Raw genomic sequence first — 102,283 nt, 5'->3', positions numbered from 1 at the left:
GGGGTATATTCTATCACATCCCGCATTCTTTATCTCTCCGAGAGTCCGCTTTTTTATAAAAAATTTTGATAATTACGACACAGTCTCGAAAGGGAGGGGAAAAAGTCGCCAAAGGCCTATTTTAAAGGGGATTTCCCTGGATTTTATAATCGGGAAATGCTTCATCAGGGTTCATCATACTGATAAAATAGTTGCTGTTTCAAGAACTACTTTAATCCAGCCAGGTTGTCGCTCATCAAACGCTCTATATGCTTTAATAGCGGAATCTAAAGGCTCATGATGAGTTTGAGCAAGAACCTTTTCCGGATCGACGACTCCACTGCGGACCATGTCAATAAGCATGGGAATATAGTCCCGATGGTTGCAATTTCCCATTTTGATTGTGAGATTCTTGTTCAGTGCAGTACCAATAGGAAAAAATTGTGCGGTTTGTGGGTAGACACCGATGATAGACAGGCTCCCTGCTTTTGCCAGCGCTTTTACTGACCATAGTAATACCAGAGAGGGTGCGTCACCCTGATGCCAGTTATCACCTTCGGGATTCATTTTGGGGGCAACCTGTTCCATTTCCTGTTCAAATTGTGGTTCTAAATATTTTGCCTGCTTGTATGCCGGACCCTTCTGGGGACGATTTGCGTCAATACCAACAGCATCGATAGCCCGGTCAACGCCGATACCACCGGTGAATCTATGGATAGCCTCGATAGGGTCTTCTGCGTTAAAATCAATAACTTCCGCTCCATTCTTTTGTGCCGTTTCCAGACGGGAAGGGATTGTATCAACTGCTAAAATTCTGCCTGCCCCCAGAAGTTTAGCGCTTACAATCGCAAACTGTCCTACAGGGCCACATCCAAAGACTGCTACGGTGTCGCCATGTTTGATCTCAGCCAGTTCTGCTCCAAAATAACCTGTGGGGAAAATATCGGATATAAAGATGGCCTGATCGTCGCTTACTTCATCAGGGAGTTTGACCAGGACGGTATTCGCAAATGGAATACGCGCCTTTTCTGCCTGGAGACCATGAAAAGGCCCGCTCTGTTGAGGACCTCCAAAATAAGCAGTTCCGGCATGCGGCCCATGAGGATTTGCATTATCGCATTGAGCATAATACCCGGCGCGGCAATAAGAGCAGTACCCACAAGCAATAGTAGAAGGAATGACTACTCTATCGCCGACACTCAGATTACGTACATCGGATCCGAGTTCTTCGACAACGCCAACTCCCTCGTGTCCCATGATTGTGCCCCGGGCCATCCCAGGAAGCGTGCCCCGGATCATATGTAAATCAGTCCCACAAATAGCGCTGGTTGTAATACGTACAATAGCGTCTGTTGATTGTTCAATTTGGGGATCAGAGACTTCATCAAGGCGGATATCGCCTACTCCATGAAAAACAACAGCCTTCATAACATACTCCTTATAACAATGTAAACTACATCTTATCACGTCCATGTACATGGAAGGGGGGAGATGTAGCCTCAACTGCCGTAAATGGTTCAAGAATTTTATAAAAATGAGAGGCCCCCCTGGGCACAACCCATGAATCACCGGCCTCAAGTAAAATCAGTTGACCCTCGGAGTGTAATTCTGCCCTGCCTTTAACCACGTAACCGACAACCTCGTAATCGCGGCTGGTTTCTGGTTTTGGCTTGTCGGGTTGCTCATCCTCCCAGAGACGCATTGCGACCCTAATCCCTGATGCCAGGTACTTCTGGCAATTTTCACCTTTCGGCGAATATTTAGATTGAACTTTCTTAATAGTTGTATCACCCATATAATGCTCCTCTTCAGGCATGTTCGCTTTTATTTCTTTGCCGTATCACGGCTAATAATTTTATTAAAACGGCCAGTCAAGGGTGGCACTGACAAACCATGTCCCTGTATGTCTTCAACAGGGATCGTTTGTCAGTGTGTTATATTCCCCATCCATGTTGACATTTGAAGCAGCACGGACAAACTCCGTTTGTCCGTGCCACCCTGAAATCCGCTTACATACAATGAAAATTCCCATACAATCAAGCTAAACGCTCCCCCGACTTGTTCCCAAACTCTTCCCCATTTACATGAGGACATGGTTTGGGAACATGCGTGTCCGAGAAACTCTGTTTCGCGAATTAATCTGTTTCAGTTTTATGTACGATGAGTTACCGTACCAGCCATTTGCTTACAAATGTCTGCACAACGTCTGCATGCCTCGGCGCATTCTTTCATTGTCATGTCATCAAATTTCTCGCAATCCCTGGCACATTCATTACAAATATCCGCACATACATCGCATACCCATCCATGCCGTTCTGAGTTTCGAAGCATGAAGGCTGCACTGGTTTGGCAGATTTCTGCACAATCTGCCAGGAGATTGATATGGTTTGCTTCGGCATGTTTTCCACCTTTCTGTAAGCAATATGATAGCGTTGTCTTACATATCTGGTAACAATCTAAACACTCTTTAATACACTGCTGTAAATCCTGAGATAGTTGCTTTGTTGTTGTATAAGCCATAATGAGTTCCTTTCTATCCTTAAAAAAATTACAATGTGTTTAGTGCACAAACTAAACAATGAGTAAATACCCCTGGAATTCCCTTTCATGAATGGGAATGGCCAGGGGATTTATCTCTTAATAATTGTTATGTATTTCAATCTTATATTACCCGTTATTTCCCTTTTTATCAGGAGTGTCGTTCAATTTGCTGCTGCTCTCATGATCATATAATAAGAGGGTCTCCATATGCTTCCGAAGTGCTGCAATCTCCTCTCGTAATACCTGTATAGCAGCAGCATCGGTACTTTCTTTACCATCATCGGGTGTCATTTTTCCTTTGTCTTGCCCGATAAAGTAGCTGGCGATTGTTGCGGTGATGTAACCAAAGATGGCAAATGCGTACAAGGAAAGTAGCCATCCAAGGAAACGGCCCTCCGCGGTCTTCGGCCAGTACTCAGAGCCCATAGTAGTCATGATCATTGCAGTCCACCATAAGGCGTCGCCATAATTATGTAAGCCTGATCCTGCCTCTGCGAATTTCACAAACCCGGCTTCCCGTAGTGCATCAGGGCTCTCAAACCGGACCATTGCTGCTGCGCTGGCAAACGTAATAATGGTAGTCAGCGCTATGAGATAGCCAACCCCATGCCGTCCCATGATATGGGCAACGGTGTATACGGTACGGTTAAGTGACGTCAGAAGTCGTAAAAGACCCAAGGTACGGGCAATGTGCCCCGCTCTGAGAAATCGGATAATCTGAAAAATCCGAAATACCCGTAAAGCAGGTATAACTAATGAGCTGGCTGTTAGCCAGTTCTTCCGAAGATAGTGCAGCTTGTTGGGTGCAATAGTAATTTCAATGAGAAAATCGAGGACGAAGAGCGCCCAGATGGTGTAATTCAGTATTTGAAGCGGTTCGTTTAGTCCTCTGATAAAATCAAATATAAGTAAACCAAGCCAGACAAAAGAGAGGATAATCATCGGTTTATCAGTAAGGGTATTGATTTGTTCAAGTAGCTTACTGCGGCCATTTTTCAACGTATGATGATTTTTATCTCCCACGTTTGGCATGTTTCCTCTGTGTTTCATCAGTAAAATATCAACAAGGAATTGCCCGTATGGTTCAGGCCTATTTACAGGCAGAATGTATAAGGATATAAATCCAGCTTCCTATGATAGGTATCTGTACCAGCGCATCTAAAAGATATATTGGCGCAATCCGTTTCTTCATTACGTATATACTGTCAATCGCCGTGAGTCCAACAGCGCTTCCAAGCGCAAGCATAAGAATCTCATAGGTTATATTGTGCCGGACTCCGGCAAAGATTAATACTATGCCAATAACAAGGATAAGAACTCCAACCGTATTAACGAGCCAATGATCAGTTTTAGGACCGGTTACCATCTGGAATGTTCTCATACTTATGAGCGGCCAAATGCCAGTAATGAGATAATATACTCCCTGAACAAGTGAGAGATACATCATGAAACTCGTTGTAGTAATCATGGTAATAATCCTTACAAAAGAAAAAGGCAACTCTTAAGAGTTGCCTTTTGTAAAAGGCTTTCGGTTCTTATTCAATATACATACTGCCTTCTGCTTTATTGTACTCCTTATCTGCCACCGCCTGTTCCACCGCCACTTGTCCCACCGGGTGCTCCACCGCCTGTGCCACCACCAGAACCGCCGCTCTTGCCACCGGTTGTTCCGGATGCTCCGCTACCCGTATCTCCTGATGTTCCTCTCCCTGTTCCTGTTGTATCGCCAGTTGCTCCGGGTCTTTCCGGGGCAGTTCTTCCAGGGTCTTTCATGCCGGGGCCGGGAATTCCAGGCACTCCAACATCCTGACCAGTCTCTCTACCCCCGCCTATCGTTTCATCCCCGGTTATTCCTCTATCTGTACCGCGGTCCGTTCTCGTGGTACTGCCACTTCTTTCCTCTTCATGAGTCGCCATTGCAGAATGAGTAGGCAGGAGAGTGCTTACCATACCAACACCAAAAATCAATGTACCAACAGCAAAGCTATAGCTAAGTCTTTTTATCATAGTTCCTTTTTCCTCCTTTGACCTTTCGTTGTTAATCAAAACCGAGTGTTTCCTTTGCTTTTTCAATAAGACCTTCATCATCGTCATCATCCATAACAGACTCATCCGGGTCGGCAGTTTCTTTTCCATTTGTATCAAATTGTAACTCTTCTGCGAGGGGCGCTGATTTTCCCTCCATCGCAGCCGTTGCCTGCTCGGTATAAACCTTTCGTGCTTCATCAACATTCCGCTCTCCTTTAACAATATCATCTGCGAGGTTTAATGCCAGGATGTTCATATCTTCTCTTTCACATTGCGAAGTAAGTTCTCCTCTGGTTCTATTAACAACGAGGCTTCCATTGTATCGGACAAGCTCATCAGCCTTATCGGCTGGCACCTGATAATTGATGGTTTGGATAAGGACATCCTCATGTTCTGCAGGAAAACTATGCGGTATTTTCTTGTTTATTACCTCTGTTCTTTTCCAGGGGCCGTTATTGTGCCAGATAATACGAGTTTGTGTTACTTCATCGGGTTTTCCATATTTATCAATGAGTCTGCCGGCGACCTCCCGTGATTCTTCATTCCACCTTGAAATAACCCGCTCAGTCGTTGATTTATCGGGAGCTGTTCCTTTCAGTCGTTCTCTTTCTCTTTCCCTACCACCATTCATTAGTCCCCCGATCTCTTTATCCTTATACTTCTTCATCGTAGTTTTATCCATCGTTGACATGTCGCGGTCGGCTGTTTGTTTTGTTTTTGTATCGAATTGTAATTCCTCTGCGAGAGGCGCTGATTTTCCCTCCATCACAGCCGTTACCTGTTCAGCATACGTATTTCTTGCTTCATCAACATTTCGTTCTCCTTTGACAATATCATCTGCGAGGTTCAATGCCAGGATATTCATTTCTTCTCTTTCACATTGTGAAGCAAGTTCTCCCCTCGTTCTGTCGACCATAATACTTCCATTATATTGAACAAGCTCATCAACCTTGTTTGCTGGCACCTGATAATTGATGGTTTGGATAAGGACATCCTCATGTTCTGCAGGAAAGTTATGCGGTATTTCCTTGTTTATTACCTCTGTTCTTTTCCAGGGGCCGTTATTGTGCCAGATAAGGCGATTAAGTGTTATTTCGTTAGGCAGGCCGTATTTATCAATTAAATTCTGGGCAACTTCACGGGGTTCATCTTCCCAATTTGAGATAACACGCTCAACGATTGGTTTGTCAATAGTCCCCTCTCTCACCCGTTCTTTCCCTGGATATCCCTCTCTATATCTCTCTCCCACGGTTCCTCCAACTACTCCTCCGCCTGTTCCACTTCCCGCCTTGCCTGCTCCGCCTTCTGCACCCGTTAATCCGTGTAACTGGACATCATGTCCCGGATGGGTATCGGGCGCTTCATGAACTTTTTTATCTCTGTTTCTATACTTATATTCTTCATCCTGCGTTGTCTCTCTGGCAAAGCTAATACCTGAAATACTTACCATGCCGGCGCTAAGAACAGAGATCCCCGCAACAATAAAATAATTCGTAAATATCTTTAACATTTCTTTCTCCTCAAATTATTAAGCCCGATTGTGCTTTCTTGAAATACTTCTGACAGATTTATTTCCTTTCCTTTGTTATAGTCCTGTATGTTGTGTTTATTCTTATTTCCCTTCCTCTGTTTCCGCCCTTCTCTTTTGCGCCTCTTCTACTTTTCTCTCCCCCTCCGTCTCTCTTCCTCCGACTACTCCTCCTCCGGCTATTCCGGCGCCTCCCTGACTTTCCCCTCTGCCTGATATTCCATGTGATTCATCAGCCTTTTTCTCTCCGTTCTCATTGTGTTTATGCACCCCTATTCCTCCCTTTTCCCTTGATTCCTGGACAGATTTTTCCTTTTCTTCTTGCCTTTTCTTATATGCTTCTTCATCTTTAATTACGTCTTTTCCGCCTGGTTTATCTACAGGATGAGCAGGTGAATGCTGCGCCCTGGCAAAGTCACCAAATCCTGTTATAATACCTATACTAAAAATTGATGCGCCAATAAAAGTAAGCCTATATTTTTTTAGCATTTCCTTCTCCTCCTCATACGTTAAGATTTAACTTTCATAAATAAAATACATCTATAATTTATTAGATATGCCCTATTATTTATAGCAATGTGCTTGCCAAAGGATTGCGATGTGAGAATTAAATATCCGTAGAAAATTTGATCTCTAACTGTTTAGCTCTTCGTTACTTGTGATGATTAGGTCAGGCGCTGAATGCTATTTGCTCTTATTCTCAAAAAAATTTTCATGTATTTTCTGTATGCATATAAATACAACTATTGGATATTTTTTTTATGTCATTGCGGGAAAGTCTTTTATATCAAATTTATATGCCTGTAAAAACATGCATGTGGTAGGTAAAAGCATGCATATTTTGGGGATAGTTTTGGATTCAGGATGGGAAAGCTTTCGTCGGTTTCTAAAAAATCTGAATTTTATCCGCAGTTATGTAAAATGTTATTATTTTACGGTAAATTCCGCCTTAGCGGGGGGGCCTGATATAACCTTAATTTGCTGATCTTCCGACTTGCCTCGTTCACTCCATAATTTTACCGTATACTCTCCTGGCGGTACATCGGTAATAGAAAAACTTCCATCGTTGCTCACCCTTGCAAAATATGGATTTTGTAAAACCAGGATGTAGGCAAGCATGTCGACATGCACATTGCAACGGATAGAGGCAATACCTGATTTATGAAAGGTAAAAGATCTTACTTCACCCTTAAGCCACGTCCCCAAATTCATATTGTCCGCTACAACATCCGGAGAATAGACATTATGCTGAACGCTATCGCTGTTAAGAAAATCAACGGTAGTTCCTTTTACTATGGGAAGTACATGAGGAATGAAGGCCATATTTTTTTGATCCATAACAGCATGTTCTGTTGGCGGCTCAAAAGTGTTTGGTACATTTTCAATATAAACAATGGCATCTTTTAAGTATTTAGGTTTTTTCGCAGTGATAGTGCCATTGATTACTCCTGAACCGCTTTCACCGGCGGATATATGATGCAGATGAATTCCTGTTATAAAAAATACAGTAAAAACTAAAATAATTGGGGCCTTCATATAAATCCACATATTTTTAGAACACATAGACAATCTCCTTATAACATGCTTCAAATGGAATCGATGTAGGGTGATACTTTAGAGCCTGTGCAAAAAGTATGACTATTTTTAGTCACAATACACTATAGGGTATTTTCTTATTTAGATCAATACTTTATATGACCCCGCTTGGGACTTTTTGCACAGGCTCTTTAGCCTTGCCAGGCAACCCTGAAGGGTTGCCCTACGGAATTGAGATTTCCCAACAGTAAACCAGGTTATACCATAACTCGTAACGCTGTGGTTTTTTGAAAAATAACCCCATAGGGGTGAAATGTTTATAGAAACTATCGCAAGAAGCCACAAAAGAGATAAATACATTTACCTATCCTCTATGGAATATATCCAAAAAGAATAATAAGAAATATCCAATCAGTAAAACAAACCAACTAAAAGTCATGATAAATTCCAGGGTTGTAGAAAAGGACATAGAAAAATTTTCGGAGAGCATGCTATAAATATCCTCCAGGGCATCGAGTGTTTTGTTAATATTTATCTTCCACGCCTCCAGGTGAAGTTTTTTTGCTACGAGATCGAATAACCGTGCTGAATACCAATCCCCGATAAGTTTGATATTGCGTTCCGTAGCCTCAGATTCCAGGATTGATTTTGTGCGTATTTCTATAATCTCACGCAGCGAGTGCCGGATCTCCCGTGATTTAAGCCACGGTATTTTCCTTGCTGTTGTCTTCTGTAAAAGGAGCGCCGCTTTCTCTAGCCGCTTTTCCGATTCGTGTTCCAAGACCCGTAATCTCAGTAACTGAAGATGGGCAATTTCGAGAAGTTCGATATTACTGGCAAAATCACCGCGGGGGTCAAAGATAAAAGTCCCATCCCAGTCTACAATGGTTATGTCATCCTGGGTATATTTAATATTGAATTTAAGTGTTGTATTAATCTCCTCTTCGTCTAAAGGTATTCGTTCTGTTTTGAGAAGCCCTGCGATACTGCTCTTATGTTCTGAGATAATGTTCTCAGGATTTCCTTCATAATCAGATACACAATATACACTGTGTTCCTCATCAAAGTAAGGATCGCATTGATATTCCCCCAAAAAGGCCCTGCATTGAATAAGGAGCGCTTGCTTGAGATTAAAGATATGTCTGTCTAATATATTCTCCAAAGCGACAGATGCCTCCACAATGACAATTTTTGGCGGGCAGTATTTTACGATGAGATCAACGAGCCTGTTTTCAACAGATATTTTTTCGATTTTAACGATCATCTGCTTTGGCATTACATCGGGATACGAAGGAGAGCTCTTGGCCTTTTTAATATCAACAATCTCGGCAGTGCCGAGATCCATCTTCGTAATTCCCAGAAGAAAGAAGACCAAAGTGCCTTTGACCATACGATTAATCTCCACAGATAAATTTTCGGTTAGCGGTGGAAGATGATTGTTCATTCGTGTCTCTTGATCCTTTACCGGCGCCCCGGGAGGAACGGGTATTATTTTGCCAGGGATTATCGTTTTGCAAGGCTAAAAGAGTAAATAATGCCTTTCTAAAATCCCGGCCCATAATTGCGGCATGTGATCGAGGTGCTTTTTTATAATGCTTCTGCATCTCTCTTCCCGCGCTTTTTTTGTAAGGTCAGTGTGAATTTTTACGTGTACTATTTGGGGTTCCGTGATCGGCATCCCTATCTGACTTACGAGATAGCATTCTGCCTCTGAAATATGAGAGTCCTGTGTTAGCTCTGCTGATATCCCGTTGGCAACGAGGTTATATAATTTACCCGTATGGGTAATAGGATTTTTCCCTGCTGCAGCCTCAAGAGTCATGGGCCGGTAAGGGGTAATTAACCCATTAGCCCTGTTGCCTCTGCCTACCTGACCATCGTCCCCGCATTCAGCGCTTGTCCCGGTCACGGTTAAATACACAATATCCTTCTCATCGTTATCGGCAGCATTTATTACCACGGTAACTTTGAGAGATGTCCTTTTTCTTACAAAGATCTGGACATATTCAAGTATGTCTTTTTTTACCTGAAAATATTTTTCCTTGGATGGGATGAACCTTGAGACAAGAGCCATAGCAATGGTAAGGTTTATGTGGTCCTGTACCCGTATACCCATGATTTTAATGTCTTCTCCAATTACAGGAAATTCTTGTTTCACCGCAGGTGAATTTAAAAATTGTTCGGTTTGATAGACGAGAGATTCCGTTTCTGTGAAAGGTGAAAAACCAACACCAATCGAGGTATCGTTTGCCAGGGGGATTAAGCTTTCGAAAGTTGCCCGCAGGTCTGCACTTCCTGTTCTGATCCTCGTTTCAACAATAACATTTTTTTCGGGTTCTAAAAATCTCAACTGTTTACCGAGCCAATGATGAGTTGTCTTCCTTGCGATCTCTTCCAGAGGCACTTTTTCATCTCCCAGGGCTTCCACGGCCCTGCCTACAGCAATGAATTGCAGCGGGTTTATTACCTTTCCACCGCCGAAACATACCTCGGAGCGCCCGCCTACAAGAAGGCACTTATCGATGTTATGGTGTAATACCCTGCCAAATTTTTCTCTATAGTATCGGGAGAAGGCAATGCTTAATTCTTCGGCTGCGCGGTCGCATAACGTGTCGGGATGGCCCAATCCTTTGCGTTCAACAATTTCAGCGGCAGATTCCCGGGAAGGCAAATTTTTCGTTTTCTCTATAAGTATTTCCATATCAGATAAAGGTTTAAGGCACTACAAATTCATGTCCGGGGCGTTTAACGCATAAAACCGGGCAGGGGGCTTGTCTCACAACCTTTTCTGCCGTGCTTCCCAGTAATGCATGGGAAAGGCCTGTTCGTCCGTGGGTTGCGATAGTAATCAGATCAATATTATATTTTTTAGCAGCTTTGATAATCTCAAGATGTGGCGTTCCCCGTGTGATAATGTTTTCGACCTCTATCTTCTCAAGAAACCGTTTTGGCACCAAACGGTGGATGGTCTTTTTCGCTTCCTGTTCCATATTGCTATATATTTGGGAAAGAGGGCTGGCAGTCCCTCCAAGACCTATACTGATATCTAACTTGGGAATAACATGCAGGATATACAACTTTGACTTCCGTTCCAAAGCAAGATCCAGTGCATATTTTAAGGCATGTTTTGCGTACGTGGAGAAATCGGTAGGAAATAAAATTTTTTCAATTTTAATCATGATATCAGCTCCTGAATAAGGGTTTATAAACTGCCCGGGAATTAAGATCGTAAAATGTATGTATGAAAATAGCTATTTCCGTATAACCTTCTTGATAGGTGTGTCGTATTACCTTCTCCACTCTACGCGTATAAATTTCATATTTTCGTGTTTTTTATATTCTACTTCTCCGTCATACGCCTTGAATAAGATAGATCCGATACGCTGCGCCAGCGTGCCTGTCGTGGTATGTATCTCAATTTCATTATTTTTTTCCTGAATCTTCATGATTCTTTTTAAAGGATTATACGTCTTTGAGCGCTCATCCTCATGGCGGATAAGATTCATTATCTCTTGTTTATGCTCCTTGAGAAAATCGCCCTTCAGTTTCACGATGCCACCCGGCACATTTTCTTTTATCTTCTTGCATGCGGGACAGGTTACCCAGTTGACAGTTTTCATCGCTTTTTTCTTTTCGTACAGTTTGGGATCGAGAAACCATTTTTTATTCTGATAAACGGCGGTACAATCCTTACACAGAGAAACCGATGGTAAGCCCTTTCCCTTCGGCGGCAGATAGGGGTCGTTCTCATTAGAAAGCTGACCTCTCGTATGCTTATTAAATCTTGATGCTTTTTTCATGATATGCATTTTCCTCTTATAAAATATTCCTGATTCTTTACCGATGACATGTTACACCCGTTATGATGCAGAGTAATTTTTATAATCTCTTTCAACCTCCCTTCACAGGAATCTTTTTTATTCCTGATTTCTCACATTTTGGTAAGATAATCTCAAGTATCCCCTTTTTATATTCTGCCTTTACCTGATGGAATTTTACTGATGCAGGCAGCGCAACAGACCGGGAAAAATATCCACAACATCTTTCCAGAAGGTGATAATTCTTCTCTTTTTCTTCTTTATCGACCCTTTTTTCCCCCTGAATTGTTAACGTATTGCCGATGATTGAAATATTAATATCATGTGGTTCAATTCCAGGCGCCTCCATTTTTATTATAATGCAGGTATCGTCTTCAGAGACATCCAAAGGAGGCATCAACCCTGTTCCTACAGTTATATCTCCTTCCTGAAAATTACTTAAGAGTTTATTCATCTCATTCCTAAATGCATTTAATAGGGGTAAATAGGACAATCTCTTTGTTATAGGCGACATGAAATATTCCTCCAAATATAGAAAAAATCCGATGGTATGTCTTATTGATAAATATGGTAATCGATATCCGGAAAGATATTATCCTTACTTTCAATATCAGAGAGCCACATATCATCGACAGCGTTTGTCCGGATATCATCATACAGTTTTGTAAAACGAAAGAGGTGGTCTTTTGTCCTCTTTGCAGCATATTCCGCCATCTTGCCGGTTTTCATGATAAAGGCCCAATCGCTGCTCTGTGCCAACAGAAGTTCCCGCGCAGCCTGGTTGAGCGCCCGGTTTTGTAATGAGTTTCCCTGCACGTGCGGGTACGCTTTCACCAGCTCGACCATACGATCCGCTGCCTTATGGAGGTGACGGTAAATCCAATCGTTGTTTTCATTCTGCCAATACTCATGATATCCCTTATATCCCCAACTCGAGGGAGAAGGTGTGGAAATCTGATTATCCGGATACATCTCAAGGTAATCTGATGGGGTAATGAGTGAGATTGTCTTCTGGCGAGATGCAATTTTTCTGAGTAAGGAATTAATCCAGTCAGGCCCTTCAAACCACCAATGGCCAAAGAGCTCTGCATCGTAGGGTGCGACAATAACAGGCTTCCGGTCCATGATCGACGCAAGATGCTCTGCCTGTTTTTCCCGGTTAAAGAGAAAGTTTGCTGCATGCTCAGAGGCTTTGTCTAAGGCATTTTCACGCTGATAGGGTTCTTTATGGTTGGTCTTGCCGGTAATCCGATAATATTTAATGCCTATGTTTGAACGCTTACCATCCCCGTGGAGATAGGGTTTTATGTAATCATAATCAAGGTCAAAACCCACATCCCGGTAAAACTCACGATAGGAGAAATCACCGGGGTATCCTTCCTGAGAACTCCAAACCTGTTTGGAGGATTCCGCATCCCTTCCAAAAGCTGCTATACCTGAAGAGCAATAAATAGGGGCGTACACACCGTACCGGGGCCTGGGAGATGCGAAGAGAAGTCCGTGCGTTTCCAGGATAAAAAAACGGATATTTGCCTCACTGAGTATCTGTTCTATCGCATGATCGTAAGCACATTCAGGCAGCCATATACCCTGCGGCTTTTTACCAAAATGCTTTTCATAATGCCCTGTTGCTACATGAATTTGAGCGCGCAAAGCACTCATATTGTTACCGATAAGGGGTAAGAAACCGTGGGTGGCAGCACACGTTATTATCTCCAGTTTGCCCATATCCTGGAATTTCCTGAAAGCCTGGACAATATTTTGATGATATTTTTCCTCATATACCTGTTTAGCGTTCCTGAAATACGTGAGATACATCTGTGCAAGTTTGTTAAATTCCGGTTGTTGTTTCGTTCTCCGTATCTCTTTTTCAGCCAGCTCGATCCGTTTATCGATATATCGGATATATCGGGATTGTAAAAGCGCATCGGTGAGCATGGAAATCAGGGGAGGGGTTAGGGACATCGTTAAACGGAAGTCAATCCCATCCTCAATCAGTTTATCAAAGACGTTAATAAGGGGAATATAGGTTTCCGTAATAGACTCGAAAAGCCAATCCTCTTCCAGATATTCATGATATTCCGGATGACGTACAAACGGCAGGTGTGCGTGCAAAATGAGTGACAGGTAGCCCTTTCCCATACGCTATATTCCTTGTAAACGTTAAGTTCTTGAAAGATTTGCAGGCGATGATATGGCCTCTTTGAGCATTTCCTGCCAATCCCTATGCGCCCTCTCAAATACGGATTCACTGATTCCGAGTCCTGTAGGGATGAATGCCTTTTTGTAAAGCTCTTCAATATACATCCACTCTCTGTCAATTACCTCTGATACGCCTGCAGGAGGTGTCCTGATGATATTCGATCTTGCCAGGATACGGAATGTTCCATTCGGGGTAAGGAATCCGATGTCAACACAAAAGGATGTATTTGGTTTATCCGCGTAAATATACCAACTTTGCGCCCCGGCAGGAATTTCAATATCAAAACAGGTATTGGCGTTATTACCGTTAAAGATTGTATTCGTCACATCATAGACCCTTAATACCATTTTTGCATTACGCGCCAGGGTACCAAGGGTACTCAACACGGTATTTATTACGTCCTTCCTTATCTCCCAATAAGTAAAGAGATAGGATGGATCCCGCGCCATTAATACAATCTGATTATCCTGGTAACCAATCGGAAGCTCTGGCGTAATCTGCGGAGAAAAGACCTTTTTTTCTTCAAGTACGTGTTGAACCTCTTTCTCCCTATCATATGCTACCTCATAATCACTTACCGGTTTATCCTTACCGGTAACTTCCTGTTCTTGTTGTTTTTCTTCAGGAATACCAGGAAGCTCTGGAATTGCCGGAGCGCTTACGGTTTCTTTTTCCCCGGTTCTGTAAGGGGATTTTTCCAGCTCATCGGAAGGGATTTCCTGCATATCTGGCCACATATCTTCATGAATAACCCCCCACTCCTGCTCAGAAGCCTCTTCATGAGATAAGACGTCGGCCATACCAAAAAACCTGTTCCAGATAAGTCTGATGCAATCTTTTATCTTTTTCCAAAGTATCCCGCAAATGGCCTTGATAACTTCAATAGTAAGGGAAAATATTTCTTTTATAATTTCTTTATCCATAAGAGGAGTAATCCATAATCAAATTTTCATTTTTATCATGAAGTTTTTGCTTTTATTTAAATAATGGCAAAACACAAACTTAACCAGGATATTATATTTAAAAAAATTATATATCAAATAACAGCGAACGGTCAATAAAATTCAATTTGAGAAACGCTCCTGCTGCTTTTTTTCCCGATCTGATATTTGGCTTGACAAAGACTTGCCATTCGGTAATAATCGCACTGCCACGAGCAAATAATGAGCATTCTATTCTGAATAAAATTTTTAATAGCCAGACATCCGGAGGCATTGTATTTATGATACAGCAAATTCTTGTCCCTACTGATGGTTCTGAAAACAGCCTTACAGCCGCTGATTATGCAATACACATAGCGCAGCTATTTCATGCCAGTATTCGGGGGCTATTTGTCAAGGACGTAAAGATATTAACCGGTCCTCTGATCCATGATATTGGAACAAGTATTGGGGGCGCTGTTCCTTATGGAACATTTAACCAGACTATTCGGGGTGTGTTGGAATCGCAGGCAGATGCAGCCCTGAACCTGGTAGAAGGGAAATGCGCCAAGGCCGGGATACCATTTAGCCGGGAGATACGGGAAGGTGTTGTAAGCCGTGAAATTGTTAAATCTGCCGAGAGTTGCGACCTGGTTGCTATGGGAAGAATGGGAACTCATGCTGAATGGCGCGATGTGTTTTTAGGCACTACGGTGGAATTCGTAGTACGGCAGACCCATAGACCGGTGCTTATTACACCGTCCGAATTCAGATCTTTTAAAAGAACGCTGATTGCTTATGATGGAAGTTCCTATGCAGATAAGGCGCTGCGGAGCGGTGCCGAGATAGCAAAGGCTATGAAGCTGCCCGTAACGGTGGTATGCGTATCAGATAAGAAAGATGATGCCCTGGAGAAGCTGACACGAGCGAGGACATTTCTGGAAAGTTACCAGCTTACGGTAGAGACGATTACAAAGGGGGGATATGATCATGCAGGCGGGATTCTGGAAGTGTGCAACGATGAAACGGATCTCCTGGTTATGGGCGCCTACGGCCATTCAAGGATTCAGGAAATGATTCTGGGAAGTACCACGGTAAGAGTAATGAGAGCCACAAGCTGCCCGATTTTATTATGCCGATAACATAGGTATCTTCTGGATTGTTTCCGTACATCATAAGTACCTGACCACAAGTTTTTGTACATTCTCTTTGTCAAGAGAATATAGAATTCAGGAGACAGAATCCAGAAGACAGGATACACAATGTTTGATGCGCGATATTCTATCTTCTGGCTTCTGGCTTCTGACTTCTGACTTCTGACTTCTGACTTCTATTGATAACGATGAATATACAAAAACTTATAGTCAGGTACTTGCTGCACTTCTCTTGTAATGCCTGCATTGCCGGACAGTTCTTTCTGAAAAATCAATGGTCACGGTTTCTGGTATTTTCTTTATCTACTTTCTATCTATGCAATACCGTAGAGATGCAACATCTTGCGTCTCTCTATATCCTTTTTTCTTCGTGCACTTCGTGGTTTACCTTGCCTTTGCCTTCGATCCCTACCCATCCTGAAAAACAAACGCTTTTGGCTATAGAAACGTTTATTACCGGGTTTGTTTTTCCATAGCCTCTTTTACCATCGCCCTGTTCTCGTGGGCCTTTACGTAATAATTTGGTTTGATTTCAATCGCTTTTTCAAAAGCGAGAAGCGCCTCCTCGTATTTTTGTTCTTTCATGTAGACACATCCTATATTATTATATGCACCCGCTTCATCTCCGCCTTTTTTAAATGCAGTAAAGGCCTCATCGTACCTGTTCAACCTGCATAAGGCCAGGCCTACATTGTTATAAAATGTCTGGTTTGCTGGTTCAATCTTTAATGCTGTGGTTAAGGCTTCTACTGATTTTTCATATTCTCCTTTCAAATAATATGACATTCCCAGATTGTTATACAGGATACCCGCATTTGGATTAATTTTGATGGCATTATGATATTCATTGATAGCAACTGCAAATTCTCCCTGACGATCATGAATTATTCCAAGAAGCGTGTGTGCCTGCCACCGTTTCGAGTCAAGCTGCACGGCTTGCCTGAAGTATTCTTTGGCTGTATCAAGGTTGCCTCTTGCAATGAATACCATACCCTTACCCTCGTAAGCAGGTGCGTTAAGAGGGTCATTTTTTATAACTTCTTCAAACTCTCTCATTGCTTCTTCCGTCAATCCTCTTCTGAGAAAGAGATGCCCTGTTTTATTACGTATGCCTGTTTGTTTTGGGTCTAAACGAAGGGCCTTATCATACTGGATGAAAGCCATCCCAATATTATCCCGTCTCAGATAATCATCCCCCGATTTCTCATATCCCTCTGCCGTCATTTCAGGTACCTTCTTTGATATTTCGTCTTCAATGTCTTTTGAAGTTTTTTGTTCTTGCAGTTCCATCGCTCTTCTGTATTCGCTCTGCTCTTTGAGAGTATTCTGCTGGTTTTTTTGTGTAGCGCATCCGAATATACCTCCTATTGTTGCAAATACAAGAATGGTTATAAAAATGTATGAACGTGATGATTTTGCGGTCAGTATCTTCCATCGCCCCGCAAATCTTACCTTCGATAGTTGCCGGGTTATTTGAGATGAAAACCCGGAACTATCTTTTTGACAATAGATGCTGCCTCTGGTGTAATGAGAAGGCTTACTACTGGTGTTTGGCGCCATGGTATATCCTCTTTTCTTGTTTCCTTCTAATCCCCCTTGATCCCCCTTTAGAAAAGGGGAGACGTGTGAATGATTTAGAAAAGGGGAAAATTCTTTATAAAAATAATAATTCTGTTCAACCTGTCTCAACAAATTCTTTTTATGAGCGACCTCCTCCCGAGAGGAAGCACCACACCTCTAACTCAATTGTAGAGACGCAAGATCTTGCGTCTCTACAGCCTTCTTTCTTCGTGCACTTCGTGGTTTACCTTGCCTTTACTTTCGTTCCCTACCCAGCTTTGAATAATTATTTATCGGCTGTTATATATTCTAAATGCCTGGATAAGCGCCGGCCCTAAAATTACAATAAAAAGGGATGGGAAAATACAGAGGATGAGGGGAAGTAATAATTTCACGGTTAGCTTGGCAGCTTTCTCCTCTGCCATTTGATATCTCTGCATCCTCATGGTATCAGAATGGATTCTCAATGCCTGCGCCACGCTGGTGCCAAATTTGTCTGTCTGGATCAATAAGGTTACCAGACTCTTCATGTCGTCCAGGTCGGTCCGGCTGGAGAGATTCTTTAAGGCATCCGCGCGTGATTTCCCTATCCGCACTTCCATCTGATACAGTCTGAATTCTTCACTGATCGCTTCGTTACTTAATTTCATTTCTTCTCCGACCCGATCTATTGCGGCGTCCAGGCCCATTCCTGCTTCTGTACAGACAACCAGGAGATCAAGCGCATCGGGAAAGCCCTCCAGTATCCTCTCTTTCCTTTTCGCAACCTTTATCTGAAGCCAGAGATTGGGCAAATTAAATCCGGCTAACGCAAACCCAAGGAAAAATAGTATAAGAAAAAGAGGATGAACAGGTTTCTGAATAAAGAGTTTGAGAAGCGAAAATCCTGCCGGCAATAGAACGGCACATAAGACTTTGGTGCCGAAAAAAATCATTACTATATTCCTGCTCCGGTACCCGATCGTTAATAACATTTTCTGTATATGGGAGAACTCTTTTTCCTGTTCCGGTTTCGCAACGCTTCCAAATATGCCTGTGATCTTCAAAAAAGATTGTTTAATCCATGACTGATAAAGTTTAACACTAGTTGTAGCTGATAAGGCATCCCCGGTCTGTTTCCCGGCAAAACTACGCTCCGCCTGTTTAATTCTTTGCATTAACTTCCGGCGTTCCAGCCATGATCTGATGAAGTAAAAAATAGCTGAAACAAGAAGCGCTACTCCAATAAATAGTGTGATAGGTATTAATACAGTAGCATCCACTCTCAGGCCTCCTTATACCTTTATCTCAATAATCTTCTTCATTACAACAACCCCCACAATCATCATAAAAAAGGAGAGAGTAATGAACACCTTTCCGATAGGATCAAGTATTAAGACTCTTATATAATCAGGGTTTATAACCGAGAGGGCAAGGGCAACGAGAAAAGGAATGGCAATTAACATGATTGCTGATAACTTTCCCTCTGCCGCTAAGGTGCGGATACGGCCCTGCAGCTTAAATCTCTCCCGGATGATGCGGCTGATCTTTTCTAAAATCTCACAGAGATCGCCTCCGGTTTCTCTTTGAAGAGTGATTGCAACGGCAAAAAAATTAAGATTTGAGCAATCAACACGCTCTGTGAGGTTTGTTAAGGCCTCCTTAATACCGACCCCAAAATTGATCTCATCAACTACCTTGGCAAATTCACCACGAATAGGATCATCAAACTCCTGTACCACCATTTGCAGTCCGCCTGAAAGGGCATGCCCGGCCTTCAACGACCGGGCAATTAAATCAAGGGCTTCGGGTAATTGCCGTTCAAATTTCTTTATCCTGCTTTTCTTTTTCATGGAGATATAAAAAAAGGGTATGATACCGAGCAGTGGAGTTATAACCAGTGATAACAGATGGATTTTTATTACACAAGAGGTAATAAAAAATCCGGCAAAAGCCATAGCAAGTGAGGCCAGAATAAAAACACCGAGGGGATACTGAAGGTTGGACTGCAAGAGAGTGCAATCGATTTTCCGGAGAAAAGGGATGCCCTGGAGTAATTGGTTAAGCCATGGGATGTCACTCAACGGCCTCTTTTTCCTTACAATATCAATAGTCTGGTTTCTGCCAATCCTTGTTGAAAATTCCCTGATCTGTTCCTGGATTCTTCTTGAGTCTGGTCGTTTCTTTCCCATGAGAAAAAAGATTCCTGTTATGATAAGGAGCACAGCAAAAAATACAGCGATACTGATAACAAGTTCCATTTTTCCTGCTTCTCCTTTTCTTGTTAAACCTTCAACACTTTTACAGAATCAAAAATGCCGTCCGGGAGTGGCACACCAATGGCGTGAAACTTATCAAAAAATTTTGGTAAAATCCGGCTCATTTCAAAGCATCCTTTTACTCTGCCGTTTTCATCTATTCCATGCTGTTTGAAGGAAAATATCTCTTGCATGGTTATGATATTTCCCTCCATTCCGACAATCTCCTGCAGGCTTACTAATTTCCTGCTTCCGTCAACAAGGCGCGAAACTTGAATAATAACCTGTATGGCAGAACTAATATATTTCCTTATTGCTTCATTGGGGATGTTGAGTCCGGACATAGCCACCAGGGTTTCCAGCCGTAATAAAGCATCCCGTGGTGTATTGGCATGTATAGTCGTAAGAGAACCATCATGTCCGGTATTCAGGGCCTGGAGCATATCTAAAACCTCTCCGCCTCTTACCTCGCCCAGGATAATGCGGTCCGGGCGCATTCTCAAACTGTTTTTAACCAGATCCCTCTGGGTAATCTCTCCTTTGCCTTCAACATTTGGCGGCCTTGTCTCCAGACGGACTACGTGCTCTTGTTTTAGCTGGAGTTCGGCAGAATCCTCAATGGTTATAATCCTCTCATGCGAAGGGATAAACCGGGAAAGAACATTCAGCATAGTTGTCTTTCCGGTGCCGGTTCCTCCTGAAATCAGAATATTTAATTTTGCAGTGACCAGTCCCTTGAGAAGTTCACCAATCTCCTGGGTCAATGTTTTCAGGGTAATCAAATCTTCTATCTCTAATGGAGTAACTGCAAAACGCCTGATCGATAGCATAGGACCTTCTATGGCCAGAGGTGGGACGATGGCATTGACACGGGAGCCATCGGGTAACCGTGCATCTACCATAGGGCATGATTCATCAATCCGGCGTCCCACCGCCGATACGATTCTATCGATAACGTTTTTCAGGTGGACATTGTCTTTAAACCTCGCTTTGGTAAGTTCTAACCTTCCGTATCTCTCAACATATATTTGTCTGTACGTATTAACGAGCACATCGGTGACGGTCGGGTCGTGCATGAAGGGCTCCAGAGGGCCGAGACCGAGCACCTCATCCTGAACCTCCCTGCAAAACTGCTCCTTCTCTTCAGCGTTGAGGGGAATGAACTTTTCTTCCGATAGTATCCGCTCTATCACCCTTTTTATCTCATACCTTAGCGCTTCCTGATCGAGAGAACCAATAAGCGACAGATCCAAAACCTGTACGAGCCGTTCGTGAATCCTGGTTTTTAATTCGTGAAATTCATTTGTTGCCAGAGATAGACCCGAACTTTCATGTAACAGCGCCATGTATCTCTCCTTCATGTACTTGCAGATTCCTTTCTTTAGCTAAACAGGGAGAAGATGCCCTTTCCCTTTTTCCTTTCACTATTTTCCAAAAATACAGAGGCCAATTCCTTAAATTTCTTGTGGATCTCAGTTCCCTGTGCCGTGGTGCAAAGAGGTTTTCCCTGATGTATCGCACTCATCGTGGTCCTGTAGACATTCGGAATACAGCACAGAACTTTTTTATCTATTCCCTTCTCCAGCATATCCAGAGAAATATCAGCATGTTTCACGAAGCGGTTTACAATGATCCCGGTATTTTCCCGGAGCGGATAACCATATTTCCGAAATGCATCCTGAAGCTTTTTAAGATTAATAATACAGGGAAGATTTTGTATACAGACAAGCAATACGGTATCTGACATCTTCATGACTGCTTTTGAATTATCATCAAGATACTTTCCACTATCTATGATAATAAAATCAAACATAGTTTGCATGAGTTTCAAGAGGGCCTCCAGGGCTTGAGGACTCACGGGGTAATCCTCCGTCAATTCAACGGGGGAAGGAAGTATGTAAATTCCGGAAGTATGCCGGGAAAGGATACTCATCAAATACGTCTCATCCAATCGGGCAATGTTTTTGGCAACCTTTATCCAATCGAAAACGGATTCTATAGTTAACATGGATGATATTTCCCCGAAAAAGCGGTTCATATCTATAAGGGCTACCGATGAAGTACTCTCTAACTCAGCAATGCTCGCAGCAAGATTGGCAGCAATCAGGGTTGTCCCAACCCCACCCTTACATCCAAATATATCGATAATTTTTCCCCTTTTCCCTGTTGTGCCTGCTGCTTTTTCATGTTCCCTGAGCGATTTTATCTTTACCAGGGCATCCCTTACCTCTTCTTTGTTAATTGGCTGAGGGAAAAATCCCCTGGCTCCTACCTTTAAGGCCTCAAGCAAGGTCTCCGGGCTTGTAATCGATGATGTTAAAAAAATATCCCGGACGGTTCCTGACATCTGGAGATTATTCACCATCTGTAATTCTTTTTTTGGGTTGTCTCCCAGCTCCTGAATCAGGAGATCATAAGACCCGTTATTTTTCATCTGTGATGTGGTATGATGGATTTGAAACCCGCCGAGAGACGAAATAATCTCTTCCAGCTCTTCCCGTATTTTTTGATTCTGTATCTCCAACCTGATAGAAATGATATTCTTTACCATAATAAATTCCTCTATTTTACGAGTACCGGTATTTCTGCCAGTATCCCGAAGTTTTTTCCGCCGCTGGTGCCTGTAGGTGGTATATGTGGATTACAATCCGGTTTGAAATATATGCTTTTCTGCTCATAGGGAGCAGGATTTCCATCTGCATTTTGTAAGTTAAAATGTGCAACAAAGCTATCCCATCGTTTCTTTCCATCCTTATCGCTGGATGCCCAATCCCCCATCTTTTCGGGGGCATTGTTATATTTAGGATCTTTTCCAACATCGGTTATCCAAACGACATTGACGTTAACAGCGCCAACTACTTCCTCACAGGTACCTATATTATTACCCGGACAGGTTATTACCGGGAGGGTAAGATTCCACAACGTTTCCGGTGGCTTTCCATCTGGAGCCCAACACTTGAAAATCTCCTTCAAGGAATCCGCCATTACTCCTCCATTTGTTGCCATGTCCTTGCCAAGATAGATCGTTTCCGGATTTCCTTCCCCACAAACGAGAGCCTTTACATCGTGATCGTTCGTACCGCCCTGACAGGGATTCTCCTGGTTAAAATTAGTCCAGCCGGCGGTTTCACTTTTACTCATGCGACCAACAGTACACTGGTATCGATCATTCTGGAGAATACTATCCATACAAATAGCTATAGGCTGATTAACAGCGCCTGGCGGCAATGTCCCGGCAAATCCAATATATGCTACCGCCTCCTTTTGCAGCGCAAAACTCTGGTAACCGAAGACCCTGGCAAAGAAAGAAGATGCGGGGGATGATTTCCTCCTCGTTATTACCCTGACCGCATTAATGAAATCCGGATCAGCATCTAAATCTTCATCTGATCTGTTTATGAGGCCGACAGGATCGAGAGATGCATTCGGGGTAAAGGTACTGGTAGCAAAACTCCAATGGCCTCTCTGCACGTCCCCGGCATTTCCACCCGACCAGTTAACTTCAACAGCTTTTCCTTCGCTCATGTTTGTCGTAGCGGTATTGTATGCAATTTGGTTTGCATCCTCATTTATAGCAGTACCGTTTTCGTTATACAAAAACCTTGCGCCGGCCAATGCGCCTGCATCGGCTGCGTTTTGCAGTTCGTTTTGCACCACACAGAGATGGCCTATATCAACGGCAAAGGCAGCAAAACCGATGAATGTTACCATCAAAAGTGCAACGATGACAATAGTGGCTCCCCGCTCGTTCTTTAATCTTACATAGAGTTGGAAACGTGTTCTCATGGTTTTTCCTTTTTAATCGGCTTAAACGGCTTGAACCTTTTAAACCAATTAAACGATTTATTAGATTATTCCATTCTCATTACCGTTACTGCCGATAGGGTTCGTCCTCCGGTAAGGCCAGCTATAAAATTAGGGAGAACCAAAAAATCATAGTCATATGTTACGGTAACGGTAAGCTCATCTCCGGATTCCTCGCCGGTCCATTCGGGGGTGGTCGTTGGTGGGTTGTTAGTTCCAAAGGTAATAAGATAGTTCGAGCAATAATTATTTACGATAGCTATGATTTCATCGGCTGATACCCGGTCCTCTTTCCATACTATTCCGGCGCGCGCCCCTTCTCTGCTCGCATTGGTGATTACCTGTTTATCATATAAGAGTAAACTGAATTCGATAATCCCAAAAATAAGGAAGATCAATACCGGCAAAATAATGGCAAACTCTACAGCGGCTACCCCTTTTTGGTCTCTGAATTTCTTCATAACATCACCTTATGGTTTCTCTATCTTGTACTGGTTTGGCCAATAGTAACACCTATAGGATACATAGGCGGCGCTGAACGTATCTCAAAACCTTTCCGGTATTTTTCCATGACTATCAGGGCAGCATGGCCGTCGAGTCCATGCACTGGATCCAGATTTTTCCCGGCTTCAGGGTTCAATATCTGATTGGATTTGACAAGCTGAAATGAGTTCCCATAATCCTTTTCCACCCGGCTTGTAGCGCAGCTTACCAAAGACATACCTGCTAAACTTATTAAAACAAGGTATTTTTTTATCATATCCTTTCCTCATGCTCTGCTTGTTAGGAGTTTTAATTCTGTAGGGTAACCCTTCAGGGTTGCCTGGCAAGGCTAAAGCCTCGCCCTACATTATGATCTTTGTAACTACAGAGTAAGAGAACAATAACCAGAAGTGTTTCCCTTTAAGGTATTTTTAGTTATTCAAAATAATGTTGGATTATCAGATTTTGCAGAGGCGCAAGATTTTGCGTCTCTCCTTGATGCTAAGGTCTTATATGCCCAAAATCTCCTTCTAATCCTCCATGATTACTCAAGATTGAAGGTGAAGATGCGGCGCCCGGGGATGATTCCTTTCCTCTCCCTTCCATCCTTCCGAGGAGATAAAACTCATAATCATTTGGTTCTCTATACGTGTCTGTGGGCAGTGTTTGTTTTGCCAGATCAATTGGTTTTACCAGATGCGGGGTAACGACAATAACGAGCTCTGTCTCATTTTTCCGAAATTCATTGCTCCTGAACAGGGCGCCTAAAACCGGAATATCACCTAAAAGAGGAAATTTCGTTACTGTTTGTCTGACTTCTTCATTGAGCAGACCGGCAATAGCAAAGCTTTGCCCTTCCGCAAGTTCTATTTCTGTTGATACACGTCTGGTCGTCAATGCCGGTATGGTAAAACCCTGAAGGGTAATGGTATTGGTAAAATCCAGTTCAGATACCTCCGGGGCTACCTGCATGTTAATCTTATTGTTACTTAATACGGTGGGGGTGAAGTTGAGTCCGACCCCGAACGGTTTATAATAAATGGTAATTGTCGGGATTCCTCCGCCTGCCCCTGACTGAGGAACAGGAACGGGGAATTCACCGCCGGCGAGGAAATAAGCCGTTTTCCCGCTTAAGGTAATGAGTGTCGGCTCTGCCAGGATCTTTAACAGGCCATTTTCCTTTAAGGCGTCAATAAACATCGTCCAGGTAGCGCCGCCTGACATAAAACGGAAGATAAGGTTAATACTATCTGCGGTGTTTAATGTTGCTGCCGGGGGAGTGCCGGGCGGTATCCTTGCGAGGTTATCGAGGATCGATATCCCAAACTGCCTTCCGCTGCCACTCAAAAAGTTAAAATTTACCCCTAATCTCTTAATGAGGGTGCGGGACATCTCGGATACGCGGACCTCGAGCATTACCTGATGAACGCCTCCTACCTCAAGAAAGTTGTTAATCAGATATTTTCCCTCTCTGTTTACCGGCGCGTATGACTGAGCAAGCTCGATCACCTGAGAGATATTTGTTGTACTGGAAACAGTGCCTGAAAGAGTAATACTCTCGTTCGTAGCGGTTACCCGTATATTTTCTTCGCGGGGAAACATCTCGTAAAGGTGTTCTTTCAACCGGTCAATATCGGGTAATACCTCAAGGTCAAAGATAGTGGAGGGTCTGTCGTTCTCATCCCATAAGGTAAGATTCGTCAGGCCGGGGGTCTTTCCGGTAATATAAATCTCCCTGGGTGTAAGTACCGTAACATCCGCTATCTCAGGGGCGGCCAGAGATACCCGCTTTACCGGCCTCTGGCTTCTCACGATGGTAGACTTTCGCACCGTCAGGATAAGCTTCCGTGGTTGCGTAGTATTGACCCTCACCCTTGCGGGGTTGCCCGCCCAGCCTTGAAAGGAAAAAATAAGCACGAGGATAAGAGTTACCGGAAAAGAGATCCTGTTATACCAATGCGTTGTGGTCCGGTCTGCCATGTTATTTACTCTCCTTCTTTTCCAAAGTTCAACTCGGTTACACAGCCTCCCTTGATTAATTGTACAGATAAAACCTGCGGTTTTGATGGCGTCCGGTCCGCCTTTTTCTTTCCCCTGTAAGAGGTAAGTAACGTGGGTATTGTAATGCCTCCCGTGATTACATCTTCACTATCGGTAAAATTTCTCAGCGCCAACTGGATATTCCCCTCAGTAACTGCCAAAGCCAGCCTTTCTGCCTCATCAGGGGTTACTTCCAGGGTAATCACCTCTACCTGGGCAGGTTTCTCCTTTTTATTATCTTTTTCTACCTGAGGGCCTGCAGCAAGAACAAGGATATTTTCAAGCACAATCTTGGTTATCGGGGTAGAAACCTTTCCCCTCTGTCCCATGGTTACGAGTACATCTACCCGGTTTCCGGGATGGATAAAGCCCGATATGCCTATTACCTTATCGACCTTTACTGACATTGCACGCTTTTGTGGGGTAACTACCGCAGCTACCCCGCCGGTTTTGATCGTAGTCGGTGCCAGCCTTGACTCGAATATCGGTTCATTTGCCTTTACGGGGTAGAGCAAGACCCTTCCCTCTATGGCTGAAGGGTCAGAAAAATAGCCTGCCGGCAAACTTTCTTTTAAAAACGGTACGAATTTTATCATACTTTTGTCAAGCGGTGTGCACCAGGGTAAATCGAGTGTTGCCACTGCCACTGGCACGGTGCTGGAAGGTTTTGTCTGCGCTTTTGTCTTTTTTTGTAATTGGCTGTAACTGAGTAAGGCGACAAACAAGGCAATACTTATTGCCAGGCTAAACATAAGTACAGGTTTCATTTTCACAATTCCATTACTCCTATTTCAAGGCTGGTTCAATCGTATTCGGTTGAGCCGTATGTTTGAATTCAAAAAGTACAAACGACCCGCCGGGTGGTTTCTCCAAATTTGTCCGTGTTAATGTAATGTTCAGGAAATTCAAAATAGTCACAAAGACACAAAGCAGCAGTGTATCACAGCAGGGGCGAAGCATTTGCCGTTATTGGCCTAAAATACTATGTATACGCTGAACGGCAAATGCTTCGCCCCTACAACTACCATTTCTCCATGGCAACAACCCTGGCAACGGAGAACAGCGTGCCCAGGGCAATCGCCACCCCATAGGCCATCACAGGCATCTTCTCTTTTTTCTCCGGAGGGAGATACGTAAACCTTCCCGTGAGCACAAATACCTTCAGGATTGTTCCGTATCGTTTGAGTGTCTCCATGAGATACCCATGGAATGCAAGGAGTATCATGGCATAAATACCCCCAATCAAAGCTGTACCAAGGAAGGCCATGAATACCCCCTTCATCCCGATTAATCCACCCACAGCGCCCATAAGTTTTACATCGCCTGCCCCCATACCTGCAGCAAGGTAAAAAGGCATGAAAAAGGCGATCCCCAAAAACATGCCCTCTACACTGAAAATAAGCCCAGGAATTCCTTTTGTACAGGTATAAAATGCAATTCCTGCTGCCACAGCAGGGAATGTTAACCAGTTCGGTATCCTGTGAGAGCGGATATCATAGAATGCAGCAATGAACAACATGATAACTAAGGATGCAAGGGGGATTATCTCAATGAGATCCATATTGATTTTTTCTTTCTTTTGACAGATAACAATTTGTTATTTATACTTCCTCTTAAAGGGGATACATTATCCGACATCTAGTCTCATACCATTTGAGTTTTCGAAATAGATAATGTATCCCTTACCTATGAGTTATCTTAACAGATTCTTCATTACCACTTACTTGGTAGGATCTACCATTTTCTCTCCGAGACCCTCAAATGCAGTTTTCATTTTTGAGTTAAGAACTGTAACAGCAGCAACAATACCTACAGCAATAATAGCAGCGAGTATACCATACTCAATAACGGTAATACCTTCTTCACCCTTTAAGAAATGTAAGAATTTCCTCACTTTAATCACCCCCTTTCTCTTATGGAAAAAATGTGATTTCAAGAGACATCAATGATAATTGATGCGCTACATTATCTGTCTCATAATACACACATGTGTAGTTTGGCAGATTTACTATAAAACATGTATAACACATCTCCCGGGTGAATTTAATTGCATGAAATTCCCAGTATTCTGCTCCAAATTATAGTATTCCAAGGATGAAATTGAACATATCTTCAACATGCTTATCCTTATCTCTCCTGAGATTTCCCTGTAAACATTATAAAACGGAATATGCGTTTTATTTCTGGCTGTAAAAACAAAAAAACCTTACTACGAAAATACCTATGTATGTATTTTCGTAGTAAGGTTTTCTCTTTGTTTTTCCCTGAATTTATTTATAACCATTTTCGGTAGTAGGGCTATCTTTTCAGCGATAATTTTGGGGCCTTAAAGATCCTTTACTTTGCGTCCTCTGATCGCTCAGAGTTTGCCTTTATCGTTCTGTGTTAAAAAAGAACTTATTACATTAGGTTGGGTTTTAAAAGACAAAACCCAACGGCTTTTTACTCACCCCTCAATCCTCTCCCGAGAGGGGACTTTTTGATTCCCCTCTTGGGAGGGGTTAGGGGTGGGTTCATTCCCCTGTAGAGACGCAAAACCTTGCGTCTCTACAATTGAGTTAGGGGTGTGTTAATGGCATCATGAAAAATGGAGTCGATGTAGGGCAAGGCTTTAGCCTTGCCCCCGTAATTGAAATTCCTATCATGAACTCGCGAGATATTTAACATATCACTCTATCGTATGTCAATCAAAAAACTGCAAAACACCTTCTTAATACTTCCTTTCTTTCGGTTCAAAGGGTCCGATATTTACGGGTTTATAGTCTAATTTCACGCCTTCAGGGGTAAAATGGGCTACGGTATGTTTCAGCCATCCGGTATCGTCCCTTTTGGGAAAATCGGTACGGAAGTGAGAACCGCGGCTTTCCTCTCGGGCTAATGCGCTGGCGATGACGGCCTCCGCCACATCCAGGCTGCCCTTCAGCTCCAATGCCCATGCAAGACTGAGGTTCACCCGTTTACCGGTATAATGCAATGTGATTCGGTTGTATCTGTCGCTTAAGGCTTTTACTTCATACAATGCTTCTTGTAAGGCAGATGCATTACGGAAGATACCAACCTTGCTGTCCATAACCTTATTGAGAGCCACCTTGATATCAGCAGGTATTTCATTCCCTTCTGGTTTACATAATGCATTGAACCTTTGCTCTGTGCGTTTCAGGGTGTCTTTGAGAGCCGTTTCACATTTCCTGCCTTTTAAGTCCTGCAGGTAATGAACGGCATTTTTACCTGCGATGGCGCCGAAGACAATGGTATCAAGGAGCGAGTTGCCGCCTAACCGGTTCGCTCCGTGTACACTCACGCATGCCGCCTCGCCTGCTGCATACAATCCTTTTATACTCGTCTCACATTCAATAGTACAATCAATTCCGCCCATGGTGTAGTGTTGGCCTGGTTGAATGGGAATAAGATCTGTGACTGGATCCATACCGGTAAATTCTCTGCAAATCTTCCGTATTCCGGGCAATCTTTGCTGAATCTTTTCTTCTCCCAGATGTCTTAAGTCAAGGTGAACGTAGCTATTGTCAATACCGCTGCCTGCCATGATCTCGCGGATAATATTTCGTGAAAGAATATCTCTGGGGGCTATTTCCATAGCATTTACTGAATCGCTGTATTTTGCCAAAAAGCGTTCACCCTTGTTGTTGAGCAAAAAACCGCCTTCACCACGGCATCCCTCGGTAATCAGGATATTTTTGCCCAACAGGGTTGTTGGATGAAACTGGATAAACTCCATATCTTTAAGCGGCGCTCCCGCCCAATACGGCACAGCCATACCCATACCGGTATTAATCAGGGCATTGGTACTGCATCCGTATATACGGCCAACGCCTCCTGTGGCGAAGATCACTGCCCCGGCCTGCAACACCTCTAATCGTCCGCTGACAATATCCCATGCGATCACACCCACACAAACACCATCTTCGATTACGAGGTCCGTCACGAGCCATTCCTGATACATTACCATCTCCTCCCGTTCGGCCTCTTGTTTATATTTAATAATTTGCTGATACAGGGTATGCAGAAGGGCCTGGCCTGTTGTGTCCGATGCATAGCAGGCGCGCGGAAAACCAGCGCCGCCAAAGGGTCTCTGGGCAATCTTTCCTTCAATGGTACGGCTAAAAGGGCAACCCCAGTGTTCCATTTCGTAGATACGTTCAGCAGCTTCTTTGGTCATACGGATGACGGCATTCTGGTCTGCCAGGTAATCGCTTCCCTTTACCGTATCAAAGGCATGTTTTTCCCAGGTATCATAAACACCACGCGGGTGATTCCCCAGTGCGGCGTTAATGCCTCCCTGCGCAGCAACGGAATGCGACCTGACGGGATGTACTTTTGAAATAATGGCAACCTTGATATTATGGCGATTGAGTTCAATAGCTGCCCTTAAACCAGCGAGACCTCCGCCGACCACAATGGCATCATGATAAATCATATAAGTTCCTTTTCCTTAAGAAAGGCACATAAATCCATAACACAGCAAAGCTGCAACCAAAAAGAGTTTAACCACAAAGCATATAAAGTTTTACACAAAGGACACAAAGAAAAACTACAAAAAGAAACGTCATTGGGTTCTGTCTTTTACAATCCAGCCTGATTATTAAATATATAAGAATTTCAATTCTGTAGGGCAACCCTTCAGGGTTGCTATCCTCGTGCAGGTATGCAGGCGGGGAGGCAAGGCTAAAGCCTTGCCCTACATCTTGAATACAAGATATATGTTCAGTATTGAGTGATTACAGAATTATGGTAAAAATCCCTATAATCGCAATTATGAGAAAAATGAAAAATGATATCCATAATAATTTCTTTTGTAAACGGGTAAGATGCCAGAAATCGACTATGGTAATCCTTATTCCGTTCAGCAGATGTATAGCTACTGCCAGGAGTAATACATATTGAAAAATATATCCGAATGTTGTATCAAATTTGCTAATCGCATAATCATAAGCGGTTTTGCCCCGGAAGACATAGCTCAATGTCCAGATGTGTAAAAAAAGGAATAGTGTGACCGCTATTCCGGTAATCCGGTGGATCCAGAAGGCATACATGCCTGGATACCTGTTCTTAATAAGGTCTTTAAAGCCTTCCTTTAATTTTTGCATATTCATGTTCTTCAATATTAGAGGAAGTAATCCCCCTTGGTCCTCCTTTAAAAAAGGGGGAAATCCCTCGTCCCCCCTTTCTATAGCATCCAAGAGATGAACCGAACAAAATATGGCGCATGAGTCTTTGGTTGTATGCAGGTGTATGGAACATACGGAATCCTTATTCTAACTTATATTCACATATTTTCCCCCTTTTTTAAAGGGGGATCAAGGGGGATTAAGACGATTCCGCCGTTCCTCCTTCTATGATACATACTCCCTGATTTAATTCCATGCCGGGGTACTGCTGTTTTGTGTTGCAAACCAGATGAGTATATACACACCAATGCCAAACAAGACCAAACCGGTAAACCAGAGGATATATTTAAAAAAGAATTGTGTTTTCCTGCTGAAATTACAATCGATACCTATACCCCAAAGTCCGTTAAGGCCGTGAAAAATAACCAAAGAGAGGAGGCAAATATGAAAGGTAATCCATCCCGGGGTGCAGAACCGGTTGACGATTTCATCGTAATAGCGGGAGGTATACCTGTCAGGGCTAAAATGAAACAGAAAGAAATGAACGGCCATTCCGATAACGAGCAACAGGGCTGTAATCCTCTGGAGGAACCACGACCAGAAACCTTGATTTTGTGTATTCATTATTTACTTTTGCCACAAAGTCACGAAGACACGAAGGTAATAATTTTTTCTTTGTATCTTAGTGGCGGCCTAAATCTTTCGTTATTAAGGTTATATAATCTTTCGCAGAATACCATCTTTAATACGTGGGACGTTAAAGTTTATAAGAAAACCAAGACGTTTACCAGTAAGTTTCAAGTGACTTAACAACTGCGCTTCCCAAACCGGATTTATGGTGTCTATAGCTTTGAGCTCACAAATAACGAGTTTCTCAACCAGTACATCTAAACGCAACCCTTCGTTAAAGATCATTTCATCATACACAATAGGGATATTTACTTGCCTTTCGGTAGAAAGTCCTCTTTTGGAGAGTTCGTGACAAAAACAGATCTCATATACTTTTTCCAATAATCCGGGACCTAATGTCCTATGTACAGTATAAGCTGCATCAACAATCTTTCGCGCTATATCTTCTTCTTTATTGGAGAGCAGTTCATACTTCATGCTGTTTTACTTTGTGTCTTTGTGCCTTAGTGGCTAACGTTTTTTATAAAGATTCATTAAATCATCTCTGGTAAAGACAGACTCGAAGGGAATATCTTTTGCCTCGATATTCTCTCGCCCGCCTTCCTGCCGGTCTACCAGGGCAATGGCTTTAATGGGATTCAGATTTGATTCCCTGGCACGGTGTATAGCTTCTATGGTGGATTGACCTGTGGTAACTACATCGTCTACAATCACAACCCGGTCACCTTCCCGCACGTTCCCCTCAATCCACTTCATTAATCCGTGCTCCTTTGCCTTTTTTCTTACGACAAAGGCATTAATAGCGTCATCCTGCATGCCACTAACCATTGCTGTAGCAAAGGCAATGGGGTCGGCGCCCAAGGTTAAACCGCCAAGAGCGTTAACATGGAGGTCTTTGACCTTATGGTAAAAGAGGTGTCCAATCAACAGCATGGCCTCAGGGTCCAACGTTGTTGTCTTGCAATTAATATAATAGTTGCTCATCCTTCCTGATACCAGTTTAAAGATAGGTTCTTCACTGTATTTGAAAGATTTCATGAGAAGGATTTCCAGTAATCGTTTTTCGGCTTTAATCAGGTTCATTTTCTATCGATAGATAGGGGTGACCCATCGGATCGCCCCTACGTTTTTCTCCTATAATAAGGTATCTACCTGTTCACATAATACTTTTACGGCATCGGCTGATCGTTTTAAGGCGGCTGATTCTTCATCGTTTAACGCGATCTCAAAGATCTGTTCAATGCCTTTTGCGCCAAGTTTTACCGGTACACCTACAAAGAGTCCATCGATATTGTATTCGCCCTCACATAAGGCGGCACAGGGCACTATCTTTTTCTTATCCTTGAGTATTGCCTCAACCATTTCTACGACTGCTGCTGATGGGGCATAAAAGGCGCTCCCTGTCTTGAGCAGACTAACAATTTCAGCGCCACCATCCCTCGTACGTTTTACTATGGCATTCAGGCGTTCTTTGGGCAGTAATTCTTCTACCGGGACGCCTGCAACCGTGGTATATCGGGTGGAAGGGACCATGGTATCCCCGTGTCCACCCAGTACAAAGGCCTGAATGTTCTCGACGGATACCTTAAGCTCCATTGCAAGAAAGGTACTGAAACGGGCGGCATCCAATACGCCCGCCATACCCATGATACGGTGTTTCGGGAAACGGCTCACCTTATGAGCCACATAGGTCATGGCGTCCAGGGGATTAGATACGACAATCAGGATAGCGTTGGGCGAGCTTTTCGCAATATTTTCTGCCACCCCTTTTACAATACCCGTATTGATCTTCAGCAGGTCATCCCTGCTCATGCCGGGTTTCCTTGCTACACCTGATGTAATGATGGCAATATCAGAATCCTTCGTTTCTTCATATCCGTTTGTACCGATAATTTCTGAATCATAGGAGTAGACAGGTCCTGATTCCAGGATATCCAGGGCTTTTCCCTGTGGCATATCCTGGAGAATGTCCACCAGCACCACATTACCCAACTCTTTTTCAACCAAACGCTGCGCTGTTGTAGCGCCCACATTTCCAGCGCCAATAACAGTTATCTTCTTTCTCGACATAATAAATCTCCGGTATTGTTTTTCTTTTATTCGTGACTATTCGTGTTCATTCGCGGCAAAAAATAATCATTCCATATTCTTTATTATTTCATCCGCAAACTCGGAGCATTTCACTAATCTGGCGCCTTCCATCTGGCGTTCGAGGTCGTATGTTACCGTCTTTTTCTGAATCGTTGTTTCTAACGCCTTTACAATCATAGTTGCCGCCTTATCCCATCCCAGATGCTCAAGCATCATAATCCCTGATAAAATAACCGAGCCGGGATTAACCTTATCTTGTCCTGCATATTTTGGGGCAGTGCCGTGAGTGGCTTCAAAAATGGCGGCTTTATCGCCAATATTAGCGCCAGGGGCCATACCCAGTCCGCCCACCTGCGCTGCGCAGGCATCAGAGATGTAATCGCCGTTGAGATTCGGTGTAGCAATTACCTCATACTCCTCAGGTCTTAAGAGCACCTGCTGGAACATAGCATCGGCGATTCTGTCTTTTATAACGATCTTGCCCTTTGGTACAACGCCCTTGTGCTTTTCCTGAACAGCCTCTTCTGTTATAACATATCGGGAGAATTCCTCTTTCGCCAATTCATAACCCCATTCACGGAAGGCGCCTTCGGTAAATTTCATAATGTTTCCCTTGTGCATAAGGGTCACACTCTTCCGCCTCTTATCAATTGCATATTGTATGGCGCGCCTTATTAATCTTTTTGAGCCGGTTACGCTCATGGGCTTAATACCAATGCCTGAGTCTTTCCGGACCTTTTTCCCAAGTTCCTTTTCCAGGAAAGCGATGAGTTTCTTTGCTTCGGGAGAGCCTTTTTTATATTCAATCCCTGCGTACACATCCTCCGTATTTTCCCGGAAAATAACAACATCCAATTTTTCAGGTGATTTTACCGGACTCGGTACGCCATCGAAATAACGGACGGGACGGACGCAGGCATACAAATCAAGCTCTTGCCTGAGGGTTACATTCAGGCTTCTGATGCCGCCTCCAACAGGTGTGGTGAGTGGTCCCTTGATAGCAATTTTATATTTCTTAATGGCGTTAAGGGTATCTTTCGGAAGCCATTCCCCATATTCTTTGAAGGCATGTTCACCCGCAAAAATCTCTTGCCAATAAATACGCTTTTTGTCCTTATAGGTCTTACTCACCGCAGCATCGAATACCCGGACAGATGCATTCCAGATGTCAGGACCGGTTCCGTCTCCTCTTATAAAGGGAATAATAGGGTTATCGGGCACTATGAAACGGTTCTTCTCTATTTGTATTGCTGTGCCACTCGTAAAATTACTCTTCTTTTTAGACAACGTCCTGCCTCCTCTTATCCTTTTCATGATCTTCATAGCGATTAATTTCTTCAAAATATACTTTTGCGGTATCCGTAAATCTCTGCTATACTACCTGCATGGCAGTTTGATTTCAACTGAATATTTGCGTTATTATTGCGGTTGGACACAGAAGAACACAGATAAACACAGATTTTTCAGCATGAAGCGAAGTACTGTTAATCGCCCGTTATAGTATTCAAGGGATGGAATCGGACAGTATTTTATATGGGGTGGCACGGACAAACTTGTTTGTCCGTGTTCATGGAATCAAATCACGGTTCATTTTGTCCGGTTTCATTTTTTGATTACTATAGGTGAGTTTCCTAACCTGCATGATTAATTTTCCTGGTACGTATCTGTGTTCATCTGTGTCCCACTGCAGAATTCAAACGTTACATAATGTATAGTTCTGACTAACTATGAAGATTAAATTTATTGGTGCGGCAAGGACAGTTACCGGCTCATGTTACTCTGTTCAAACAAAGGAAGCCAACATCCTTATCGATTGTGGTCTCTTCCAGGGCACGAGAGATCACGAGAAAAGGAATATGAAGCCTTTCCCGTTTGAGCCATCGGAAGTTCAGTACCTGTTACTGACCCATGCACATTTGGATCATTCGGGCCTTATTCCAAAACTGGTAAAAGACGGCTTTCGGGGTAAGATTCTTGCTACCAGCGCCACGATGGATTTAGGCAGTATTCTCTTATTGGATTCAGCCCATATCCAGGAACTTGATGCGGCGTGGGAAAATAAGAAGCGCATCAGGTCTGGAAAATCTCTTATCAGACCGATGTATACTGTTCAGGAAGCCACTGAAAGTCTTGCCTATTTTCAGGCTGTAGCCTACAACGAGATACGGGATTTGAGTAACGGTATTAAGGCGAGGTTCCGGGATGCGGGCCATATCCTGGGCTCTGCTGTTGTTGAGCTATGGATAAAGGATGATGATGCAGAGGAAAAAAAGCTCATTTTCTCCGGTGACCTTGGACAAAAGGATTTACCCTTCATTAAAGATCCGACACCTATTGAAGAAGGGGATTTTGTCTTTATAGAATCGACCTATGGCAACCGAAAGCACAAAGGTATACAGGAAACGATCAATGAATTTGCCGGGGCAATTGCAGAATCATTGAAAAGGGGCGGTAACGTGATTATCCCTTCCTTTGCAGTCGGCCGTACTCAGGATATTTTGTATATTTTGAACCGATTATCGGGAGAAGGGAAGCTCGATCATCTTCAGGTTTTTGTAGACAGCCCTATGGCGTTGCAGGCTACCCGTGTCATGCTAAAACACCCGGAATGTATGGACAGTGAGACCTTAGAACTGGTGAAGAAAGGATACAAGAGTACGCTCAATTTGAGATTTACAGAGACCGTTGAGGATTCGATGGGGATCAATAAAGTGAAGAGCGCCGCTATTATCATATCTTCCAGCGGGATGTGTGAAGCTGGTCGCATTCGTCATCATCTCAAACATAACCTGTGGCGTCCGGAATGTAGTGTTATCTTTGTAGGATACCAGGCAGAAGGAACCTTAGGACGTAAAATTATTGAAGGGGCAAAGAGGGTAAAGATATTTGGTGAAGAGATTGCCGTGAATGCCAGAATTTATACCATCGGAGGTCTTTCAGCTCATGCTGATCGTGATGAGCTTATAGATTGGCTTGGAAAATTCAAAAAGAAGCCAAAGCGTGTTTTTGTAATACACGGTGAGGAGGAAACATCCCTCGGCTTTGCAGAAACCATAAGAAAACAGTTAAACCTCGATACCTTTGTGCCAAATAGCCTGGAACAAATTCAAATCTAAATAAAAACAAATTATTTTCATTGCGCATTCTCAAAACAGCTTGATAATGTACACGCTTTTTCTCCGTCATATGCCGTTTGTTTCAATCATTGATCACAATACTTTAAGTCCAAAGGGTTGAAATGATTGTAGACAAAAAGAAGCCGGAATAGTGGTTGTCAATTTCCGGGACAGGATGCAATCCCGAAGGGATGATATGATTATAGACCATGAACAACCGCGAATACATAACCCTGAAGGGGTGAAATGATTCCATGCGGATAACCTATAGATAAATTCATGAGAATTATGGTATATCCTGGTTTACAATCTCATGGAATGTAGAGGAAATTCAACGTTTTTCGTTATGCCATGAACACACCCCCAACCCCAATTGGAGAGACGCAAGATTTTGATAAAAGATAAAAAGCACCGGGGATATGTTCTAATTGTTGGATGTCCTTATTTTTACAGAATAATTGAGGAGGAATTAAACAATGGAAACAATGGAAACTGAAGTTAAAAAGATACCTATTCGTGATACCCCAAATCTTAGCGAAAAAATTAAGGAGGAATGCGATTTTATGAACAGCACAAGTTACAGCTTAGTGGCTACCTTTGTTCTTGAGGATTTGCTATACCTTATTTTTCAACGGCAGATTCAAAATGTTTAAGGTGGTTTCAAACGGGAAAATATGCATAACTGTCCTTTATAAGATTTAGGAGGATTAAGCTATGGCTGAGAGAATTACATCAATAAAAGAATTAGACTTTACACCTCAGGAAAAGGCCTTCCCATCACCCGGTGATTGGCGTGATCTTTTCATCTATTTTTTACTGGCAGACCGGTTTGATGATAACAAGGAGAATATTCCAGCCTACGATCCTGCAAGCGCACCCAGGGGGAGAGACCCGGAACAGGGCGGGGTTTTCCAGGGAGGAAATATCAAGGGTATTATTCGCCGTCTTGATTATATTCGCGGGTTGGGCGCCAATGCGATATGGCTGAGTCCCGTATTGAAAAATCGTCAGGAGAGAATGGATAGTTATCATGGATATGGTATCCAGGATTTCCTGGAGGTAGATCCGCGGTTCGGTACGAAGCAGGATTTACAAGAGTTAGTCCGTCAAGCTCATAAAAAAGGTATGTACGTTATTCTTGATATTATCATTAATCATACCGGTGACAATTGGGCATATCCTGGTGATTATCCTTATTACTATTGGAGGGAAGCGCCAGGCCCGTTTGACTTTGGCTTCTGGCGGGAAGCCGACTCAACGCCGGGTTTCCAGAAAGGTGATGCTGTGTGGCCACAGGAGCTTCAACACCAGGGATATTATAAAAGAAGAGGACAGATCAGGGATTGGAATGATCCTGACGAAGCCGTACATGGAGACTTTGTGAGCCTGAAGGAATTGGATATTGCTCAGCCTGAGGTATTAGATACCCTTATCAAGGCCTATAAGTACTGGATTGCGGTTGCGGATATTGACGGGTTTCGGGTAGATACGGTAAAACATATTGAGAACAGCGCAACCGCTATCTTTTGCAATGCAGTGCGTGAATATGCGAAACGTATCGGTAAACAGAATTTCTTTCTCTTTGGTGAAGTAGTCGCTGATGATCCAACCCTGGAGCGCTATATTGGACGTAACAGCCGCATAGAAGGAACGAATGAACGGTTCCCTTCTCTGGATGCCTGCCTGGATTTCCCCCTGTATTTTATGCTGGAAGAGGTTATCAAAGGCCTCGCCAACCCCTCAGGTTTGCGTGAGCGTTACGAGCGGTTCAGGACCATGTATGCAGATCATGGAGCTGCGGGCCAGTACTTTGTGACATTCGTAGACAACCACGATCAGATGGCCAGGCCTTACCGCCGTTTTATGCATGGTAACCCTCATCCGAAACAAGCTGTCCTTGCCCTTGGGTATCTGCTGACCAGCCAGGGTGTGCCTTGCATGTATTATGGGACGGAACAAGGTTTTGATGGGGGCGGGGATAACGACCGCTACATCAGAGAATGTATGTTTGGCGGTCAATGGGGCGCCTTTGACAGTACCGGACGTCATTTTTTTAATAAGAATCACCCGATATATCAGGGCATCGCCGGCATAGCATCTGTTCGGCAGCGCGAACCGGCGTTACGCTATGGCAGACAATATTTCCGGGAGATTTCCGGGAACGGAGTAGACTTCGGATATCCTATTGACGGGAAATGCGTACTGGCGTATTCAAGGATACTTGATGATTGTGAAATCCTTATCGCCCTGAATCTGGATGCCAGTCCCAGGAATGATTTTATCACGATCGATATCAATCTGAACCCGGCAGGACAGAAGATGGTCAACCTGCTTGCTCCTGAAAAACAGGTAACTGTGGAACAGAGAGGTCAAAGGCATGCCGTTAAGGTACCGCTTGATGGCCACGAGTTGGTTATTTTAAAGAGATCCGGATCTTTCTAATATTTGAATAAAACCTGATGATTTCCTTAATACCTGAATTTTATAATGAGGCACAAGCTTATAGTGATCCATGATTGAAACCGGACAGCATATAACGAGACGAAGTTTTGTAAATCACATGCTCTCCGGTATCGTGATCAATATTTAATACAGGAATTTCAATTCTGTAGGGCAACCCTTCAGGGTTGCTATCCCCGTGCACATATTTAAGCGGGTCGGCAAGGCTAAAGCCTTGTCCTACATCTGGGAACTCAGTGTTTATCTGTGTTCTTCTGTGTCCAACTGCAATTTTTCGGTAACACCATTTTCGGAGGGAGTGACAGCTATGGCAACAAAGAAGAAAGAGGCAAGGCGTATCCTGGATGCCCGGCCTGATACGCTTGATTTCCGGGATAAGATGTATGTGGCAACATTGATGGAAGTGCCAATACATATCGACCTTAGTGACTATAGACTATGGCAGGTGCCAATTCTTGACCAGGGGAATGAAGGCGCTTGTACCGGCTTTGGTCTGGCTACTGTGGCAAATTATCTGTTGCGTAAGCGGAGAGTGATGCCGGATGATATGTCAGTAAGTCCGCGCATGTTTTATGAAATGGCAAAACGTTACGATGAGTGGCCGGGAGAAGATTATGAGGGCTCCAGCGCCCGCGGGGCGATGAAGGGCTGGCATAAGCATGGGGTTTGTGCCGAAACAATTTGGCCGTATGATACCCGGCAGTCAGATCAACACCTGAATGATGAACGGGTAAGCGATGCTTCCAGGCGACCGCTTGGCGCTTATTACCGGGTTAACCACAAGGACCTGGTCGCCATGCATACCGTCCTTGCTGAGGTGGGGATTCTCTATGCTACTGCCGTTGTGCATGAGGGATGGAATATGATCGATGCTGATGGAATAATTCCTCCTGACGATACCATCCTGGGGGGACATGCCTTTGCCATCGTGGCTTATGATGGACGGGGCTTTTGGATCCAAAACTCCTGGGGAGTAAACTGGGGAAGGGAAGGATTTGCCCTGATCACCTACGATGATTGGCTGGAACACGGGACTGATGTTTGGGTGGCGAGATTAGGTGCGCCGGTTACACTCCGCACCGCAAAAGCCACTGCTACCAGTCAATCAGCCGCGGCCAGACAGTCTGAGACGTACGCCTTCCGGGATATCCGTCCGCACATTATCAGTATTGGTAACGATGGACTTCTCAGAACACACGGCACCTATGGCACATCAGAAGCAGATGTTGCATCAATTTTTCGTGAAGACTTTCCGCGTATCACGGAAAAGTGGCGTAAAAGGCGAATCCTTCTGTATGCACACGGAGGACTCACGAATGAATCTTCCGCTATACAGCGTGTTGCCGATTACCGCACTGCGCTGCTGGAAGAGGAGGTTTATCCGCTTGCGTTCATCTGGAAGACCGATTTTTGGACAACGCTGACTAATATATTGAAAGATGCTGTAAGCAGGCGGCGTCCCGAAGGTTTTCTGGATGCAACCAAAGATTTCATGCTGAACCGGCTGGATGATGCCCTGGAGCCAATGGTACGAATGCTTGGCGGAAAGCTCCATTGGGATGAGATGAAGGAGAACGCAGTTGGCGCGACCGTTGAGAGCAGGGGGGGCGCCCGTATTGCAGCCAGATATTTGACAGAGTTAGCAAAAGATTCTTCTGTTGAAATCCATGTAGCAGGACATAGCGCGGGTGGCATCTTTCATGCGCCGCTCGTCCAGTTGTTGGCTGCGGAGGGAAAGATTACTTCAGGCCCGATGAAGGGGAAGCGTGGTTATGGGCTTAAGGTTGCATCTTGTACCCTGTGGGCTCCGGCGTGCACAACCGAACTATTCAAACAAACCTATTTACCGGTTATTCAGGAAGGGAATATAGGGCATTTTACTTTATTTACCCTTACGGATGATGCGGAGCAGGACGATCATTGTGCTTCTGTGTATAATAAATCACTCCTCTATTTAGTTTCCAATGCCCTGGAGGATAAGCCGCGCATACCCCTGTTCAGGGATGGCGAGGCACTTCTCGGTATGGAAAAATTTGTCGGGGCTGACGACGATCTCGTCAAGCGTTTTGATACAAAGAAAGTCCAGTGGATCCTTTCTCCCAACAATGCTTCGCCAGGCACGCCGGACCACTCGACAGCAACCAGCCATGGTGACTTTGACGATGATAAACCGACCCTGCGTGCTACACTTGCCCGCATACTTCAGGAGCCGGAGGTAACGGCGCAGTTTACCATTCATCGCTCTGCATCTTCTCTGAGTGATAGGCGTAAAATACTTGCGTAAAGATTTGGGGGAGGGAGGAGAAAACAGTATCCTTGTATCAATGTTTGTAAAGTACATGGTCAACAGAGTTCAAGTTCAGCAAAAAATCCAAAAGCTAGTTTTGGGTGGCACTGACAAACCCTGTTTGTCGGTGTTTTCTCTTCCCTATCCTTGTGTATATTCAAACAAGCACGGACAAACCAGTTTGTCCGCGCCGCCCGTTCTGGATGGCATCGCAAAACCTCAAATTTCCCCTCTGACTTGTAGGTAATAATGAGCTTATTAGAGGAAAAAAATGGACGTATATTCTTCTTTTTCGAAGGGTGTCTCCGCCTCTCTTAAGGAGCGATATTCTTAGCTTGATGCATATGTCCCTAATCCATCCCAGGAGAGGGAATAAAAAGTCCCCTCTTGGGAGGGGATTCAGGGGTGGGTAAAAAAGAACAGCCGTTGGGTTTTATCTTTTAAAACCCAACTTAATGTAAACGTTTCGGGAATTCCAATGTTCTGTTGTAGGGGCAGGTTTAAAACCTGCCCCTACGTCTGATCACAAACAAAGTCGCCGAAGGCCTGTTTTATATTCGCTCTTCTTGTATTCTTCCTTAGAAAAAGAAAATCCTTTGAGTTCATGATTCTGTAAGGATATACTAAAGAACTATGAATTTCCGATTCACAAAAGCTGAACACTTAACCCTGAACAGGGAGTTTGAAAGGGTTTTTCATGAGGGCAAGGTATTTAAAAACGCTATGGTTGTTCTCTACGTTGCCCCCAATAACCAGCAAATTTCCCGTTTAGGATTGGTAGTAAGTAAAAAGGTGGGAAATGCCGTACGGCGCAACCGCGCCAAACGGCTGCTCAGGGAAGTATACCGGTTGAACAAGCATATACTAACTATACCGGTTGACATCATCGCCATTCCCCGGCACCCTTTCTCATCCGATATAAAACTATCGGATATTGAGAATGGATTTAAAAAATTATTACTGCAAATAAACAATGAAGTTCATTATCATTAAACTCATTCAGGCTTACCAGTTTGTTATCTCACCCCTTTTGCTCCCCTCCTGCCGTTACGATCCTACATGCTCCCAATACATGATAGATGCTGTAAGAAAGAAGGGTATTCTGCGGGGTATATGCCTTGGGATATGGCGTATATTAAGGTGCCACCCGTTTGGCGGCTCCGGGTATGACCCTGTAGAATAAATACCGTTTCTTCGTGGTGTTCTAAAGATGTGGGTAAGGATAAGGCTAGCAAGAGGGGAATAAGAGGTGTGTTTCAAGAAAAGTATGGTATAAAATCAAATAGTTTATCTGTCTTTTGTTAAAGTTCTGAAAAAAACAGAAGACAAACACCCCATGATTGCCTCTTCTCTCGGGATTCCCTATTCTCTTTATATTTTCTTATTGATTTTCTCAATTGATATCCCTATATTACCGAACGAGTTGTTCTTTAGGAAGTTTCCTGTTAAAGGCAGTATCCAACTTTTATAAGGATCTCTATGCTCGAAAAGTTTCGGGTAGCAAAATTCAGGTTCACCGTCTGTGCCAAAGAACCGATACGCTTTCCTGCCTATCCGGGAGCCGTATTTTATAGTAGCTTTGGGTACGCCTTTAAGCGGGTTGTTTGCGCCATCAGGGGCAAGGAATGCAATGGCTGTCTCCTTAAGCGGAAGTGCATCTATTCCTACATCTTCGAGACCCCGCCTCCCGGAAGACGCAAAAATGCTCCATCTCCACCCAAAGGTACCGCACCCTTCATCATCGAGCATCTAATTGCCGAAAAACAATCCTTTGCCTCCATCGAGAAATTTCCCTTCCCTGTAATCTTCACGGGTCAGATGTGGTATTTACAAAAAGTGGATCTGTCAAGAAAATATAAAAAATGAAAGACATCCTTATTTGCGTAGCAGGCGCTACCCCTCAGATTATTACAGAAACAATGTATGCGCTATCCAGAAATATCCCCCCTGTATTTATTAGGGAATTATATATCATAACAACCTCCTATGGTAAACAACTGATTACCGATATCCTTATCAAACAAGGTATACTCAGGCGACTTATAGAGGAATATAAACTTCCCGATATATCCTTTACCGAGGACTGCCTTGTCGTAATAAAAAGCCATGATGGCGCTCCATTGCAAGATATAAGGGATAATAAAGAGAATGAGGCGGCCGGGGACATCATAACGGGATTTATCAGAGAAAAGGCAAAAGACTTAACGATAAGGATTCATTGTTCTATTGCCGGAGGCCGTAAGACCATGGGGTTCTATCTTGGTGGCGCGTTGCAGCTCTTTGGAAGGCCATGGGACAAGCTGTATCACGTTCTGGTAAGGCCAGAATTCGAAAGTAATCCCGACTTCTTCTATCCTCCCAGGAAACCGAAACTGATACCATGCAGGATGCCTGACGGAACCAAAAAAGAAATAAGCACAGATATGGCTGGTGTCCAGTTAGCAGAGCTGCCATTCATCCGCCTGAAGGAAAAGTTACACCTGGGCAGTAATAGTTTTAGAGATCTCGTCCATCAGGGACAGGAAAGGATAGATACGGCGCTGGTACAGGAACCTCTCAGGGTGAATCTGCGTGACAGGTCACTCGAAATCGGCGACAGGATTATTTATCTCACGCCGATGGAGCTATCCCTTTACCTAATACTTATGGAGCAAAAGCTGTATCACTGCCGGCAACCGGAAAGGAAATACTGCCTCGAATGTATTGATTGTTATACCCCGATAGGGTATCTGATGGGCAGGGAAGCATTGAAGACCTTTGTCGCATGTTATGAGAAGATATTCGGTAAGAATTCTTTGAGGAATTCTGAGCTTTATGAAAAGTATATAAGAAAGGGAGGTATTCCACCCAAAATAATACGGCAGACTATCAGTAAGATAAGAAGAGAAATAGAAGATGGTATTCGGGACAAAAACCTTGTCCCCTTTTATACGATAACGTCTGCCGGCAGCTATGGTAGTACACAGTATGGACTAAGGTTGGAGAAGAGAAAGATGGTCATAGAATAAAAACAACAGGACGCTGATAAGTGTCTTAAAACGTATTTTTACCATTTTCTGCAAAAATTTACGAATAACGATTTGAGGTTTACGATTTTTGGATAATAAGAAATATTTCCGAAATATTTCTTATGTTGAGTTTTAACACGTTATGGTGAAAAATGTCTAATGAAAACATGAAAAACAGGAAACAGGTAACATCTGATAATAGAGAAACTTTTATTCCGAGGTGGCACGAACAAACCATGTCCCCGTATGCCTTGAACGGGGATCATTTGTCCGTGTCATATATGTCATATGTACGTAATGTAGAAACTAACACTGACAACGGAAACTAATTACTGTTTGCTAGCTACTTTTCAATATGGAGGAAGATATGGATGAAAGGCGAAAAAGGGAATATCAGACTGTTATGCTTGCAGCATTGCTACATGATATTGGCAAGTTTTTAAATCGTGCAGATGTAAGAAAAAAACATCCACTCTTTTCCGCAGACTATGTTTCGAGTGATGAATTTAAAAAACGGATTGGCAAGAATTGGGTTGATTTTGACTTGTTGAAAATCTTGGTTCAGCGACACCATGAATATTCCCGAATGCCCGATGAATTGTTAGTTCAAAAAATTGAAGATACTCATGCAAGAGCATTGGCATATATTGTTAGCCGAGCCGATAGCTATTCCTCAAGCGAAAGGCTTGGCGAAGAACCATCTGAATTGGATTTTAAAAATGCAAGATTAAGGTCTATTTTAACAAGGGTTGATATCGAGAAAGGACAACCAATTCCACAATACTATAATATGCAGAAGTTATTACCAAAAGCTGCATTTCCCATTTCCATTAATGAACTTTCGCAGTTAAGTTACAGTTATGAAAAACTGCATGGGGAGTTTGGGAAATCTTTTCTAAATTTTATGCCAAAAGATTTTGATGCTCTCTTCAATGGTTACTTATCACTCCTTGAAGAATTTTTATGGTGCGTTCCAAGTGATACACGGGATAAATTTAACGATATCTCTCTTTACGATCATCTTTCAACAACATCAGCCATTGCGGCATGTCTTTATCAATACCATTACAGTAATTTTGATGAAAAAGAAATTATCAATAATAGTAAGGACAAATTCATGCTTATTGCCGGCGATCTCTCCGGCATCCAGAAGTTTATATTCGAAATCGGCTCATCAAACCCCAAAAAATTGAGTAAGATACTCAGAGGACGTTCTTTCTATCTTTCCCTTTTAACAGAAGTGGCCTCTATTAAGATATTAAGAAGACTCAATCTTCCAATAAGTTGCCGGATTATGAACGCGGGTGGACGATTCGTCCTAATTGTGCCCAATACACCGTTTGCAAAAGAGGCAGTTCCTAAATTAAAGCAAGAGATTGATACCTGGTTTTATCAGCAATTTCTTGGCAAACTCTCTTTAAATATTGCCTGCGACATTGCGCTTTCCGGAGAAGATTTTGGTTCAGAAAAATTCTCACAAAAATATAAGGAGTTGGGACAGGCAGTAGAATTATCTAAGAAAAAACGGTTTTTGGATATTGTAATGAGTAACGAAGGAATGATAGGCGCTGCAATGCGAAATGCCTTTGCGTCTTTGCAAGAAAAAGGCACATGTGAATTTTGCAAGATATATCCAAAGGATAGCGGTAAAGAACGCTGTCAGATGTGCACTAATTCAGAAAATCTGGGAGAAGAACTTGTATCCAAACCGCTTTTATACTTTTACGAGGGAGAAGGCAAGGGTGAATTTGATTTAATGGGATATAGTCTTTCTTTTAAAGTTAAAGGCAATGACTGGATACTTTTGGAGAGAATCGGAGATGAAGAAAGCAACAAAAATGAGGGATTTATAAGACGATACATCTCAAACTATATCCCTGAAACGAGTGAAGACGATATCGATTTAAACAATGAACATCCGGATGAAGGAAATACACTCTGTAAATATTGTGGAAATTCCTGCAAACTTGAAGGAGACGGTGAAGAAAATATTCCCATAAGAAAGCAATTGGTGGCAAAATATCTAACGTTTCAGTGCATATCAGCTTCAGCAGTTAGAGATAATAATGGTAAAGGTGTTGACCATCTTGCAATTATCAAGGCAGATGTGGATGATCTGGGTTTTATATTTAGCAATGGGTTGAGAGATGCCTTTTCCATATCGAGATATGCAAGTCTGTCGAGGATGTTGAATTACTTCTTCACCGGCTGGCTCATAGAAGAAATAAGAGAAAAATTCCCCATGACCTACACTGTTTACGCTGGTGGTGACGATTTACTCATGATTGCACCATGGGAAGATGCGTTTAGGTTTGGTCGTCAGATTGGAGTTAAGTTCAAATCCTATGTTGGAGGGAATCCCAATATAACCATATCCATGGGCATTAATCTAATGCGTCCGGGCAGTCCAGTCAAATTGGCAACGAAAGGCGCTGATGACAATCTTGATAAATCAAAAGAAGCGGATGGAAAAAACAGCATTACCGTATTTGACACAACAGTAAAATGGGATGAACTCCGAGAGTTAGAGGAGTTCATGAAGGCATTAAATAACGCCTTTAATGAGGAGGATGCAAAAGTCAACGCATCCTTTCTCTACAGGTTGTTGAAATATCATGAGATGTATTTGTCATCAGAGGATGGAATTGTCGAGGGACTCAAATTCCATTCCCTTATGACAAGGGATGTGCGAAGAAATATTGAAAAGAAGAACAAGCAAGGAAATGTCCTAAATCAAATTTTTCTCGATATGTTAAGCCCATTGTATATAGTAGGAACTGGATTTAATAAAACACTTATGAATAACCTTAAAATACCTGTATTTTGGACGCTTTATAAAAATAGAGGAGGTGGGAGATAATGGATATCCCAAAAGAAATAATGGATAAATTTGGTAGTAAGGATAAACAAAATCATGTTGGTAAAAATTTTCAAAATCAACAATACCGTTCTGATAAAAAGGGTATGCGGGCAGAACAACCAACTAAAACGGCAGAGATTGTTTTCAGAGCCAATGGACAGCTAAGAAGAGATCTTTTAACCACTGATGCAGAAAATTGGTCAAATTTGCTTTATGATAACGGATTTGGTGTCACACCCACCGCACTAAGAAATTTTTATAACGAAGTTAAGGCGTTGCAATCACAAATAGAAGCGGGTGGATTCCAATCTAACGAGGCAATGGTAGGACTTTTAAAGTCTAAGGCTGCTTACGCATACGCAAGGGCAGAAAACAAACGGAAAACAGGTTTTGGACATTTAAAAAGTATGATTGAACAAGGTTCTGATCTTAGTAAATCTGAAAGAGACTTTAATGATTTTGCTCTTTTTTTTGAGGCAGTAATGGGCTTTTTTAAAGGGAGATAAAGATATGGAATTTAAAGAATACAAGACAGTGACTGGCATTATTCAATGTGTGAGTGGTCTTAGAATCGGAGGTTCTAAGGATACTATTGAAATTGGAGGTATGGATAATCCGATTATAAGAAATCCACTAGATAAATTTCCATATATCCCAGGTTCATCTATTAAAGGTAAAATCCGTTCACTTCTCGAATGGGAGATAGATGGTAAATTAGGCAAAAATGGCAATGTACATCAATTTAAGGATTGCAATAAAGATGTAAACTGTCCTATATGTAGGATATTTGGAGTAACAGATGATGAGGTTAACTTTGGTCCTGGTAGGGCAATTTTCAGAGATGGGTGGGTTACTGAATCTTCAAAAGATAAATTAAAAAAACTCCAACTTAAAAAAGGTCTCCTGTATGTCGAAGAAAAAACGGAGACGGCCATTGATCGCCTCAAAGGTAAAGCAAAAACAGGTAGTTTACGTCAATATGAACGTGTTCCTGCTGGTACCGACTTTTCATTCCGCATAGATTACCGTGTGTTTGATATAAACGACAAAGGAGAAACAGACGAGACAAATTTTCAATGGCTTCTTCATGGTCTATGGCTTTTGGAACAAGATGCGCTTGGAGGCTCAGGAAGCAGAGGATACGGGCAGATACAGTTCGGCATTTCTAAAGATGGAAAGTTTATACCCGGTAACGTGTTTGTAGATAACAAAGAGGAAGAGATTAAGGATCGCTATCAAGAAATCACAGGCAAGAATAAGAGGACATAAAAATGGCAAGATACAGGCTAATTATCAATCCTTGCTCACCATTTCAAACGCCACTACATTCTGATACCCTATTCGGCCATATTTGCTGGGCGTTGAGGTATCTAAAGGGAGAAAATGAACTTCTCAAATTTCTCAAGACATTTAATGAAAATAACGCCTCGTTGATTTTGTCGTCAGGTTTTCCTAAAGATTTTCTTCCCATGCCTGTTTTACGTCCACTTTCCATTGCAGAAGAAAATGAGTTATGGCAGGAATACAAGAAAGGAAGCCAGACAAGGCTTGAATTTACTGGAGAATTGAAGTTATTCAAAAAGTTATCGTATATAGAAATAACTGCTATGGAAATGCTCAAAAACAATCTCTCATGCTATTATCTCTATACGAAACATTTGCATGGTGAAATCCTTCTTGAAAATAAGGATATTTTTAAACTTGAACAGATGGAAGTCTGGCATAACTCAAAAAATCGGTTAACAGACAGGGTTGTAGAAGGTAAGTTGTTTGCTAAAGAGGATACTTTCTATAAAGAGGGTATGGAACTATGCGTCTATATTGAGGATACTTATTTTGGAGCAAATGGCCTAAATGAGATATTTGATTTTATTGCAAGAAGTGGTTACGGTGCTGATAAGTCAGTTGGAAGAGGGGCATTTAACTATAAGCTTATTGAAGGATGGGATTTGCCAGAGTCCGACAATCCAAATGGTTTTATGACGATTTCCCATTATCATCCCAAGCATAGAGATTTTCACGACTGCTTTTACGATACATCAACAAAGTTTGGCAAAATTGGTGGACACTGGGCTTCGGGTATTGATGGTGGACCATATAAAATGCCTGTACTCATGTTAAACCCCGGCTCTGTATTTGTAACTAACAATCAAAAATCTTTTTATGGCAGTTTGATACCAAATGTTCATAAACAAAAAGATATTGTCCATTACGGTATTGCTCTTCCGTTAAAAGTGAGGGTTATATGAATTATCCAAGACAGGAAACATATAAGATTAAGGCAGAGATATTAACCCCTGTACACATAGGGGATGGTACAGAGTTAGAACCACTCGAATATGTGATAAAGGACAGATTTTATAAGGTGAATATGGAAGAGTGGCTTTCAACACTTTCGGATAAAAAAACAGAAGAATTCAAGAAATTGACTGGCAAAGATTATGCTCAGAAAACCACCTTGGTAGCATTAAGGACGTTTGTGAGAAATATTATAGACATTGGAAAATATACTGAGTGGACTGTAAATGTAAGCAACGAAGCTAAAAAGAAATATGAAGAAAAGTTTGATGAGCCTGAAAACCAGTTGTCCATGTCGCCGTTTATCAGAACAGGTAGCAAGCCATTTTTACCAGGTTCATCAATTAAAGGAGCGTTAAGAACGGCTTACCTGAATTTCTTAAAAGGAAAAACTCCGGTAAAAGAGAAAAATAGGGCAGATTTGATAGAGGGTGAATTATTTAAGGCAAATATTGAAGGACGGGACGGAAGGATAAGATTTGATATTGATAAAGACCCATTTCGTGCTATCAAGATTAAAGATGTTTTCCTTCCAGAAAATGCTACCTTTTTTGGAGAGGTTACAAACTATAAAAAAAAGGATGGACGTATCAATCCAACTACTATTCAGATACTGTCTGAGGTAACATATGGCAGTCTCATTGGTAAACCGGTTTCAATCGAACTTGAAATAAGCCTTGATAAAAAAGTGTTGTGCAACCGAGAGTGTAGTATAGACAAAATGCATGAAACTGTTAATCTAAAAAGTCTTTTGGAAGCATGTGACAATTTTTACAAGAACGCTCTTAATGAGGAAAAGGATAAATTTTTAAGTGGTATTAGCGGCGGAGAGGTAATTAGCAAGGTTTATCAACAAATTCTTGATTATGCCAAAGGCGGTTATCTCTTTCGACTTGGTTGGGGTAGCGGTCTTATGTCCATGACAATTGCTCAGGAACTCAGGACTGAGAGAAAATATGGAAAATCAAAGCATCTTGTTATGGGTAAATATCCGATGGGATTCTTAAAATTATCAGTAAGTAATAAAGTTACATCTAAATAGATATGGATACAAAAGTACCAAATATGACTGAAGTTGGGAGTAGAAATATTGTTGTAATATCTAATTACTATCTTGAATAAAAGCATAAATATTTATAAAATATTTATGCTATTTTCAAGCATATTATTGTGGAGAATTTATATGTCAAGAACAACCATAACATTGCCAAATTCCTTACTGGATGAATTAATGTCAACTGTTCAGGCAAAGAGCAAAACGGAAGCGGTGATAAAAGCAATAAAAGATGAAATACGCATGAAAAAGACCGAAAAGATAAAGTCTATGGCAGGCAAGATGGAATTTATAAAACCTGCCGATAAACTCAGGCATGAAGATGAAAGACTCGGATAAGGTTCTCGTAGACACCTCTGCATGGATCGAGTTCTTCAGGAAGAAAGCCCCTTACCATAAAGCCGTTCTGGAATTGATAGACAGCACTCGCATTTGCTGTACCGGTATTGTGCTTGCCGGGTTGATACAGGGCGCAAAGTCACAGCAGGAAGTTGATGTACTGAAGGAATTCTTACAGGTATTTGACTTTCTTCCTGATTCTACCGAATTGTGGGAAAAGGCTGGAGAATTGTCCCGTGTACTCCGTCAGAAAGGGAAAACCATTGGGCTTTCATACTGCTACATTTCTGTGGTGGTACATGCAAACAATGTACAGCTTTTAACCCTGGATAAACACTTTGAGATTATCGGAAAAGAGATTGAATTAAATCTTTATTCTTTTACATAATGTATAACGAAAACGAATTAACACAAATGAAAGATGTCCTTCAAAAACTCAGCAAAGAAGGCAAAATCCGCCTTGCAATCCTCTACGGTTCATATGCAAGAGGGACACCCCACATAAGGTCCGATATTGATCTTGCAGTTTTTATAAATGCAAAGGACACGGAAGAAGAGATTGAAATAATTGACAAAATTCTTATGTCTGCTGAACGAGATATATCCATCCTGAGGCTCGATGATGAAGACGAATCACCCTTTGTCATCCAGGAAGCGTTGAAAGGAATACACCTGGCAGAACCTGATCACAATACACTCTATGAAATTGCACGCAGAGTACTTCATGAGACAGAAGAAATTCGTTTCAGGAAGATGTTAAAAGGATAATAATTTACCACCAAGGTCACAAAGAGTACAGAGAAACAATGAAAAGAAATTTAGAGAATTTATTCTATGGTTGATAGCAAAATAGATCGCCTCTTTGCATTTATTAGTGAAACAATCGGTTATTTCCTTTCCAGATTAGAAGGCGTCGATAGAGATGTTTACTTTGCTGATAGAGACAGAAGGAACATTCTTGATAAGAGCATCAACGACATTATCCTCTGTCTTACAGACATCGCCGAGGAATGTTTAAAGAAAAACAAAAGAAATGTACCCGATACTTACAAGGATACTATTCTTGCCTGCCATGAGTTTGCAGGAGATATTGTCTTAAAAATCGCGCCATTAGTGAAACACCGCAATGAAACAATACATCAGTATTTAAGGGTAAACTGGCAAAACATTATGGTTGTGAAGAACAGGATTGGCGAAATAAAAGAATTTGTGGACAAAACGAAAAAACTTTTCATTGACTAAAGGTGGCACGGACAAACTTCGTTTGTCCGTGCGTCTTGAATGAGGATATGACCTCTCCATACTTGTTTGAACATGTATATTGCTGTGGATGATAAAACACTGACAAACAGAGTTTGTCAGTGCCACCCTGTAGCCGTATAAAATAAAAGATAATATACCATTGAATAACAATTCCCCTCAACATAAGAAAACTATTCGCCATTATAACGTTCCTTGCCATGCACATTTTTTAACGTTTTCCTGCTATCAGTGTCTTCCTTTGTTGAGTAAAGATAGAACGAGAAATTGGCTTATTGAATCAATTATCACAGTTAAAGAGAAATACCAATATGCCCTGTGGGCATATGTAATCATGCCAGAGCATGCTCATCTATTGGTTTATCCGTTAGTCGAAAATTACAACATTTCTCTGTTCTTAAAGGCTATTAAACAGTCAGTTGCCAGAAGGGCGAAACATTATCTGGAAGAACATGATTGTAATTGGCGGGACAAATTAACGATTAAATTTGGATCAAGAGATGTTTTTAGATTCTGGCAAGCCGGTCCGGGCTACGACCGAAATATCACAAGCAAAGATGAACTTTTTGAGAAGATTCACTATGTGCATGGGAATCCGGTACGCAGAGGGCTTGTCCTTAATCCACAAGAATGGAAGTGGTCAAGTGCAGGTTGGTATGCAGGGGAAAGAGATGTTGTTTTGGCTGTTGATGAAATGAATCTTTAACTAGCGAATAAGGGTGGCACGGACAAACTTGTTTGTCCGTGCGTATTGAGTAGAGATATGGTTTATCCGTGCTTGTTTGAACATACACATTGCTATGGATGATAAAGCACTGACAAACACAGTTTGTCAGTGCCACCCTGAAAGTTGACATAAAGAGAAGGGTTTGTGGATAAGGTGAGAATTTCTTAATTGATTAGAAAGGGTGGCATGGACAAACTTTGTTTGTCCATGCATACTTGGATATTTAACGTTTCTATGGAATACACTGGAGATAACAAAATGATCAAGGCTATGATAATCTCTGTGGGCGGAACGCCGGCACCGATTATAAAATCCATTACAGAATACCGGCCGGAATTTGTATCTTTCTTTGCCTCCCAGAATACCTGCGACCAGGTGTCAGAGATTAAAAAAGGGATAAACGGGGCGGGATATACCATAAAAAACGAAATAACCCTGGTCGATGATGTCAACGACCTCTATCACTGTTTCAGCAAGGCGGAAGAGGCGGTAAGAAGGGTACGGTCTAAGGGATTTAACAACGAAGAGGTTATTGTGGATTATACCGGCGGGACAAAGAATATGTCCGTTGCCCTCTCCCTTTCCGCCATTACACACGGTTTCAGCTTTTCTTATGTGGGCGGTACAGAAAGGACAAAGGACGGTGTGGGGATCGTCCTTGACGGCAAGGAAAAGGTATATAAGAGTGTCAATCCCTGGGACTTCCTCGCCATAGATGAACGGAAGAAGATATCCTTCCTGTTTAATACCAACCAGTTCAAGGCGGCGAAGGAGTTGACCGATGAAGTATTGAGGAGGAGTACCAAATACAAAACGGTATTTAAAAAATTGGGCTTTCTTATTGACGGATACTATAGCTGGGATCTGTTCAGACACGGCGATGCAAAGGGAAAATTTGAAAGGGCAAGGATGGAAGACCTGCTTGAGGTCGATGACGAATCTATAAAATCTTTTGCTAAAGCCACCCTTCAGTTAAAACCTTCCTATGAATCTCTGGCGCAGATGCAAAAGCAGCCCGACAGATTATTTATCCTGGACTTATTCTCAAATGCAGAAAGACGTTTTGAGGAAGGAAAGATAGATGATGCTGTAGTACGGCTCTACAGGATCGTTGAAATGCTCGCCCAGGAAAGGTTACAGAACAAGTATAGGATAGACACGGGCAATGTGAGTGAGGAAAAAATACCGCAACAGATGAGGGATGAATTTGTCAGTAAATACAAAGATAAAAAAGACGGAAAAATAAAGGCGCCACAAAATGCCGCATTTGGATTACTTGAAGCGCTGGGTGATGATCTGGGTAAGGAATTTAACAAACATCTGCCACAATTCCGCCAGATTCAATCCCAGAGAAATAATTTGTATCTTGTCCATGGATTTGCCTGCGCACCGGAAAATACCTACCTGAAATTCAAGGAGTTCATTCTTGATCTCAACATATTTAAACCGGAAGAGGTAATTGTATTTCCCAGGCTCAATATATAAAAGGGTACCTCTTATAAATTAAGCTGCCATTGGCAGCGACTTTTTGAATGCACGGCACATGACGGTTAAAAACAACCCCCTTGCCCCCTTTGTTAAGGGGGATTCAGGGGGTTGTTGGTATGCTATGACACAAACTCTGAATTTCCTAAACATTAAACTAGGCCTTCGACGACTTTGTTTGCAGCCACACGGAGGGGGTGAATGGAAATTAACACTGTCAGGGTTCTCAACCCTGACAGTGTTCTGTGATTTCAACAAACATTGAAAGTCCTAAACATAAACATTAAAAAAATATAACCCATGAAGATACCTTATAAACGCTTTACTTTTATCATGGAGGCTGAAGAGGAAATACATCTCCCTTCATATAAAGGGTCTACCTTCAGGGGGGCATTTGGCGCGCAGTTCAAAAAAGTTGTTTGCGCCCTGAAGAAAGAAGATTGCCGTGACTGCCTGCTCAAACAAAGATGCGTCTATGCATATGTCTTTGAATCCCATTCACCGGATGATGCCAACATACTTGGCAAGGTAAATTCTATTCCTCATCCGTTTATCATAGAACCACCGGAAGAGGAGAAACAAAGGTATCTTGCAGGACAAACGTTTTCCGTTGGCCTGATACTCATTGGCGAGGCGATACAATATCTGCCTTATTTTATCTACACCTTTGACCTGCTGGGGAGAAATGGCATCGGCAGGGGAAGGGGAAATTGCCGGCTACAAGAGGTACACACGGTCAGCCCTCAGGGCGATACTCAATTAATCTACTGTTCAAAAACCCGTAAAGTCGAATCCTTCAGCAAAGAATGCATAGATTTAAGTCAACCTATCCTCTCGGTAATGGAAGGAAGTGTTTCAAACGCTATACAAAACACTCCTGAAGAAATTACCCTGAGATTTCTCACGCCCACCCGTCTCAAGTATGATGGCAAACTTATGATTGATCTGGAATTTCATATCTTCATCAGGCAGCTTCTGAGGAGATTATTTTTGATCAGGCATTACTATTGTAAAGATAGTTTGCCAGAGGCCGGATTACCCGGTGAAGGATATCATCGCATACTCATAGACGACGCACGCTCAATAGGTATAAAGGTGTCAAATCTCCAATGGTGCGACTGGGAACGGTATTCCCGCAGGCAGGATACCAGGATGAAACTCGGTGGATTTGTGGGAGATATCGTATATAAGGGTTCTATTTCACCTTTTTATCCTTTTATAGAGGCAGGGAAGATACTCCATGTTGGTAAGGGAACGAGTTTTGGGCTGGGAAAGTATATAGTCGTGGATTGAAATGTTTCTGAAATATTTCTTTTTTTGCGTTCTGATGATAGCGATGACATAATGTAAAAAGACTTAACCACAAAGAACACAGAGAAAACCACAAAGGACACTAAGATAAAACCTTTGTGCTCTTTGTGTTTGAACTTTGTGTTTTTTGTGGTCAAACCCTGTGTCCTTTGTGGTTAACGGAACACCATGACAGAAAACGAACTTTCACGTAAAATCATAGGGATAGCAATAGAAGTTCATAATGCGCTTGGTCCTGGTTTGCTGGAAAGCGCATACAAAGAGTGTATGTATTACAAAATTGGTAAATCAGGACTTTTTGTCGAAAAAGAAAAACCGATTCCAGTGTTTTTTGAAGAAGTAAGATTAGAGTGTGGTTACCGGATGGATTTGTTGGTAGAGAATACATTGGTAATCGAAATAAAAAGCGTAGACGCATTACATAACATTCACCTTGCACAGACTCTTACCTATTTGAAGTTAGGAAATTACAAATTGGGGTTACTGATGAATTTTAATGTTGTCAAATTAAAAGACGGTATACAAAGGGTAATAAACGGAACTTTATGAACTCTGTTTAATGCTTTGTGTCCTCTGTGGTTAAACTCTGTGCCCTTTGTGGTTAAACTTTGTGCCCTTTGTGGTAAATAATTTTTTATCTATTATACCATGCAAAGAGATCTCTACATTGTAGCATACGATATATGTACACCAAAACGCCTTAACCGGATGCGGTATTTTTTGAAAGGGTTCAGCACGGGTGGCCAGAAGTCGGTCTTTGAGTGTTTCCTTACACAAGGAGAACTGAAAGAGGTCATTACCGGCGTTTCAAATATTATTGACGAAAGTACGGACCGTGTCCATATCTTCCCTCTGGACGGGAGAAGCAGGTCGCACACCTTTGGTGCAGCAATACCTCCAAAGGACCCGGAGTTTTTTTATTTCGGGTAAACGCCACGTACTTGTATAGGAATTTTTATATTATGTCAGCAATGTCCGGTTAGGTTTTTGCTTGTTTTATTGTATTGTTCTCAAGATGTCATTCCCGCATATTTTTAGCGGGAATCCAGGGTGGAACGAGCCTCTGGATACCCGATAAAAGAGTTCGGGTATGACAAAAGCCATACATGCAAAACTCTAACCGGACAATGCTGATTTTATGTCAGCGATTTTCGGGGTGGCACGGACAACCTTGTCTCTGGACGTCTTGAACAAGGATTGTTTATCCGCCTCTTATTTAATCAGTTAAAAATTATAAACTACACATGGGAAACTATGAAATTACTAAGCGCTTTAGGAGAAAACTACGACGTAATTATAGAAATGGTTGATTTCCTGAACGGTGACTTTGAATACAGTGAGGCTGCAAGGAAGATTAAAGGATCATTCATCGAACCGATGGATGAGCTTGTTCTGCTTTGCACAACACATACCACTGCCGTCTTTGATGATCTTAAAGCAATCCTCTCGATTGAGTATCCGGATATCTCCTTAAACAATATCGATTTGGAAATTCAGGATATTACCAATGTACGTGATGATGAAAAAATACGCAACACAATCTTTAATACGGTAGAGCGATATCAAAAAGATAAATTGATCGTATCTTCTGCCGGAAGAAAAGACATTACGCAGAGAATTGTTGAAGCAGGTTATATCTACGGATTTTATGGATATCTTTCAATCACACTCTCAGCAGAATTTTTCCACTTAAAAAACACTCCTGGAGGTTTAAAGGATTATCAAATTGCCAGGAAGTATCCGGAACATCTGATTATTAACTGGTATCCGCTCTCTACTCTTTTACGGAGAAGGTACTATTTGCCTGAAACCACACAGGTAGATATACAACAAAGCAACTATGACATACAGAAAGAACCGGATTTAATCCAAAATTTTTCTGCATTGTATTCATTACCACTCATGATTATCCAGCGCCTGAAGTCTGAAAAAATCGGTGTTGACAAGAAATATGAACAAAAGGATTATACATGGCTTCGCGCCTTGCCAAAAACCGATCTGCACTGCCATTTTGGTGGCGCTGCCGGCCCAGAGGAACTCAAAACAATAGCAGAGGCAATTTTAGGTGATACATTTGCGAAAGAACGATGGAGGACGGAAATACAATCCGTAGAGAAAAAACTTCGGAACTGTTCACTGGAAGAAGAGCTTTATAAAAGAAAGGGAACTACTCAAAAACATCCATTGCATTATTTAGAAGAATACTACAAGGAGATATATCCCGGTTTGCCTGTTTTTTTAATTAACACCGTACAGCTTAGCATCTTATCTGTAAATGAGATTTCCCGGTTGATGCGGCAAACACCTGCTCAGCCAAATACCTATGAGAGTGATACAGATACCGAAGGACTTGAACTGTATATGGACGCTGGAAATTTTGGAGGTTCAATGTTGTTTCAAACAAAGACTGCCCTGGAAACAGCCATGCATTGCCTGCTGGAAGCGTCCCTGAAAGACAACATACGTTATCTTGAAGTTCGGATCTCTCCCATGAATTATTGTACTGCTGGCCTTACAGCTTCAGAGGTAATGAACACACTCATAGAGACATCCGCACAGTTTATCAGTGCGCATCCTGCTATTACGGTAAACTTTATCATTATAGCAACAAGGCACAAGGATAGAGCCAATATAAGTAAGAATATATCCACAGCTATTGTATTTTCCGAAAATAAATCAAAGAACGCTGTTAATATGGAGCTTCCATCTGAGTATATCTCATCACCGCACGTATGCGGAGTGGATCTGGCAGGCAAAGAGAGGGGGTTCAGCCCTATGCAATTTATTGATCTATTCCAGCCCCTTCATCATCATTTTATAAAGGTAACAATCCATGCAGGAGAGACAGAAAGCAGTCAGAATATTCTGGGAAGCCCTTTACCACCTTCATGCAAAAAGAATCGGGCATGGACTGAAACTGTGCCAGGACAAGAAAATGATGGAATATCTTCGCGATTTACACATCTCACTGGAAATGTGCCCTACTTCAAATGCCAAAACATGTGGATATTATGATTTCAGCAGTATAAACAACAATTTCCATGAATATAACACTAGTAACAGATATCCACTCAAGCAATATCTGGATGAGGGCGTGGGTGTAACTATAAACACAGATAATCGGGGCATTTCTCAGACAAGTTTAGCAGGGGAATATTTAAAGGCATGCCATTTAACGGAAGGGGGATTGAGCAAATGGGATGTGCTGAAAATAGTACGGCAGGGATTTGTTTCGAGCTTTTTATCTCTGAAACATAAGAACATCATGCTTAAACAGTCAGAGAAGCACATACTCTCATTTCTGATACACGATTATCTTGAGCCTAAAAATTTAAATGTGTAGTGGCAAGGCGCGCCTTGCCACTACCGTCTCTTCTGACTCGTTCGGATTCGGAATTACAAACAGGAGCCGCAACCTTTAGGTTGTGGTAATTACACAAAACAAAAACTGTGTCTACCAGCAGATACCAAAGGCAATTTGATTCAATGTATAGGAATTTCAATGTTTATTGTAGGGGCGAAGCATTTGCTGATATGAGCTTGAAGTCAATCTTATATTCTGGACAGCAAATGCTTCGCCCCTACGTATGACCGTAAACAAAGTCGCCGAAGGCCTAATTTAAATAAAATTTTGAACAATCACAACAATACCATGGGAACTTTATATATCGACAGAAAAGGATATCAGATAAAACTTGACGGCGAAGCAATCGCCTTTTACCTGGACGGAAAAAGGGAAGGCATCGTCCCTGTAAGACCACTCGACAGGGTAATAATAGCCGGTAATAATACGGTAGACACAAGCGTACTCAACAAACTTGCAGAAAACGGGTGTAACGTCATATTCCTGTCCGGCAGAGGCCTTCAGTACCGGGGCATCCTCACCGGCCGTATTCATAATAATGGCATCCTGAGGGTTAAGCAATATGAGAAGTCCCTGAACAAGGATTTTATCATAACGATAGCGAAGGAAATTATCCTTGAAAAGATAGAGAAGCAGCGTGAATTTCTTGGAGAGGCAATAAAAATCAGGGGATCTGAAAACCTGAAGGCCACATTTTGCAATGTCTTTGGTATCCTTATAAATATTGCGGAAGGAATTACTGCGAAATGTGAGGCCATTGAGAGCCTGAGGGGATATGAGGGCGCCGCTTCAAATGCCTATTTCTCTGCGTTTACCGATCTGTTTCCGGCTTCGCTGGGGTTTGAAAACCGCATCAGAAGGCCGCCGACAGACCCTGTAAATGCAATGCTCTCATTGAGCTATACGTTGATTCATTATGAAGCGGTGAGGGAGATACAGATCGCGGGGCTTGATCCTACCATTGGCTTTTATCATTGCTTTGAGTATGGGCGGGAATCCCTTGCCTGCGACCTGATTGAACCATTTCGCCCCGTGGTAGACCGGTTCGTATGGGAGATGTTTAAGGAGGGAAAATATACCTCAAAAAATTTTGTACAGGAGAACGGGGGTGTTTATTTAAAGAAAGATGCCAGAAAGGAATTTTACCCGATGTACGAAGCATGGGCTGAAACGGTGAGAAAAGATATTGCCAGAAAGATAAGAGATATTTCTGTGAGGGTCATGGATGGAAAGAACACTTTACCTGAATGAAAATACAACGCTTGATGTTATAAGAGACGGGCCTTCTCTTGTGGTAAAAGAAGAAGGAAAATCCGGCAGGCGTGTGCCTGCACGAATGATTCGGCGGGTAGTAATTACCGGGAATATCAAACTGGAAACCGGTTTGATAACCCTCTTTACCCAAAATAATGTTCCCATAACATTTCTGGATAAGAAAGGCAACCAGATAGCGGTAACTCTGCCGTATAAACAGCATCTGGCAGAACATTATAAAGTGCAAAGGGTATTCCTTGAGTCAGATTATACTGCTCATCGGTTTATGACCTTTTTGAGGGCATATCGCCAGAGGATTCAGATTGATGTCCTGAAACGGCTTTTGAAAAATCAGATTCCGGATCACTATGTTACTGTTGGACTCAAAGAAGAAGAGTATCAGCAGGTAATAAAGAATGCCACATCACCGTATCGAGAAATATTTCACTCTATTCGTAATGCCGTTTCTGCACTCTTTGTGGAAATGGTCATAAGTAAATTAATAGCGTCTGAACTCGACCCTCATATGGGAGTAATGCACAGGCGGCAGGATTTCGGTTTTGTCCTGGATATTTGCCACATACTTGGCCCCGAGACCGATCTCCAATCTGTTCAATTTTTTTATGGGAAAAAAGGAGTGGACCACCGGAAAAACAAAGAGAGTCGTCTGAAGACAGAAAGGCAATAGCGGTGCGTTTTGAAAATAGAAAAGATGTCCTGGCAACTATGACAGAGCATATTATTGATGGTATGTTTGAGCTTGTCAGGGAACTGAGGCTCAGCGGGGAATTCAGCCAGTATTAATTTCTTACAAAATATTTTTTACAAATAAGAAAAGTAATCACACAGAGACACGAAGCCACAAAGAACTTTGGAATTTTGTTTAATCTCTTTTTATGTATTTCTTTGTGGCTTCGTGGCTTTGTGTGAGAAAATAAAAAACTTTCTTTTCCAACTTGTTCAGGTTATATACTTATGAAGAGTAATTATATCGTCTGCTATGATATTACCAATGAAAAAAGGTTAAGGCAGGTGTTTAAAACGCTCAAGGGGATAGGTACGCATATACAGTATTCGGTATTTTTTTGTAAACTTACGTGGCAGGAATTAACAGGATTGAAAGAGAAGCTTGAAGGCATCATTGATGGGAACGAAGACGATATACGGATTTACCCGCTGCCATCCAATAGTAAATGTGTCGTGCTTGGTCAGGGCGACAGGATTCCGGAAGGGGTAGAAATGTTCTTATGAAATATTTCAGAAATATTTGCATGCTAACTTTTCATAGATCTGCTATACTGAAAAATCAGTTTTGTAAATACTTGATAATACATGAGAAAGGAAAGGGGTGCTATAGGAATAAAGACCTGTAATAGAAGGGATTGCGACATATCCCTGGTATGAGTGATTTCAGTTTGTCTTATAGGAATAAAGACCTGTAATAGAAGGGATTGCGACTGTGCATCCTCTGAGATATAGGCTTCCGCCAACCTATAGGAATAAAGACCTGTAATAGAAGGGATTGCGACCAGGCTGCCGTACGGTTTCCCTGTTTTCGGGTTTGCGATAGGAATAAAGACCTGTAATAGAAGGGATTGCGACCTCTAATATTGAATGTTATTCAATTTTTTCCACATCACCCCTTATCTATGAGACCCAGGATAGATTTAGGATATATCCATAGAAGCTATCCCCGGACCTGTTTCTGTACGGATATCCCTCTGTTTTCACATGATTCCGGATACTAAATTAAGATTTTGGGATGACCTCTAAACAATTTATCATCGGGATCTCCAAAATATCCCAAATTGTTAACCTCTTGGCGAGGTGACCCGTGTCGCAGGAAAAACTTACGAAAGAGAACATAAGGGAGGCGTGAAATAGGGTGGGTGATGGTGTCGTGGTATCCGCAGGGCAATTGTATCAAAATTGTTCTAATAACTGACGTTCCAGAGGTTTTCACGAATATCGGGAGATGGTGATTGATTTTTGAAGAGGTTACATGAATCACTCTGGTAAATACCTTCGAAAAGGGAAGAAAAAGGCATAATGGAGGGCGATTCTTTTACAATGCCTGCTGCCCCAGGAGACGGAATCATCCGAGATAAGCGATTTTTAAAGTGACAGGAATACACCTTGTATGCATCAAGCTAACACAGCGACATACGTTTACAACTCCCCGATAACTACATTCGAGGACAAGCGTCTGTCGTTCCGGGCTTGACCCGGAAAACCAGTATTTTTCCGGATTCCCGCTTCCGCGGGAATGACATACTTGTCCCCGTGAAAACGGAGATTCGTACCTGATGAATGACGCTGTGTATAGAGTACCTTTTGTATGAAATCGAACATACTGAATTCAACCCCGAAGGGGTGAAATGATTATGGATACAATATACCCTACCGTCAAATCCCGAAGGGATGACACCTCAATACAGGTTTACCCTATGTCACCCCTTCGGGGTTGAAGGGGTTTTTTTTGCTTTTTCTATAATTATGACATCCCTACGGGATTAGGCAGGAAAATAAAAGGAGAGACGCAACATTTTGCATCTCCAAAATCCTGAGTCTGTGCCATTACAATCGTGTGTCTCTGAGATTATTTCCTTGGTAAATATTGATCACGATACCGGAGAGCATGTGGTTTACAAAACTCCATCTCTGCCGTATGCTGTCGGGTTTCAATCGTTGATAACTATAAAAGTATTGCCTGCTAATCCGTAACTATTCAGCGTGATTTTCACGAATACAATATATGGCATAAAATAGTCATAATCACAAAAATTAACCACAGGTTGTACCGCCATATATAGGCAGAAAATGCAAATCGAGCATTTTTTACTATATTTATAGTATTTGTCGCTCAAACACGCTGAATAGTTACAACAATTCAGAAGTGAAAATTGACAAATAATCCCTGTTCAGGACATACCGTGATAGGATGTATCCCTGTCACCTCAAAAACCGTTTGCCTGAGATGATCCCGTCTTCTGGCAGCAAGCATTTCACAAGAATCGCTCTCCATTATGCCTTTTTCTTTCAGAAGAGTTTTACCTGAATTCATATTAACCTCCTCTCTATCTCTCCTTTAGTAAGGCTTCCCAGGCTCCCCTTTTCTCAATCATTCATAATATCTTCTCTTTTTCTATAGCTCATTATTTTGTAATCACGAATTTTCCGATAGATAGTACGTCTGCTTATGCCTAGTAAACGAGCCGCCATTGCCTTATTCCCTGAGGCTATTTTAAGAGCCTGGAGGATTGCCCGAGGTTCATCAACTTTCATATCTTCGATACAAGAAGTTTTTGTTCCAACAAATCCTTTAAACGCAGTTGGCAGATAATTAACAGTGATGGTCTTTTGATGACAATGGATAAATGCATGTTCAAGGGTATGTTCGAGTTCCCTCACATTGCCAGGCCATTGATATGCCATAAATATCTTTTGTACATCCGAAGAGACAGCCACAATCTCTTTCTGGAATTTTTTATTGAATTTATTAATAAAATGATTTACCAGAAATGGTATATCTTCCCTTCTGTCTCTTAATGGCGGTAAGTTTACTTCCACGACCTTCAGACGGTAATAAAGGTCTTCCCGGAATTTACCATGTCTGATTCTTTCTTTGAGGTTCTGGTTCGTTGCTGCAACAACCCGGACGTCTATCCTGATAGGAGTAGAATCTCCCACACTCTCAAACGTTCTTTCCTGTAATACCCTTAAAAGTTGCAGTTGCATCCTGGGTGATATATCACCGATCTCATCGAGAAAGATCGTCCCGCTGTTTGCCTCCTGGAATCGACCAGCCCTATTCCGAATAGCATCAGTAAAGGCTCCTTTGACATGCCCAAAAAGCTCACTTTCAAGTAAACTCTCGGACAAAGCTGCGCAGTTTACCTTAACAAAAGGCTTACTGTTTCGTTCTCCTTCATAATGCAATGCCTCGGCAACTAATTCTTTGCCGGTGCCACTTTCTCCGGTAATCAGAACGGTAGTTTGAACATCTGCTAAATTCTCAATGAGAGAATACATCGTCTGCATCTTTTCACTTTTTCCTATGATATTATGAAATTGCTGACGCTCTCTTCTGTCGTGTTTAGGATTTTCCATGTGTGTTTCATCTCTGATTATTAAAACCGCCCCTGAAAATACTCCTTTGTTACCGAGAAGCGGGTGAGTAGTAATATTTACTACTTGCTGTGGATGAAATTTGTGTTTACACTCGAGGCGATATATTTCTGCAGGCTGTTTCTCATGAAGGGTTTCTTCAAGCGTTTTAAGACATTGTCTGTTGCAAAAATTTGATAAAGAATTTATTGACTTCCCAATAGCATCTTTCGTCAGATTACAAATAGTTTTTGTTGCCTCATTGATCTCGATTACCGACAATTCCTTATCTACCGTAATAATAGCGTCCCTGACACTACTGAAAATTGCCTCCAGATTTAACTGGGATTTTTCCTTTTCATCCATCCCGGTTTTGTACTGTAATGCTTTTCTGGTAACTTGCAATAGCGTTTCTTGCCGCACTGGTTTGGGAATATAATCAAATGCGCCAAGCCTCAATGCTTCTGCTGCCGTTTCGATGCTGGGGTTTCCCGCAATCAGGACAACAGGATAGCTATAATTCCTTTTCTTAACCTCTCTCAAAAAATTAATTCCCGTCTTGCCCTCAAGAACGATATCTGCAAATATTACATCGAAATGTAATTCAGAGACCTTTGCTAAGGCTTCATTATAATCTTTGGCAGTGAATACCTCGTACCCTTCATATTGGAGAAATTTTTCAAAGGTAAATCTGATACATTCTTCATCATCAATTACAAGTATTTTTGCTTTCATCAATTCTTCCTATAGTAAAATTGCCCACTATCAAATGATACGGTAATGATATCTTAATACCATAAGGATTCTGAACTTCCGCATTCATTCCTATAATGGAGAACCAACAAAATGTAAAATTGAAACACAAAAACAAATCATAGAAAAGACACTATAATTGATCATTTTAAAAATGATAAAACATCGTAATGATTTAACAAAAAAGGCAACTCACATGAGTTGCCTTTTTTATATCTTTTTAAAGAACGCTACCACTAATACACCAGGTAGTACTTGTATACTGTGGAGTACTGCTTATTGCATTAAGTGTCCACCCTCTTTTTTTTCTTCCTTTTTCTCCTCTGTTATCAACTGTGTAAGATATCCTTCCTTAGATCAGGGAAAAATATCCCACGCCCCTGAGAACATTCTCAGAATAGCGAATAGGGTTTACCTGTTAATTACAGCAACAGATTTGTGAAAGGTATTTAATTTCTCAAAGAGCAAACTTAGCATATTTAGCATAGAGATGACTAAACAAATACAAAAATCCTATTTTTTGAAAAACTTCTCGTGCCAATCCAAAAGACTTACACAATATCGCCATAACTTTTAAAGATGCATAATACTGCATAGTGTTTAATAGCAATGTACTTGCCAGGAATTTCTTTCTGTGGGAGCCTTTGACAAGGATACTATATAACTATTGGAAACATATTTCATTATAATGAATGCAGATAATTTATTTTGTTCATTTCCTTTTGTATGAGTATTCGTATCTTCTGTACAGATATCATACAATTTTAATTACTAATTATCATAAATAGTCTCAGAACCGAGTCTTATATTTTACCCTTCCTATTTTTAAAATCATACAATATTGTATGTATAACATGCACTTTTTTTTATGGTAGGTAATGACATATAAGTACCTGATCACAAGTTTTTGTACATTCTCTTTATCAACAGAATAGAGAATTCAGAAGACAGAATCCAGTTGCACATTTTATAGCATCCAAGAGATGAAACCGAACGAAATGTGGCGCATGAGTCTTTGGTTGTATGCTGGTGTAGGGAACGTTACGGAATCTCTCAAAATGTCATTGCTAGGGTTTTTCCCGAAGCAATCTCTTCTGAGACTTGTAAAGGATTGCTTCGGACAAGACCCTCGCAATGACTGGCGGGGTAGTCTTTTCTCTGTTGAGGATAGGTTCGGTTTCATCATTGAAGTACTATAGCTTGATGCATATGGGGAGAAAGGGAAGACCAGGAAACGCACTATTGCAAATCTATCGAATTTGTAATGGTACAGCGCAAGATTTTGGAGACGCAAGATGTTGCGTCTCTACCTAATCCCGCAGGGATGTCATGATTATAGAGAAAGCAGAAAAAAGCCCTTCAACCCCGAAGGGGTGACATAGGGGAAACCTGTATTGAGATGTCATTCCTTCGGGATTTGATGGTCGGGTATATTGTATCCAAAATCATTTCACCCCTTTGGGGTTGAATGCGGCATGTTCGGTTTCATACAGAGGATACTATAGCCATAAACTAAAGTGGATGTTAGCGCATCATTGGGCACCGTGGAGGGATGGGTATAAATTCCCTTGAACATAACAATATTTTCTGTATAATTTATTTTTTGTTTATTGAGTTTGTTTTGCAGCACTTTTACCGCATGTTAATAAACAATGCGCCCGTAGCTCAGCAGGATAGAGCAACGGTTTCCTAAACCGTAGGTCAGACGTTCAAATCGTCTCGGGCGCATTAAATAGTTATATACGTATTTTTATACATATGATCGATTTACATACTCATACCTTATTCTCCGATGGTGTGCTCTTACCGGCAGAACTAGCCCGGCGTTGTGAGGCAAAAGGGTTTCGCGGGTTAGTGATAACCGACCATGTTGACTATTCTAATATCGAGATCGTGATACCGAACATCTTGAGGGCTTGCAGGGAAATAACATCCGTCTCAAAAATGAAGGTATTCGCCGGCGCTGAACTAACTCATCTCCGTCCGGAACATATAAAATCTATGGTAAAACGGGCAAGGGAGCTGGGCGCCTGTATCGTGTTAGTACATGGAGAGACTATTACAGAGCCTGTGCTGGCGGGGACAAATCGGGCAGCGATAGAAGCTGGCGCTGATATTCTGGCGCATCCCGGCCTTATAACGGAGGATGATGCACGGCTTGCAAAAAGTAATGGTATCAGGCTGGAGGTCACCGGGCGGAAAGGGCATGCTTATGCGAACGGACATGTCGTTAAAGTGGCAAAAAAAGTCGGGGCAAAACTTGTTTTTGGTTCCGACTCTCATACGCCTGATGATTTATTAGACCGTAACCACGCTGAACGGATTGCCCGTGGGGCTGGTTTGGAAGATAATGATATTCAGGAGCTTTTCCGGGAAGCAGAATCTCTGATTAATAAATCTACGTAAGAAATTTAATCGGGTAATTAATATATATATGTGTAATACATCATACGTAGGGCAAATCGTTAGGTTTGCACCTGTGCAAGGCTAAAGCCTTGCCCTACATAAATATTTAGTTTATAACATTTAGAGAGAAGAAAAGAACATGAACGAATCTACCTCAAATATAGTAAGTATACTCAATAAATATAAAGTCTTTATTGGTATAGGTATTGGTGTTGCTATTGCCATCGGCGCAGGGAGTATTTTTTTTATGAATCAAAGGAACCAAAAAGCTGAGGCTGCATGGGAGAATTTATCAAAAATAAATAATGACTTGTCAACGGCCTTAGAGCAAAAAGGAAAGGACCGCAAAGAGAGAAATGCAGCGTTATCTACAGCAGCCGATGCTTACCAATATATGAAGGATACCATGTCCTCTTCGAGCGCCACTCCATGGGCAATATTTCAATTAGGAAATATTTATTACCGCATGGAAAATTACGATGAGGCCATCAGGGCGTATAATGATTTTTTGGATAGGTATAGCGGTCATCTCCTTGCCCCTATTGTGAAACAATCCCTGGGATATGCCTATGAAGAAAAGGGACTTTTTCCTGAGGCAATTCAACAGTTTGAGAGTGTTCCGGTTCATGATAGTTTTCTTACTGCACAAGTAGGATGGGATGCAGGCCGTTGCTACGAAAAGTCAGGCCAGACAAACGATGCAATTCGCTCCTACACCAGGGCAGTGGAGCTCTCTCCCAAAAGTAACTGGGCTACTATGTCACAATACCGTTTGTCGGTAATTCGATAAGTATTCTTTCATCCACAATGCATGCTATGTTGGAAGAAATTACCCAAATAAAAGAAGTAACCTTCGAGATAAAAAAGACGTTTGAGGACAGAAGGATTGACAGATACCTTGCCGCGCGTCTCCCTGACTATTCAAGGACCTTTATTCAAAAATTAGTAAAAGAAGGTGCTGTAGTAGTCAACGGGCGTTCAGTCAAGAGCAGTTACGATATCCAGAAGGGAGATACTATCTCTGTTCGTTTACCCGTTCTTGAGGAAAGCAAGATCGTTCCTGAAAATATTCCTTTAAACATTGTTTATGAAGACGATTACTTAATGCTCATTAATAAACCGTATGATATGGTTGTACATCCTGCAGGTGGGCATCCTTCCGGAACGCTGGTAAACGCGCTTGCCTTTCATTGTCAAAACCTTTCACAGGTTAATGGACCGTTAAAAGCGGGTATTGTGCACCGGTTGGACAGAGATACGAGCGGGATTATGTTATCGATTAAAAGTGATGCTGTCCATTCGCACATTGCTATGCAATTTGAAAAAAGGTATGTCAAAAAGGAGTATCTTGCCGTAGTGGAGGGTGAATTTGACCTGGATTCGGATGAGATTAATTTACCTATTGGCAGGCATAAAAATGAGCCGCAAAAGATGGCAATACGGCGCGATATTGGTAAGGAAGCCGTATCGGTATATGAGGTATTAGAGCGTTTCCGTGGTTATACGCTGGTAAAGATTATGCCCAAAACAGGCCGTACTCATCAAATTCGTGTACACATGCGTTCAATAGGGCACCCTGTTGTTGCTGACTTTATGTACAGTAGCAGCGAATCCTGCTATCTTTCAGACCTGTTGCAGAAGGAGAGAGAACCTGGTGAGGTCCCCATTATCGAAAGGCAAGCACTTCATGCGCACAAGATCGAGTTTTTCCATCCTATACAAAATAAGAGAATGGAATTTCAGGTAGATGTTCCGGACGATATATCCCTTCTTATTAAGACATTGAGGGAAGTAAGACCTCAGAGAAATTAATATTATGTAATTATACAAAATTGTGCTGGTAAAGCTATGCATAGATAAGTATAGCCATTACCCACCCCTAAATCCCCTCCCAAGAGGGGACTTTTATACTTCCCACTTGACAGCTTATCTTTACCCACAAGACAGAGAGGTAAATTTGAGTAGTGCGATAAGACTCTACAGGGTGGCACTGACAAACAGAGTTTGTCAGTGCCACCCTGGAATAGGTTTAAAGAGAATAAAAATTTCTATAGGGATGCCTCTGGCCAGACATCTCTTCATGGTATTCTAAAGATGTGGGTAAGGATAAGCTTTGACAGGGAGATCTGAGGGCATAAGCGTTACCTTAAGCAGTATTTGGGGTGGCACGGACAAACTTGTTTGTCCGTGTTCAACCTGAGAGATGCGGTTATAGTCACAAGGTAATTTTATTTTACTGCTTAAGGTAACGCTTATGGGGTTGGGGGTGTGTTTCTTTCCAATCGAAGACGATTGAACCGGCGAAAGGTTATTTTTGAAAATTCATTGATTTTTATCGGTCTACGGATATAATCACAAATAGTTGTTCTTAGAATTTTATATAAGGAGGCATGTATATGTTTAGTATGCCAGGTGGTTGGGAATGGCTTATCATCCTGATTGTAGCGCTGCTGATTTTTGGCAAGAGACTTCCTGAGGTGATGAAATCGCTGGGGCGTGGTATTGTTGAGTTTAAGAAAGGTGTAAAGGGAGTCGAGGAAGATGTAGAAGAGTCCAGCAATAAAAGTACGCAGAAGATAACTCTTGAGAAAGAAGTTACCAAACAGGAAAATAAGCAAGAAGCCTAAATTAAGAAGATAATACCATACTGAAATTTGAGAAAGGTAAAATGAGGAGTAATTAACATGAGAGATAAGAGAAGAATAAGATTAACATGGCGTAGTAAACGGGCAAACCATGGGAGAATGGGATGCAAGGGCAGAAGAGTTGGAAAGTATAAGTAGCATTTGTATCTCGTAAATAAAAAGTCGTTTTTTAGAAAACCAATCAGTAAATATTTATTGGTTAGAAAAAGCTATCTTAGCGTAGTCGTTTTGACTCTGTAAGATAGCTTTTTTTATTCGTCTATGGTGTAAATCGCTATGGAAATTTTAATTTTTGTTGACAGTTTGTTTAAAAATATTTAAAAGATTGAAGTTTTGAATCGTGGGTGTGTTACTCTCCATTTCTCCACCAGATATCTGGGTTTTTCAAAAAACGGAATTGTTACCAGAAAATTTTAGAGAAAATATAAAAAAATAGTATGAAGAGGGCATTGATAACGGGAATTACAGGCCAGGATGGTTCTTATCTGGCAGAGTTTCTCCTGTCGAATGGCTATGAGGTCCATGGTCTTATTCGTCGTTCCAGTACCTTTAATACTGACAGGATTGATCACCTCTATCTCGACCCTCATGATCCCCAGGCACGTCTTTTCCTTCACTACGGAGACCTCTCTGATTCAGGACAGGTAACGAATCTTGTCTACAATATTCAGCCTGATGAGATTTATCATTTAGCGGCTCAGAGCCATGTGCGTGTGAGTTTCGATATGCCTGAATTTACGGGAAATATTACCGGTTTAGGCACTACCAGGATACTGGAAGCTGTCCGGAGAAGTGGAATTAGAACCAAATTTTATCAGGCAAGCAGTAGCGAAATGTTTGGGGATGCCCCGGCTCCTCAGAACGAGATAACGCCTTTCAGGCCAAGAAGTCCGTATGCTGCGGCTAAGGTCTATGCTTACTGGATGACGGTCAATTATCGGGATGGATACCATATGTTTGCCTGTAATGGAATACTATTTAATCATGAGTCGCCAAGGAGAGGCGAGACCTTTGTAACGAGGAAGATAACAAGGGCAATTGCATATATAATTGCGGGAAAACAGAAAAAGTTGTATTTAGGAAATCTCGAGGCAAAGAGGGATTGGGGTTTTACTCCCGAATATGTGGTATGTCAGTGGTTAATACTTCAGCAGGATAAACCGGATGATTATGTAATAGGCACCGGTGAAAGCCATTCAGTAAAGGAATTTGTGGAGCTTGCCTTCAAATATGCCGGAATCGAAATAGAATGGAAAGGTGTGGAGGCTTATCAGAAGGGTATAGTAAAATCTTTAAGCTGTCGTCTTCAAACTTTAGCTTCTCATGTAAAAGTCGGAGATACGCTTATTGAAATAGACCCTAAGTATTTCAGGCCGACAGAGGTCGATTTTTTACGGGCTGATATTATCAAAGCAAAGAAGAATTTAGGCTGGGTGCCAAAAGTTACCTTTGAAGAGCTTATTAAAATCATGGTTGATTCTGATATGGAACTTATCGGCATGAATACCCCCGGTGAAGGGAAGAAGGCATTAAAAGAAAAAGGGATACATTGGACGGAGAATAAGTTTATATTAGGCTAAGGCTTAGGCTGAGGTTTAAGCTAAAGTCAAATAACCCAACCTGAAAGCACGAGCAATATGGGATATAATTCATTCGAAGAAATGCCTGTTTGGCAATTTGAGGGTTCATCGAACCTTGTTGAGGAAATATGGAAAGAGTTAAACTCTCTGATTAACTCTTTAGAGAAGAAAACTTGACCTTATCCTCAACCTTATCCTTAACCTAAATGGACACCAGATGAATTTCTGGACAAACAAAAAAATTTTAGTTACCGGCGGCGCCGGGTTTCTTGGTTCCTTCGTTGTGGAAAGATTAAAAGCACGAGGCGTTACCAATATAGGTATACCAAGAAGCAAAGATTATGACCTTGTTGAAAGTGATGCATGCAAAAGGCTGTATAAAGATACCAAACCGGATATTGTTATTCACCTCGCAGCAAAGGTTGGCGGTATAGGTGCTAACCGCTCAAACCCGGGTAAGTTTTTTTATGATAACCTGATGATGGGGGTTCAGATGATGGAAGAAGGAAGGCGTTCAGGTATAGAAAAATTTGTAACCATTGGCACTATCTGTGCCTATCCAAAATTTACCCCTGTACCTTTTAAAGAAGAGGATTTATGGAATGGCTATCCGGAAGAAACCAACGCGCCTTACGGTCTGGCAAAGAAGATACTTTTAGTACAATCACAGGCATACCGGCAGCAATACGGTTTTAATGCTATCTACCTTTTACCCGTTAATCTTTATGGGCCGGGGGATAATTTTGACTTAGACTCTTCCCATGTCATTCCTGCGCTTATAAGAAAATGTGCAGAGGCAAGGTATTCTGAGGCTAAGGTTAAGGCTAAGGACAAGGTTGAATCCTCTGAGCCTGCACTTCCTCAACCTTCTATCATTGTTTGGGGAACAGGAAAACCTACGAGAGAATTCTTATATGTGGAAGATGCTGCTGAGGGAATCCTTCTTGCTGCTGAGCGGTACAATAAGCCGGAACCTGTTAACCTTGGCGCAGGGTTTGAGATTTCCATAAAAGATCTCATGGATCTGATTGCGCGTTTAATGAACTTTAAGGGAAGAATTATCTGGGACACATCGAAGCCTGACGGTCAGCCCAGAAGAAAACTGGATACTTCCAGGGCTTATGAAGAATTCGGATTTAAGGCAAAGATACCTCTTGAGGAAGGATTGAAGCGAACAATTATATGGTATAGAGAAAATAGGTAAGTAATTATAACTAAGATAATAACCCCACAAAATACAAAAAAAAGTCAATTGATATTTTTCCCCCTTGCAGAAATGAATCAAACCTTAATGAAATTCCTGCCATCCTTCGTTCGTGTCAGATTAGAAGGCCGTGTTAATTTACAGAATATACTGGCAAATACTGGCTGGCTATTTATTGATAAGATATTGCGTATGGGTGTTGGGTTGTTTGTTGGAGTATGGATTGCGCGGTATCTGGGGCCAGAGCAATTTGGACTCTATAGCTATGCAATCGCTTTTGTTTCATTATTTGGTGCATTTGCTACATTAGGATTAGATGGAATTGTGGTACGGGATATTGTTCGATACCCATCTTGTAAGGATGAGATACTTGGTACTGCCTTTATACTCAAACTTGTAGGAGGGATGTTAACATTCCTCTTGATAACAGGAACTATTTTTTTTCTTCATCCTCATGATAATCTAATCCACTGGCTAGCTGGTATTATAGCGTTCGGGATGATTTTTCAGTCGTTTGATACTATTGATTTCTGGTTTCAATCACAGGTACAATCAAAATACACTGTTTATGCGAAGAACGCTGCTTTCTTACTCATTGCTCTCTTAAAAGTTGTTCTAATTCTCATTAGGGCACCATTAATTGCTTTTGCATTTGCTGGATTAGCAGAAATCATCTTTAGTGCGGTGGGTTTAACAATTGCCTGTAAATTATACGGCTATACACCAAAAATTTGGTGGTGGAGCTTTTCATGGGGAAAGAAGCTGCTTAGGGATAGTTGGCCGTTAATTCTTGCAGGTTTTTCTATAGCAATATATATGAAAATTGATCAGGTAATGCTCGGAGAAATGGTTGGCCATGAGTCTGTAGGTATTTATTCGGCTGCAATTAGAATATCTGAGATATGGTATTTTATTCCAACAGCGATTGTTTCATCTGTATTTCCTTCCATAATCCGAGCTAGAAGTGTAGACGAAAAACTATACTATAGAAGGTTGCAAAAGTTATTTAGTTTAATGACAGCTTTAGCTTTAACTATAGCCATTCTGATGACATTTCTGTCTAAAACTGTTATCATACTATTCTTTGGTAAAAGTTTTGAGGCATCGGGTTCTATTTTGTCTATACATATTTGGGCATCCTTGTTCGTTTTTTTGGGAGTTGCACAAAGTCCATGGGATCTAGCAGAAAATCTCACTAGGCTTTCCTTAATGAGAACGATTGTCGGGGCTATTATAAACATTGTTCTTAACTTTATTCTAATTCCTTTATTTTCTATAATCGGAGCCGCCATTGCTACGATTATTTCCTATGCGTTTTCAGCTTATATCTCAAATTTATTTAATGGCAAAACAAGGCCAATTTTTTTTTATCAAACCAAATCTGTATTTTTTATTAAATACCTTTGGGTATTAGGTGGGAAAAAGTATCAAGAACATAACTCTCATATGGTTAAGTAATAAAATTAAAGAGTTTATTTTAAGCTGCTTTGATAAGTATGCTATAAAATCATATTCCCAGGAAGGAGAGGATATGATCCTACGCCGCATATTTGAAAACGTTGAAAACGGATTTTATGTTGATGTTGGTGCCCATCATCCGAAGCGTTTTTCCAATACTTTCTATTTTTATAAGAAAGGGTGGTCTGGTATCAATATAGATGCGATGCCTGGCAGTATGAGTCTTTTTAACAAAATAAGGCCTAGAGATATAAATATAGAAGCAGCTGTATCAAACGAAAAGGAAGAGGTGATTTTCTACATATTTAATGAGGTAGCACTTAATACATTTGACAGTAAGCTTGTTCTTGAGCGAACAAATAATGACTACTATGTAGTAAAAAAACAAAAAATTGTCACAAAAGAATTAAAAGAAATACTTTGGAATATTTTACCTAAAAACAAGAAAATACATTTCATGTCCATTGATGTTGAAGGATTCGATTTGAAAGTAGTCCAATCAAATAATTGGGAACTTTTTAGACCAGAGTACCTTTTAGTTGAACATTACGGTTCAAATATAAATGAAATTCAAAATAGTGATTTATACAAATTTATAATTGGGAAAAATTATGAACTCTATGCTAAATCGGTGTTAACAGTATTTTTTAAAGATAAATCAAACTATCTGAAATAGTACTCTTTAACACAATGGATCAAAGTTTTTATATGGACGGTTGGCAGTTAAAAACACCTGTCGCCTTTCTTATTTTTAACCGACCTGATACTACGGAAAAGGTCTTCGAAGTTATTCGCCAGGCGAAACCGCCGAAGCTATTGGTTGTTGCTGATGGGCCCCGTACAGATCGCCCTGGTGAAGTGGAAAAGTGTGCGGCAACTCGTGCAATTATTGATCGGGTAGATTGGGATTGTGAAGTATTGAAAAATTACTCCGATATAAATATGGGCTGTAAGCAATGCATATCGAGCGGGTTAGACTGGGTATTCGATACCGTTGGAGAGGCAATTATCCTTGAAGATGATTGTCTTCCACATCTAACCTTCTTTCGCTTTTGTGGAGAATTATTAGAAAAGTATCGGAGTGATGAGCGTATTGCTCTGATTGGTGGTATAAATTTCCAATTTGGCAAAAAGCGGACAAACAATAGTTACTATTTTTCCCGATATAACCATATATGGGGTTGGGCTTCCTGGAGCAGGGCATGGCAATATTATAATGTTGAGATGAGCGCATGGCCCTTAATTCGAGATGGTAAATGGCTCGAAGATATCCTAGGAGATTCAAGATTAGCCAAACACTGGGAAGGGGTTTTTCAAGCAACATTTGAGGGTGAGATTGATACGTGGGACTATCAATGGACCTTTGCTTGCTGGATGCAAGGGGCATTATCTATTCTACCAAATTCAAATCTGGTATCGAATATAGGATTTAGTACAGAGGCAACACATACAACCGGACAAAATGCTTTTGCCAATATGAGAGCAGAATCCCTTGAGTTTCCTCTCTTACACCCACGATATTTAATACGTGACGCAATGGCAGATAAATATACAGAACGAGTTCACTTCTCAATTAACTCTATACCAATAAGGGTGATAAATAAATTTAAGAAAATTTTAAATAAGTTATAAAGGGGTTTCTTAAAGTTGGAATCTGATACTTTATCTATGAATTGTAAAATTTGTGAATTAGAATCCCTTGAATTTTCAAGAGCTAAGGTTCTGAAGAAGTACGATATCAAATATTTTAGATGTACCCATTGTGGCTTCATTCAAACAGAAGAGCCGTATTGGATTGATGAGGCGTATTCTGATGTGATCAATAGAAGTGACATAGGATTGGTCAGCAGGAGTATAACCCTCTGTAGTATAGTAAAGACTCTTGTGTTTGCCTTTTTTAACAGAAATGTAAAATTTATTGATTACGCAGGGGGTTATGGATTATTTGTCCGTATGATGAGAGATATTGGACTTGATTTTTATCATTATGATAAATATTGCCCTAATCTTTTTGCCCAAGATTTTGAAGCTAAGACTAATGGAAATTGTCACTATGAGCTACTTACAGCATTTGAAGTTTTTGAGCATTTGGCAAGCCCAATCGATGAAATACAAGAAATGCTATCATTCTCCAGAAATATCCTTTTTACTACTCAGTTAGTTCCCGCAAATACTCCAAAGCCAAATGACTGGTGGTATTACGGTCTTGATCACGGGCAGCATGTGTCTTTTTATTCCCAAAAGTCATTGTCCGTTATAGCAGAAAAATTCAATTTAAATATATACTCTAACGGGAGATCTTTTCATCTGTTGACTGAGAAAAAGATTTCACCATTTTTATTTAACGTGCTATCTAGGTACAAAGTGGCTGCTTTAGTTAATATGGTTTTTAACTGGAGATCATTGATCCAAGCTGATTATAAAAGAGTCACTACATAACTAAAATAATTCAAAATAATGCAATTTACTCTAAAGATTTTGAGATTAGTCTATTGTAAACTCCTGTTACTAATCGATAGTTCCGTCTTGATTTTTTATAGCCAGAGGCATGAAAAATTAAAAAAAAATATTCTTTTGGTTAGATTTGACGCCATCGGTGACTTTATTCTTTGGCTCGATGCAGCAAAGAGGTTTAGGGAGTTGTTTCCTGAAGGAGAAAATAGAATTACATTATTAGGAAATCAAGCATGGATCTCTCTTGCTGAAAAAATACCTTATTTTGATGAAGTATGGTTGCTTGATAGACAAAAATTTTTGAGAAACATACCCTATCGTCTCAAGATGATGAAAAAAGTTCGCCAGACTGGTTTTGATACGGTTATTCAGCCTGCATTCTCACGTGAATTTTTATTCGGTGATGCCATAGTAAGAATTAGTGGTGCAAAAGAAAAGATCGGTTCTCAAGGGAATTACTCAAATATAAATCCATGGCAAAAGCGTATTAGCGACCGCTGGTATACCCGGCTTATACCAGCAACCAAAGAACCACTCATGGAATTAGAGCGTAATGCTGAATTCATGCGTGGGCTTGGTTTGGCAGATTTCAAGGCTGGCATTCCTGATTTGCCATCATCCTGTGTTATGTCAGTCGATATTAACATTAAGAATTATTACATACTGTTTCCTGGTGTAAGTGCAGAGATTAAGCAATGGCCTTTATCCCACTTCAAGGAGTTAGCAGTGCGAATTTACCGGAGCACTGGATGGGTTGGGGTTGTATGCGGTGGACCAGGAGAAGAGTTATTGGGTAAGAGGCTAGTACAGAGTGTAGATGTTCCACTGCAGAACTGGGTAGGGCGCACTTCTTTGCAAGAGTTAGCTGTGATTATCCGTGGCGCACATGTTGTGATCGGGAATGATACGAGTGCTATACATATTTCTGCAGCAGTATCAGCACCATCTGTGTGTATTTTAGGCGGTGGACATTTTGGACGGTTTATGCCATACCGTTTGGAAATGGAAACAAAAAAGATACTACCTGTGGCAGTTATTCATAAAATGGATTGTTTTGGGTGTAATTGGCATTGTATTTATCCTATCCAAAAAGGAAGCGCTGCACCTTGTATAACAGAAATTTCAGTAAATACTGTTTGGGATGAAACCATAAAGATGTTAAAACGCGAAAGATCTCCGATGATATGATGCTTGAGCTTTCGCTATTACCAATAGATATTTAGTATTTCGAGGATGTATTAATAAACCCTATATGCATGATTTAAAAGACTCTAAAATCTTCAGATGAAAATTAGTGTAATTATTCCCACTTTTAATAGCGCCAGGACTATTGAGGATACACTTAAGAGTATATTTAACCAAAATTGGCCTGATTTTCAAATTATTATACAAGATGGAAAATCCACAGATGATACAGAAACTATTGTTGCAAGATATCCGACAGCTATGGCGGGCTGGCAATCGGAACCAGATAATGGCATATATGATGCCATGAACAAGGGTATTAGACGTGCAACCGGTGATATTATTGCTATCCTCAATAGCGACGATGTCTGGTTACCGGGTACACTGGAACGGATTAATTCTGTATTCTTACGTAATCCGGATATTGGTATAGTTTCCGGATCGATAGAGGTCTGGGAAGATTCCCCTGGTGGTGCCAAAGTAGTTTTGAAATCGAGTTTGCTCCATTCCCGTAAGAGTATGGCTATTCAACACCCGGCTACATTCGTACGGCGTAATGTGTACGAACGCATAGGGCTCTTTAATACTCGTTATAGATTCGGTGCTGATTATGATTTTGTACTGAAATGTCTTGGGGCTAATGTTCCATGGATTATACTTGACGACATTCTTGTTCGTATGCGAGCAGATGGAAAGGGTACAACCTTTAACTTCGATGATTGGACAATTCGGAGGTCATATAGACTTTCATCAGTTGTTAGCGAATCTCTTACGTGCACAAACAGTTTTATACGGTATGTATCAAGAACGATAATTTTAAAAATTTTTGGAGGAAAAACTTTATCTGCTTTTAGAAGCTATCTATGGAGAAAGCGTATCTATCGATAGATAAGGATTTATTGAAAAGAAAATTTTGTAAAATAGCAAGATATACTGGTGTTTATAAGACTTCATAGAACACTACTTTCAAAAATTTTTAAAGTATTTATAGCTGTATTCTCCCACGAGAAGGCTTTTGCTCTTTCTATTGCTTTTTTCCTCAATGCGGAGATTAACTCTTGATTCTTTAATGTTCTCAATATCACATCAGCTATTTCATCCGGATCGGTTGGATCAAAATATATAGCTGCATTTCCACATATTTCTGTCATCGGCTCTCTATGAGAGGCAAGTACCGGAGCACCACAGGCCATTGCCTCTACCAGAGTCATCCCAAACGATTCACAGGTTGAAGGATAAACAAATAGTATACAGGCGGAACAGAGATAAGGTAATTCCTCATAAGGAATATTACCTAAAAAAATAATGCGGTTCTCATACCTGTGCTCTGCTATAAAAGCCTTCATCTCGTTGTAATATTCCCTGTCAAAGTACTCTCCTGCAAAAATAAGTTGAGTATCATCACTTATTTTATCTCTCAGCAGTATAAACGCCTTTGTAAGTTCCAAAAAATTTTTATACCGCTGGATATGAGATACATAAAGAATAAATTTTTTTAAACCATATTTTTTTTTAAATCGATGCAATATAGTATCTTCGCTATAAGGACGAAATATTTCTTTGTTAATGCCGTGGTAAATGACTCCCGCATGTTTAATAGAAACTTCAGTTCTCTCTATAAGGGTACGTGCCTTTTTTGAAGGGAAAATGACACGGTGTGCCTTTTTAATTGATAGTAGAGTTAATTGTTTTAATAGTCTGAGCCTTATATTTTGGATTAAGCCCCTCTCTATCAAAAGATTATCACTCAATGGTTCAACGTTTTGTATCATGACTACATTTCGAATTGTAGTAAAGAAAGGACATATATTACCAGGAGAGAAAAGGACGTCTACTCCTTCTCTTTTTAAAAAGGAGGGTAAAATACATTGCTCCCAGAAAATACGTAAAAGAGGATTTTTTGAGGGTATTCTAAAAGATATAAAGGTAAAATTGGGATGCTGAAAATAGAAAGTTTCTTTTCCGGTAGATGTCGTCAGTACAAGATATTGATGATGGGTATCTATTTTTGATAAGTAGGTTAAAAGGCTTTTGATATATGTGATACCACCTCCTGCAACAGCAGAAGTTGTATTAATGGCAATTTTCATATGGTATTTCTAGGTACATCACGTTTGTGATAAAAATACTTCCTTTAGATTAAGCCTGAAACCTTGTAAAAGAGGTGAAGTAAGTTCATCATCAATAAAATATATGCCAACGGTATCAAAGCCTGTTTCTTTCAATACCATAATTTCGATAGTCTTCTTATCAGGGTCAACTATCCAGAATTCCTTTACACCGTGATCCATATAAAGTCTTTTTTTCACTAACTTATCCCTTTCGCTGGTTTTCCCGGATAAGATCTCAATAGCTATATCAGGCGCGCCTCGTAAATTTTTTTCTGTTATCAGCCCTACTCTTTCTTTGGAAATAAAGATAATATCTGGTTGTACTACATTAGTTTCTGATAGGACTACATCAAAAGGGGCATAGAGAACGATACCGAGATCGTTTTCTTTAACAAATTTCCTCAGAGGATGAGAAATATTCATTGAGATAGTCTGATGATAAAAACCAGGTGACGGTACCATATACAATTCCCCCTCCATCAGTTCATATCTTTTATCGTTGTCCATGTTGGCATAATCGTTGTAGGTGTATGTTATTCTGGTTTTGAGCATGGCTATCTCCAGTAAGGCATTGTTGTGAGAAATTGAGGTTAAGACCGAGGATGAAAAGAGCGCTTCGATTTTTTTATTGTTCAGAGGGCTTGTTCATGAAGCTATTGACCTTCGTGATGATTATAACATTTTTGCTCCGCCTTTGAAATAAAATATGCTGAAGGTGGGGAGCAAGGCTAAAGCCTTGCCCTACGTTTGATAAAAGATAAAATATTGTAGGGGCGAAGCATTTGCCGTTATTGGCCTAAAATACTATGTATACGCTGAACGGCAAATGCTTCGCCCCTACGCCTGGCCGCAAAACAAAAGTAGCCGAAGGCCTATTTTAAATATTCAGGAAATTCATTCCCCATTGAAATACTTAGGAAATTTCTTGCTTTATCCTCTCACCTGGTGGTATTCTTGTCTCCGTAGTCCAATTTCCAAAACGAAAGAAACACCTACATTTCCCCCTTTTTTAAAGGGGGATCAAGGGGGGATTAAGATGTTTCAGTTGCTTCTCACATAAGGTTTTACTGTACAACATCTATACTATAATTGTACCGTGAAGCGTCCTATTGTTTTTATTACGCTATTGTTTGTATGTGGTATCTATTTAGGATATCTTACAAAGATTTCTGTTTCTATTACGCTCACCGTAGTTTTTCTCTTGTGGATATTTTGCCTCTTGTGTTTATGCTTCCACAAATTTACGGTATTTTTACTTCCCTGTTTGCCTATCCTTCTTATTGCCATATCAATGGCATATTATGATTGCCGTACTGAATCTCTTCCCGTCAATCATATTGAGCATGTATTAACTACCCGGAAATCCCTGCAACGCATTACAGGAATTATTATAAATCCGCCCATTATCCTGGATGAGGATACCTTAACTAAGCGGTTACTTCAATTCCAACCAAAACACACTTTTTATAAACCGGACTATAAGATGTCTTTTACTCTCCAGGCAGAAAAAATAGAAACTCTATCGGGATGGAAAAGCATATCCGGCGCTATCAAAGTGAATCTCTATCTATCAAAAGATCAACTTATACAAACAGGCCATCCCCTCCCTGTTTTAAACAAGTTAGTGTATGGTCAGAGGTTGGAGCTTTTTGGTTATGCATTCCTCCCAAAATCTCCTGCCAATCCGGGTGAATTTGATTACAAAAGATATTTGCAGGGGCAACTGCCATCAATCCGGTGTTTAATGACTGTGGTACATACGAATAATATAAAAGTCAAAGACTCGTATCATACGAATTGGATATATAGTTTTCTCTCTGCGTTAAACAATTACCTGAATAATACCATTTATGCCCATACCTTCAGCAACAGTGCGCCCTTGATCAGCAGCATATTATTAGGCAACAGGGTTGACCTCTCAGGCGAGGTGATTGATAACTTTATGAAAACAGGCATCATCCATTTCATAGCCATTAGCGGTTTTAATGTAGGGATTGTAGTTTTTACCGTGCTTTTGCCGTTGCGTTTATTCGGGATCAATCAAACACTATCAACAGGGATTATCCTTATTATCATTATTCTCTATGCCTTTTTAACCGGGCTTAACCCACCGGTGCTGCGCGCCAGTATCATGGCCATTATTTTCTTCTGTAGCTTTTTAGTACGCAGGCAGTGGGATATTACCAGTGGTATCTTTACCGCCATATTTTTTATCCTTATAAGGAATCCATCAGATCTTTTTAATATCGGGTTTCAGCTATCGGTATTGGCAACGATGGGTATTGTTTATGGACCATCAAAAATTGAAGGCACAGTATTTAAAACTGCTTTATTTATAGAGAAACTACAAGGAAAGACCGAGCGGGGACGGTTATTTTTTCTAAAAAAATATCTTCGTAAATCTATCTGTATTTCTCTTGCTGCATGGCTGGCGACCGTACCTCTCACGGCTTATTATTTTCATCTTGTTACACCGTTTATAGCTATCACGAACATCCTGGTATTCCCATTATTCTGGGTCATCATCGTTTGTGGTATCGTGCTATTGACGCTGGGGATAATATGCCCTCCTTTGGCAGCGACATCTGCATGGCTGGCATCTCATACAGATATAGTATTAGAATCACTTGTCTCAAGCCTGGCATCCTTACCATGCTCGTATTTTTATGTTGTTGGACCTTCACAGATGGAAATTATTCTTTATTACACAGGTATTGTATTACTTTTCTATCACAACTATCTGTCTTTGGGTATTGCCCGAATTGTGATATGGGGTCTTCTGAGTGCTCATATTTTGATTTTTGCCGGCATACTCAAATTTCCCAAAAATTCTTTAACGATTACCTGTTTAGATGTAGGGCATGGTGGAGTTACCTTTATTCAATTTCCAAACGGGAAAAATATCTTGTATGATGTTGGCTCGTGGCAAAATCATGATGTGGGAAGATACATTGTAGCTCCCTTTTTATGGAGACAAAAGATCAAAGAAATTGACCTGATAATTCTCTCTCACGGGCACGAGGACCACTGGAACGGCCTGCCATCTCTTCTTGAAAGATTTTCTATAAAATCTGTTTATTCACAGCGCCATCTTTTCTCATCAAATGTGGGTCAAAGAATACTCTCCATGCTTGATAAAAGGAATATTTGTACCGATGTTCTTTCTTCCGGCGATGACTTAAAAGGTTTTGAGCCGGCAGTGGTAAAAATATTACATCCTCCGCCTTTTCATTCTCGTACTACCCCAATAAATGATAATTCATGTGTTTTAAAAATTGAATACCTTGGACATACAGTACTTCTGTGTGCTGATATCCAGGAACAGGGCATAGAATCGATCTTATCAAGGTCGGAAGGAATCAAGTCGACAATACTTCAGATACCTCATCACGGTTCCTCTCTCCATAACCTGGAACTGTTTATTAAGGCTGTGCAACCAGTATACTCCTTTATTAATTCAAGTAACACTATTACCTCTCATACTACGCTGAATATCTTGCAAAAGAATCATATCAAAACCTTGCAGGCGCATCGTGAAGGGGCTGTAACATTTACCATAGATAAGAACGGGGTAACATACTCTTCTTTTCACGAAAAAAAATCGCAGGATTATTCCTACCGTTATTTTTATACGTGCACATTCCCTGTAAATTATTTACAATAGCAAAAGTAATGAATTTTTAGCTCTTAATCCTTTCTTTTAGAGAAAATATACTTTTTGTACAACTCTTATGGCTATTCCTATTTGGATACTTACAGGACCTACGGCGAGCGGGAAGACGGATGTTGCATTAAAGATTGCAGAGAGTATTGGTGCTGAAATAGTTTCCGCTGACTCTATGTTGGTATATCGGGGTATGGATATCGGTACAGAAAAACCTTCTCGTACCGCAAGAAATACCATTCCGCATCATTTAATTGATATTGTAGAGCCGTGGGAGGAATATAGCGTAGGACAATATGTGAAAGATTTAGAAGGAGTTATTTCCAGACTTTATCAACAGAGCAAACCATGTATGGTTGTAGGTGGAACAGCTCTTTATTTAAAGGCTATTGTAGACGGTTTATTTGAGGGGCCACCTGCGGACTGGGAATACCGGAACTACTTAAGATCCGTTGCCGAAGAAAAAGGTTCCGATTACCTTCACAAAATACTTATTGAGGTAGATCCCGAGATTGCCACTAAGCTACATTCGAATGATCAAAAAAGGGTTATCCGGGCGCTGGAAGTGTATAAGACGACAGGGCAGCGCATCTCTTCTTTTCAAACTCAATTTGGCCATAAGAATCCGAAATATGATTGCCTGGTAGTTGCTCTTGAACACGATCGTGATATCTTGTATAAGCGTATAGAAGCACGTATAGACCGTATGCTTCTTCGTGGACTTATAGATGAAGTACGGACTTTATTACATAATCCGTCGGGGTTAAGTAAACAGGCCTCTCAGGCGCTCGGATACAAAGAGGTTATTAACTATTTCAGTGGGAAATATACCCTTTATGAGGCTACAGAGGTAATGAAAAAAAGAACGCGCTGGTTTGCAAAAAGGCAAATGACCTGGTTCCGGAGTTTTTCAGACATCCATTGGGTTCATGTATCCCCGGATAATGATATAATACGTCTGTCAGAAAGGGTACTTGAGCAATTTACAGGTAGGGTAAATAAATGAACCCGAAGAGACAGTTTTCCCGGAGAAATTGAGTTTAAGGAGATTTCATAGTCTAAAGTATTTCCAGTTTTTGTTTGACTTAGAACATCACGGATGTTATATAAGCAAACATCTGGATCATAGATACAGAACGATAAAGGCAAACCCTGAGTGATCAGGGGACGCAAAGTAAAGGATCTTTAATTATACCGGTAGAAACGCATCATGATGCGTTTCTCCTATGAATTAAAGATAGCCCTACTACCGAACATGATGAATACAGATAAAACAAACAAGAGCCTTACTGTCGAAACTGTTTGTATACACGTTTTCGGAGTAAGGCTTTTTTGTTTTTATAGAATTTACCCTGATGCACGGAAATCTTTCTCTTTCACAACAGTAATATGAGACTTCCTTTTTTACGAACTGATTTCAAAAAGTTTAGCTTACCTATTCGGAAGCTGTCGCAGGTTCGAAAACTCTCACAGGTCTTTACAGAGAATAAGACAAAAGCTGCATGGGGCTTAGACATTGGTGGCTATGCTCTTAAGGCAGTAAAGATTGCACAAACATCTGGTTGTTTACGGGTGGAAGACTTTGATGTTATTGAATATTCTCCAGTACCGCCGAATGGAGATCTTTTACAATCAATACACATTCAAGAGGCTATTCAAACTTTTCTGGCAAAGCATCGTATTGCCAGGTCAGATACTGTTCTGGTATCTATCCCAGGACATTTTATATTGTCCCGATTTATCAGCATTCCCCCTGTAGACCGGAAACAAGTAAAAGATATTGTTAATTACGAGGCAAAACAACAAATTCCTTTTGATTTTAAAGATATTATATGGTGCTACCAGCAGCTATCTGATATAAATCCCAATATGGAAAGCATAGAAATTGGACTTTTCGCATCAAAAAGAACGACGCTTGATTATATATTGACAAATATTGCATCCCTTAAACCCAGGATAAACGCCTTACAGGTTACACCCCTGGCTATCTACAACCTTGCTCTTTTTGATCGGCACATCGGAGGTGCAACGATAATCATACATGGAGAAACTGAAAATACGGATTTGATCATTGTTGACAACTTACATCTTTGGTTGAGAAGCGTCTCCTTTTCCACAATAAATACTGATCTTGTGAAGGAAATACAGAGATCGATGGAATATTATAAATCCTTAACGAAAGATACTGTTTGCTTTAAAACCCTTCTCTTAACGGGAAGCAAATTTAAAGATCCACTCAATATAAACTTTATAGCCGATAATTTTAAATATGAGGTAAAAGTTCTTAATGTCCTGAACAATCTAAAAGTATCAGATACTATTAATCCTGCCTGTTTTACCGAGAACCTGGTGAATTTAAACACTGCTTTAGGACTGGCGCTGCAAGGCCTGAAATTAGGCAGAATACAGATAAACTTATTACCACCGGAATTAATCAAAGCGGCCGAGATATCTAAGAAAAAGCCTTATGCCGTAGCCAGTATTGGCTGTTTTGCTTTGTCACTTATTGTTCAATACTGTGGATTACATATACAAATTAATCATCTGAATAATTCTCAGAATTATCACCAAAAAATATTGCAAAATATAAAAGGGCTTGAAGGGAGATATAAGGATGTTGAGGCCCAGGCACAAACAAGCAAATCTGCGCTGGATCTTATCTCCTCTATTGATTCTTCCCGGTTTTTTTGGATGGAAGTATTGGATACCCTACTGGCTTTGGTACCCGATAATGTATCGGTAACGAGTATACAATCCTCATGGGTAGATGCGGATACCGTAAAGATTGGAACTAATGAGAAACAGACATCATCAGTATTTTTTCAAACTAAAAAGACAAACACGCCGGTAAAACCTGCAATTTCCCAAAAACTGCTTCTCATGGATATAAAAGGAGAAAGCAGAGATCCAAGTATGGGTTTTATAGAAGAACATATCCTGAGACCCCTTCAGGGGGTAACCCTTTTTGATCAAAAAGTTCCGGCATTCAAAAACGTAGAAATTGTTCCAGGCTCATGTCGTCAGATAGAACATAAGGATGAACGGGAAGGTTATATCAGCTTTGAAATACGTTGGATTATAAAATCACACCATGAGATACAGTTGGAAACGGAAAAGCTGTTAGCAGTACCTGGAACTTCAACTTCCTCTGAGAGATCATAAGTTACGTAGAGACGCAAAATCTTGTGTCTCTATGGGTTTGTATTTGTCTGGTACTGGCCTTATTACTAACCCTGTGTATGTATTCAGCCGGGGGAGGAAGCGCATATGCATCAGCTAAGTGCTACCCGACTTGTTCCCAAACACTCAGACTGGGTCAAATGAGCCTTTAACCGCATTTTCTATGCAGTATATTGTAGTGTATAAATTAATAAGTTCTATATATGAACAAAGAATGTCCATTTGACCCGGTCTGACTGTTTGGGAACGCGCATGTTCGAGAAACTCTGTTTCCCGAATCAAGAAGTACCTGATCGTATGATTTCTCAGAACTCTGGATTCCCGAAACAGAGTTTCGCGGCAATTGTGTTCCCAAACCATGTCCTCATGTAAATGGGGAAGAGTTTGGGAACAAGCTACTACAAGCGATTAAGCTACTACAAGTTACAAGAACCATCATAGGCCTGAAGAGCTGAAAGTGTATAGCCAAGGCTGAAGGCCTTGGAAATAAGTCATAACATAACAACAGCACCAAAGGGGTAAAAGAGAGTGTTCGTAATAAAGCTTTTGAATATAAAAAATTCTTAGCTTGATGCGTATGAGGGGAATCAAGGTTAAAGCCTCGCCCTACATATTAATTTAATAAGAGATAAAAGTTATAGAAGGCCTCATGTATGAAGATTGGCAAAGGTCTAAATTTCTCACAATTAAAGAATATCTTTTCGGGTATTTTTTCCGGACGATTAGTTTTTTGGATAGCTATGAGCATTGTTTTTCTTAGCTTGATTATTCTGTTATTTGTATATATCTATCCACTTTCAAATCAATACAGAATAAGTCACAAAGCCCTGGAGGATTTATCCGTTGCATTGGAAAAATATGCTTTAAAAAAAAATATTTACAACAATACATGGATTGAGTCAAAAAAATTAGAGAAAGATCTATATGAAGAAGAAATTGGAAAATGCAGATCCTTTCTTAAAGGAAGAGATGATCTGTTAGAAACTCTTTTTGTAATAGGAGATACAGAAAAAGGTTTTACGAAAATAGAGGATGAGGCGCTCTGGAAGAATGAGTATGTAAAAAGAACTTCCGCATTATTAGCAAAGATACGGGCACATAATATCGCTATAAGTGAAGGTGTTTTGCCATTTCAAAGCTGGGGATATGACATCCCGGTGTGGGATACTATCTTACCAGTACAAAAAAATTTCTGGATCATAGAAGCACTCGTTCATGTTGCTACAAATACCACAGGAATTACCAGAATTAAAGAGATTCGTTTCCGGGAAGTATCATCTTCGTATGATTCCTCTTTTGCGCATCTTTATACCGTTGTGCCTGTTACCCTTGCCGTTGAGTTACGGGCGGATTGTATAGAATTCCTCTTGTATGAAATTCTTAGATCGGATATTCCATTTGTTATCGAGGGCATTAGTATCGTAAGTACAGATAAAAATCTTAATCCTGGTTCACCAGGCGAAGATGAAAATATTTTAATCCGGGATACTAACCATTCCGTATCGTATCCCGTGATTGGTGTTACTATTGATGCGTATGTTATTGACTATAAAACATAAGTAAGAGTGCTTACCGCAGGAAATTGAAATATAAATTTTTATTGCTGTTTTTATAGAATCATGAGACCAAAGAACTTTCTATTCAAATATATTGAGAAATTTGTTCTCGGTATTGCGGTAGGTTATTTTATCTATACGGTGTTCTCTACCAGCATGGTATTAAAAAGAAAAACGCATAAGGTTACTACAAAATTACAATCACTATCGGATGTTATCGAAAGAAAACTAAAGATGAGCGGACCTCCGGCAATAAGTACAAAACTCACAGAGGCAATGCAGCTCGAATTGCGATTCGCAACGCCGCCCAAGGCAAATTTCCTGCAACAGTTCAAAATCTTTCGTAAGCCTGCAAAAGGAGAATCAATTTCGGATATTACCATGGAAGATTTATTAAAGAAAGCAGAATTACAAGCCTATCCGCATTTAAAGGTTGATGTCCCGGGAGATAGAGAATTTATCTTTAAAGGGGGCACTCCGGAACTGGCCTTGATTCAGGTCAGGAGATTGTATAAGGATGTCTGGTGGACGAAAAGTTTTATCGTCGAAAAGGGGAAAACCATAGGTGAGAAAAAGACGATCAGAGGGGAAACGATAGATTTTGATACTCGTTGTAAATTGATCGAAATAGTTCCTTGTGCGCAAAAACCGCTTATGATGAAAAGGGCGAGTGTTCTTCGGGATAAAGAGAATAATTTCTTAGGTACCTCACTTACAGAAGAGGCAGAGATGATTTCAACTTCAAAAATTGTGTTTGAATATAAGAAAGGCAAATCGTATGACTTGTGGATAGGAGAATTTGTAAATCTGGGGACAGAAACAGTTATTGTTCATCCACTAACAAATACCTCTTTAACTCATTGAAAGATATTTTTGGCAGGGTTATTTTAAAAGAATACACACACAGAATATGGTAAATATAATCTTAATTATTATCTTAAACATAGGTTTGTTGCTTTCTGCATCGAATCAAATAGACGCACAGGATACTTCAAAAACAGAATCTTCTCCGCTCAACAATCACTATCTTAAGATTGCTAAAATATATTTTGAGCTAAAAGATTATCCGAATGCTATTGAGGCGCTGGAATTAGCTATTTTGTTAGAACCTGCCAATAGAGAGGCGCAAATATTACTGGAAGAATCACGACAATGCCTTGAGGGAAAGAGGATGCTGTCTAAAATACAGAGCAACGTTGGCGTGCAAAAAGAAACGATAGTTACTCCTCCTGTGCATAAAGATATATCAGCTTTACTGGGGGATGTGTACACTGCCATTTACGAGAGACGATATGATGATGCTGCAGAAATAGCAGATTTCATGCTTAAGATAGACCCTCTGAATAAAAAAGTATTATATATAAAAGGAAAGCTGAATGATATAAGGCATGAGCATATTACAGAATATTTAAAAACTATCGATGCACAAGAAAAGTTGAAAAGCAACGAATATCTGAGAGAATTATCCATTCCTTATCAGGAAATCCTGAGATTTCCTACAAAAGAACAGTGGAAAGATGCTTCAGATCGCATACTTCCCGATTTAGATAAGATTGTAAAAGAAAATAAAAGAAAGACAGAACAGCTTCAAATGAATCTCAATCCTGTGGAAAGCGCCCCTCCAAAGGAAATTGAAGATGCCCTGAATATGATCATCTCCTTTGAGTTTTTAGATACACCTTTGAAGGATGTTGTTATCTTCTTAAGGGAAAAGACAAATATTAATATGATTATTGATTCAGAAGCGGGAGATGTTCATATTACCTTAAGACTGAAAGATGTGCCATTGAGAGTAGCTTTGAAGTATATCCTGCCAAAGGGATATGAGTATGTAATTGAAGGGGATATCTTGCATATTTATAAACAAAAAACGGAACTGCGAGTTTATGATGTAAGGGATATATTAATCAACCTGGATGATAAGGATCCCCTTGAATTTGATATTACAGCATCTTCCTCTCAATTGAGCATGCGAAAAAAAGAAACGGTTAAAACAAAAGATCCTTCGGAACGGGTATCGGATCTGATCGAATTGATTGTTACTACTATCGAACCAGCATCGTGGTCATATCGTACTCATGTTATTGGCGCTGCTATTCCCAACAGTCAGCGGCACATGAATATTCCTGGTCAGGGCGAAGGGAGTATCATTGCAAGGGTGGGTCACCCGGGAGACCTTGTAGTGGTTAATAGTAAATTCGTTCATAGGCAGATTGAGAACCTTTTGGCTTCTTTAAGGTCGTCACAGAACCTTCAGGTAAATATTGAAGCCCGTTTTATTTCCGTTACTGATGAATTTCTTGAGGATATAGGCAGCAATTTCAGTAAATTTTTTAGTGATGATACCTCTATCGATACAGGCGCTGAAGCAGATATTAGCGAACTGGTTGCTGGCAGTGGGCTTTCGCTCAATTATTCCATCTTACATAATAGTATGCTAAAAGGATTTATACGCGCCGTCCAGGAAAGTAAGGACTCGGAAATACTTACATCACCGCGAATAACACTCTCTAATACCCAGCGTGGTAATATTGCTGTTGTTAAAACTACGAATTATATTCAAAGTACTTCCGTTGCCGAAGGTGTCGTAACTCCTGTTATCGGTACAATTCCCGAAGGAACAACCTTTGATGTAAGACCTATTGTGAGTGCAGATAGAAAATACATTTATCTGGAAGTAACTCCTTCCGTGTTTCAAATTGAGACAATAGAATCGTTTACTTTTACCGGAGTTGGCACCGATACAACCCTTACGACCGGAGGTACAGGGGTTGTTAACATACCTCCTACCTCTACTGTTCAATTGCCGACAATAAATGTTTCCCAGGTATCGGTAACAGTTTGTGTGCCTGATAAAGGCACGCTTATTATTGGCGGACTTGGTTCTATTAACAAGGATGATCAGACAACGGGCATTCCCGTATTATCGAAAATACCTCTGCTAAAGAGGCTGTTTTCCCGAAATTTGAAGAATAACAGAAAGTCAAATTTGATCATTCTTTTAAAACCCACTATTATTATCAAAGAAGAGCAAGAGGCAGATTTTCTGAGTAGCATATCGAATAAAAAGTTTCAGGTGACAGATTCAAATAATCCTTAGGAAGTATTCATAATATAGATAAATTCATAAGAATTATGGTATAGCCTGGTTTACAATCTTATGTAATGGAGAGGAAATTCAAAGTTTTTCGTTAAGTTATCTATACTCGTTAAACAAATAAAATAGTTATTCATTCATGGAGGTCTTATGCGTAAAGTGGATAAGGTGAATACACTCTTGCTTATTATTATTGCCTTGCTGCTTATGATTCTGATTTTTAGGAATACAACAAATTATGTTATTGCTCAGGGAGACGGAAGTGCGCAACAGGTTTTTGGTGTAGTAGGCGGACAATTAGGGAGTAGACAACCATTTTACCTTGTGGACACGGAAGAACAAATTATCATGGTGTATGAATATTTTCAGGGAGGAAGTCTGGGATTAGTGGCTGCAAGAAATTATAAGTATGATAAAAAATTACAACACTACGGGAAACCCTTTGGTGCATCTATTGAAGATGTGAAAGCTGAACTCTTAAAGACACCAATAAAATAAGGCAAATCCGGTATTTTTAAATATGGTTGGTCGGATTTGAGGCCATTTGCAGAAGCTTCATCTTAAGTTCGGCAAATGGGAAATTCTTACCCGGACAAGCTGTGCCCTTTTGATGTACCTGTTTATGTAATAATATGTTTGATACAGAAATGGTATATCTTCTTGAGAGATATTGGATTAATTTAACTAACGAATCGAGTTGGTTATCGGTAGGAACACCTCCATTTTCAAAATCACCAACCAGACAAATCCCGATTGCCACCCGATTGCAGGCCATATTTGCTGTATGTGCTCCATGTATCTGTTTTTTCCATCGCTCAGCAACCTCTATTTCTCCATCTCCCGAGAATGAGCCATTTCCAATTACAAAGTGGTACGCAAGACCATATTCCCAACCTCTCTTATTCCTGTGATAATTATCAAATCGAGCAGCGTTTCCCTTTTCAGTTGCACTGTGATGAATAACAATATATTTCCACTGATTTTCGCTTACATCGGTACGGCAAATGCTAACAAGATTCAATTCAGGAGAAGATTCTTTTAATTTGGAAATGTTGAAAAAAGGGAGGGATTTTTCGATTTTTACACTATTAAAAGAAGGTATGGAAATGAGTAGTCCCGAGGTAGCGACTACCGTTGCGGTCAGCGAAAGATATTGAATAATTCTTTCATGTTTTCGCATATTTTTAACCTAAAAATTTTTATTGAGTAATACACTGGCTTTTTTCGAAGCGGATTTTTTTCATATCCATCTATAAATAAAAAACCTTACAGGAAAATATTCATCAAAGAACATCTTCGGCAGTAAGGTTATCTTAACAACTTTATTTTATGGTATTTGTTTGTGTTACTTCATGTGAATATACAACAGGTTAAAGACCCTTTACTTTTGTCCTCCCAACCACTTGGAGGCTGCCGTTATGTTAAAAATCATTATAAATTGAAATCCTATATTGTCAACAGTTAAATTGCTGAAGTAAATTTTGGAGTTTTATTCAAAAATGTATTAAACCAAAGGATAAAAATCTAAAGAAATGGATTTTCGGTCTAAAATTCTTGATATAAGTTGCTTGAGAATTCAAATTTTTTTGATCGTACATTTCTTGTAACTACAAGTATTGATTATAAGTAGGATATATTTGAGTGTAATTTTCAAAAGGCAACATTTTGGTATAATAATTGATTATAGAATGAGTATAACTTAAAAATATTATTTTTGCAGGAAGGGGAAATTAAGAAATGAGTAAAGATATTGAAAATATAAAATTAGCGATACAAAAAAAAGATATATCCATTGAAAGATACAGTAATCAGATTAAGGTATTTCATGATCCCAAAATCAATGCCCTGCTTGAGGGTATTCTGCACAACGAAATACGGCATAAAGCAGAACTGGAAGACCATTTGAGTAGACTATCTTAAATAATTAGGAGAGATACAGATGAGAGAAGGGTATAAATCTATACTGGAATTCCTGGAGGAAAATTTAGAGGTAGAGGAAGAGCAAGAACATTTATATAACCAACTCGCCGTTGCTTCGAAAGATATTAAGGTAAAAGAAACTTTTCAACATCTGGCAAGGGCGGCTAAGGGGCACCGGGATGCTATAGGAAGAATTATCAGAGATATTGAGTCTGATAATCATGATGTGAGTTTCTATTGTCTTATGTGTGGCTGGGAGATTAATTTTGGGAAGATGCCTTCGGTGGGGAATGAGGAACGGTGCTCATTGTGCTGCCAGAAATTTGCTCTTGTTGATATAGCTAATGATTATTCAATAAAATCCCTTCCGCAATAAATAATAGAGAATGAGAACTTTAGTGTTTAGGAATTTCAAAGTTTTTCGTTATGCCATGAACACACCCCTAGCCCCTCTCAAGAGGGGTATTGGGGAAGTCCCCTCTTGGGAGGGGTAGGGGTGGGTAAAAATTCGTTGGGTTTTGCCTTTTAAAACCCAAACTGATTTAAATTTTCAATGTTAAGGATATACAATGAGCGAGGCTTTAAAGGATATAAAATCAATTGCACTCCAGATGGAAATAGACGGGATAAAATTCTATACTGATATGGCATCCAAAACCTTTCATCCTATGGGTAAGGCTATGTTCCGATCTTTTATAGAAGATGAAAAAATGCATGCGAAAAGGATCAAGACCTTATTGTTTACCCATAAAGAGGCTGTTCAGGAAAGAGAAAAAACTGCAATAAATCCCAAAGAGAGGCTCATAAATATCTTTCAGGATATGGGCGATGAGTTAAAACAAAAGGTAAATGCAAACACAAACGATATAGAAGCTGTGAAGCTGGCTATAACGATAGAGGAAAATGGAATTAAATTTTATGAACAAGCTGCTAAAGATGCGCATGACAGAAGGGAAAAGGATGTGTATCATTTCCTTGCCAGTGAGGAGGAGATACATTGTACTATTTTAAAGAATACGCTTGAATATCTTGAAAATACAGAGCTTTGGGAAGCCGAGAACGAAGGACGTATGTATGATCTGTGGGTGAATATGGTAAGTAAAAAAGTATGAGCAAGAGAAAGATCGATTCATTCCGTACCGAAAAAGATTCCCTGGGTGAGATGCATGTTCCTGCAACGGTCTACTACGGAATCCAAACGGCCAGGGCTATTGAGAATTTTCCCATTAGTGGTCAAACATCTCAGCCGGTATTTACCTTGGCCGTTGCTCATATAAAAAAGGCAACTGCTATGGTGAACGTAGAACTCGGTTGCCTCGATAGCAGGATTGGCAATATGATTATTCTGGCATGTGACCGCATATTGAATGGTGAATTTCAGGAACAGTTTCTGGTGGATGTATACCAGGCAGGGGCAGGAACATCACATCATATGAATGTAAATGAAGTTATTGCTAATATTGCAATCGAAATGCTGGGTGGTGAAAAAGGCGATTATTCCATCGTGCATCCGAACGACCATGTGAATTATGGACAATCCACCAATGATGTCTATCCTACTGCAATGCGTATCGCAGCGTTACAGTTATCTAAAAAACTTATTAAGGGCCTGTATATCCTGATTGAGGTGTTTAATCAGAAAGCAAAATCATTTGATTCAATGATAAAATCAGCCCGTACACATCTTCATGATGCTGTACCTATCCGGGTAGGACAGGAATTCTCTGGCTATACGGAATCCCTGTTTAAAGCGACCAAAGGTATTGAAAAGGCAATCGAAAGCTTAAAAGAATTAGGAATCGGTGGCACCGCTGTAGGTACAGGAATTAACACTCATCCGGAGTTTGCTCACAAAGTTATTGAAAAGCTTAGAAAGATGACCAATCTTGACCTCAAGGAATCAAAGAATCGATTTGAGGCCACGCAGAGTTGTGCGCCTTTTGTCGAACACTCTGGATCCCTTCGCACTTTAGCTGTGGAACTTATCCGTATCTCAAATGACCTGAGATTAATGAATTCCGGACCAAACACAGGGCTGGCGGAGATCGATCTGCCTGCAATGCAGCCAGGGTCATCTATTATGCCAGGAAAGGTTAATCCTGTTATTCCTGAAATGATGAATATGGTCTGTTTTTCTGTTCTGGGCAACGATATGTCAATAGCGCTGGCCGCTCAGGCCGGACAATTTGAGCTGAATGTTATGATGCCGTTAATTCAGTACAAGCTACTTGATTCCATTATCATTCTTACAAATGCTGCAAGGTAAATGCCGGAACTATGCCATGAGGAGTTTGGGAATCGTTACTATTCTGAATCCTATTATAGGATATTCAAAAGCGGCTGATATCGTAAAAGAATCGATGCAGACAGGGAAATCTGTAAAAGAGATTATTCAGCAACACAAACTTATTCCTGCAGATCAATTAGACCAGATATTATCTCCTGCTTTTATGACTGAGCCGCATACAAAAGGCGCTTCTGTATAAATTGATAATCTTTGTGATTTGTTTTTTTCAGAAAATCCATGATACAAGAAAGGAGGATTATTTGTCGACACAGTGATAACTCTATTTGTTTTAAATTATTATTAGGTAAGAAGGAGGTTTTGTATGAAAAAGGTAATATTTTTGAGTATAAGTCTTTTAGGTTTTGTGGTATTCATAGGATCAACAAATATCGTTCGGTCTTCAGCCGCTTATGCAGGAGCAGGTGAAGGACAAATGATTTATCATAAATATGAAGCTATGTGGCATAAAGACGTTAAGTTACCTCTGAGAAACATGGCATTGGAGATAAGGGACAGGATAAATGCGCTGCTAACTGCGATATTAGAAGGTAATTTTGAATCTGTTAAACAAAACGCCACCGCCGTTTCAGAAAAAGGTCAACAGATTATTAATACCTATTTCCCTCAAAGCTTGGACATTGAAGCATATGAGAAAGATCCCAAAACCTCCCATTTGCAGCCGGAAGATTTAGAGAAATTTAAACAATTGAGAGCAGATTTTTTAAGCTATTTTGGAAAGATAGATGCATCTCTGCAAGAGATTCAAAAAGCAGCGGATTCAAAAAATGGAGAAACAGCATTTGATGCCTTTTCGGGTTTGATAAAAAACACATGTATCGATTGCCACAAAAAGATGCATGAGTGATAAAATACCATCTGAAAATTATTGAATGGCGACGAGGTCTTTTCAAACTCTGAGTAATGAATTGGCAAGGGAGTGCAGATAATAAATTACCTGCACTCTTTTGTTCTTTTGATATAGTATGAAGCATGTTTCTTCCTGCTATGCTTATTGAAGTCAATTATCACTAAATATAAATGGCTAAATAGACATGGAGACAGATAGTTTATCCATAGGGTTGCAGTGATATGAGAAATTTCATCCGTTATTTTACCATTGAACCCTGTGCTAAAATAGTATACATTTGGAGGATAATTAGTCCTGTATATTATTTTTTATCATTTTTAGAAAGGAGATATACCTTGAAAAGGAAGGGGTTTTTAACTATTGGTTTATTAGGTATGAGTTTGATAGGATTAGGGATTAGTATTAACGCTCCTGTAGTTTCATTGGCTGAGGAAGAAGTTGCCTCCCATGAGGGAGTTATAGAACCTACCAGGGCATTGATGAATGAGATAGCAAACCATATGGAAAATATTCTTGATGGAATACTAGCAGGGAATTTTAAATATGTCGCGCAGGAGGCAGGCGCAGTTGTAAATCAAAGCTATAAAATAAACGAAACATTCTTTCAGGTAGATCCAAAGGAGAATCCATGGTATAAACGGGCCAAGATAGATCCAAATGATTCAAAGAAGATTACAAAATTAAAAGAGGATTTTGATGCGTATTTAAAAGATATTGCATCATCAGCATTAGAAATTCAAAAAGCTGCAAAGTCGAACGATGAAGGAGCAACCCTTAAATCTTTTACATCTATGATAGAAAAGACTTGTTTCGAATGCCATAAGAATCTTCGGGATAAGCAAATACCTATTGAAAACCGTTAAGTTTTGAATGCAGTATGGACGAAAAAGAAAGTGCAAAAGAAGGGGTCTTTTGCACTTTCTTTGTTTTTAAAGATTGATAACCTTATAGAATGTAGTGTAAAATATTTATTATTAAACATTAAGGAGAAAAAATACATGTCAAAGTGGGAATGCAGGGTGTGTGGCTATGTATACGATCCGGAAAAGGGAGACCCGGATAATGGCGTAAAACCCGGGACGTCTTTTGAGAATTTACCGGATGATTGGATTTGTCCATCCTGTGGCGCTGGTAGGGATATGTTTGACAAACTCGATTAAGACCCTTAACCGTCGATATATTCCTATCCAAACGCCATTTGGATTGTTGTTTTTTCATTATAACCTTAATTTTATGGTAGCATGTATGCTAAAACTATTTCAAAAGAAAAACTTGAGAATATATATAGTTATCACGGGTATTGCGATATCTTGCTTTGAAAGTTACGCTTTATCGGATACAGAACAGAGAAGGGAAAACACCCCAAGCGTTACCTACTCAAATCCTTACTTTAAAGGTACAAAAGAAGAGAGAGAAGCACTGATAAAAAGGATGACATCCCTCCTGGGTGTTGATTGTAATTTTTGCCATAATGAAGATTTAACAGTATTTACAGAAGCAGGAGAGAAATCAAAGGAAATGATGAAGGCTTCTGTTGCGCTGGGTGTTGAATGCGACCATTGTCATATTGATCTGAATCATTATAAGGAAAACGAACAACAGGCCAGGAAGATGTTTGAGCTTTCTGAGGTTATGGGAACGGAATGTAATTTCTGCCATGCAGGAAAGGAAAAGTTAACGCCAAAAGGAGAAAAGTCTAAAACTGCATTTGTAACCCGTGATTGGGCTACGGAAGGAACGAAGCAATGTTTAGCGTGTCATATTGAAAAAAAACAGTTTGCCTTAAATTTTTATGGATGGCAAGTTTTAAATGCAATGAGAGGTTTAAAGGGAATGTGAATAGCGATTATGATGTAGTTATTGTGGGAGGAGGACCGGCTGCCCTTGCCGCCGCTGTCTATACCTGCCGTGCCCTGCTTAAGACGGTGATTCTTGAGAAGAGATATCTGGGAGGTCAGTTAATCGGTACTGAACTCATTGAGAATTACCCGGGGTTTCCTGAGGTTATTACCGGTGTTGATTTGGTACAGAGAATGGAAGCGCAGGCCAAACGGTTTGGTGCAGAGGTCCGGTATGAGGAAGTTTCGAAATTAGATTTGGAAAATGGTTTAAAAATCGTTACGACTGATACCGATAAATACGCCAGCCATGTCGTTATTTTAGCTGCTGGCGCAGATCCCAAAAAATTAGGGGTGCCTGGTGAGAAGGAATTTTATGGGAATGGCGTTAGCTATTGCGCCACCTGCGACGGAGCGTTTTATAAGGGTAAAGATGTTGTTGTTGTTGGAGGAGGCGACTCTGCTATTACAGAAGGCATTTTTCTTACCAAATATGCCAATTCAGTCAAGATAATACACCGGAGAGATGAGTTTCGGGCTACAAAGATTTATCTCGACGATGCCTTTTCAAATCCAAAAATAAGTGTAGTATTAAACACTATAGTTGAAAGTGTTAACGGCAAAGAAAAGATTGAAGGGGTTACTACTCAAAATGTTCTAACGAAAGAGAAAAAGGATTTTCCCTGTCAAGCAGTTTTTATTTTCATTGGAAGTTCACCGAATACAGATTTTTTAGGCAATTTGCTCTGCGTAGATACCGGATGCCATATTGAGACAAACATCCATATGGAAACAGCTATTGAGGGACTGTATGCTGTCGGTGATATTCGAAAAAATTCTTATCGGCAAATTGCAACTGCCGTTGGGGAAGGGGTTACTGCCGCTATTGCGGCTGAACATAAATTGACAGAATTAAAATCCTTAGGCAAAACAAAGAAATAAATTTAATACATGAGATACCTTAGTATCTTTGCACCGTAATGAATGCATAATTGGTATGGTTAAACTTAATAGTATCTTAACTATTGAAAGGAGGGGGAATAGAGTAATGGATGTAAAAGAGATTATTAAACAAGCCGCGGAACAAGAAGATAAAGCATATAAATTTTATACGAATGCATTAAAGCTTGTAAAGGATGCGGCTTCAAAAGTATGGATAAAGGAACTTGCCGAGGAAGAATTAAAACATAAGGAGATGTTGGAAAATTTTGATGCCTCTAAGATCAAAAAATTTAAGCCTGAAAAAATTCAGGATCTCCATATTACTGAGTATTTGGTTGATAAGGATATTACAGAAGTTAAAGATTTTCAGGATGTGCTTATCGTTGCTATGAAGAAAGAGCAGAAATCCTATAACTTTTATGTTAGCATGGCCAAATCGGCAGATAATGCTGATATAAAAAAATTATGCAAGATTTTGGCTCAGGAAGAACTAAAACATAAGCACAGGCTTGAATTGTATTATGACGATATTGTCTTTCGGGAAGATTAAAAGGAAATAAGAGAAGTAATCTCGTTATATGGTAAGAAGCCTTGTTCTCTATAACCATAAGAACAAGGCTTTTCGCTTTTTAACCATAATGGCTTTTCACATTATGAATGGCATTCATGGGGTTCTCCCCGCCAACATCTTAAACAAAATAATTTTCCCATTTTGGTCAATTCAGCAAGCATGTTGTTTTTTTATATGGTCGTTTTGTATAGCATTTGTTTCTGTTTCCGTTTTTATATTGCGCGTATCATAAAATGCCCCGATATTCTCTTTAAGGGCTCTTATATTTTTTTTGTTTGAACCTCTGAAAATTTCAATTAATAGACCAATATATTTTTGTTCTTCCAATTCAAAAGGTTTATATTTTTCCAGATATTCGGATTGCGTTTTACCTTTTGCAGATTTCTCTTTTAATGATTCTTCTATCAGTTCTACAACCCTTTTTTTAACATCAACGTCAAATGATGAGCCTAGTTTTTCAACGATATCATTCCATCGTTTTTTCCCTATATTTTCTTGTCCTGTTAATATATTGCTTAACTCGGTTCCCGATAATTTTATGATTTTTGCAAAATCTTTTTGATTCATTTTTTGAGTCTTTTTTCTTTCTATACATTTTTTTAATACTTCTCTAAATGCTGTTTGTAAGATGTCTTGCATAATTTGTCTGTGATATAAAATTTTTCTATATTTTTTTGTTGAATAAACAGGAATTTTCTATATAATCAACTCATATGTTAAATGACGTAAATAAGTGAAAACCCTTAAGAAAGTGATACTCTTAGATTAAGACTTTTTCGTAGATTATGAGTCCCATTGAAAACTGCTTTAAAGGAACTTGTCAAAAAAGATAAAGGATACTGTAGTACCTTAGCTATTTATGAAAATTGATCATACAGAGCGTGTGAATGGCCTCGCTCTTTCTAATATGAGACGTACAGCAGTAGCGCATTACTACAAGTAAAAAACGGGTTTAGTAAAAAGCCATACAATGAGCTTATTATGGAGAATTTATACGATGTTAATCCTCCTAAAGCCTTTACGGGGAAAGTATATTTCCACATTTTTTTACAAAACTATTACAAAGCAGTCAGATATTGTATCAAAAAAAATTTTTTTTAAAAATTTTATCTAAAATACATTTTGTTGAACGAAAAAACAACCTCTTAAAGATGTTAAGTCCTACCCAGAAGCGAAGATGATATAAGCACTCTTAGGTAATACTAAGAAAATATCCATAGCCCGATAATGTACTACTTCATTTCATTCCGTATAGTAAAGTCTTTAACTAAATAGAGCAATAGTAATAAGGAAATATAACGCTTCCAGAATTAAACAAAGCAGTAAGATAAAGCAATTACTTAAAATAAGGTGCCAACTCGGCCTGGGAGCAGTCTAAAGAGGTTATGTTTTAATGGTCATTGCGAGCAAGCCAAAGCCCGGAACAAGGCAAAGAAGAAGTAATCCCCCCTTTGGAAAAGGGGGAAATGAGGTTGTTTTTTAGTTTAGGAAAAAGAAAAGGGAATTAACAACTCCTGTATTTCCCCATTGGTAAGGATTTCCAAGTCTCTCTTTTCTAAATCATTCACACTTCTCCCCCTTTTCTAAAGGGGGATCAAGGGGGATTAAGATGCTTCAGTCACTCCTCCTTCGCAATGACATAATACCACCTTCTTGGACAGCCTTTATCCATAACATTCTTATGATCCAACAGTATTTTGAGTAACTATAAGATAAATATCTGCGATGAGAATTGAATAAATAGATAGTCCTTTTTATATTACTGAAAAGGCTCAATCCTGTAATGATTTCAAATATACTATGAATGATGCTTGTACACAAAATGAGTTTAAGCAGACGAACAAATTGCTCAAGCAGACGGCTTTGTTGCACAAATCCGATAAAAAAGCAGTTTTTCCCTGTAGTATGCAATTTATGAGATCGCATAACTTTCCGGCATTCCTAATTTCATCATAC

Annotated in this window: 99 protein-coding genes, 1 tRNA gene, 1 pseudogene and 2 riboswitches; of the genes and pseudogenes, 60 read left to right on the top strand and 41 right to left on the bottom strand. The window is 40.6% G+C overall.

What is annotated here, in order from left to right:
- Positions 1–174 precede the first annotated feature (174 nt).
- From FBQ94_RS01740 to FBQ94_RS01665, 16 genes are all read right to left on the bottom strand, one after another.
- Positions 175–1,407, bottom strand: coding sequence for a zinc-dependent alcohol dehydrogenase (locus FBQ94_RS01740; protein ID WP_007222555.1), 1,233 nt, complete (start codon positions 1,405–1,407; stop codon positions 175–177).
- Positions 1,408–1,432: 25 nt separating this feature from the next.
- Positions 1,433–1,774 carry a cupin domain-containing protein gene (locus FBQ94_RS01735; RefSeq protein WP_007222554.1) on the bottom strand — a complete coding sequence of 114 codons (342 nt, stop codon included), beginning with the start codon at positions 1,772–1,774 and terminating at the stop codon, positions 1,433–1,435.
- 356 nt (positions 1,775–2,130) lie between these two features.
- Complete coding sequence (locus FBQ94_RS01730) at positions 2,131–2,499, bottom strand: four-helix bundle copper-binding protein (protein ID WP_007222553.1); 369 nt, start codon at positions 2,497–2,499, stop codon at positions 2,131–2,133.
- Positions 2,500–2,646: 147 nt separating this feature from the next.
- Entirely contained in the window at positions 2,647–3,552 is a 906-nt protein-coding gene (locus FBQ94_RS01725; RefSeq protein WP_040544408.1) for an ion transporter, read from the bottom strand.
- Between the two features lie 58 nt (positions 3,553–3,610).
- Positions 3,611–3,988, bottom strand: a complete 378-nt coding sequence (locus FBQ94_RS01720; protein WP_007222551.1) for a hypothetical protein — start codon at positions 3,986–3,988, stop codon at positions 3,611–3,613.
- Between the two features lie 107 nt (positions 3,989–4,095).
- Positions 4,096–4,527, bottom strand: a complete 432-nt coding sequence (locus tag FBQ94_RS01715; RefSeq protein WP_285441945.1) for a hypothetical protein — start codon at positions 4,525–4,527, stop codon at positions 4,096–4,098.
- 31 nt (positions 4,528–4,558) lie between these two features.
- Positions 4,559–6,058, bottom strand: coding sequence for a hypothetical protein (locus tag FBQ94_RS01710; RefSeq protein ID WP_007222549.1), 1,500 nt, complete (start codon positions 6,056–6,058; stop codon positions 4,559–4,561).
- 102 nt (positions 6,059–6,160) lie between these two features.
- A complete protein-coding gene (locus FBQ94_RS01705; RefSeq protein ID WP_007222548.1) occupies positions 6,161–6,565 on the bottom strand; it encodes a hypothetical protein in 405 nt (134 codons plus the stop codon).
- A 438-nt stretch (positions 6,566–7,003) separates the two neighbouring features.
- A complete protein-coding gene (locus tag FBQ94_RS01700) occupies positions 7,004–7,639 on the bottom strand; it encodes a hypothetical protein (RefSeq protein WP_007222547.1) in 636 nt (211 codons plus the stop codon).
- A 337-nt stretch (positions 7,640–7,976) separates the two neighbouring features.
- Positions 7,977–9,056 (bottom strand): hypothetical protein, encoded by a 1,080-nt coding sequence (locus FBQ94_RS01695; protein WP_007222546.1) that lies wholly within the window; start codon positions 9,054–9,056, stop codon positions 7,977–7,979.
- A gap of 75 nt (positions 9,057–9,131) precedes the next feature.
- Positions 9,132–10,313, bottom strand: a complete 1,182-nt coding sequence (locus FBQ94_RS01690) for a methionine adenosyltransferase (RefSeq protein WP_007222544.1) — start codon at positions 10,311–10,313, stop codon at positions 9,132–9,134.
- A gap of 13 nt (positions 10,314–10,326) precedes the next feature.
- Positions 10,327–10,791, bottom strand: coding sequence for a universal stress protein (locus tag FBQ94_RS01685; RefSeq protein WP_007222543.1), 465 nt, complete (start codon positions 10,789–10,791; stop codon positions 10,327–10,329).
- Positions 10,792–10,899: 108 nt separating this feature from the next.
- Complete coding sequence (locus tag FBQ94_RS01680) at positions 10,900–11,412, bottom strand: BCAM0308 family protein (protein ID WP_007222542.1); 513 nt, start codon at positions 11,410–11,412, stop codon at positions 10,900–10,902.
- Positions 11,413–11,503: 91 nt separating this feature from the next.
- Entirely contained in the window at positions 11,504–11,944 is a 441-nt protein-coding gene (locus tag FBQ94_RS01675) for an Hsp20/alpha crystallin family protein (RefSeq protein ID WP_007222541.1), read from the bottom strand.
- A gap of 41 nt (positions 11,945–11,985) precedes the next feature.
- Positions 11,986–13,572 carry a glycoside hydrolase family 57 protein gene (locus FBQ94_RS01670; protein WP_007222540.1) on the bottom strand — a complete coding sequence of 529 codons (1,587 nt, stop codon included), beginning with the start codon at positions 13,570–13,572 and terminating at the stop codon, positions 11,986–11,988.
- Between the two features lie 21 nt (positions 13,573–13,593).
- Complete coding sequence (locus FBQ94_RS01665; protein ID WP_007222539.1) at positions 13,594–14,556, bottom strand: DUF4912 domain-containing protein; 963 nt, start codon at positions 14,554–14,556, stop codon at positions 13,594–13,596.
- Positions 14,557–14,855: 299 nt separating this feature from the next.
- Between FBQ94_RS01665 and FBQ94_RS01660 the strand changes: the two genes are divergently transcribed.
- Complete coding sequence (locus FBQ94_RS01660; RefSeq protein ID WP_040544405.1) at positions 14,856–15,695, top strand: universal stress protein; 840 nt, start codon at positions 14,856–14,858, stop codon at positions 15,693–15,695.
- A gap of 465 nt (positions 15,696–16,160) precedes the next feature.
- Here FBQ94_RS01660 and FBQ94_RS01655 read toward each other — a convergent pair whose 3' ends face one another.
- The 19 genes from FBQ94_RS01655 to icd form a co-directional block, all read right to left on the bottom strand.
- A complete protein-coding gene (locus FBQ94_RS01655) occupies positions 16,161–17,267 on the bottom strand; it encodes a tetratricopeptide repeat protein (RefSeq protein WP_285441944.1) in 1,107 nt (368 codons plus the stop codon).
- A 290-nt stretch (positions 17,268–17,557) separates the two neighbouring features.
- A complete protein-coding gene (locus FBQ94_RS01650; protein ID WP_007222536.1) occupies positions 17,558–18,529 on the bottom strand; it encodes a type II secretion system F family protein in 972 nt (323 codons plus the stop codon).
- Between the two features lie 12 nt (positions 18,530–18,541).
- A complete protein-coding gene (locus FBQ94_RS01645; RefSeq protein WP_007222535.1) occupies positions 18,542–19,507 on the bottom strand; it encodes a type II secretion system F family protein in 966 nt (321 codons plus the stop codon).
- 23 nt (positions 19,508–19,530) lie between these two features.
- A complete protein-coding gene (locus FBQ94_RS01640) occupies positions 19,531–20,850 on the bottom strand; it encodes a TadA family conjugal transfer-associated ATPase (RefSeq protein WP_007222534.1) in 1,320 nt (439 codons plus the stop codon).
- A 35-nt stretch (positions 20,851–20,885) separates the two neighbouring features.
- A complete protein-coding gene (locus FBQ94_RS01635) occupies positions 20,886–22,055 on the bottom strand; it encodes a CpaE/TadZ family protein (RefSeq protein ID WP_007222533.1) in 1,170 nt (389 codons plus the stop codon).
- A gap of 11 nt (positions 22,056–22,066) precedes the next feature.
- Positions 22,067–23,290 carry a TadG family pilus assembly protein gene (locus FBQ94_RS01630; RefSeq protein ID WP_007222532.1) on the bottom strand — a complete coding sequence of 408 codons (1,224 nt, stop codon included), beginning with the start codon at positions 23,288–23,290 and terminating at the stop codon, positions 22,067–22,069.
- Positions 23,291–23,355: 65 nt separating this feature from the next.
- The gene (locus FBQ94_RS01625) at positions 23,356–23,769 is read right to left on the bottom strand and encodes a TadE/TadG family type IV pilus assembly protein (RefSeq protein WP_007222531.1); all 414 of its coding nucleotides are present in this window, start codon (positions 23,767–23,769) and stop codon (positions 23,356–23,358) included.
- Positions 23,770–23,789: 20 nt separating this feature from the next.
- Positions 23,790–24,068, bottom strand: a complete 279-nt coding sequence (locus FBQ94_RS01620; protein WP_007222530.1) for a hypothetical protein — start codon at positions 24,066–24,068, stop codon at positions 23,790–23,792.
- Positions 24,069–24,292: 224 nt separating this feature from the next.
- Entirely contained in the window at positions 24,293–25,771 is a 1,479-nt protein-coding gene (locus FBQ94_RS01615) for a type II and III secretion system protein family protein (protein WP_007222529.1), read from the bottom strand.
- Positions 25,772–25,776: 5 nt separating this feature from the next.
- Positions 25,777–26,598 (bottom strand): Flp pilus assembly protein CpaB, encoded by an 822-nt coding sequence (gene cpaB, locus FBQ94_RS01610; protein WP_007222528.1) that lies wholly within the window; start codon positions 26,596–26,598, stop codon positions 25,777–25,779.
- A gap of 254 nt (positions 26,599–26,852) precedes the next feature.
- On the bottom strand, positions 26,853–27,392 hold the full coding sequence (locus FBQ94_RS01605) for an A24 family peptidase (protein ID WP_007222527.1): 540 nt from the start codon (positions 27,390–27,392) through the stop codon (positions 26,853–26,855).
- 159 nt (positions 27,393–27,551) lie between these two features.
- Complete coding sequence (locus FBQ94_RS01600) at positions 27,552–27,725, bottom strand: Flp family type IVb pilin (protein ID WP_007222526.1); 174 nt, start codon at positions 27,723–27,725, stop codon at positions 27,552–27,554.
- Positions 27,726–28,116: 391 nt separating this feature from the next.
- A riboswitch (cyclic di-GMP riboswitch) is annotated at positions 28,117–28,212 on the bottom strand.
- Between the two features lie 329 nt (positions 28,213–28,541).
- Positions 28,542–30,266 carry an FAD-dependent oxidoreductase gene (locus FBQ94_RS01595; protein ID WP_007222525.1) on the bottom strand — a complete coding sequence of 575 codons (1,725 nt, stop codon included), beginning with the start codon at positions 30,264–30,266 and terminating at the stop codon, positions 28,542–28,544.
- Positions 30,267–30,567: 301 nt separating this feature from the next.
- The gene (gene sdhC, locus FBQ94_RS01590; protein WP_007222524.1) at positions 30,568–30,936 is read right to left on the bottom strand and encodes a succinate dehydrogenase, cytochrome b556 subunit; all 369 of its coding nucleotides are present in this window, start codon (positions 30,934–30,936) and stop codon (positions 30,568–30,570) included.
- A 267-nt stretch (positions 30,937–31,203) separates the two neighbouring features.
- On the bottom strand, positions 31,204–31,581 hold the full coding sequence (locus tag FBQ94_RS01585) for a succinate dehydrogenase/fumarate reductase transmembrane subunit (RefSeq protein WP_040544403.1): 378 nt from the start codon (positions 31,579–31,581) through the stop codon (positions 31,204–31,206).
- Between the two features lie 90 nt (positions 31,582–31,671).
- Entirely contained in the window at positions 31,672–32,064 is a 393-nt protein-coding gene (locus FBQ94_RS01580; protein WP_040544401.1) for a GxxExxY protein, read from the bottom strand.
- A 33-nt stretch (positions 32,065–32,097) separates the two neighbouring features.
- The gene (gene pyrE, locus FBQ94_RS01575) at positions 32,098–32,625 is read right to left on the bottom strand and encodes an orotate phosphoribosyltransferase (RefSeq protein ID WP_285441943.1); all 528 of its coding nucleotides are present in this window, start codon (positions 32,623–32,625) and stop codon (positions 32,098–32,100) included.
- A gap of 96 nt (positions 32,626–32,721) precedes the next feature.
- Complete coding sequence (gene mdh / locus FBQ94_RS01570; RefSeq protein ID WP_007222520.1) at positions 32,722–33,657, bottom strand: malate dehydrogenase; 936 nt, start codon at positions 33,655–33,657, stop codon at positions 32,722–32,724.
- A gap of 66 nt (positions 33,658–33,723) precedes the next feature.
- On the bottom strand, positions 33,724–35,001 hold the full coding sequence (gene icd / locus FBQ94_RS01565) for an isocitrate dehydrogenase (NADP(+)) (protein WP_007222519.1): 1,278 nt from the start codon (positions 34,999–35,001) through the stop codon (positions 33,724–33,726).
- 404 nt (positions 35,002–35,405) lie between these two features.
- Here icd and FBQ94_RS01560 point away from each other — a divergent pair, with 404 nt between their 5' ends.
- The 28 genes from FBQ94_RS01560 (at position 35,406) to FBQ94_RS01425 (ending at position 63,225) form a co-directional block, all read left to right on the top strand.
- Entirely contained in the window at positions 35,406–36,794 is a 1,389-nt protein-coding gene (locus FBQ94_RS01560) for an MBL fold metallo-hydrolase RNA specificity domain-containing protein (protein WP_007222518.1), read from the top strand.
- 476 nt (positions 36,795–37,270) lie between these two features.
- A complete protein-coding gene (locus FBQ94_RS01555) occupies positions 37,271–37,447 on the top strand; it encodes a hypothetical protein (protein ID WP_007222517.1) in 177 nt (58 codons plus the stop codon).
- A 61-nt stretch (positions 37,448–37,508) separates the two neighbouring features.
- A complete protein-coding gene (locus tag FBQ94_RS01550) occupies positions 37,509–39,236 on the top strand; it encodes an alpha-amylase family glycosyl hydrolase (protein WP_007222516.1) in 1,728 nt (575 codons plus the stop codon).
- A 325-nt stretch (positions 39,237–39,561) separates the two neighbouring features.
- Positions 39,562–41,538: a C1 family peptidase gene (locus FBQ94_RS01545; RefSeq protein WP_007222515.1), complete on the top strand. Its 1,977-nt coding sequence runs from the start codon at positions 39,562–39,564 to the stop codon at positions 41,536–41,538.
- A 636-nt stretch (positions 41,539–42,174) separates the two neighbouring features.
- Positions 42,175–42,534: a ribonuclease P protein component gene (gene rnpA, locus FBQ94_RS01540; RefSeq protein WP_007222513.1), complete on the top strand. Its 360-nt coding sequence runs from the start codon at positions 42,175–42,177 to the stop codon at positions 42,532–42,534.
- Entirely contained in the window at positions 42,515–42,724 is a 210-nt protein-coding gene (gene yidD, locus FBQ94_RS01535; RefSeq protein ID WP_007222512.1) for a membrane protein insertion efficiency factor YidD, read from the top strand. The genes rnpA and yidD overlap by 20 nt, the downstream gene beginning before the upstream one ends.
- 296 nt (positions 42,725–43,020) lie before the next feature.
- The gene (locus FBQ94_RS17620) at positions 43,021–43,407 is read left to right on the top strand and encodes a hypothetical protein (RefSeq protein WP_502872682.1); all 387 of its coding nucleotides are present in this window, start codon (positions 43,021–43,023) and stop codon (positions 43,405–43,407) included.
- Positions 43,404–44,549: a CRISPR-associated ring nuclease Csm6 gene (csm6, locus tag FBQ94_RS01525; protein WP_007222511.1), complete on the top strand. Its 1,146-nt coding sequence runs from the start codon at positions 43,404–43,406 to the stop codon at positions 44,547–44,549. Before FBQ94_RS17620 ends, csm6 begins: the two co-directional genes overlap by 4 nt.
- A gap of 367 nt (positions 44,550–44,916) precedes the next feature.
- Positions 44,917–47,409 carry a type III-A CRISPR-associated protein Cas10/Csm1 gene (gene cas10 / locus FBQ94_RS01520; protein ID WP_007222510.1) on the top strand — a complete coding sequence of 831 codons (2,493 nt, stop codon included), beginning with the start codon at positions 44,917–44,919 and terminating at the stop codon, positions 47,407–47,409.
- A complete protein-coding gene (gene csm2, locus FBQ94_RS01515) occupies positions 47,409–47,915 on the top strand; it encodes a type III-A CRISPR-associated protein Csm2 (protein WP_007222509.1) in 507 nt (168 codons plus the stop codon). The genes cas10 and csm2 overlap by 1 nt, the downstream gene beginning before the upstream one ends.
- Before the next feature lie 4 nt (positions 47,916–47,919).
- Positions 47,920–48,678: a type III-A CRISPR-associated RAMP protein Csm3 gene (gene csm3 / locus FBQ94_RS01510; protein ID WP_007222508.1), complete on the top strand. Its 759-nt coding sequence runs from the start codon at positions 47,920–47,922 to the stop codon at positions 48,676–48,678.
- Positions 48,679–48,680: 2 nt separating this feature from the next.
- Complete coding sequence (gene csm4, locus FBQ94_RS01505; RefSeq protein WP_007222507.1) at positions 48,681–49,658, top strand: type III-A CRISPR-associated RAMP protein Csm4; 978 nt, start codon at positions 48,681–48,683, stop codon at positions 49,656–49,658.
- Positions 49,655–50,749: a type III-A CRISPR-associated RAMP protein Csm5 gene (gene csm5 / locus FBQ94_RS01500; protein ID WP_007222506.1), complete on the top strand. Its 1,095-nt coding sequence runs from the start codon at positions 49,655–49,657 to the stop codon at positions 50,747–50,749. Before csm4 ends, csm5 begins: the two co-directional genes overlap by 4 nt.
- A gap of 141 nt (positions 50,750–50,890) precedes the next feature.
- Positions 50,891–51,100, top strand: coding sequence for a hypothetical protein (locus tag FBQ94_RS01495; RefSeq protein ID WP_007222505.1), 210 nt, complete (start codon positions 50,891–50,893; stop codon positions 51,098–51,100).
- Positions 51,084–51,488, top strand: a complete 405-nt coding sequence (gene vapC, locus FBQ94_RS01490) for a type II toxin-antitoxin system VapC family toxin (protein ID WP_007222504.1) — start codon at positions 51,084–51,086, stop codon at positions 51,486–51,488. The genes FBQ94_RS01495 and vapC overlap by 17 nt, the downstream gene beginning before the upstream one ends.
- Positions 51,489–51,514: 26 nt before the next feature.
- Positions 51,515–51,868: a nucleotidyltransferase domain-containing protein gene (locus FBQ94_RS01485; protein WP_007222503.1), complete on the top strand. Its 354-nt coding sequence runs from the start codon at positions 51,515–51,517 to the stop codon at positions 51,866–51,868.
- A 66-nt stretch (positions 51,869–51,934) separates the two neighbouring features.
- Positions 51,935–52,342 carry a HepT-like ribonuclease domain-containing protein gene (locus tag FBQ94_RS01480; protein ID WP_007222502.1) on the top strand — a complete coding sequence of 136 codons (408 nt, stop codon included), beginning with the start codon at positions 51,935–51,937 and terminating at the stop codon, positions 52,340–52,342.
- Positions 52,343–52,502: 160 nt separating this feature from the next.
- On the top strand, positions 52,503–53,066 hold the full coding sequence (locus FBQ94_RS01475; protein ID WP_007222501.1) for an REP-associated tyrosine transposase: 564 nt from the start codon (positions 52,503–52,505) through the stop codon (positions 53,064–53,066).
- Between the two features lie 279 nt (positions 53,067–53,345).
- Positions 53,346–54,572, top strand: coding sequence for a TIGR02710 family CRISPR-associated CARF protein (locus FBQ94_RS01470; RefSeq protein ID WP_007222500.1), 1,227 nt, complete (start codon positions 53,346–53,348; stop codon positions 54,570–54,572).
- Between the two features lie 300 nt (positions 54,573–54,872).
- Positions 54,873–55,865 carry a CRISPR system precrRNA processing endoribonuclease RAMP protein Cas6 gene (gene cas6 / locus FBQ94_RS01465; RefSeq protein WP_007222499.1) on the top strand — a complete coding sequence of 331 codons (993 nt, stop codon included), beginning with the start codon at positions 54,873–54,875 and terminating at the stop codon, positions 55,863–55,865.
- A gap of 186 nt (positions 55,866–56,051) precedes the next feature.
- Entirely contained in the window at positions 56,052–56,432 is a 381-nt protein-coding gene (locus FBQ94_RS01460; protein ID WP_007222498.1) for a GxxExxY protein, read from the top strand.
- 99 nt (positions 56,433–56,531) lie between these two features.
- Positions 56,532–56,813 carry a CRISPR-associated endonuclease Cas2 gene (gene cas2 / locus FBQ94_RS01455; RefSeq protein WP_040544394.1) on the top strand — a complete coding sequence of 94 codons (282 nt, stop codon included), beginning with the start codon at positions 56,532–56,534 and terminating at the stop codon, positions 56,811–56,813.
- 324 nt (positions 56,814–57,137) lie between these two features.
- Positions 57,138–58,898 (top strand): amidohydrolase family protein, encoded by a 1,761-nt coding sequence (locus FBQ94_RS01450; protein ID WP_007222496.1) that lies wholly within the window; start codon positions 57,138–57,140, stop codon positions 58,896–58,898.
- Entirely contained in the window at positions 58,783–59,226 is a 444-nt protein-coding gene (locus tag FBQ94_RS01445; RefSeq protein ID WP_285441946.1) for an amidohydrolase family protein, read from the top strand. The genes FBQ94_RS01450 and FBQ94_RS01445 overlap by 116 nt, the downstream gene beginning before the upstream one ends.
- Before the next feature lie 309 nt (positions 59,227–59,535).
- Positions 59,536–60,498, top strand: a complete 963-nt coding sequence (gene cas1 / locus FBQ94_RS01440) for a CRISPR-associated endonuclease Cas1 (RefSeq protein ID WP_007222494.1) — start codon at positions 59,536–59,538, stop codon at positions 60,496–60,498.
- On the top strand, positions 60,473–61,189 hold the full coding sequence (locus FBQ94_RS01435) for a CRISPR-associated endonuclease Cas1 (RefSeq protein ID WP_007222493.1): 717 nt from the start codon (positions 60,473–60,475) through the stop codon (positions 61,187–61,189). The genes cas1 and FBQ94_RS01435 overlap by 26 nt, the downstream gene beginning before the upstream one ends.
- Before the next feature lie 287 nt (positions 61,190–61,476).
- The gene (cas2, locus tag FBQ94_RS01430) at positions 61,477–61,752 is read left to right on the top strand and encodes a CRISPR-associated endonuclease Cas2 (protein WP_007222492.1); all 276 of its coding nucleotides are present in this window, start codon (positions 61,477–61,479) and stop codon (positions 61,750–61,752) included.
- Between the two features lie 1,296 nt (positions 61,753–63,048).
- On the top strand, positions 63,049–63,225 hold the full coding sequence (locus tag FBQ94_RS01425) for a hypothetical protein (RefSeq protein WP_007222490.1): 177 nt from the start codon (positions 63,049–63,051) through the stop codon (positions 63,223–63,225).
- A gap of 166 nt (positions 63,226–63,391) precedes the next feature.
- Here the strand turns inward: FBQ94_RS01425 and FBQ94_RS01420 are convergent, their stop codons facing one another.
- Positions 63,392–63,565 (bottom strand): hypothetical protein, encoded by a 174-nt coding sequence (locus FBQ94_RS01420; RefSeq protein WP_007222489.1) that lies wholly within the window; start codon positions 63,563–63,565, stop codon positions 63,392–63,394.
- A gap of 53 nt (positions 63,566–63,618) precedes the next feature.
- The gene (locus FBQ94_RS01415) at positions 63,619–65,343 is read right to left on the bottom strand and encodes a sigma-54 dependent transcriptional regulator (protein ID WP_007222488.1); all 1,725 of its coding nucleotides are present in this window, start codon (positions 65,341–65,343) and stop codon (positions 63,619–63,621) included.
- Positions 65,344–66,344: 1,001 nt separating this feature from the next.
- Between FBQ94_RS01415 and FBQ94_RS01410 the strand changes: the two genes are divergently transcribed.
- The 14 genes from FBQ94_RS01410 to FBQ94_RS01345 all read left to right on the top strand — a co-directional run bounded on the left by FBQ94_RS01410 (position 66,345) and on the right by FBQ94_RS01345 (position 79,181).
- Positions 66,345–66,560: a hypothetical protein gene (locus FBQ94_RS01410; protein WP_285441941.1), complete on the top strand. Its 216-nt coding sequence runs from the start codon at positions 66,345–66,347 to the stop codon at positions 66,558–66,560.
- 455 nt (positions 66,561–67,015) lie between these two features.
- Positions 67,016–67,089, top strand: a tRNA-Arg gene (locus FBQ94_RS01405).
- A gap of 30 nt (positions 67,090–67,119) precedes the next feature.
- Positions 67,120–67,767: a histidinol phosphate phosphatase domain-containing protein gene (locus tag FBQ94_RS01400; RefSeq protein WP_007222486.1), complete on the top strand. Its 648-nt coding sequence runs from the start codon at positions 67,120–67,122 to the stop codon at positions 67,765–67,767.
- A 139-nt stretch (positions 67,768–67,906) separates the two neighbouring features.
- Complete coding sequence (locus FBQ94_RS01395) at positions 67,907–68,557, top strand: tetratricopeptide repeat protein (protein WP_007222485.1); 651 nt, start codon at positions 67,907–67,909, stop codon at positions 68,555–68,557.
- Positions 68,558–68,583: 26 nt separating this feature from the next.
- The gene (locus tag FBQ94_RS01390; RefSeq protein WP_040544706.1) at positions 68,584–69,579 is read left to right on the top strand and encodes an RluA family pseudouridine synthase; all 996 of its coding nucleotides are present in this window, start codon (positions 68,584–68,586) and stop codon (positions 69,577–69,579) included.
- A 584-nt stretch (positions 69,580–70,163) separates the two neighbouring features.
- A complete protein-coding gene (locus FBQ94_RS01385) occupies positions 70,164–70,394 on the top strand; it encodes a Sec-independent protein translocase subunit TatA/TatB (RefSeq protein WP_007222483.1) in 231 nt (76 codons plus the stop codon).
- A gap of 455 nt (positions 70,395–70,849) precedes the next feature.
- A complete protein-coding gene (gmd, locus tag FBQ94_RS01380) occupies positions 70,850–71,992 on the top strand; it encodes a GDP-mannose 4,6-dehydratase (protein WP_007222482.1) in 1,143 nt (380 codons plus the stop codon).
- Between the two features lie 217 nt (positions 71,993–72,209).
- Complete coding sequence (locus FBQ94_RS01375; protein ID WP_007222481.1) at positions 72,210–73,196, top strand: GDP-L-fucose synthase family protein; 987 nt, start codon at positions 72,210–72,212, stop codon at positions 73,194–73,196.
- A 72-nt stretch (positions 73,197–73,268) separates the two neighbouring features.
- Positions 73,269–74,654 carry a flippase gene (locus FBQ94_RS01370; protein WP_285441940.1) on the top strand — a complete coding sequence of 462 codons (1,386 nt, stop codon included), beginning with the start codon at positions 73,269–73,271 and terminating at the stop codon, positions 74,652–74,654.
- Between the two features lie 73 nt (positions 74,655–74,727).
- Positions 74,728–75,330: an FkbM family methyltransferase gene (locus FBQ94_RS01365; RefSeq protein ID WP_007222479.1), complete on the top strand. Its 603-nt coding sequence runs from the start codon at positions 74,728–74,730 to the stop codon at positions 75,328–75,330.
- A 32-nt stretch (positions 75,331–75,362) separates the two neighbouring features.
- Positions 75,363–76,286, top strand: coding sequence for a hypothetical protein (locus tag FBQ94_RS01360; protein ID WP_007222478.1), 924 nt, complete (start codon positions 75,363–75,365; stop codon positions 76,284–76,286).
- A gap of 15 nt (positions 76,287–76,301) precedes the next feature.
- Positions 76,302–77,093 (top strand): class I SAM-dependent methyltransferase, encoded by a 792-nt coding sequence (locus tag FBQ94_RS01355; protein ID WP_007222477.1) that lies wholly within the window; start codon positions 76,302–76,304, stop codon positions 77,091–77,093.
- Between the two features lie 135 nt (positions 77,094–77,228).
- Positions 77,229–78,296, top strand: coding sequence for a glycosyltransferase family 9 protein (locus tag FBQ94_RS01350; RefSeq protein ID WP_285441938.1), 1,068 nt, complete (start codon positions 77,229–77,231; stop codon positions 78,294–78,296).
- A gap of 96 nt (positions 78,297–78,392) precedes the next feature.
- Positions 78,393–79,181: a glycosyltransferase family 2 protein gene (locus FBQ94_RS01345; RefSeq protein WP_007222475.1), complete on the top strand. Its 789-nt coding sequence runs from the start codon at positions 78,393–78,395 to the stop codon at positions 79,179–79,181.
- Positions 79,182–79,243: 62 nt separating this feature from the next.
- On the opposite strand, the gene FBQ94_RS01340 is transcribed toward FBQ94_RS01345, so the two are convergent.
- Entirely contained in the window at positions 79,244–80,383 is a 1,140-nt protein-coding gene (locus FBQ94_RS01340; RefSeq protein WP_007222474.1) for a glycosyltransferase family 4 protein, read from the bottom strand.
- Positions 80,384–80,401: 18 nt separating this feature from the next.
- Positions 80,402–80,956: a Uma2 family endonuclease gene (locus FBQ94_RS01335; RefSeq protein ID WP_007222473.1), complete on the bottom strand. Its 555-nt coding sequence runs from the start codon at positions 80,954–80,956 to the stop codon at positions 80,402–80,404.
- 544 nt (positions 80,957–81,500) lie between these two features.
- Here FBQ94_RS01335 and FBQ94_RS01330 point away from each other — a divergent pair.
- From FBQ94_RS01330 to FBQ94_RS01300, 7 genes are all read left to right on the top strand, one after another.
- A complete protein-coding gene (locus tag FBQ94_RS01330) occupies positions 81,501–84,068 on the top strand; it encodes a DNA internalization-related competence protein ComEC/Rec2 (protein ID WP_007222472.1) in 2,568 nt (855 codons plus the stop codon).
- A 67-nt stretch (positions 84,069–84,135) separates the two neighbouring features.
- Positions 84,136–85,074, top strand: a complete 939-nt coding sequence (miaA, locus tag FBQ94_RS01325; RefSeq protein ID WP_007222471.1) for a tRNA (adenosine(37)-N6)-dimethylallyltransferase MiaA — start codon at positions 84,136–84,138, stop codon at positions 85,072–85,074.
- Positions 85,075–85,202: 128 nt separating this feature from the next.
- Positions 85,203–85,322: riboswitch (cyclic di-GMP riboswitch) on the top strand.
- A gap of 135 nt (positions 85,323–85,457) precedes the next feature.
- Positions 85,458–87,230 carry a pilus assembly protein PilM gene (pilM, locus tag FBQ94_RS01320; RefSeq protein WP_007222470.1) on the top strand — a complete coding sequence of 591 codons (1,773 nt, stop codon included), beginning with the start codon at positions 85,458–85,460 and terminating at the stop codon, positions 87,228–87,230.
- Between the two features lie 671 nt (positions 87,231–87,901).
- Positions 87,902–88,807, top strand: coding sequence for a hypothetical protein (locus tag FBQ94_RS01315; protein WP_007222469.1), 906 nt, complete (start codon positions 87,902–87,904; stop codon positions 88,805–88,807).
- Positions 88,808–88,867: 60 nt separating this feature from the next.
- Positions 88,868–89,668, top strand: a complete 801-nt coding sequence (locus tag FBQ94_RS01310) for a hypothetical protein (protein ID WP_007222468.1) — start codon at positions 88,868–88,870, stop codon at positions 89,666–89,668.
- Between the two features lie 46 nt (positions 89,669–89,714).
- A complete protein-coding gene (locus FBQ94_RS01305; protein WP_007222467.1) occupies positions 89,715–91,904 on the top strand; it encodes a secretin GspD/PilQ domain-containing protein in 2,190 nt (729 codons plus the stop codon).
- A gap of 147 nt (positions 91,905–92,051) precedes the next feature.
- Positions 92,052–92,399 carry a hypothetical protein gene (locus tag FBQ94_RS01300; RefSeq protein ID WP_007222466.1) on the top strand — a complete coding sequence of 116 codons (348 nt, stop codon included), beginning with the start codon at positions 92,052–92,054 and terminating at the stop codon, positions 92,397–92,399.
- A 16-nt stretch (positions 92,400–92,415) separates the two neighbouring features.
- Here the strand turns inward: FBQ94_RS01300 and FBQ94_RS01295 are convergent, their stop codons facing one another.
- Positions 92,416–93,081: a peptidoglycan recognition protein family protein gene (locus FBQ94_RS01295; protein WP_007222465.1), complete on the bottom strand. Its 666-nt coding sequence runs from the start codon at positions 93,079–93,081 to the stop codon at positions 92,416–92,418.
- Between the two features lie 557 nt (positions 93,082–93,638).
- Here FBQ94_RS01295 and FBQ94_RS01290 point away from each other — a divergent pair.
- The 10 genes and pseudogenes from FBQ94_RS01290 to FBQ94_RS01240 all read left to right on the top strand — a co-directional run bounded on the left by FBQ94_RS01290 (position 93,639) and on the right by FBQ94_RS01240 (position 100,306).
- Entirely contained in the window at positions 93,639–93,821 is a 183-nt protein-coding gene (locus tag FBQ94_RS01290) for a hypothetical protein (protein WP_007222464.1), read from the top strand.
- A gap of 19 nt (positions 93,822–93,840) precedes the next feature.
- The gene (locus FBQ94_RS01285) at positions 93,841–94,197 is read left to right on the top strand and encodes a ferritin family protein (protein WP_007222463.1); all 357 of its coding nucleotides are present in this window, start codon (positions 93,841–93,843) and stop codon (positions 94,195–94,197) included.
- Between the two features lie 193 nt (positions 94,198–94,390).
- Entirely contained in the window at positions 94,391–94,933 is a 543-nt protein-coding gene (locus FBQ94_RS01280) for a ferritin family protein (protein ID WP_007222462.1), read from the top strand.
- Positions 94,930–96,307, top strand: a pseudogene (locus FBQ94_RS01275) (aspartate ammonia-lyase). The gene FBQ94_RS01280 and the pseudogene FBQ94_RS01275 overlap by 4 nt, the downstream one beginning before the upstream one ends.
- 123 nt (positions 96,308–96,430) lie before the next feature.
- Positions 96,431–96,973, top strand: a complete 543-nt coding sequence (locus tag FBQ94_RS01265) for a cytochrome c (RefSeq protein WP_007222460.1) — start codon at positions 96,431–96,433, stop codon at positions 96,971–96,973.
- A gap of 338 nt (positions 96,974–97,311) precedes the next feature.
- Positions 97,312–97,839, top strand: coding sequence for a cytochrome c (locus FBQ94_RS01260; RefSeq protein ID WP_007222459.1), 528 nt, complete (start codon positions 97,312–97,314; stop codon positions 97,837–97,839).
- Between the two features lie 135 nt (positions 97,840–97,974).
- Complete coding sequence (rd, locus tag FBQ94_RS01255; RefSeq protein WP_007222458.1) at positions 97,975–98,136, top strand: rubredoxin; 162 nt, start codon at positions 97,975–97,977, stop codon at positions 98,134–98,136.
- Complete coding sequence (locus tag FBQ94_RS01250) at positions 98,078–98,815, top strand: hypothetical protein (protein WP_285441935.1); 738 nt, start codon at positions 98,078–98,080, stop codon at positions 98,813–98,815. Before rd ends, FBQ94_RS01250 begins: the two co-directional genes overlap by 59 nt.
- Positions 98,812–99,756, top strand: a complete 945-nt coding sequence (trxB, locus tag FBQ94_RS01245; RefSeq protein WP_007222456.1) for a thioredoxin-disulfide reductase — start codon at positions 98,812–98,814, stop codon at positions 99,754–99,756. The genes FBQ94_RS01250 and trxB overlap by 4 nt, the downstream gene beginning before the upstream one ends.
- A 106-nt stretch (positions 99,757–99,862) precedes the next feature.
- On the top strand, positions 99,863–100,306 hold the full coding sequence (locus tag FBQ94_RS01240; RefSeq protein ID WP_007222455.1) for a ferritin family protein: 444 nt from the start codon (positions 99,863–99,865) through the stop codon (positions 100,304–100,306).
- A gap of 171 nt (positions 100,307–100,477) precedes the next feature.
- Here FBQ94_RS01240 and FBQ94_RS01235 read toward each other — a convergent pair whose 3' ends face one another.
- Positions 100,478–100,966 (bottom strand): hypothetical protein, encoded by a 489-nt coding sequence (locus FBQ94_RS01235; protein WP_007222454.1) that lies wholly within the window; start codon positions 100,964–100,966, stop codon positions 100,478–100,480.
- Positions 100,967–102,283 lie beyond the last annotated feature (1,317 nt).

This window comes from Candidatus Jettenia sp. AMX1 (assembly GCF_030263775.1).
GTDB classification, from domain to species: Bacteria; Planctomycetota; Brocadiia; order Brocadiales; family Brocadiaceae; genus Jettenia; species Jettenia caeni.
The sequence above is the reverse complement of the archived record's forward strand: the minus strand, read 5'-3'. Positions and strand labels throughout refer to the sequence as shown.

Bases quoted from the DNA above. Each gene is read 5' to 3' on its own strand.
- FBQ94_RS01670 (WP_007222540.1), bottom strand. From the start codon at position 13,572: ATGGGAAAGGGCTACCTGTCACTCATTTTGCACGCACACCTGCCGTTT.
- cas1 (WP_007222494.1), top strand. From the start codon at position 59,536: ATGGGAACTTTATATATCGACAGAAAAGGATATCAGATAAAACTTGAC.
- FBQ94_RS01555 (WP_007222517.1), top strand. From the start codon at position 37,271: ATGGAAACAATGGAAACTGAAGTTAAAAAGATACCTATTCGTGATACC.
- FBQ94_RS01370 (WP_285441940.1), top strand. From the start codon at position 73,269: ATGAATCAAACCTTAATGAAATTCCTGCCATCCTTCGTTCGTGTCAGA.
- FBQ94_RS01550 (WP_007222516.1), top strand. From the start codon at position 37,509: ATGGCTGAGAGAATTACATCAATAAAAGAATTAGACTTTACACCTCAG.
- cas2 (WP_040544394.1), top strand. From the start codon at position 56,532: ATGCAAAGAGATCTCTACATTGTAGCATACGATATATGTACACCAAAA.
- FBQ94_RS17620 (WP_502872682.1), top strand. From the start codon at position 43,021: ATGCTCGAAAAGTTTCGGGTAGCAAAATTCAGGTTCACCGTCTGTGCC.
- FBQ94_RS01545 (WP_007222515.1), top strand. From the start codon at position 39,562: ATGGCAACAAAGAAGAAAGAGGCAAGGCGTATCCTGGATGCCCGGCCT.
- FBQ94_RS01645 (WP_007222535.1), bottom strand. From the start codon at position 19,507: ATGGAACTTGTTATCAGTATCGCTGTATTTTTTGCTGTGCTCCTTATC.
- cas6 (WP_007222499.1), top strand. From the start codon at position 54,873: ATGAAGATACCTTATAAACGCTTTACTTTTATCATGGAGGCTGAAGAG.
- FBQ94_RS01665 (WP_007222539.1), bottom strand. From the start codon at position 14,556: ATGGATAAAGAAATTATAAAAGAAATATTTTCCCTTACTATTGAAGTT.
- FBQ94_RS01305 (WP_007222467.1), top strand. From the start codon at position 89,715: ATGGTAAATATAATCTTAATTATTATCTTAAACATAGGTTTGTTGCTT.
- FBQ94_RS01415 (WP_007222488.1), bottom strand. From the start codon at position 65,343: ATGAAAGCAAAAATACTTGTAATTGATGATGAAGAATGTATCAGATTT.
- csm2 (WP_007222509.1), top strand. From the start codon at position 47,409: ATGGATATCCCAAAAGAAATAATGGATAAATTTGGTAGTAAGGATAAA.
- FBQ94_RS01315 (WP_007222469.1), top strand. From the start codon at position 87,902: ATGAAGATTGGCAAAGGTCTAAATTTCTCACAATTAAAGAATATCTTT.
- FBQ94_RS01285 (WP_007222463.1), top strand. From the start codon at position 93,841: ATGAGAGAAGGGTATAAATCTATACTGGAATTCCTGGAGGAAAATTTA.
- FBQ94_RS01435 (WP_007222493.1), top strand. From the start codon at position 60,473: ATGGAAAGAACACTTTACCTGAATGAAAATACAACGCTTGATGTTATA.
- FBQ94_RS01700 (WP_007222547.1), bottom strand. From the start codon at position 7,639: ATGTGTTCTAAAAATATGTGGATTTATATGAAGGCCCCAATTATTTTA.
- FBQ94_RS01265 (WP_007222460.1), top strand. From the start codon at position 96,431: ATGAAAAAGGTAATATTTTTGAGTATAAGTCTTTTAGGTTTTGTGGTA.
- vapC (WP_007222504.1), top strand. From the start codon at position 51,084: ATGAAAGACTCGGATAAGGTTCTCGTAGACACCTCTGCATGGATCGAG.
- cas2 (WP_007222492.1), top strand. From the start codon at position 61,477: ATGAAGAGTAATTATATCGTCTGCTATGATATTACCAATGAAAAAAGG.
- FBQ94_RS01485 (WP_007222503.1), top strand. From the start codon at position 51,515: ATGAAAGATGTCCTTCAAAAACTCAGCAAAGAAGGCAAAATCCGCCTT.
- FBQ94_RS01675 (WP_007222541.1), bottom strand. From the start codon at position 11,944: ATGTCGCCTATAACAAAGAGATTGTCCTATTTACCCCTATTAAATGCA.
- FBQ94_RS01660 (WP_040544405.1), top strand. From the start codon at position 14,856: ATGATACAGCAAATTCTTGTCCCTACTGATGGTTCTGAAAACAGCCTT.
- FBQ94_RS01280 (WP_007222462.1), top strand. From the start codon at position 94,391: ATGAGCGAGGCTTTAAAGGATATAAAATCAATTGCACTCCAGATGGAA.
- FBQ94_RS01625 (WP_007222531.1), bottom strand. From the start codon at position 23,769: ATGAAGAAATTCAGAGACCAAAAAGGGGTAGCCGCTGTAGAGTTTGCC.
- FBQ94_RS01685 (WP_007222543.1), bottom strand. From the start codon at position 10,791: ATGATTAAAATTGAAAAAATTTTATTTCCTACCGATTTCTCCACGTAC.
- FBQ94_RS01630 (WP_007222532.1), bottom strand. From the start codon at position 23,290: ATGAGAACACGTTTCCAACTCTATGTAAGATTAAAGAACGAGCGGGGA.
- FBQ94_RS01615 (WP_007222529.1), bottom strand. From the start codon at position 25,771: ATGGCAGACCGGACCACAACGCATTGGTATAACAGGATCTCTTTTCCG.
- FBQ94_RS01635 (WP_007222533.1), bottom strand. From the start codon at position 22,055: ATGGTAAAGAATATCATTTCTATCAGGTTGGAGATACAGAATCAAAAA.
- FBQ94_RS01385 (WP_007222483.1), top strand. From the start codon at position 70,164: ATGTTTAGTATGCCAGGTGGTTGGGAATGGCTTATCATCCTGATTGTA.
- FBQ94_RS01340 (WP_007222474.1), bottom strand. From the start codon at position 80,383: ATGAAAATTGCCATTAATACAACTTCTGCTGTTGCAGGAGGTGGTATC.
- icd (WP_007222519.1), bottom strand. From the start codon at position 35,001: ATGAAGATCATGAAAAGGATAAGAGGAGGCAGGACGTTGTCTAAAAAG.
- FBQ94_RS01345 (WP_007222475.1), top strand. From the start codon at position 78,393: ATGAAAATTAGTGTAATTATTCCCACTTTTAATAGCGCCAGGACTATT.
- FBQ94_RS01420 (WP_007222489.1), bottom strand. From the start codon at position 63,565: ATGAATTCAGGTAAAACTCTTCTGAAAGAAAAAGGCATAATGGAGAGC.
- FBQ94_RS01450 (WP_007222496.1), top strand. From the start codon at position 57,138: ATGAAATTACTAAGCGCTTTAGGAGAAAACTACGACGTAATTATAGAA.
- FBQ94_RS01235 (WP_007222454.1), bottom strand. From the start codon at position 100,966: ATGCAAGACATCTTACAAACAGCATTTAGAGAAGTATTAAAAAAATGT.
- FBQ94_RS01605 (WP_007222527.1), bottom strand. From the start codon at position 27,392: ATGGATCTCATTGAGATAATCCCCCTTGCATCCTTAGTTATCATGTTG.
- FBQ94_RS01740 (WP_007222555.1), bottom strand. From the start codon at position 1,407: ATGAAGGCTGTTGTTTTTCATGGAGTAGGCGATATCCGCCTTGATGAA.
- cpaB (WP_007222528.1), bottom strand. From the start codon at position 26,598: ATGAAACCTGTACTTATGTTTAGCCTGGCAATAAGTATTGCCTTGTTT.
- FBQ94_RS01250 (WP_285441935.1), top strand. From the start codon at position 98,078: ATGATTGGATTTGTCCATCCTGTGGCGCTGGTAGGGATATGTTTGACA.
- FBQ94_RS01310 (WP_007222468.1), top strand. From the start codon at position 88,868: ATGAGACCAAAGAACTTTCTATTCAAATATATTGAGAAATTTGTTCTC.
- pilM (WP_007222470.1), top strand. From the start codon at position 85,458: ATGAGACTTCCTTTTTTACGAACTGATTTCAAAAAGTTTAGCTTACCT.
- FBQ94_RS01730 (WP_007222553.1), bottom strand. From the start codon at position 2,499: ATGGCTTATACAACAACAAAGCAACTATCTCAGGATTTACAGCAGTGT.
- FBQ94_RS01720 (WP_007222551.1), bottom strand. From the start codon at position 3,988: ATGATTACTACAACGAGTTTCATGATGTATCTCTCACTTGTTCAGGGA.
- FBQ94_RS01715 (WP_285441945.1), bottom strand. From the start codon at position 4,527: ATGATAAAAAGACTTAGCTATAGCTTTGCTGTTGGTACATTGATTTTT.
- FBQ94_RS01470 (WP_007222500.1), top strand. From the start codon at position 53,346: ATGATCAAGGCTATGATAATCTCTGTGGGCGGAACGCCGGCACCGATT.
- FBQ94_RS01240 (WP_007222455.1), top strand. From the start codon at position 99,863: ATGGATGTAAAAGAGATTATTAAACAAGCCGCGGAACAAGAAGATAAA.
- mdh (WP_007222520.1), bottom strand. From the start codon at position 33,657: ATGTCGAGAAAGAAGATAACTGTTATTGGCGCTGGAAATGTGGGCGCT.
- pyrE (WP_285441943.1), bottom strand. From the start codon at position 32,625: ATGAAATCTTTCAAATACAGTGAAGAACCTATCTTTAAACTGGTATCA.
- rd (WP_007222458.1), top strand. From the start codon at position 97,975: ATGTCAAAGTGGGAATGCAGGGTGTGTGGCTATGTATACGATCCGGAA.
- FBQ94_RS01560 (WP_007222518.1), top strand. From the start codon at position 35,406: ATGAAGATTAAATTTATTGGTGCGGCAAGGACAGTTACCGGCTCATGT.
- cas10 (WP_007222510.1), top strand. From the start codon at position 44,917: ATGGATGAAAGGCGAAAAAGGGAATATCAGACTGTTATGCTTGCAGCA.
- FBQ94_RS01620 (WP_007222530.1), bottom strand. From the start codon at position 24,068: ATGATAAAAAAATACCTTGTTTTAATAAGTTTAGCAGGTATGTCTTTG.
- FBQ94_RS01735 (WP_007222554.1), bottom strand. From the start codon at position 1,774: ATGGGTGATACAACTATTAAGAAAGTTCAATCTAAATATTCGCCGAAA.
- rnpA (WP_007222513.1), top strand. From the start codon at position 42,175: ATGAATTTCCGATTCACAAAAGCTGAACACTTAACCCTGAACAGGGAG.
- FBQ94_RS01585 (WP_040544403.1), bottom strand. From the start codon at position 31,581: ATGAATACACAAAATCAAGGTTTCTGGTCGTGGTTCCTCCAGAGGATT.
- FBQ94_RS01595 (WP_007222525.1), bottom strand. From the start codon at position 30,266: ATGATTTATCATGATGCCATTGTGGTCGGCGGAGGTCTCGCTGGTTTA.
- FBQ94_RS01495 (WP_007222505.1), top strand. From the start codon at position 50,891: ATGTCAAGAACAACCATAACATTGCCAAATTCCTTACTGGATGAATTA.
- FBQ94_RS01725 (WP_040544408.1), bottom strand. From the start codon at position 3,552: ATGCCAAACGTGGGAGATAAAAATCATCATACGTTGAAAAATGGCCGC.
- FBQ94_RS01290 (WP_007222464.1), top strand. From the start codon at position 93,639: ATGAGTAAAGATATTGAAAATATAAAATTAGCGATACAAAAAAAAGAT.
- FBQ94_RS01480 (WP_007222502.1), top strand. From the start codon at position 51,935: ATGGTTGATAGCAAAATAGATCGCCTCTTTGCATTTATTAGTGAAACA.
- FBQ94_RS01695 (WP_007222546.1), bottom strand. From the start codon at position 9,056: ATGAACAATCATCTTCCACCGCTAACCGAAAATTTATCTGTGGAGATT.
- FBQ94_RS01335 (WP_007222473.1), bottom strand. From the start codon at position 80,956: ATGCTCAAAACCAGAATAACATACACCTACAACGATTATGCCAACATG.
- FBQ94_RS01710 (WP_007222549.1), bottom strand. From the start codon at position 6,058: ATGTTAAAGATATTTACGAATTATTTTATTGTTGCGGGGATCTCTGTT.
- FBQ94_RS01395 (WP_007222485.1), top strand. From the start codon at position 67,907: ATGAACGAATCTACCTCAAATATAGTAAGTATACTCAATAAATATAAA.
- FBQ94_RS01640 (WP_007222534.1), bottom strand. From the start codon at position 20,850: ATGGCGCTGTTACATGAAAGTTCGGGTCTATCTCTGGCAACAAATGAA.
- FBQ94_RS01655 (WP_285441944.1), bottom strand. From the start codon at position 17,267: ATGGCGCCAAACACCAGTAGTAAGCCTTCTCATTACACCAGAGGCAGC.
- gmd (WP_007222482.1), top strand. From the start codon at position 70,850: ATGAAGAGGGCATTGATAACGGGAATTACAGGCCAGGATGGTTCTTAT.
- miaA (WP_007222471.1), top strand. From the start codon at position 84,136: ATGGCTATTCCTATTTGGATACTTACAGGACCTACGGCGAGCGGGAAG.
- FBQ94_RS01460 (WP_007222498.1), top strand. From the start codon at position 56,052: ATGACAGAAAACGAACTTTCACGTAAAATCATAGGGATAGCAATAGAA.
- FBQ94_RS01390 (WP_040544706.1), top strand. From the start codon at position 68,584: ATGTTGGAAGAAATTACCCAAATAAAAGAAGTAACCTTCGAGATAAAA.
- FBQ94_RS01360 (WP_007222478.1), top strand. From the start codon at position 75,363: ATGGACGGTTGGCAGTTAAAAACACCTGTCGCCTTTCTTATTTTTAAC.
- yidD (WP_007222512.1), top strand. From the start codon at position 42,515: ATGAAGTTCATTATCATTAAACTCATTCAGGCTTACCAGTTTGTTATC.
- FBQ94_RS01680 (WP_007222542.1), bottom strand. From the start codon at position 11,412: ATGAAAAAAGCATCAAGATTTAATAAGCATACGAGAGGTCAGCTTTCT.
- csm4 (WP_007222507.1), top strand. From the start codon at position 48,681: ATGGCAAGATACAGGCTAATTATCAATCCTTGCTCACCATTTCAAACG.
- csm6 (WP_007222511.1), top strand. From the start codon at position 43,404: ATGAAAGACATCCTTATTTGCGTAGCAGGCGCTACCCCTCAGATTATT.
- FBQ94_RS01400 (WP_007222486.1), top strand. From the start codon at position 67,120: ATGATCGATTTACATACTCATACCTTATTCTCCGATGGTGTGCTCTTA.
- sdhC (WP_007222524.1), bottom strand. From the start codon at position 30,936: ATGCAAAAATTAAAGGAAGGCTTTAAAGACCTTATTAAGAACAGGTAT.
- FBQ94_RS01410 (WP_285441941.1), top strand. From the start codon at position 66,345: ATGAAACCGAACGAAATGTGGCGCATGAGTCTTTGGTTGTATGCTGGT.
- FBQ94_RS01300 (WP_007222466.1), top strand. From the start codon at position 92,052: ATGCGTAAAGTGGATAAGGTGAATACACTCTTGCTTATTATTATTGCC.
- FBQ94_RS01375 (WP_007222481.1), top strand. From the start codon at position 72,210: ATGAATTTCTGGACAAACAAAAAAATTTTAGTTACCGGCGGCGCCGGG.
- FBQ94_RS01690 (WP_007222544.1), bottom strand. From the start codon at position 10,313: ATGGAAATACTTATAGAGAAAACGAAAAATTTGCCTTCCCGGGAATCT.
- csm3 (WP_007222508.1), top strand. From the start codon at position 47,920: ATGGAATTTAAAGAATACAAGACAGTGACTGGCATTATTCAATGTGTG.
- FBQ94_RS01705 (WP_007222548.1), bottom strand. From the start codon at position 6,565: ATGCTAAAAAAATATAGGCTTACTTTTATTGGCGCATCAATTTTTAGT.
- FBQ94_RS01295 (WP_007222465.1), bottom strand. From the start codon at position 93,081: ATGCGAAAACATGAAAGAATTATTCAATATCTTTCGCTGACCGCAACG.
- csm5 (WP_007222506.1), top strand. From the start codon at position 49,655: ATGAATTATCCAAGACAGGAAACATATAAGATTAAGGCAGAGATATTA.
- FBQ94_RS01365 (WP_007222479.1), top strand. From the start codon at position 74,728: ATGATCCTACGCCGCATATTTGAAAACGTTGAAAACGGATTTTATGTT.
- FBQ94_RS01580 (WP_040544401.1), bottom strand. From the start codon at position 32,064: ATGAAGTATGAACTGCTCTCCAATAAAGAAGAAGATATAGCGCGAAAG.